General features: G+C 66.9%; 83 protein-coding genes, 1 pseudogene and 1 riboswitch. Of the genes and pseudogenes, 34 read left to right on the forward strand and 50 right to left on the reverse strand.

Going from position 1 to position 88,528, the window contains the following annotated elements:
- Positions 1–111: 111 nt before the first annotated feature.
- Together ABFP37_RS17165 and ABFP37_RS17170 are read right to left on the reverse strand one after the other, a co-directional pair.
- A complete protein-coding gene (locus tag ABFP37_RS17165) occupies positions 112–420 on the reverse strand; it encodes a DUF6457 domain-containing protein (RefSeq protein ID WP_078028617.1) in 309 nt (102 codons plus the stop codon).
- A gap of 143 nt (positions 421–563) precedes the next feature.
- Positions 564–1,310, reverse strand: coding sequence for a lytic transglycosylase domain-containing protein (locus tag ABFP37_RS17170; protein WP_078028618.1), 747 nt, complete (start codon positions 1,308–1,310; stop codon positions 564–566).
- Between the two features lie 216 nt (positions 1,311–1,526).
- On the opposite strand from ABFP37_RS17170, the gene ABFP37_RS17175 reads away from it, so the two are divergent.
- On the forward strand, positions 1,527–1,916 hold the full coding sequence (locus tag ABFP37_RS17175) for a hypothetical protein (RefSeq protein WP_347034295.1): 390 nt from the start codon (positions 1,527–1,529) through the stop codon (positions 1,914–1,916).
- 120 nt (positions 1,917–2,036) lie between these two features.
- Complete coding sequence (locus ABFP37_RS17180) at positions 2,037–3,893, forward strand: glycoside hydrolase family 15 protein (RefSeq protein WP_221937593.1); 1,857 nt, start codon at positions 2,037–2,039, stop codon at positions 3,891–3,893.
- 64 nt (positions 3,894–3,957) lie between these two features.
- On the opposite strand, the gene ABFP37_RS17185 is transcribed toward ABFP37_RS17180, so the two are convergent.
- Positions 3,958–4,254: a hypothetical protein gene (locus ABFP37_RS17185; RefSeq protein WP_347034296.1), complete on the reverse strand. Its 297-nt coding sequence runs from the start codon at positions 4,252–4,254 to the stop codon at positions 3,958–3,960.
- Between the two features lie 198 nt (positions 4,255–4,452).
- Here ABFP37_RS17185 and ABFP37_RS17190 point away from each other — a divergent pair, with 198 nt between their 5' ends.
- Positions 4,453–4,905, forward strand: coding sequence for a DapH/DapD/GlmU-related protein (locus tag ABFP37_RS17190; RefSeq protein ID WP_347034297.1), 453 nt, complete (start codon positions 4,453–4,455; stop codon positions 4,903–4,905).
- A 190-nt stretch (positions 4,906–5,095) separates the two neighbouring features.
- Here the strand turns inward: ABFP37_RS17190 and ABFP37_RS17195 are convergent, their stop codons facing one another.
- Both ABFP37_RS17195 and ABFP37_RS17200 read right to left on the reverse strand, forming a co-directional pair.
- On the reverse strand, positions 5,096–6,139 hold the full coding sequence (locus ABFP37_RS17195; protein ID WP_078028622.1) for a LacI family DNA-binding transcriptional regulator: 1,044 nt from the start codon (positions 6,137–6,139) through the stop codon (positions 5,096–5,098).
- A 138-nt stretch (positions 6,140–6,277) separates the two neighbouring features.
- Positions 6,278–7,747 (reverse strand): sugar porter family MFS transporter, encoded by a 1,470-nt coding sequence (locus tag ABFP37_RS17200; RefSeq protein WP_347034298.1) that lies wholly within the window; start codon positions 7,745–7,747, stop codon positions 6,278–6,280.
- Positions 7,748–8,402: 655 nt separating this feature from the next.
- Between ABFP37_RS17200 and ABFP37_RS17205 the strand changes: the two genes are divergently transcribed.
- Positions 8,403–9,896, forward strand: a complete 1,494-nt coding sequence (locus ABFP37_RS17205) for an ATP-binding protein (protein WP_347034299.1) — start codon at positions 8,403–8,405, stop codon at positions 9,894–9,896.
- An 11-nt stretch (positions 9,897–9,907) separates the two neighbouring features.
- Here the strand turns inward: ABFP37_RS17205 and ABFP37_RS17210 are convergent, their stop codons facing one another.
- On the reverse strand, positions 9,908–10,594 hold the full coding sequence (locus ABFP37_RS17210; protein ID WP_078028626.1) for a response regulator transcription factor: 687 nt from the start codon (positions 10,592–10,594) through the stop codon (positions 9,908–9,910).
- Positions 10,595–10,876: 282 nt separating this feature from the next.
- Here ABFP37_RS17210 and ABFP37_RS17215 point away from each other — a divergent pair, with 282 nt between their 5' ends.
- Entirely contained in the window at positions 10,877–11,329 is a 453-nt protein-coding gene (locus ABFP37_RS17215) for a hypothetical protein (protein WP_347034300.1), read from the forward strand.
- Positions 11,330–11,423: 94 nt separating this feature from the next.
- On the opposite strand, the gene ABFP37_RS17220 is transcribed toward ABFP37_RS17215, so the two are convergent.
- From ABFP37_RS17220 to ABFP37_RS17260, 9 genes are all read right to left on the reverse strand, one after another.
- Positions 11,424–11,753 (reverse strand): PepSY domain-containing protein, encoded by a 330-nt coding sequence (locus ABFP37_RS17220; RefSeq protein WP_347034301.1) that lies wholly within the window; start codon positions 11,751–11,753, stop codon positions 11,424–11,426.
- Between the two features lie 133 nt (positions 11,754–11,886).
- Entirely contained in the window at positions 11,887–13,047 is a 1,161-nt protein-coding gene (locus tag ABFP37_RS17225) for a glycerate kinase (RefSeq protein ID WP_347034302.1), read from the reverse strand.
- Position 13,048: 1 nt separating this feature from the next.
- On the reverse strand, positions 13,049–14,521 hold the full coding sequence (dctA, locus tag ABFP37_RS17230) for a C4-dicarboxylate transporter DctA (RefSeq protein ID WP_347034303.1): 1,473 nt from the start codon (positions 14,519–14,521) through the stop codon (positions 13,049–13,051).
- A 141-nt stretch (positions 14,522–14,662) separates the two neighbouring features.
- On the reverse strand, positions 14,663–15,760 hold the full coding sequence (locus ABFP37_RS17235; protein WP_347034304.1) for a tartrate dehydrogenase: 1,098 nt from the start codon (positions 15,758–15,760) through the stop codon (positions 14,663–14,665).
- A 117-nt stretch (positions 15,761–15,877) separates the two neighbouring features.
- A complete protein-coding gene (locus ABFP37_RS17240) occupies positions 15,878–16,789 on the reverse strand; it encodes a LysR family transcriptional regulator (protein WP_347034305.1) in 912 nt (303 codons plus the stop codon).
- Positions 16,790–16,936: 147 nt separating this feature from the next.
- Positions 16,937–17,461 (reverse strand): YbhB/YbcL family Raf kinase inhibitor-like protein, encoded by a 525-nt coding sequence (locus ABFP37_RS17245; RefSeq protein WP_078028633.1) that lies wholly within the window; start codon positions 17,459–17,461, stop codon positions 16,937–16,939.
- Between the two features lie 9 nt (positions 17,462–17,470).
- Positions 17,471–18,436, reverse strand: a complete 966-nt coding sequence (locus ABFP37_RS17250) for a carbohydrate kinase (RefSeq protein ID WP_078028690.1) — start codon at positions 18,434–18,436, stop codon at positions 17,471–17,473.
- A gap of 104 nt (positions 18,437–18,540) precedes the next feature.
- A complete protein-coding gene (locus tag ABFP37_RS17255; protein WP_078028634.1) occupies positions 18,541–19,719 on the reverse strand; it encodes an acyl-CoA desaturase in 1,179 nt (392 codons plus the stop codon).
- A 13-nt stretch (positions 19,720–19,732) separates the two neighbouring features.
- Positions 19,733–20,827 carry a ferredoxin reductase gene (locus ABFP37_RS17260; RefSeq protein WP_078028691.1) on the reverse strand — a complete coding sequence of 365 codons (1,095 nt, stop codon included), beginning with the start codon at positions 20,825–20,827 and terminating at the stop codon, positions 19,733–19,735.
- 567 nt (positions 20,828–21,394) lie between these two features.
- Here ABFP37_RS17260 and ABFP37_RS17265 point away from each other — a divergent pair.
- Positions 21,395–23,086 carry a multicopper oxidase domain-containing protein gene (locus ABFP37_RS17265; protein WP_347034306.1) on the forward strand — a complete coding sequence of 564 codons (1,692 nt, stop codon included), beginning with the start codon at positions 21,395–21,397 and terminating at the stop codon, positions 23,084–23,086.
- A gap of 103 nt (positions 23,087–23,189) precedes the next feature.
- Here ABFP37_RS17265 and ABFP37_RS17270 read toward each other — a convergent pair whose 3' ends face one another.
- Both ABFP37_RS17270 and ABFP37_RS17275 read right to left on the reverse strand, forming a co-directional pair.
- On the reverse strand, positions 23,190–24,017 hold the full coding sequence (locus ABFP37_RS17270) for an alpha/beta hydrolase (RefSeq protein ID WP_347034307.1): 828 nt from the start codon (positions 24,015–24,017) through the stop codon (positions 23,190–23,192).
- Positions 23,989–24,132, reverse strand: coding sequence for a hypothetical protein (locus ABFP37_RS17275; RefSeq protein ID WP_185982358.1), 144 nt, complete (start codon positions 24,130–24,132; stop codon positions 23,989–23,991). Before ABFP37_RS17275 ends, ABFP37_RS17270 begins: the two co-directional genes overlap by 29 nt.
- A gap of 146 nt (positions 24,133–24,278) precedes the next feature.
- On the opposite strand from ABFP37_RS17275, the gene ABFP37_RS17280 reads away from it, so the two are divergent.
- The 4 genes from ABFP37_RS17280 to ABFP37_RS17295 all read left to right on the forward strand — a co-directional run bounded on the left by ABFP37_RS17280 (position 24,279) and on the right by ABFP37_RS17295 (position 28,687).
- Positions 24,279–25,385: a RelA/SpoT domain-containing protein gene (locus ABFP37_RS17280; RefSeq protein WP_078028637.1), complete on the forward strand. Its 1,107-nt coding sequence runs from the start codon at positions 24,279–24,281 to the stop codon at positions 25,383–25,385.
- 6 nt (positions 25,386–25,391) lie between these two features.
- Positions 25,392–26,894: a SulP family inorganic anion transporter gene (locus ABFP37_RS17285; RefSeq protein ID WP_347034308.1), complete on the forward strand. Its 1,503-nt coding sequence runs from the start codon at positions 25,392–25,394 to the stop codon at positions 26,892–26,894.
- A 90-nt stretch (positions 26,895–26,984) separates the two neighbouring features.
- A riboswitch (cyclic di-AMP (ydaO/yuaA leader) is annotated at positions 26,985–27,184 on the forward strand.
- Positions 27,185–27,187: 3 nt separating this feature from the next.
- Positions 27,188–27,955: a hypothetical protein gene (locus tag ABFP37_RS17290; RefSeq protein ID WP_347034309.1), complete on the forward strand. Its 768-nt coding sequence runs from the start codon at positions 27,188–27,190 to the stop codon at positions 27,953–27,955.
- 210 nt (positions 27,956–28,165) lie between these two features.
- The gene (locus ABFP37_RS17295; RefSeq protein ID WP_078028640.1) at positions 28,166–28,687 is read left to right on the forward strand and encodes a hypothetical protein; all 522 of its coding nucleotides are present in this window, start codon (positions 28,166–28,168) and stop codon (positions 28,685–28,687) included.
- Positions 28,688–28,710: 23 nt separating this feature from the next.
- Here the strand turns inward: ABFP37_RS17295 and ABFP37_RS17300 are convergent, their stop codons facing one another.
- Positions 28,711–29,850, reverse strand: a complete 1,140-nt coding sequence (locus ABFP37_RS17300; RefSeq protein ID WP_078028692.1) for a diguanylate cyclase — start codon at positions 29,848–29,850, stop codon at positions 28,711–28,713.
- 156 nt (positions 29,851–30,006) lie between these two features.
- On the opposite strand from ABFP37_RS17300, the gene ABFP37_RS17305 reads away from it, so the two are divergent.
- On the forward strand, positions 30,007–31,032 hold the full coding sequence (locus ABFP37_RS17305) for a bile acid:sodium symporter family protein (protein ID WP_347034310.1): 1,026 nt from the start codon (positions 30,007–30,009) through the stop codon (positions 31,030–31,032).
- Positions 31,033–31,051: 19 nt separating this feature from the next.
- Here the strand turns inward: ABFP37_RS17305 and ABFP37_RS17310 are convergent, their stop codons facing one another.
- The 8 genes from ABFP37_RS17310 to ABFP37_RS17345 form a co-directional block, all read right to left on the reverse strand.
- Positions 31,052–31,657 (reverse strand): NAD(P)H-dependent oxidoreductase, encoded by a 606-nt coding sequence (locus ABFP37_RS17310; RefSeq protein ID WP_078028642.1) that lies wholly within the window; start codon positions 31,655–31,657, stop codon positions 31,052–31,054.
- 99 nt (positions 31,658–31,756) lie between these two features.
- Positions 31,757–32,263, reverse strand: coding sequence for a flavin reductase family protein (locus ABFP37_RS17315; RefSeq protein ID WP_347034311.1), 507 nt, complete (start codon positions 32,261–32,263; stop codon positions 31,757–31,759).
- Positions 32,247–33,722 (reverse strand): LLM class flavin-dependent oxidoreductase, encoded by a 1,476-nt coding sequence (locus ABFP37_RS17320; RefSeq protein ID WP_347034313.1) that lies wholly within the window; start codon positions 33,720–33,722, stop codon positions 32,247–32,249. The genes ABFP37_RS17315 and ABFP37_RS17320 overlap by 17 nt, the downstream gene beginning before the upstream one ends.
- A gap of 41 nt (positions 33,723–33,763) precedes the next feature.
- Positions 33,764–34,711 (reverse strand): ABC transporter permease, encoded by a 948-nt coding sequence (locus ABFP37_RS17325; protein ID WP_347034314.1) that lies wholly within the window; start codon positions 34,709–34,711, stop codon positions 33,764–33,766.
- The gene (locus tag ABFP37_RS17330; protein WP_347034315.1) at positions 34,711–35,619 is read right to left on the reverse strand and encodes an ABC transporter ATP-binding protein; all 909 of its coding nucleotides are present in this window, start codon (positions 35,617–35,619) and stop codon (positions 34,711–34,713) included. Before ABFP37_RS17330 ends, ABFP37_RS17325 begins: the two co-directional genes overlap by 1 nt.
- Before the next feature lie 354 nt (positions 35,620–35,973).
- Positions 35,974–36,618: a LacI family DNA-binding transcriptional regulator gene (locus tag ABFP37_RS17335; protein WP_347034316.1), complete on the reverse strand. Its 645-nt coding sequence runs from the start codon at positions 36,616–36,618 to the stop codon at positions 35,974–35,976.
- A gap of 76 nt (positions 36,619–36,694) precedes the next feature.
- Positions 36,695–37,522 (reverse strand): hypothetical protein, encoded by an 828-nt coding sequence (locus ABFP37_RS17340; protein ID WP_347034317.1) that lies wholly within the window; start codon positions 37,520–37,522, stop codon positions 36,695–36,697.
- A 1-nt stretch (position 37,523) separates the two neighbouring features.
- Entirely contained in the window at positions 37,524–39,263 is a 1,740-nt protein-coding gene (locus tag ABFP37_RS17345) for a multicopper oxidase domain-containing protein (protein WP_144275869.1), read from the reverse strand.
- Positions 39,264–39,624: 361 nt separating this feature from the next.
- Here ABFP37_RS17345 and ABFP37_RS17350 point away from each other — a divergent pair, with 361 nt between their 5' ends.
- On the forward strand, positions 39,625–41,073 hold the full coding sequence (locus ABFP37_RS17350; protein ID WP_347034318.1) for a hypothetical protein: 1,449 nt from the start codon (positions 39,625–39,627) through the stop codon (positions 41,071–41,073).
- Between the two features lie 7 nt (positions 41,074–41,080).
- Here ABFP37_RS17350 and ABFP37_RS17355 read toward each other — a convergent pair whose 3' ends face one another.
- The 4 genes from ABFP37_RS17355 to ABFP37_RS17370 form a co-directional block, all read right to left on the reverse strand.
- Positions 41,081–42,862, reverse strand: a complete 1,782-nt coding sequence (locus ABFP37_RS17355; protein WP_347034319.1) for a biotin carboxylase N-terminal domain-containing protein — start codon at positions 42,860–42,862, stop codon at positions 41,081–41,083.
- A complete protein-coding gene (locus tag ABFP37_RS17360; protein ID WP_347034320.1) occupies positions 42,862–44,532 on the reverse strand; it encodes a 5-oxoprolinase/urea amidolyase family protein in 1,671 nt (556 codons plus the stop codon). The genes ABFP37_RS17355 and ABFP37_RS17360 overlap by 1 nt, the downstream gene beginning before the upstream one ends.
- Positions 44,533–44,672: 140 nt before the next feature.
- Positions 44,673–45,431 carry a 5-oxoprolinase subunit PxpA gene (locus tag ABFP37_RS17365; protein WP_078028651.1) on the reverse strand — a complete coding sequence of 253 codons (759 nt, stop codon included), beginning with the start codon at positions 45,429–45,431 and terminating at the stop codon, positions 44,673–44,675.
- A 114-nt stretch (positions 45,432–45,545) separates the two neighbouring features.
- Entirely contained in the window at positions 45,546–46,283 is a 738-nt protein-coding gene (locus ABFP37_RS17370) for a LysR family substrate-binding domain-containing protein (protein ID WP_078028652.1), read from the reverse strand.
- Between the two features lie 102 nt (positions 46,284–46,385).
- Between ABFP37_RS17370 and ABFP37_RS17375 the strand changes: the two genes are divergently transcribed.
- Positions 46,386–46,784, forward strand: coding sequence for a DUF5997 family protein (locus ABFP37_RS17375; RefSeq protein ID WP_078028653.1), 399 nt, complete (start codon positions 46,386–46,388; stop codon positions 46,782–46,784).
- Between the two features lie 355 nt (positions 46,785–47,139).
- On the forward strand, positions 47,140–49,428 hold the full coding sequence (locus tag ABFP37_RS17380) for a fibronectin type III domain-containing protein (protein ID WP_347034321.1): 2,289 nt from the start codon (positions 47,140–47,142) through the stop codon (positions 49,426–49,428).
- 238 nt (positions 49,429–49,666) lie between these two features.
- Here the strand turns inward: ABFP37_RS17380 and ABFP37_RS17385 are convergent, their stop codons facing one another.
- From ABFP37_RS17385 to ABFP37_RS17400, 4 genes are all read right to left on the reverse strand, one after another.
- Entirely contained in the window at positions 49,667–50,443 is a 777-nt protein-coding gene (locus ABFP37_RS17385) for an SDR family NAD(P)-dependent oxidoreductase (protein ID WP_078028655.1), read from the reverse strand.
- Positions 50,444–50,470: 27 nt separating this feature from the next.
- Complete coding sequence (locus ABFP37_RS17390) at positions 50,471–51,850, reverse strand: MFS transporter (protein ID WP_347034322.1); 1,380 nt, start codon at positions 51,848–51,850, stop codon at positions 50,471–50,473.
- A 145-nt stretch (positions 51,851–51,995) separates the two neighbouring features.
- Entirely contained in the window at positions 51,996–53,039 is a 1,044-nt protein-coding gene (locus ABFP37_RS17395; RefSeq protein ID WP_347034323.1) for a PHP domain-containing protein, read from the reverse strand.
- 44 nt (positions 53,040–53,083) lie between these two features.
- Complete coding sequence (locus ABFP37_RS17400; RefSeq protein WP_078028658.1) at positions 53,084–53,464, reverse strand: VOC family protein; 381 nt, start codon at positions 53,462–53,464, stop codon at positions 53,084–53,086.
- Positions 53,465–53,608: 144 nt separating this feature from the next.
- Between ABFP37_RS17400 and ABFP37_RS17405 the strand changes: the two genes are divergently transcribed.
- Positions 53,609–54,247 (forward strand): hypothetical protein, encoded by a 639-nt coding sequence (locus ABFP37_RS17405; protein ID WP_347034324.1) that lies wholly within the window; start codon positions 53,609–53,611, stop codon positions 54,245–54,247.
- A 231-nt stretch (positions 54,248–54,478) separates the two neighbouring features.
- Entirely contained in the window at positions 54,479–54,757 is a 279-nt protein-coding gene (locus tag ABFP37_RS17410; RefSeq protein ID WP_347034325.1) for a hypothetical protein, read from the forward strand.
- Here the strand turns inward: ABFP37_RS17410 and ABFP37_RS17415 are convergent.
- Complete coding sequence (locus tag ABFP37_RS17415; RefSeq protein WP_078028661.1) at positions 54,754–55,014, reverse strand: hypothetical protein; 261 nt, start codon at positions 55,012–55,014, stop codon at positions 54,754–54,756. The two genes, ABFP37_RS17410 and ABFP37_RS17415, sit on opposite strands and share 4 nt — an antisense overlap.
- Positions 55,015–55,176: 162 nt before the next feature.
- Between ABFP37_RS17415 and ABFP37_RS17420 the strand changes: the two genes are divergently transcribed.
- Positions 55,177–55,644 (forward strand): SRPBCC family protein, encoded by a 468-nt coding sequence (locus ABFP37_RS17420; RefSeq protein WP_078028662.1) that lies wholly within the window; start codon positions 55,177–55,179, stop codon positions 55,642–55,644.
- Positions 55,645–55,710: 66 nt separating this feature from the next.
- Here the strand turns inward: ABFP37_RS17420 and ABFP37_RS17425 are convergent, their stop codons facing one another.
- The 4 genes from ABFP37_RS17425 to ABFP37_RS17440 form a co-directional block, all read right to left on the reverse strand.
- The gene (locus ABFP37_RS17425; protein WP_078028693.1) at positions 55,711–56,913 is read right to left on the reverse strand and encodes a fumarylacetoacetate hydrolase family protein; all 1,203 of its coding nucleotides are present in this window, start codon (positions 56,911–56,913) and stop codon (positions 55,711–55,713) included.
- Positions 56,914–56,918: 5 nt separating this feature from the next.
- Complete coding sequence (locus ABFP37_RS17430; protein WP_347034326.1) at positions 56,919–58,490, reverse strand: aldehyde dehydrogenase (NADP(+)); 1,572 nt, start codon at positions 58,488–58,490, stop codon at positions 56,919–56,921.
- On the reverse strand, positions 58,487–59,833 hold the full coding sequence (locus tag ABFP37_RS17435; RefSeq protein ID WP_078028664.1) for an L-fuconate dehydratase: 1,347 nt from the start codon (positions 59,831–59,833) through the stop codon (positions 58,487–58,489). Before ABFP37_RS17435 ends, ABFP37_RS17430 begins: the two co-directional genes overlap by 4 nt.
- Before the next feature lie 185 nt (positions 59,834–60,018).
- Positions 60,019–60,747, reverse strand: coding sequence for a GntR family transcriptional regulator (locus ABFP37_RS17440; RefSeq protein ID WP_260680935.1), 729 nt, complete (start codon positions 60,745–60,747; stop codon positions 60,019–60,021).
- A 227-nt stretch (positions 60,748–60,974) separates the two neighbouring features.
- Between ABFP37_RS17440 and ABFP37_RS17445 the strand changes: the two genes are divergently transcribed.
- Positions 60,975–62,315, forward strand: a complete 1,341-nt coding sequence (locus ABFP37_RS17445) for an MFS transporter (protein WP_347034327.1) — start codon at positions 60,975–60,977, stop codon at positions 62,313–62,315.
- A 94-nt stretch (positions 62,316–62,409) separates the two neighbouring features.
- Here the strand turns inward: ABFP37_RS17445 and ABFP37_RS17450 are convergent, their stop codons facing one another.
- The 3 genes from ABFP37_RS17450 to ABFP37_RS17460 all read right to left on the reverse strand — a co-directional run bounded on the left by ABFP37_RS17450 (position 62,410) and on the right by ABFP37_RS17460 (position 66,112).
- A complete protein-coding gene (locus tag ABFP37_RS17450) occupies positions 62,410–62,892 on the reverse strand; it encodes a pyridoxamine 5'-phosphate oxidase family protein (RefSeq protein WP_347034328.1) in 483 nt (160 codons plus the stop codon).
- Between the two features lie 170 nt (positions 62,893–63,062).
- Complete coding sequence (locus tag ABFP37_RS17455; protein ID WP_347034329.1) at positions 63,063–64,586, reverse strand: APC family permease; 1,524 nt, start codon at positions 64,584–64,586, stop codon at positions 63,063–63,065.
- A 56-nt stretch (positions 64,587–64,642) separates the two neighbouring features.
- Positions 64,643–66,112 (reverse strand): NAD(P)/FAD-dependent oxidoreductase, encoded by a 1,470-nt coding sequence (locus ABFP37_RS17460; protein WP_347034330.1) that lies wholly within the window; start codon positions 66,110–66,112, stop codon positions 64,643–64,645.
- Positions 66,113–66,253: 141 nt separating this feature from the next.
- On the opposite strand from ABFP37_RS17460, the gene ABFP37_RS17465 reads away from it, so the two are divergent.
- The 3 genes from ABFP37_RS17465 to ABFP37_RS17475 are packed head-to-tail and all read left to right on the forward strand — an operon-like array spanning position 66,254 to position 68,436.
- Positions 66,254–66,982 carry a TetR/AcrR family transcriptional regulator C-terminal domain-containing protein gene (locus ABFP37_RS17465; RefSeq protein ID WP_347034331.1) on the forward strand — a complete coding sequence of 243 codons (729 nt, stop codon included), beginning with the start codon at positions 66,254–66,256 and terminating at the stop codon, positions 66,980–66,982.
- Entirely contained in the window at positions 66,975–67,940 is a 966-nt protein-coding gene (locus ABFP37_RS17470) for a DMT family transporter (RefSeq protein WP_078028671.1), read from the forward strand. Before ABFP37_RS17465 ends, ABFP37_RS17470 begins: the two co-directional genes overlap by 8 nt.
- A 52-nt stretch (positions 67,941–67,992) precedes the next feature.
- Positions 67,993–68,436, forward strand: coding sequence for a GNAT family N-acetyltransferase (locus ABFP37_RS17475; RefSeq protein ID WP_347034332.1), 444 nt, complete (start codon positions 67,993–67,995; stop codon positions 68,434–68,436).
- On the opposite strand, the gene ABFP37_RS17480 is transcribed toward ABFP37_RS17475, so the two are convergent.
- Positions 68,423–68,878, reverse strand: a complete 456-nt coding sequence (locus tag ABFP37_RS17480) for a DJ-1/PfpI family protein (protein ID WP_078028673.1) — start codon at positions 68,876–68,878, stop codon at positions 68,423–68,425. The two genes, ABFP37_RS17475 and ABFP37_RS17480, sit on opposite strands and share 14 nt — an antisense overlap.
- A 114-nt stretch (positions 68,879–68,992) precedes the next feature.
- Between ABFP37_RS17480 and ABFP37_RS17485 the strand changes: the two genes are divergently transcribed.
- Positions 68,993–69,457: a DUF6194 family protein gene (locus tag ABFP37_RS17485; protein ID WP_078028674.1), complete on the forward strand. Its 465-nt coding sequence runs from the start codon at positions 68,993–68,995 to the stop codon at positions 69,455–69,457.
- Between the two features lie 19 nt (positions 69,458–69,476).
- Positions 69,477–69,749 carry a hypothetical protein gene (locus ABFP37_RS17490; protein WP_078028694.1) on the forward strand — a complete coding sequence of 91 codons (273 nt, stop codon included), beginning with the start codon at positions 69,477–69,479 and terminating at the stop codon, positions 69,747–69,749.
- Between the two features lie 4 nt (positions 69,750–69,753).
- Here ABFP37_RS17490 and ABFP37_RS17495 read toward each other — a convergent pair whose 3' ends face one another.
- From ABFP37_RS17495 to ABFP37_RS17520, 6 genes are all read right to left on the reverse strand, one after another.
- Complete coding sequence (locus tag ABFP37_RS17495) at positions 69,754–70,746, reverse strand: hypothetical protein (protein WP_260680938.1); 993 nt, start codon at positions 70,744–70,746, stop codon at positions 69,754–69,756.
- Between the two features lie 75 nt (positions 70,747–70,821).
- Positions 70,822–71,943: an FAD-binding oxidoreductase gene (locus ABFP37_RS17500; protein ID WP_347034333.1), complete on the reverse strand. Its 1,122-nt coding sequence runs from the start codon at positions 71,941–71,943 to the stop codon at positions 70,822–70,824.
- A 58-nt stretch (positions 71,944–72,001) separates the two neighbouring features.
- Positions 72,002–73,045 (reverse strand): Gfo/Idh/MocA family oxidoreductase, encoded by a 1,044-nt coding sequence (locus ABFP37_RS17505; protein ID WP_078028676.1) that lies wholly within the window; start codon positions 73,043–73,045, stop codon positions 72,002–72,004.
- Positions 73,045–73,737 carry an amino acid ABC transporter ATP-binding protein gene (locus ABFP37_RS17510; RefSeq protein WP_347034346.1) on the reverse strand — a complete coding sequence of 231 codons (693 nt, stop codon included), beginning with the start codon at positions 73,735–73,737 and terminating at the stop codon, positions 73,045–73,047. The genes ABFP37_RS17505 and ABFP37_RS17510 overlap by 1 nt, the downstream gene beginning before the upstream one ends.
- Positions 73,738–73,820: 83 nt before the next feature.
- On the reverse strand, positions 73,821–74,609 hold the full coding sequence (locus tag ABFP37_RS17515) for an amino acid ABC transporter permease (RefSeq protein ID WP_078028678.1): 789 nt from the start codon (positions 74,607–74,609) through the stop codon (positions 73,821–73,823).
- Positions 74,610–74,719: 110 nt separating this feature from the next.
- The gene (locus ABFP37_RS17520; RefSeq protein WP_078028679.1) at positions 74,720–75,580 is read right to left on the reverse strand and encodes an ABC transporter substrate-binding protein; all 861 of its coding nucleotides are present in this window, start codon (positions 75,578–75,580) and stop codon (positions 74,720–74,722) included.
- Positions 75,581–75,758: 178 nt separating this feature from the next.
- Here ABFP37_RS17520 and ABFP37_RS17525 point away from each other — a divergent pair, with 178 nt between their 5' ends.
- Positions 75,759–76,859, forward strand: a complete 1,101-nt coding sequence (locus ABFP37_RS17525) for a LacI family DNA-binding transcriptional regulator (RefSeq protein ID WP_347034334.1) — start codon at positions 75,759–75,761, stop codon at positions 76,857–76,859.
- Between the two features lie 66 nt (positions 76,860–76,925).
- On the opposite strand, the gene ABFP37_RS17530 is transcribed toward ABFP37_RS17525, so the two are convergent.
- Positions 76,926–77,798 carry a LysR family transcriptional regulator gene (locus ABFP37_RS17530; protein WP_347034335.1) on the reverse strand — a complete coding sequence of 291 codons (873 nt, stop codon included), beginning with the start codon at positions 77,796–77,798 and terminating at the stop codon, positions 76,926–76,928.
- Positions 77,799–77,953: 155 nt separating this feature from the next.
- Here ABFP37_RS17530 and ABFP37_RS17535 point away from each other — a divergent pair, with 155 nt between their 5' ends.
- From ABFP37_RS17535 to ABFP37_RS17580, 10 genes and pseudogenes are all read left to right on the forward strand, one after another.
- A complete protein-coding gene (locus ABFP37_RS17535) occupies positions 77,954–78,970 on the forward strand; it encodes a tripartite tricarboxylate transporter substrate binding protein (RefSeq protein ID WP_347034336.1) in 1,017 nt (338 codons plus the stop codon).
- Positions 78,967–79,557 (forward strand): tripartite tricarboxylate transporter TctB family protein, encoded by a 591-nt coding sequence (locus ABFP37_RS17540; protein WP_347034337.1) that lies wholly within the window; start codon positions 78,967–78,969, stop codon positions 79,555–79,557. Before ABFP37_RS17535 ends, ABFP37_RS17540 begins: the two co-directional genes overlap by 4 nt.
- Before the next feature lie 8 nt (positions 79,558–79,565).
- A complete protein-coding gene (locus ABFP37_RS17545; protein WP_347034338.1) occupies positions 79,566–81,098 on the forward strand; it encodes a tripartite tricarboxylate transporter permease in 1,533 nt (510 codons plus the stop codon).
- Entirely contained in the window at positions 81,095–81,496 is a 402-nt protein-coding gene (locus tag ABFP37_RS17550; RefSeq protein ID WP_347034339.1) for a universal stress protein, read from the forward strand. The genes ABFP37_RS17545 and ABFP37_RS17550 overlap by 4 nt, the downstream gene beginning before the upstream one ends.
- Positions 81,497–81,570: 74 nt before the next feature.
- A complete protein-coding gene (locus tag ABFP37_RS17555; RefSeq protein WP_347034340.1) occupies positions 81,571–82,863 on the forward strand; it encodes a glucarate dehydratase family protein in 1,293 nt (430 codons plus the stop codon).
- Between the two features lie 174 nt (positions 82,864–83,037).
- A complete protein-coding gene (gene kdgD, locus ABFP37_RS17560) occupies positions 83,038–83,952 on the forward strand; it encodes a 5-dehydro-4-deoxyglucarate dehydratase (protein ID WP_347034341.1) in 915 nt (304 codons plus the stop codon).
- A 35-nt stretch (positions 83,953–83,987) separates the two neighbouring features.
- A complete protein-coding gene (locus ABFP37_RS17565) occupies positions 83,988–85,604 on the forward strand; it encodes an aldehyde dehydrogenase (NADP(+)) (RefSeq protein WP_347034342.1) in 1,617 nt (538 codons plus the stop codon).
- Positions 85,601–86,929 carry an enolase C-terminal domain-like protein gene (locus ABFP37_RS17570; RefSeq protein ID WP_347034343.1) on the forward strand — a complete coding sequence of 443 codons (1,329 nt, stop codon included), beginning with the start codon at positions 85,601–85,603 and terminating at the stop codon, positions 86,927–86,929. The genes ABFP37_RS17565 and ABFP37_RS17570 overlap by 4 nt, the downstream gene beginning before the upstream one ends.
- 91 nt (positions 86,930–87,020) lie before the next feature.
- Complete coding sequence (locus tag ABFP37_RS17575; protein ID WP_347034344.1) at positions 87,021–87,800, forward strand: AEC family transporter; 780 nt, start codon at positions 87,021–87,023, stop codon at positions 87,798–87,800.
- A 125-nt stretch (positions 87,801–87,925) separates the two neighbouring features.
- Positions 87,926–88,528: pseudogene (locus tag ABFP37_RS17580) on the forward strand (hypothetical protein); the annotation flags it as partial.

The raw sequence follows: 88,528 nt of genomic DNA on the forward strand, positions 1-88,528 counted from the left end.
CCCCCGGGGGGGTCCCTGGGGGGGCGGCCCCCCCGCGCGGGGGGGGGGGGGCCGCCCCCGGCCGCCCCCCGGGGCCCGCCGGGCGGGGCCCCCGCGCCGGGGCTCCGCCGCTTACTGGGCCGTTCCGGACCAGCCGCCCCGTCCCCAATGCTCGTTTTCCAGCAGTCGTTCGGCAACGTCAATGGCCGAGTTCACGGAGGCCTCCACGCCGGTCTTGCCGTTCTTGGCGCCCTGACCGGCCGCGAAACCGACCAGGAAAGCACTGACCGGACCGGCCGACGGGTTGACCGCCTCAGCCGATTTCGCCGCCAGGTCCAGGATCGCCTGATCTTCGACTTCCAGGTCCAGGATCTGCAGCGCCTGGGCCAGGCTCCTGCTCCAATGACTCAACTCCCGCTGGTCATCATTCGACTCGGTCATGGCTACTCCTCCATCAGTTGAAGTGCCTTCCGCCGGCAAAGAGGCCCGCGAAAGCAGTGTCGGTCTCCACCCTTGCACCGGGAGCGGCTGAGCACAACGCAAAGCAGTGCGGGCTACCCGGTGAGGGAACCAGCCGTGTGGATTTATTCGGCCGGGCCTGCCTGCGCGGCGTAGGCGATGGCCTGGTCGCGCACGTGGCTCACGTAGGAATCAGACTGGTTGTAGGAGTAGATGGCGTCGGTCCAGCCCTGCGCGGTGGTGAGGTCGCGGCTGCCGGCGCAGAGGTACGAGGCGGCACTCAGGGCGGCATCGTCGATGCTAAGGGGGTCGGCTTCGCCGTCCCCGTTTCCGTCCCGCCCGGCCAGCTGCCAGGTGGTGGGAATGAACTGCATTGGTCCCACGGCGTGGTCCCAGCGGGCGTCGCCGTCCAGGGCGCCGTCGTCCGTGTCCGGGATGGCGGCGAAGCCGTCGCCGTCGAGGCTTGGGCCGACGATGGGCCGGCTCGCCTGCCCGGCGGCATTCAGGCTTCCGCCGCCGTGAGTTCCGTGGGCGGATTCGATGAAGCCGATGGCCGCCACCGTGTTCCAGCCGATCCTGCACGCCGGTGCCTCGGCGTTCGCCACCCCGGCCGCAGCCGCGTAGGCACGAAGGGCGCGGACCGGTATCTCGGTCCGCGCCGCCGTCCGGACGAGCCATTGGGCGTCAAACTTGCCGTGGGTGACGTTGACGGCGCTGTTGGCTGAGAGCACCCCAAGTTTCGCCTCCGATTGGGGCGGCGGATTGGCCCCGCTGGCCTCCGTACCGGAGACGTGGAGCGCCCAGAACGTGAGACCGGTGATGACGCAGAACGCGAAAAGGGCGAGGACCGCAAGGCGTTTCAGGCGGAGCATCTAGCCGAACCAACCCGCGGGCATCCCGGTCCGGGCGTCGTCGTAATCGGTTGCCACGTGGGTGATTCTCTTTCCGGGGGTTGTTGTCTGACCGGAATGCAACCTACACCATTGCACGGAGTTTCCCTGCCGGGAGGCCCATCGGGCACTACGGAAGCGCGCCGTCCCGGACCTGGATAACTCATTTCCCAACTGTCGCAGTCGCTGGCCGGCAAAGTGGTGATCGACCCGTCCAACCCAATAGGCCCCGACGGGCACGGCGGCTATACCAACACGCTGCCGGCCGACCGATCAGCTGCCTCGGTCCTGGCGGCCCTGCTCCCCGCCGGAGCGCACTTCGTGAAGGCCTTCGGCACGCTGGGAGCAGAGGCCCTGGGTTCGGCGGCCAACCGGCCATCCGGGCGCGCGGTTCTGTTCTATGCGACCGACGACGACGACGCGGCCGAGACGGTGGAACGGCTCATCATCGCCTCCGGTTTTGATCCGGTCGAAGACGGCGGAATCGACGCGGCCGGCCGGCTCGAGCTGATGCGCGGCGACCTTCACCAGAACGGCGGGCTGGGCGGGAAACTTCTGAACGCCGACGAAGCCCGGGCCGCTCTCTAGGTAGTCCTACCGGTGGCGACGCCGGCCTAGCCGACGGCAATGAAAGGACGTGGCGTAAACTGCGCGGCGGCGAGAGAATCCTTATAGGAGACTGAACAGGACCCAAAGGAGTGTGCAGTCATGATGACTGCTGCGCATGCGCGGGCGGTGGTTAGCCGGGACGGGTATCTCCCGATCGAGGACCACGGGCTTATCGGCGACGGATCCACCTGCGCGCTGGTGGGGCGTGACGGGGCCATCACGTGGCTCTGCCTGCCAGAATTCGACAGCCCTCCCTTCCTGGCCGGGATTCTCGATATGGAGTACGGCGGCCGCTTTGAAATCGCCCCGGTTCGAACGCTGGCATCCTTCCAGCGCTACACCGAGGATTCGTGCGTGCTGGTCACGTCACTCATGTCCGACCGCGGCACGCTCCAACTGACTGACGCCCTGACCCTGCGCTCCGGTGCCGACCTGTCGGAGCCGGTCCCGGCCGGCCGCTCCGAACTGCTACGGCACGCGAGGGCAGTGGGCGGGGACGTCCCGATCCGCATCCGCCTGATCCCCAAGGCCGGTGTCACGTTCAACGCGCTGGCCACTGGCTGGAGATTCGACTGGCGCCAGGACGGAATGCAGGAAGTCTATCTGTGGTCTTCCGTCGAACTCCTTCCTGACGGGCACGGACTGTCCGCGGCCTTCACGCTTCGCGCGGGAGAATCCCTGACCATGGTCCTGCACTGGGCAGGCCGGTTCCGGCTGCGTCAGCATCCGGAATCCAAGAAGCTGATCGACCAGACCGTGTATGCCTGGCGCCGCTGGGCCTCCGGCCTGGACTGCGAAGGTTCCCAGGCGGAGCTAATGAAGCGCTCCGCCCTCACGCTCAAAATGCTGGACCATGCCGAGACCGGCGCCATTCTGGCAGCCGCGACGTCGTCCCTGCCGGAATGGCCCGGCACGCCGCGCAACTGGGACTACCGGTACACCTGGGTCCGTGACGCCTCATTCTCCAACTATGTTCTCAGGCGCATTGGCGACCCGAGCGATGCGGACGTGTTCCTCGCCTGGGTTCTGACCAACGTTGAACGCGACGGTGTGCCGCACGTGATGTATGCCCTGGACGGATCCCAGCCACCCGACGAAGTACAGGACCCGCAGTTGCGGGGATACCGCGGATCGGCGCCGGTCCGGTGGGGAAACGGCGCCCGCTACCAGCTCCAGCACGATGTGTATGGCGAGATCATCGACATCGCCTACCAGTGGTCGGGGAGCGGCAAGCGTGTGGACAACCGGCTCTGGGCTGCGCTGACGCCGATTGTTGAAATGGCTATCAGGAAGTGGCGCGTCCCGGACTCCGGTCCGTGGGAAATCCGTGGCACGGGCCGCCCCTTCACCTACTCGGCGGCGCTGTGCTACGTCGCCATCGACCGCGCCATCCAGATCGCGCGCAGGGACGGGCTTCCGTACCCAAAGCGCCGCTGGGAGGCAACCGCCCGGGAAATCCGGCAGGCTGCCCTGAACCAGTCCTGGGATGCCAAGAGGCGCACGCTTACTGAGCACCTGGGCGGGAGCGGCGGGCTGGACGCGTCCTTGCTCTCGCTTCCCGTTCGAAATGTGATTGATTTCGATGATCCGCGGATGGTGTCCACTACCAAAGCCATCGCCGCCGAACTCGATGCCGGAAACGGCCTCCTGTTCCGCTATCTGCCTGAGGTTTCTCCGGACGGGCTTCCCGGCAATGAGGGCGCGTTCCTGCTCTGCAGCTTCTGGTTGGTGGACAATCTGGCCGGCCAGGGCCAGGTTGAGAAGGCACACGAGCTCTACGAATCCCTCTGCAGCCGTGCAAACCCGCTGGGATTGCTGCCGGAACAGATCCATCCGGATACCGGCGAATTCCTCGGAAATTTCCCCCAGGCTTTCAGCCACGTCGGCGTGCTGGCCAGCGGGCTGCGGCTTCTGAAGGCCGAGCGTCGAGCCGCCAATAGTCGGCCCCAGTCCTAGGAATCGGGTCCGGCAATTGGTATCCGCTGACGCGCTCGAGTTCTATACTCATTGCACCGGCGGATCACTGCAGTCGCAGCGACGGTAGCGTGGAAAGGTCGCGGTCACCGTGGTCAGGAATCCATTCAAGCACCCCATGCCTGGACATGACGATAAGTCGAAGACCGGCATTCACCATTCTTCCTGGCTTCAGCGCGAGAACGACGCCATCAGCCACGGCAAGAGCAGCCTCTTCTTCATCGCCCACGAAGGTCCGCCGCCGCCGTCGACGACCTGCATTCAGGGACACGAAATCCCGCCCGGGGAAACCACTTGCAGTAAAGGGCATCCAATCGGCTAAGAAGCGGACGCTGATCTGCATACCGTCGCTCCCCCACCGGGGAAAGCCGTTGGGTCTGCGTGCTCATGCTTCCAAAACACGGCCCAGTGCCGTGAACCGGCCGGCGCTGATCTGCCAGTCAGCGCCGGAATGCATGGCCCTGCCCGAACGTTACTTCCATGGACGTAATTTGGGTACCTGCCCCTCCGGAAGCGCGGGCAGGCCAAGGAACAGGAAGGAATGAGTAACTCCATAGAATCCGTGGAGGACGACGGCGGGAATGTCGCCACGTACCGACGCCATGCCAACGGCGGCGGTCTCATCGGCCGGGGCGTGAAGGTGGGCGAGGCGTCAGTCATCGGGGCCGGCACGTATGTGGAAGCGGGCGCCCAGGTCGGTTCCGGATGCCGCATCGGCGCCGGCAGCTGGATCAACCGGAGGGCGCACATCGGTGACCGCGCCGTCATCGGGGACGCCGTCTACGTGGGCGCGGGTGCAGTCCTCGGCAACAGCGTCCGCATCGGAAGCCACTCGCGCATCGGGGCCCGCGCTCAAATAGGGGACGGCGTCCGACTGCACGCCGACAGCACCGTGCCCGAAGGCGCCGTCATCTCAGTCGTCAACAGGCCGTCTCCACAGCCTTCGGCAGCCGCCTTGCCCGGCCACAAACGGCCGAAGCGGAGCGCGGCGTAGGGATGCGCCGTTCCGGTCAGCCGGCAGCCCGGGCCGCAACCCGGCAGAAGTGCGGGCCACCTGGATCACTGGTATGACTCCGGGAGCCATGCGCCCAACACGGCCAGCGCACTGACCCAGGTTGTTCTCTGCCGTTTCCGGCCCGCACCGTCGGGATGACCCCTGCCGCTCCCTTTATTATGGCGCGGCCCTACCCTGATTCCGCGGGCCGCCCGGAATCCCGGGTGACGGCAGCCGTGCTGCTCCGGACCACGAGTTGAGGGGGAAGCACTTCAAAGCTTTGGGGCCGGAGGGGGTCGGCCATGCGCTGCAGGAGCAGATCCGCGGAATGTATGCCGACGTCGCGGCTGACGGGGTCCACGGTGGTCAGCGAAAGGTGCCGGATCTGACCCAGGTAGGTGTTGTCGTACCCGACGAGTGAGAGCTGCGCGGGAATGCTGACGGAGCGCTCGGCGGCGGCAGAGAGCCCTCCGACGGCGAGGACATCGTTGGCGGCAAAGACGGCGGTGGGCTGCCGCCCGCCGTCGAGAAGCCGGCTCATGGCCTCAAAGCCGGACCTTTCAGTCATGTCCGTCTGCTCCACCCGGACGTAGTCTTGGAGGCCGTTGCGGGACATGGTGTCCCGATACGAGCCGGCCCGCAGGGCACCGGACCTGGTGGGTGCGGCAAGATGGGCGATATCGCGGTGGCCGAGGTCTATCAGGTGTTCGACGGCGATGCGCGCGCCGGCGACGTCGTCGTTGGCGACAAGGTCTGCCGCTGGCAGGTCGAAGCCGCGGATGCCGGCTACGACCGTCGGTGTGTGCATGGATGCCCGTGTCAGGTCGTCGTCGGGCGCGATGTCTCCGGCGATGACGAGTCCGTCCACACGCAGATCCATGAACGGGGACACCGGGCTTTCTCCCGGGCGGGCGAGGTAGCGGGGGTCGCCGAGGACCATCCGCAGGTCTTTCTCCAGGAACACGCTCCTGAGCCCATCGAGCAACTCCACGAACCAGGGATTCGCCAGGTCATCGAGCAGCACTCCCACAATGCCCGTGCGTCCGCTGGCCAGCGAGCGCGCTGCGTTGCTCGGCCTGTAGTCCAGGGCGGCCATTGCCTCGGCGACGGCTGTTCGCTTTTGCTCGCTGACCTTGGGCGAACCCCGCAGCACCAGGGAAACGAGTGCGCGCGAGACGCCGGCTTCCTGCGCAACGTCCTCAATGGTGGCGCGCTTGCCCGTTCCCCTTTGCATCACTTCATTCCCCGACAATTGCCCGCCTCTTTCCGGCCAGCGTACCGCGCGGGGGCGGCGGGCACCCGCCGCCCCCGGCAGCCTCGACTGGAAGAGCCGCTTACGGCCGGTGCAGGGCAACTGCACCGACGCCGGACGTCACCGCCGCGTCGCCGCGGACTCGCCGGCCGCCGTCGCCGTCGCCGTCGCCGTCGGGGGAACGATGATGGGCAAAGCGCCGGTGCGGAAATGCACCTCCAGTTCTTCCAGGGACTGCCCGCTCGTCTCCGGCACGAACTTGGCAACGAAGACCAGGGACAGAACATTGACCAGCACAAACACGGCGAAGGTTCCCGTCGATCCCAAGGCGACCACGAGGATCGGGAACAGGAAGGAGATCGCCGCGTTGACGGTCCACAGGGCAAAGACCGCGATCCCCATGGCGAATCCCCGGATGGCCATCGGGAAGATCTCCGAAAGCAGCAGCCAGACGCAGGTCCCGATGAAGCACTGCACGAAGGCCACGAAGAGCATCATGGCGGCCAGGATCGTGTAACTGACGGCGTTGGACTGCGGAAGCATGAAGACGACGGCGAGAAGCGCCTGGGATCCGACAACACCGGAGAATCCGATGATGAGCATGCGGCGGCGCCCGACGAAGCCCAGGAGCCAGATGCCCACGATGGTCATGACCACCGATGTCACGCCCACGGCAATGGTTGCCACCAGCGACGCGCTCACACCGAGCCCGCTGCGTTCAAGGATGCTGGGCGCGTAGTAGTTCACCGTGTTGATCCCGGTCGCCTGCTGGACGACCGCGAGTCCGATGCCGATCCACAGCAGCCGGCGCATCCACGGGTTGTTCTTCAGGTCGCGCCAGGCATGCGAGCGCTCGTTGCGGGCCGTCGTGGCGGACTCGACGATCTCCTTGTACTCAGCCTCTGCTTCGTCCCGGTCCCGGCTCAGGTCCAGGATCCGCCGGCTATCCGCGAATCGGTCCCGGAGCGCGAACCAGCGCGGCGATTCCGGCAGCATCAGCATGCCGATCAGAAGCGCAATCGCGGGGATCGACGCCACGCCGAGCATCAGGCGCCACACGGACGTGTCATGGATGAGGGTGTCGAGAAGAGCGTTGATGGCGAAGGCGAGCATCTGACCGGTGACGATCATCAGCTCGTTGATGGTGACCATGCGGCCCCGCAGGTTTGCCGGCGCCATTTCCGCCAGATACAGGGGGCAGGTTACCGCCGCCGCGCCCACACCGAGGCCGAGGATCACGCGGGAGGACACCATGAAGGCGACATTGGGGGCGATGGCGCAGCCCAGGGCGCCCAGGAGGAACAGCAGTGCGCAGACAAGGAGCGTGCCGCGGCGGCCGAGTGCGTCAGCGAGCCGGCCTCCGGTCAGTGCACCCGCGGCGGCGCCGGGGAACAGCAGGGCACTGACCACCGTCGCCTGCTCGACGGCGTTCACGTTCAACGAGTCCTGCATGTACAGCAGCGCACCGGAGATGACTCCGGTGTCGTAGCCGAACAGGAGTCCGCCAAGCGTGGAGATGATGGTCAGGCGGGTGAGATACCCGCCGTGTTTGGAGCCCGATGCGGGCCGGTGTGCTGCGTGCAACGACATTGTTGACATCCTTGGATCGTTCGGCCGGACTGCCACGGCCTTCGGGCGGGGAATGCTACGAGTGGTGCAGTTCAGTTCCCACCAGATTAGAGCGCTCTAATCGCTGGGTCAACAGTTTGTTCTGACATACGCTCAAAGTATGCGCACCACCGGAAGGAGACATCATGCGCGGCAACCACACGCAGTCCCCCGGCACACTGACCTCCCGCCTCAGCGAGGCTGGTCACCGCCCGTACTGCGCGGCCCATGAAGCTCGCCGCCACGAGGCGCTCCCAGCCCCGCACGCGGACGCTTCGCGCGTGCGGTGCAGGCTGCCTAAACTCCGGCGCCGTACCCCATACGGCGGCGCCGGGCCCCCCTCCGCCCAAACCCCGGGCCCTGCAGCTGCCGGCCTTCACGTGCGCCTGGCCTTCCTCCACCAGTGCGGCCCACCGGAGCGTGACACCATCCGCCGTGGCGAACTCCCCGATGCTCCACTGACATCCCGAGCCCGTTGCTTGTGTCATGCGTGCGACGCCAATTCCTGACGTCGCGTGAGGTACAACAGCGAGACGCAGTGGCCGCTGCTGAGCCAATACTGAGAGTTGTTGTGGACAGGCTGAGAAACCTGGGCCCGGACTTTGTATATGGCCGGTGACGGTTGCATCCTTGGAGCATGGATGCTGTCCGGACGCTTGCCGGCCGTGGCCTGCCCCGGAAGCTCTGGGGTGTGCGAAAACGCGCAACGGCCACGGCTGTCTTCGTCGTGGCCGTGGCGCTCCTCATCGGCGGCCTGACGCTGCTGATACTGCTCCGGACGTCGCTCGTCTCCGCCGCGGAGGTCGCCGCCCGGGCCGAAGCCGCGGAGGTCGCCGCCCAAATCTCCGGCCAGGGCCTGCATGAAGGACGCCACTTCATTGAGTCTGGCGCGGACACCGGGCAGTATGTCCAGATCCTGGATCCGAAGGGGGCGGTTCTCGCCTCCTCGGTGCCTGCCGCGGCAGCAACTCCCCTGACCGCTTCGCGCCCAAGTGCCGGGCAAATGCTCATCCAGGGCGTGCCGGAACTGCCCAGCCTCGGAAACGACGACGAGTTCCTGGTTGTGGCGACCGGCGTCCGTGACAAGGGCGCCCTCTATACGGTGGTGGTGGCAGCCACAGTCCAGGTCGAGGCCAACACCGTCGCCACTGTGTCGTGGTTCGTGCTCGGCGCCATTCCGCTGCTGTTGGCGCTGGTAGGGATCGCCGTCTGGATGCTGGTAGGCAGGTCCCTGCGCCAGGTGGAGAGAATCCGCGGCCAAGTCGCCATGATCAGCGCCCGCCGCCTGGACGGACGGGTGGAGGTGCCGCCCACGGCCGACGAGATACAGGCCCTGGCGCAGACGATGAACTCGATGCTGGACCGGATTGAGGCAGCCGATCTGGAACAGCGGCGCTTCGTCTCGGACGCCAGCCATGAACTGCGCAGCCCCCTCGCCACCCTCAGCGCCGGGGTGGAAATTGCCGCCGCCGACCCCTCCGGACGCACGTGGGAGGAGATGAAGTCGGTCCTTGCCGGCGAGACCGCACGGATGCGGTACCTCGTTGAAGATCTGCTCACGCTTGCCAAGGCCAACGACGGAGGACTGCGCCTGGAGAAGTCCGACGTGGATTTGGACGACATCCTCAACGACGAGGTGGTCCGCCTGCGTTCCACAAGCCGGCACCGGATTGTGGCGCACCTCGAACCGGCCCGGATTACCGGCGATGCGCGCAGGCTGGCCCAGGTGGTCCGTAACGTCCTTGACAATGCCGACCGGCATGCCAAGTCCGTGGTGACCATCGAGATTCGCAACGGCGAGAGCCAAGCCATCATGACCATCGATGACGACGGGCCGTCTGTGCCGGCCCCGGACCGGGAGCGGATCTTCGAGAGGTTTGTCCGGCTTGATGAGAGCCGGTCCCGTGAACAGGGCGGCAGTGGTCTGGGCCTTGCCATCGCCGCCGCCGTGATGGCAGCCCACGACGGGTCGATCAGGACAACGGAAGCGCCAGGAGGGGGCTGCCGCTTTGAAATGGTCTTCCCGCACGCCGCGCCTGCCGACGAGGCCGGGGCAGGAACCGGGGCCGGGGCCGGGGCCGGGATGAAAATCGCCGGGACGAGAATCCCGGGGAAGAAAGTCCCGCGCTAGCTAGCGCCGCGCTATCCCACCGGGGCCTTGTCGGCGGTGAGCAGGTAGCCCATCCCCCGCACCGTCATCAGGCTCTGCACGCCGAACGGGACGTCGATTTTCCGGCGGAGATATCCAACGTAGACCTCGACGACGTTATCTCCGCCGTCAAAGGCGGCATCCCACACGTTGTCCAGGATCTCGCCCTTTGAAATCACCTGGCCAGGCCGCCGCATCAGGAAGTGCAGCAGAGCGTACTCCTTGGCGGTCAAGGCAATCGCGGCCTCCCCCCGGCGCACCTGGCGGCTTGCCGTGTCAAGGCTCAAAGATCCCAGCTCCAGGACGACGGGCCGCTCCGGCGCTCCGCGGCGCACCAGCGCCCTTATCCTGGCGACCAGGACGAGGAAGCTGAACGGCTTCGTCAGGTAGTCATCGGCTCCGAGGTCGAAGGCATCCGTCTGGTCGTACTCGCCGTCCTTGGCCGTCAGCACCAGAACGGGCGTCCAGATTTTGCGGCCCCGGATTTCTTTCAGTACGTCATAGCCATTCTGCAGCGGCAGCATCAGATCGAGCAGAATCACGTCGTAGGGCTTCTCCGTCGCAGCCCAGACCCCGCTGATGCCGTCATGAACGACGTCCACCACGAATCCTTCGTTGGCCAGCCCGCGGCGGACCGTATCGGCCAGCTGCTTTTCATCCTCGACAACCAGAATTCTCACGCCTGCCCCCGCCCATTCATTCTCGAAGTATCCCTGACGGAGGGCCGGTCTGTCCCTACGGCACGGGCTTCTCAGCTTGCTCTCATGACCGGTGCACCATCCTGTGCATGAGACCTTCGTGATCCGCTACAGGAAAGAATGCCACCATGTACGCCACCTCCAGACCCGCGGCCGTAATTTATCGCGCGCTGGGCTTCCGGCGGTGGATGAGCACGAACAGGCCGCCCTAACCCTTTCTCGCCTCAAGACAAGCGGAAGAACCGACCGAGGAAGTGAAAGTCAGTGGCAAACATACGATGGGATCTTGTTCCCAACCCGGAGTGGGTACGGATGTATCGGCGCGGCCTCAGCCGCGGCCAAATCTCGGATCAGACCGGGGCGCCCATATCGACCGTGGGTTACCACCTGACGGCGGCACGGACCGCCGATCCGGCGCTTCGTGAGGAGCACTTTGCCGCCGCCAACGGAGACGCCGCCAGGGCAACCCGGCGAAGCGTCGAACGTATGAACGAGCTCGTCGGAATGGTGCGGCAAACGGGCCGGTACCCCGCAACCAACGCGCCCGACGCCTCGGAACGCAACCTCGCAGCATGGCTGCGCCGCCGCCGCCGGGACGCTGCAGCGGGATCGCTTACCCGCATCATCGATGACGGCCTGAGCGTTCTGCCGGACTGGAAGACCCCCAAGCGCGCCGGTCGGAGTGACGCCGGCCTGACGGCAGCGCGCCGGCGCTAGCGGGAGTGTTCCGCCTGTCGGAACCTCGATCTCGACAGGCTCGATCTCGACAGGCTCGATCAGCGGGCGGGCTCCATCAGCGGACGGGCGGCGGTCAGTCGTCCTCGGCGCCCTGGTTCAGGACCTGGAAGTCCGGGCCGAGGTTCACTTCGACTTCCGGGCCGCTGTTCAGCCGGATCTCAACTTCGTAGGCAGAGCCCGGGTCCCCGCCGTCCTCAACATCGGTCACCGTCCCCGGCCCCACCTTGGCAAGCGCGGCCTCGACAGCTTTGTCGCGATCGGCCTGGCTCAGGGTGCTCTGGGAACCTCCGTTGGAGGTCAAGTCGTCAACCACCAGGCTTCCGGCCGCCGCCGCAACCGTTGCGCCTCCCAGGGCTGCCGCAGCCACTGCTGCTCCGATGATCCATGCTGTTCTCTTGCGCACAACAGTCTCCTTTCACATCGTCTTCCCCAGTGTCCTACCGATTTTGGACCGGCACAACGCCCCACAGGAAACGCCCGCCCGGGCTACCCCCGGGCGGGCGAATCTGGTTTCTTGCGGCGGGTGGGCTGTCCCGCTACAGGAGGCTTGTTCCGATGTCTTTGCCGATCCGTTGGAGCAGAGCGGCGGAGAGTTCGGGGTCCTTGGACGAGTCCTGGTCGGTGTATTCGGCCAGGGTGTACACCCTCGTCAGCGACATTTCGGACCACCGCTCCCGGGGCAACAGGGAACGGCCGGCGACGGCGATGATCGGGCGGGAGCCAGACCGGCGGGCGACGGCGGCCGGCAGCTTGCCGGACAGCGTCTGTTCGTCGATGCTGCCTTCGCCGGTGATGACCACGTCGCAGCTGTCCTTGCGGGCGTTGAAGCCGAGCAGGTCCAGGAAGTAGTCCGCGCCGGAGACCTGTTTGGCGCCGAGGAGCAGGCAGGCGTAGCCGATTCCCCCGGCGCTTCCGGCGCCGTCGTGCCCCGCCAGCGCCGTTGCGTCGGCGAACCCTGCCTCCGCCATCTTGGCGACGAGGTGCTCCAGGCCCTGGTCGAGGGCTGCGATGTCCTTCGGCTCGGCGCCTTTTTGCGGGCCGAAGACCGCCGGTGCCCCCTGGCCGCCGAGCAGCGGGTTGTGGACGTCGCTGGCGACGATGAGTTCCGTGTCCGCCAGTTCGGGGAGTCCGGTCCGGTGGACGGAGTGGATCTGCGCGAGGGCCCTGCCGCTGCCGTAGAGCTGCCGGCCGTCGGCGTCGCGGAAGCTGTAGCCCAGGGCTGCGAGCATTCCCATGCCGCCGTCGGTGCTGGCGCTGCCGCCCAGGGCCATGACGATCCTGGCCGGCTTCAGGCTGAGGGCGAACAGGATGGCTTCGCCGAAGCCGCGGCTGGATGCGCTGAGCGGTTCCAGCTTTCCGTCCGGGAGGAGCCCGAGGCCGCAGGTGTTGGCGACCTCGACGACGGCGGTCTCGCCGTCGAACGCGATGTCCGCCTGGACGTGCTGGCTCGTGGGGCCGGCGACCGTGTAGCTTCGCCGGGTGAAGCCGGAGGCGACGGCGGCATCGACGCTGCCGTCACCTCCGTCCGCCAGCGGAAGCAGTTCGCAATGGACCGCTCCGGCTGTGCCGGCGGCACCGGCTGCGGAGCGGAGCCCCGCGGCCAGGGCGGCCGCAACTTCGCCGGCGGTGAGGCTGCCTTTGAACTTGTCGGGTGCGATGAGGGTCCGCACGGTTTTCGGGGCGGTGGTGCTGTGCATGTCAGACGGTTTCCGAGTAGGCCGGAGCGCGGCGGCGGGAGTGTCCGGCTTCATCGGCGCCCCCGTCGTGTTTTGGGCTGATTTCCTTGGGGGCGTGGTGGCCGTATTCGGCCAGGTCGTCGTCGATGTCCGTGACCTCGTCGAGGTGGATCGGGTCCTCGCTGGGCATCGGCTCAACCGTCTCGCCGGCGAAGACGCGGCGGGCGCGGTCCGCGTCCAGGGTCCGGTCCCACCAGGCGATGAACAGCGTGGCGACGGCGTTGCCCGTGAAGTTCACCAGGGCCCGGCACTCGGACATGAACTTGTCGATGCCGAAGATGAGCATGATGCCGGCGGCCGGGATGGTCCCGATGGTGGTGAGCGTGGCGGTCAGGGCGATGAAGCCGCCGCCGGCGACGCCCGCTGCGCCCTTGGAGGTGAGCAGCATGACCGCGAGCAGGCCCAGCTGCTGGCCGATGGTCAGGTCCGTGTTGGTGGCCTGGGCGATGTAGAGGGCGGCAAGGGAGAGGTAGATGGCGGCGCCGTCGAGGTTGAAGCTGTAGCCGGTGGGGACGACGAGTCCGACGGTTTCCTTCTTCACGCCGGCATGTTCGAGCTTCCGCATCAGGCCCGGCAGGGCAGGTTCGGCAGTGGACGTGCCCAGGATGAGCATGTATTCCTCTTTGAGGTGCCGGATCATCGTGAAGATGTTCAGCTTCAGGAACGCCATGACGGAGCCGAGGACCACGACGACGAAGAGGATCGAGGTGGCGTAGAAGAGTGCGATCAGCCCGCCCATGCTGGTGAGTGAGGAGACGCCGTACTTGCCGACGGCGAACGCCATCGCGCCAAAGGCGCCGATGGGGGCGGCCTTCATGATGAAGCTCAGGATCTTGAACATGACTCCGGTGAGGCGCTGCACGCCGTCCAGGACGGGCGCGCCGACCTTGCCCATGGCATTCAGGGCGATGCCAAAGACGACGGCGATGAAGATGATCTGGAGGATGTCGCCTTCGACGAAGGGGCCAACGATGCTGTTGGGAATGATGTGGGTCAGGAACTGCCACCATTCCTGGTGGGCACCGGCGTCGATAAGCTTCGCGGCAGACTCTGAGGTCTTGATCGAACCCGCGTCCGCGTTGACGCCGTCGCCGAGGCGGAAGATGTTAATGGCGACCAGGCCGAAGATCATGGCGAAGATGGTGCCGACCTGGAAGTAGGTCAGGGCCTTCAGGCCGGTCATGCCAACTTTTTTGAGGTCCGCGACGCTGGCGATGCCGCCGACGATGGTCAGGAACACGATCGGGCCGATGAGCATCTTCATCGAGCTGACGAAGGTGGTGCCGATGGGTTCCATGGCGATGCCGACTGTCGGTGCGAGCCAGCCGACCAGGATGCCGATGAGAATGGCGGTCAGTACCCAGAAGTACAGCTGCTTGTACCAGCGTGTCTTGGGTGCCGGCGTTGCCGTGCCGGCGGTGGTGATGTGATCCATGATTCCTACCTCGTTGTGGAATGTCGCTGGAGGGTGCTTTGAAGAATGAAAGTGGCGGAAAGGGCGGCGGCGGTTTGCGGCACCGCCGCCCACTCCGGGCTTGTACTGACCGCCGGTTTGTCGGCTGGTCCGGTGTTCTGGTTAGACGGCGGCCAGGGTGTGGCTCAGGGCGTTGATGATGGCGTCGGTGACGTCGTCGGTGTTGGCTTCGCCGCCGACGTCGCGGGTCACATACCCGGCTGCGGTGGTCTGCTCGATCGCGGCCTCGACCAGGCGGGCTTCCTTGTGCAAGCCGAAGTGGTCCAGCATCAGTGCGGTGCTGGCGATCGCACCGATCGGGTTGCTGATGCCCTTGCCGGCGATGTCCGGAGCGGAGCCGTGGACCGGTTCGAACATGGACGGGAAGCGGCGCTCCGGGTTTAGGTTCGCGCTGGCTGCCAGGCCGAGGCTTCCGGCCAGGGCCGAGCCGAGGTCCGAAAGGATGTCTGCGTTCAGGTTCGATGCCACGACGACGGACAGGTCCTCCGGCTTGAGGATGAACTTCGCGCTCATCGCGTCGACCAGGACGCTTTCGGTTGCCACGTCCGGGTAGTCCAGGGCCACGCGCTGGAAGGTTTCGTCCCAGAGGACCATGCCGTACTGCTGGGCGTTGGACTTGGTCACGGAGGAGACCTTCTTCACCGTGCGGGTCCGGGCGAGGTCGAAGGCGAAGCGCATGATGCGTTCGCAGCCCTTCTCGGTGAACAACGCGGTCTGCAGGGCGACCTCGTTGCCCGGGCCGCGGCCGCTGAGGTTCCGTCCGCCGAGGCCGGCGTATTCGCCTTCGCTGTTTTCGCGGACAACCACCCAGTCGAGCTCGGTGTGGTCGGCCTTGCGGAGCGGCGACTGGATGCCGGGGAGGAACTTCACCGGGCGGATGTTGGCCCACTGGTCGAAGTTCTGGGTGATGTTCAGGCGCAGGCCCCAGAGGCTGATGTGGTCCGGGACGTTTTCCCAGCCGACGGCGCCGAAGTAGATGGCGTCGAAGTCCTTCAGGGTCTCCAGGCCCTTGGGGTCCATCATCTGGCCGGTCTTTTCGAAGTACCCGCAGCCCCAGGGGAACTCGGTCCACTCGAAGGAAAACTTGCCGCTGGAGTTCTCGGCGAGGGCGTCCAGGACCCGGCGGCCTGCGGAGACGACCTCTTTGCCGACGCCGTCTGCGGGGATTGAAGCGATGGTGAATATCTGGGTGGCGCTCATGTGCCTACCTCCTCGTTGAGTCTGTTAGCAGCGTCACACTGCCCTTCCTCTTCAAGTAGAGGGCATGACCCCGAACGGCGTCCAAGACCAAGATTCGATACGGTAAATAGGTTGAGCCTATTGGTTCGCGGCGTGCGTCTCGTCCTGGACGGCGTGGAGCTCCGCGATTGCCAGGAATGCCCGGGCCGCAGGCGTCAGGTCTTCCTTCCTGCTCAGGATGGCCACATCGAGGTGCGATACCGGTTCAATCAGCAGTGTGTGCAGCCCTGCCTTGTGGGCAGTCGGGGCCCAGGAGGACGGCATCACCGCGTGGCCCACACCGGCAAGCACCAGCGGCAGGATGGAGGTCCGGTGGGCCACCTCGACCACGATCTCAGTGTCAACGCCGTGGGCCAGGGCGTCATCCACCAGCCAACGCATCAGCGAGCCGCGCTGGCTGGCGATCAGCCGGTGCCCGCCAAGGTCCTCGCGCTGGATTGCCGCCCCGGGGCCGAAGGTGTCCGCGTGGGGATTGACGATGAGGATCAGCGGCTGCCGCTCGAGGTTGATCACCTGGACGCCGGGAACCTTGATGGCGCTGGACGAGCCGGCCAGGCCGATCTCGGTGCTTCCGCTGCGGACCGATTCGATCACCTCTTCCGGGGTGAACGCGGCGCTGACATTGAGCCGGACCGACGGGTGGGCCCGGATGAAGCCGGCGATCATGGACGTCAACGGCTCAATGCCCGGGGACGGCATGGTGATGATGTCCAGCCTGCCGCTGCGGACGCCCCGAAGAGCCTGGACCGCCGACTGTGCCGCATCGAGATCGCGCATCACCAGCCGCGCGGGTCCGACGAGTTCCTTGCCGGCTTCGCTGAGCACCACGCGGCGGCCGATGCGGTGGAAGAGCGGCACGCCCAGCTCGTTCTCCAGGCCGGCGATGGTCTGGGACAGTGAGGGCTGGGCGATCAGCAGGTGTTCCGCGGCACGGTTGAAGCCGCCATGGTCAACCACCGCCAGGAAATACTTCAGCTTCCGTGTGTCCATGCCAGCTTCGTCACCGCTTCCGATCCCGGGCTCCCGTCGCCGCGGAAGCATAGATAGCCTACGCCTATCGAATGCCCGGCGGTGGTTGGGCCTGCTGAAATCTCGATCTCGACAAGCTCGATAAGCGGAGTGGAATCGATCAGCGGCTTAGCGGCTGTAGATTCCCGTCAGCGTGGCCGTGCCCAGCAGGTGCTTGGCGAGCTCGGTTCCGAGACCCGCGGGCTTGGTCCCGGTCTTCAGTTCCCCGACGTCCAGGGCATAGACGGTGACGACGTACCGGTGCCGGCCGTGCCCGGGCGGCGGGGCGGCGCCCAGATATCCGTGGAAGCCGGCGTCGTTCTTCAGCTGTACGGCGCTGGGCGGGAGCTGCGGGCCTGCCTCGGCTCCGGCTCCCTCCGGCAGCGACGTGACATCGGCCGGGATGTTGAGCACAGCCCAGTGCCAGAACCCCCCGGCGCCGGGGGCGTCGGGATCAAAGACCGTGACGGCGAAGCTTGCGGTGCCCGCCGGCGCGCCGCTCCAGCTCAGCTGCGGGGACTCGTCCGCGCCGCCGGCGTGCATCCTGCCGCTGCGCTGCGCGGGATGCAGGGTCTCACCGTCCTGGAACGAGCGGCTGGTGAGCTCGAACGACGGTACGTCCGGGAGGTTGGGAAAGGGACTGGCGGATGTCATGGCGGCCTTTCAGATGGTGGTGACTTCGGCTTCCTCTGCTGCTGCTTCGACGCGGTTGAGTTCGGCACGCGTGGGCGGATTGGCACCGGCGCGGGACACTGTCACGGCGGCGGCGCGGGAGGCGTGCGCCAGGAGGGCGGCGAGGCCCTCGGCGGGCAGCGCGCGAAGGTCGGCCCGGTTCTGGGCTCCGGCCAGCCCGCGGTCCACCACGCCGGACAGCAGCGCGGCCATGAAGGAGTCGCCGGCACCCACGGTGTCCGCCACTTCCACCCGGGGCGCGGCGAATTCGGTCTCCCCCGCCGCCGTGATGCCCCACGGGCCGGCCGCTCCGCGGGTCACCACCACCATGGCTGGGCCTTCGGCGCCGCCCAGCGACAGCCAGCGCCGCGCCGAGTCCAGCACGTCGACGCCCGGGTAGAGCCAGGCGAGGTCCTCGTCGGACGCCTTGACGACGTCCGAAAGAGTCACGAACTTCTCCGCCTGGCGCCGGGCATAGTCCGCATCCGTGATGATGCTGGGGCGGCAGTTGGGGTCAAAGCTGATGGTCGCGGAGGGGTGGGAATGTTCGACGGCGGCCAGGACGTCAGCGGCGCCCGGCGCCAGCATCGTGGCAATAGAGCCGGTGTGAAGCAGGGTGGTGCCCTGCAGCATGAACGGCAGCCGTTCGGCGAGGCCGGGAAGCTCCCAGGCGAGGTCGAACGTGTAGGTGGCGGCGCCGTCGTCGTCCACCAGTGCGGTGGCCACGCTGGTGGGCAGGCCGTCCGGGGCCTGCGGGAGCATGACCGAACTGGCCTTCAGGTGGGCGGCCACCGACTCGCCGTAGGCGTCGCGGCCATAGCGGCCGATGAATTGCACGGGGTGGCCGAGGCGGGCGAGGCCCACCGCGACATTGAGCGGGCTGCCGCCGACGTGGGCTTCGATTCCGGAGCTGCGCTGGACGACGTCAACGAGGCCCTCGCCAATAACTGTGAGCATGGACATACTCTGCCAGAGAACGCGGCCCGGCGCTCAGTGGATCCGGGCAGGCAACAGTGCAGCGGACCTTCCGGCCCGCTGCACGCTCCCGCTGCGGTAATTCGCTAGGACTTCTTTCCCGGCAGCGCGAGCTTGAAGACCTTGGCCCAGGACGATCCGACCTGCTTGAGCAGCGGACCCGTGGTGTACGGCAGGCCGTAGCGCTTGCAGATTTCCTGCACCTTCGGGGCAACCTCGCCGTACCGGTTGGACGGCAGGTCGGGGAAGAGGTGGTGCTCGATCTGGTGGGACAGGTTTCCGGTCATGAGGTGCATGAACTTGGAGCCGGAGATGTTGGCAGAGCCGATCATCTGCCGGACGTACCAGTCGCCGCGGGTCTCGCCTTCCACCATTTCCTCGGTGAACGTGTCTGCCCCTTCGGGGAAGTGGCCACAGAAGATCACCGCATGGGCCCAGACGTTGCGGACGGCATTGGCGGTCAACGTGCCGTAGAGCGCCTGCTTGCCCGAGCCGGTCAGCATGGCGACGGCCGGAGTCGCGGCGTAGTCCTTGGTGAACTGGGTGACTACCTTGCGGCCCAGGGCCTTGAGGTCACGCTTCATGGCCTCCTTGGACTTCTTGCCCTCCTGGTAGTCCACTAGCTCGAGGTCGTAGATGGCGATGCCCCACTCGAAGATGGGCGCCAGGATGGCGTTGTACAGCGGGTTGCCCAGGTTGTGCGGCTTCCACGGCTGGTCGGCATCCATGCGCAGGAGGTTGTATCCAACGTCGTTGTCCCGGCCCACCACGTTGGTCCAGCGGTGGTGCAGGTCGTTGTGCGTGTGCTGCCAGGAACGTGCCGGCGTGACGAAGTCCCATTCCCAGGTGGTGGAGTGGATGTCCGGGTCCCGCATCCAGTCCCACTGGCCGTGCAGGATGTTGTGCCCGATTTCCATGTTTTCGAGAATCTTGGCGAGGCTCAGCAGAGTGGTGCCCGTGACCCAGGCGGCCTTGTTGCGGCCCATCAGCAGCGCGGCGCGGCCGGAAATCTCGAGGCCGCGCTGGACCTTGATGACGCGCCGGATGTACGCGGCGTCGGACGCCCCGCGCTTGGCCAGGATGTCGTCCCGGATGGCGTCCAGTTCACGGCCCATCTCGGCAACCTGCTCATCGGTAAGGTGCGCCGCAGCCGGAGGACGCACCAGAGGGCTGCCGGAGGAGGCCAGCGCACCGGGGCGGTGCTTTGCCGCCGTCCCGTTGATCGACGTCGATTTCGCGGCTGTGCGGTCAGATATTGCAGTCATACGGTGTAGCTCCTCAGATGTCGAGGTTAACGGGCCCGGCGGCTGCCGAAACACACGTCTGGATTAGTTGGCCCGGTTCGCCGTGGACTTCGCCGGTGCGCAGGTCGCGCACCTGGCCGGCCCGCAGCGGTAACAGGCAGCTGTGGCAGATACCCATGCGGCAGCCGCTGGGCATCAGGACTCCCGCGTCTTCGCCGACGTCGAGCAGCGGCGTGCCGCCGTCGGCCTCAACCTCGCGGTCGGACGCCTCAAAGGTGACCAGGCCGCCGTCGTGCCCCGCCCCGCCCACCAGGCTGGTGTTGAAGCGTTCGATGATCAGGCTGATGGGGTCCGCGGCGAACGGGCCCGGCGCTGCTTTCTCGTGGGCGGCGGCTTCGCTGGACCAAAGCGCCTCGGCGTCGTCGAGGAATTCCTCGGGGCCGCAGGCGTAGGCGGCGCGCTGGCGCCAGTCCGGGCACAGCTCCTCCAGCTGGGCGTTGGATCCGAAGTCCAGCCGGCCGCGTTCGCCGGTGTACCAGTGGGTGACGCGGAAGTTGGGGAACTGGTCCGCGAGCTCGGACAGTTCCTCGTGGAAGATGCTGTCCTGCGGCGTGCGGGCGGAGTGGATGAGCACGACGTCGGCGTCCGGGCGGTGCGGCACCAGGGTGCGGACCATGGACATGACCGGCGTGATGCCGCTGCCCGCAGTGAGCATCAGCAGCGGGCGGGGGTGTTCCGGCAGGACGAAGTCGCCCTGCGGCGGCGCCAGGAACAGGATGTCCCCGGGCTTGGTCTGCCGGACCAGGACGCCGGAAACCGCGCCGACGTCACTCACCGTGATGGCGGGATCCTGCCCGGCAGGGGCACTGAGCGAGTACGAGCGCCAGTGGCGCACGCCGTCCAGCTCCACGCCGATCCGCGCCCACTGGCCGGCCTTGTGGGCCTTCCAGCCGCGGCCGGGGTGGAAGTAAATGGTGGCCGAATCCGCAGTTTCCGGAACAACCTTGGTGACCACGCCGCGCAGCTGGCGGGCGGAGAACACAGGGTTAAAAAGCGCAAGAACATCCTCCGGCGCCAACGGAGTGGTCAGAACGGACGCGGCGCGCGCCAATTTGCGAAGCCGAATCATGTTGTCCACCACCTGTTGGATTCACCCATATATTTCTCCTAGTGAAGCCGGTGATCGTAATATACAAAACTACCCCAACCCCCAGCTACTACATTCCCCCATGCAGGTGCCGCTAGCAACCGGGAACAACTGTGACAGTAAGTGTACTTATCATTTATGGTCACGGCGAGCGGGTAGCTCCGAGGGCAAGGCTGGTGCGCCCCCGCCCGGACTCAGCCGGCAGCGGCCTTACTACCTACCCCATGACTGTGCAACGAACAGAGGTCGGTGGAGTTCCCATTCTTGCGTACGCGAGCATCAACCCCTCTACGACCAGGCCTCACCGGTGGCGGGGCCTGGTCGTTGCCTGCAGGACCTCGTGGTGCCTGCTCGGCGACTAACGCCCCCATTTCGGGTGGGATAGCAGTCCATACCGGCAAGCTTCCAAGGTTTTCAGAAGTTGTCCAGCGAACACTGGTGTTGTTGTACCTCAGGTTTCTGCACCTCAGGGGGGATTGGCAGGCCGGCGGCCATCGGCTGCGGGCCTGCTTCATTTAACACCACCTGATCGCACAATCTGGAGGAATCATGTCTTCTCGCAGGGCAGTTCTGAGGCTCGGTTTGGCGGGCACGGCAGCGTTGACCGGGGTGGCGGTGAGTGTTGGTGGGGCGGCGCCGGCCTCTTCGCTCATTACCGGGAGCCTGCTCGCACCGAAGAACACGCCAATCCCTTTCCAGGCGCTATTCCGCCGGCCCCCGGAGCTGGTGCCCTTCCAGACGGGCTTCGATGGCGGCGACCGGAAGCGGCCGTTTGCACGCTACGCACTCACCCAGAAACTCGGCCAGGCCCGGTTCCTGCCCGGTCTGTCGACCACGGTGGCCGGGTACAATGGCATCTTCCCAGGCCCCACGATCCGGGCCCGACAGGGCACCCGGATCGAAGTGCGGATTCGCAACGCCTTCCCGCCGCTCGGCATTCTCCAGCCAGGCGCCTTCAGCACCTCCACACACCTGCACGGCTCGGCGTCCCTGCCCCAGTACGACGGCTATGCCAACGACATCACCGTTCCCGGCAACGTCAAGAATTACCACTATCCCAACAGACAGACCGCGCGGACGCTTTGGTACCACGACCACAAGCACCACATCACCGCCCAGAATGTGTACTCGGGGCTGGCGGGGTTCTACCCGCTATCGGAGCGGTTCGACCTGGCGCAGCTGCCGCAGGGGGAGTTCGACGTGCCGCTGATGCTGTCGGACGCATTGTTCAACGCCGATGGCTCTCTGGCGTACAACGACAACGGCCAAAAGGGGCTGTGGGGTGACGTGATCATGGTCAACGGCGTGCCGTGGCCGACGATGAAGGTCAAGCCCCGCATCTATCGTTTCCGGGTGCTGGACGCCTCGATTGCACGCTCCTACCGCCCCACCCTGTCCAACGGAGAGCCCGTGTACATTGTCGGCACCGACGGGGGTATGACGCCGGTGGTGCAGGCCGTGTCGTCCTGGCGGCAGGGCACCGCGGAGCGCTACGAAATCCTGATTGACTTCCGCAAGTACAGGCCAGGCCAGAGCGTGGAACTGCGGAACCTCAGCAACAAGAACAACCTCGACTTCGCCAACACCAACAAGATCATGCGGTTCCAGGTGGTGGCCGACTCCGGTTCCGGCAAGGGGTCCATCGACGCGATCCCCGCGCGACTGGACGACGGCGGATCGCCCACCGCGTCCCGGGGCGGTATCCCCACGATGAAACTGACCCCGGAGATGGCCGTGGTGAAGCGGCAGCTCAAGTTCATGCGCCAGCACGGCCAGTGGACTATCAACGGGGTCATTTGGGACGACATAGAAAGGTCCGGGTTCACCAAGCTCTTCGGCAACCCCCAACCAATGGCTGTCGAGCAGTGGACCATCATCAACGAGTCCGGGGGCTGGTTCCACCCGGTGCACGTCCACCTGACCGACGCCAAAATCATCGCCCGCAACACCAACGGCGGCAAACCGTTCGCTTGGGAGGGCGGGCCCAAGGATGTCTTCTACGCCGGTGAGAACGAGTCCATCACCACGCTGATGCAGTTCGACGTCGGACCGCGGGAGGGAGGGCGGTACATGATCCACTGCCACAACCTGGTGCACGAGGACCACGACATGATGGTGCAGTATTCAGTGGGCGACCTGCGGACCAACAACCCCATCACCTCTGACCCGCCAATCCGCGACTCCTTGCCCGTGAACGCTTTCCCACCGGTTTACCGGCCGGCGTTTCCGGCCGGAACGTGAGCAGCGGGACTGCCCCACTCCCGTCTCCCACGTGAGAGGGAACCTTGGAGCGCGTCAGGGGTGCGGGGGCGGCCGGCAGGCGTTTCACGCCAGCCGCCCTCCCCTAGAGCCCCAGCAGCTCCTGCACCAGCTCGCGGCATTTCCGGTAGGACGAGGCCTTCGGGTCGATCAGCGCGAAGTGGTCACCCGGAACCTTGACCACCTGCACCGGCGCCCCTGCGGCCCGGGCGGCCGCCACATAGGCTTCCGACTGGCTCATGGGTACGGTGTTGTCCTCAAGGCCGTGGACCGCATAGACGGGAACGTCGAGCGGGACGGCGCTCATGGGATCGGCGTACTTGTGCCGCTTGGGGTACTTGCCGGACGAGCCGCCCATGAGGTTGCTCACCGCGCCGTTGCTGAGATCGAGCCAGTCGGCCTGGGCCAGGTTAAGAAGCCCGGACTGGCTGACCACGCCCGTCAGGTGCACCGCTTCGCCGTTGAGGTTGCGCAGGACCTGCCGGTCCGCGTCCGGCGCCCCGAGCCCTGCGAGCCGGTCCCGGCCGGCTGCCCAGACGGCGAGGTGGCCGCCGGCGGAGTGTCCCAGCGCCACCACACGGGAAATATCCAGGCCGTGTTCTTCGGCTATTTCGCGGAGCTTGTCGATCCCGGCGAGGACGTCTTCGAAGGTGTGCGGCCAGCCGCCGCCGTTGCCTGCCCGCCGGTATTCAAGGTTCCAGGCGGCCATCCCGTGCGCGGCGAGGTCCTTGGCCAGCGGCTCTCCCAGTTCCGCGCCGTACTGCGAGCGCCAGTAGCCGCCGTGGATGACCACCACCACGCCTCGGGTCACCGTGTGCTTGCTCCGGGACTGGGATGCTGGCGGCGGTTCCGGCAGAAAGAGCTCCCCCCATTGGCTGGGGTGGTCACCGTACTGGTACTTCTGCCGCTTCACTGCATCCTCCTTGGGTCCCGGTGAACAGGACGGCGTCCAGCGCCGCCAGGTTCACCACTGCCGCAGCGCCCGGCAGTCCATTGGACAGCAGGGCACGACGGCGCACATCAGCCATGTGCCGAGCCTACAGGGGAGCCGGTCCCGCCGGGCGGAAGCCACCGCCGCGACGGGGCAGGCGGCCAGGTTTCAGGAATGACGACGGCGGCTGGCGGCGGGGGTGTCACCCCCGCCGGCGTCGCACCCCCTTGATAGTTTGGAACCATGGCAAGCAACTGGGATCGCCTGGACGTCAGTCAGCGCGACTCCGTGCAGGAAAACGTAGAGCTCTACGAGCGAGTCCGGCCTGCCCTGAAGCTGGTCACCCGCGAGGTCCTGCAGACCCTCCGGACAATGCTCAAGGACACCGAAGTCACGCCGCTGTTCGTCACCGGCCGCACCAAGTCCGTGGAGTCCTTCCGGGAGAAAATCTCCCGCACCGAAGAGCCGCTGGAACCGGGCGACCCACGGGCGCTGAAGTTCCCCGATCCGTTCCGCACCCTCAACGACATGGTGGGCGTCCGCGTCATCACCAAGCTGCCGGCCGAAAACGCCGCCGTGGCCAACCTCATCAAGCGCCAGCGGCAACTCTTCGACTGCCGCGGCGACCGTGAGAAGGACATCGGCTCCATCGAGTCCGGGACGTACGGCTACTCCAGCCGCCACCTCATCCTGCGGACCATCCAGAACGAGGCCGTCAAGGACTACCAGCAGGTCTTCAACCCGGAGGCGCAGCCCAACGGCAGCTACTTCTTCGAATGCCAGATCCGCACCGTGTTTGCGCATGCGTGGAGCGAAATAGAGCATGACATCCGGTTCAAGGCCGAGGACCCGCGGGCCTGGACCCCGCACTTCGACCGCCAGTTCACCGCCACCGCCGCCATGCTCGAAACGGTGGAGACCGCATTCGCCGACCTTCATGAACGCTACGAGGAGGTCCGCGGCTACTGGGACATGGACGGCGAGGGCTCGGCGCAGCTCACGCCCAACCGCATCCGCGACGTCTGGCGCACGCTGCTTCCGCACGTGGACCGTAAAGTAGATGACGACTGGGGATGGGCCGCCGAGCTCATGGCAGCCCACGGCCTCAACCAGACCGTGCAGCTCGCCGGCCTGCTCAGCGCCAACCGGATCACCGAGGTCCGCAAGGCCCTGGACCACCGCTACTCCCCCGGCCCGGACCGGCTGCTGGACGACCTCCTCCTCTGGCAGTACGGCACCAAGCACATTGACCTCACAGCCGAGGCGCCCGACGCCGTTCCGCACCCCCGGCGCGACAGCCTCCAGCGGCGGCTGAAGCAGATCGAGCGCTACCGCCAGACCAAGAAATAGGGATCCATGAAGCCCGAACAGCTCCAGTCCGTCCGGGCAACACTGCGCTCCCCGCGCCGGCTCAAAACCGAGGCCCTGGCCGGCCTGGTGGTGGCCCTCGCGCTCATCCCGGAGGCCATCGCGTTCTCCGTGATCGCAGGCGTGGACCCCCGGATCGGCCTGTTTGCGTCCTTCACCATGGCCGTGACCATCTCCTTCGTCGGCGGCCGTCCCGCCATGATTTCCGCGGCCACCGGCGCCGTGGCCCTGGTGATCGCCCCGCTGATGCGCAGCCACGGGCTGGACTACCTGATTTCCGCGGTGATCCTGGCTGGCGTCTTCCAGATCCTCCTGGCGGTCCTCGGCGTCACCCGGCTGATGCGCTTCATCCCCCGTTCGGTGATGGTGGGCTTCGTCAACGCCCTGGCCATCCTGGTAGTCATGGCCCAGCTTCCTGAGCTCATCGGCGTCCCGTGGCCGGTGTATCCGCTGGTGGCCGCGGGCCTGCTGATCGTCGTCGGCGTTCCCCGGATTACGACGGCGGTACCGTCGCCGCTGGTGGCGATCGTGCTGCTGACCCTGTTGGCCGTCCTGGCGGGAATCAATGTCCCCGCCGTCCGGGACAAGGGACAGCTGCCCGAAAGCCTGCCCTCGCTGTTCGTGCCCCACGTGCCGCTGACCCTGGAGACGTTCCAGACCATCGCCCCGTTTGCACTGTCCATGGCGCTCGTGGGGCTGCTGGAATCACTCATGACGGCCAAGCTCGTGGACGACATCACGGACACCCGCTCCAACAAGACCCGCGAGTCCTGGGGCCAGGGCGTGGCCAACATTGTGACGGGGTTCCTGGGCGGCATGGGCGGCTGCGCGGTGATCGGCCAGACCATGATCAACGTCAAGGGCTCCGGCGCGCGGAGCCGGGTTTCCACGTTCCTCGCCGGCGCGTTCCTGCTGGTGCTGGTGGTGACGCTGGGCGACGTCGTGGGCCTCATCCCGATGGCCGCGCTGGTGGCCGTGATGATCTTCGTCTCGGCCATCACCTTCGACTGGCACTCGGTTGCCCCGAAAACCCTGAAGCGGATGCCGCGCTCCGAAACGGCCGTCATGCTGATCACCGTCGCCACCGTGGTGGTGACACACAACCTGGCGATCGGCGTCGGCGCCGGGGTGCTCGCCGCGATGGCGATGTTCGCCCGGCGGGTTGCCCACTTTGCCACAGTGGAACGGACCGAGGTGGAGCTGAACGGCCGGACCGTGGCCACGTACACCGTGGACGGCGAGCTGTTCTTTGCGTCGTCGAATGACCTCTACACCCAGTTCGATTACGCCCGGGACTCGGAGCCGCACGTCGCCGGAGTGGTGATCGACCTGCACGCCTCGCACCTTTGGGACGCCTCCACCATCGCTGTGCTGGACGCCGTGACAGAGAAGTACCGCAGGCACGGCCGGGACGTCGAACTGATCGGACTGAATGCGGCCAGCATCCAGATGCGCGAACGCCTCGCGGGCAAGCTCAACGCCGGCCACTAAGGGACCGCAGGGTGCCGTTACCTTAATGTGACATTCGGAAGAGCCTCCCGTACCGTGGAAAAGGTGCCCTTTTCACCGAAGAGGGCATTCCCGCGCTGATTGCCTAACTCTGCCGCAGCCCGGGATCCGTTCGCAGACCATGTCCGGCAGAGACGGGGAAACCAATTTTCGGCCCGCTTGAACGGGCCTTGGGGTGAAGCCGCGCAGCTCCTGCTTCTGTTCAGGACGTGCGGCCGGGTGTCTCCCATCCGAATCCGACAGCTCACCTCGCAGGCATCGGGAGAGGCTCCTTCATGTCGTCACGCAGTATCCTTGGCCGCCGCCGCGCAGCCGCCACCCGCTCGAATCCGCTCGTTTCGGCCTCCCGCGCCGTCACGGCCGGAGGACTGGGACGCCAGACCGCCGTCATCCTCGCGGCGTCGGGGCTTGCCTTCACCGGAAGCATCGCCGCGAATGCCGCCAACGGACCCGCACAGCAGGACGCGGCCCCGGCCGCCGCACCCGAGGCTGTCAGCCAGGCGCAGGCTCCGCTGAGTGCGGACTCCAGCGTCCGGATTGACTACGAGCGCCCCATCGTAAAATCCACCCCGGCTCCCGTCGTGGAAGCCCCGGTCGTGGAGGCGCCGCCCTTGGCAGAGACTCCGGCGCCCGTGGCCGCACCCGTCGCTGCTCCGGCTCCGGCGAAAATCACCGTCCAGGCCGCGGCGGCTCCGGCCAAGGCCCCTGCGGCTGCCGCCGGCAGCGTCAACGCCTCCATGGTCTCGTCCGCCTACGCCCAGCTGGGCATCACCCAAGACTGCACCGCCATGGTTGAAAAGGCACTGGGCGCCTCCGGGATCCCGGTGGGCGACCTCGCCCCGATGCAGTTCATGAACTACGGAAGCGTCGTCTCCACCCCCCAGCCCGGCGACATGGTGGTCCAGTCCGGCCACGTGGGAATCTTCGTCGGCAACGGCAATGTTCTCAGCGGTGGCATGAACGGCTCCAACCAGACCGTGGTTCACCCGCTGTCCTGGCTGACCGCCACGGGCCCGGTCACGTTCGTGCGGGCCGCGGCTTAACAGCGCCACAACATGCATTCAGCGGGGCTCTTAGGGCACCGCGTGGAGGGCCGGTGTTCCGCTGCCTTGGGGGCAGCGGAGCGCCGGCCCTTTCACTGTCCCGCCGCAGCATCCGGGGATGCGCACCAAATCCCCCTGCACCAGCCGCGGACTAATCAGTATGCTGACAGAACAGCCATTACGACGGCCCGCCACCGGGAGGAAAAGACCGTGAATGAGAGCAACATCGACGGCGGAACCATCGATGACAATTCGTTGTCCGCGTACTTGCACAGCCATCTGATAGCGGCAGCCGCCGGAGAGCGCCTCTTCGAACAGGCGGCCAAAACCTGGGACGGCACGCCGCACGGCACCACCCTCAGCCACCTTGCCGCGGAAGTGAGCGCGGACAAGGCAGCGCTCCACGAGTTCTCCGACCTGATGCATCTGCACATGCCGGCCTACAAGAAGCCGTTGTCGTGGATCAGCGCCCAGATCGGCAAACTGGATCCGCTGAATCCGCTGCACTCCCCCGACGGAGCCACAGGTCAGCTCGCCCTCGAAGGACTCATCAGCGCGGTCACCGGAAAGTCCCTGCTCTGGAAGTCGCTGATCATCCTCTCCCGCACGGACGGGCGCATCGACCCCGACACGGTCAACCGCTTCCTGGACCGCGCAAACGAGCAAATCCGGGAACTGGAGGCCCTTCTGCTCGACACGACGCCGGAGCGCCTCTCCACGTCTGACGGATAGGGGCTTCCTGGGCCGTGGCCCAGTCACCCTTGGACGGTTCGGTTCCGCCCCTGCGATTTTGCCTCGTACAGGGCGACGTCGGCGGCGGCGATCAGCTCGTCCAGGTCTTCCGTCCCTGCCGTGAATTTGGAGAGGCCGTAGCTGACGGTGGGCATCCGGAGCACCTCCGGTATGGCATATCTGGCAAGCCGCCGGCTGATCTCCGTGGTGATGGTCTCGGCCTGGCGCGGACCAACGCCCGGGATCATGAGGATGAACTCCTCTCCGCCGTATCGCCCCACAAGGTCCGTGGAGCGGACCGTCTCCTTGCAGGCATCGGCGAACGCCTGCAAGGCAAGGTCGCCGGCCGCGTGGCCGAAGGTGTCATTGACTGTCTTGAAGTGGTCCAGATCGGCAAGGATCAGCGTTCCGGACGTGTCGAGCTGCCTGCAGCGGTCCATCTCAGCCGCCGCCAGCTCAATGAACGCGCTGCGGTTGAGGAGGCCGGTCAGGCCGTCCTCCCTGGCCACGGTCTGGAGTGCCCGCGTCTGCTGCTCCGTGCTGAGTTCGGCCATGCTGAAGGAGCCGACCACCAGGAACACCATGGTGACTAGCGTGGTCACGGAGGATCCGAAGTAGGTGACAAACGTCGGACCGGCCGGACCTTCCGCGATGAAGATCGCCAGACGGCCCACGTAGAAGACGGCGACGCCTCCGGCAGCTATGGCCGTTGGTATCCGCACCCGGGAGTAGCCGGGCTCCAGCTGCCACAGCTCGCGGGAAGCCAGGCCAATGAAGAGGCACATGGAGCCCAGGAATACAGCACCCCCGGCCCATGTATTGGATCCCGGATTGTCCAGGGCTGCGGCAATGCCCGCGATGCCCGGGACGGCGACGGAGAGCCAGACGTTGCATTTAAGCATCCGGAGCGAACGCGCAGCGGCCCAGACACTCGCCACCCCGGCAATGAGCAGGACGTTTCCCAGCGGGTTGGCCCACACCTGGTGGGGTGTTCCGTCCAGGAGGAAGCTTGCCGCGCCCGCGAGAAACAGCAGCAGGGCCACGCACCACCAGCCACTGTATGCGGAACGGGTGGTGCGGAACGCGGAGAAGTAGAACAGGATGCCCATGACTAAAGCCATCACGCTGAAGGCAACGCGGAGTGTTGCCGTGTCTAGGATCATTTCCGCCCCCTGCATCGCGATCCAGTGCAACCCAGTATCGCACCCGCACTGCGCCAGCGATGAGTCTGCCGCCGACTGATTCTGCGCGGCCGACACATTTGTCTGACATCAGTCACGAATTGGTTTGGGGCGGCTGTTCAGTGCCAGCATTATTGAATGCTTGAGGCAACAAAGACCCCCGAAACTGCTCCGTTGGCCACGGCGGCCGGCGTCGAGCCACTGAATCCGGCCCTCGCGGCAGAGGCCAAGATCGCCCGTGTTGCCGTGACCGTGTTCCCGCTGCTGGTGCTGGCTGCCGGCGTGGCCGGATTCCTGCTCCCCGGCGCCTTCCAGCCCCTCGGCCCCGCCGTCCCGTACCTGCTGGGCATCATCATGTTCTGCATGGGCCTAACGCTGACGCCCCCCGACTTCGCTGCCGTGGCCCGCAGGCCGTGGGCTGTGGTCCTGGGCATCGTTGCCCACTACGTGATCATGCCCGGGGCGGGGTGGCTGATCGCCACCGTTCTTCAGCTTGAGCCGCCCCTGGCCGTCGGCCTGATCCTCGTTGGCTGCGCGCCGTCCGGCACTGCCTCCAACGTCATGGCCTTCCTGGCCAAGGGCGATGTTGCCCTGTCCGTGGCCGTGGCGAGCGTGTCAACGCTGATCGCCCCGATCGTCACGCCCGTACTGGTGCTCTTCCTCGCCGGATCGTTCCTGAGCATCGACGCCGGCGCCATGGTCCTGGACATCGTCAAGACCGTCCTCCTGCCCGTCATTGCCGGCCTGATGGCACGGCTGTTCCTCAAGAACCTCGTCGCAAAGGCGCTTCCGGCTCTGCCCTGGGCATCCGCCGTCGTCATCTCCCTCATCGTGGCCGTAGTGGTGGCGGGCAGTGCCGGCAAGATCGTGGCAGCAGGCGGCATCGTGTTCCTGGCCGTCGTGCTCCACAACGGCTTCGGCCTCGGACTCGGATACCTGGCCGGCAAGCTGGGCCGCCTGGACGACAAGGCTCGCAGGGCACTGGCATTTGAGGTGGGCATGCAAAATTCAGGCCTGGCGGCCACACTCGCCACCGCCCACTTCACGCCGCTGACCGCGCTTCCGTCCGCCGTTTTCTCGCTGTGGCACAACATTTCCGGCGCCATCGTGGCCGCCTTGCTGGCCCGGAGGCCCCTCCAGGACTCCACGCCCGGCGGTTCCTGAGGCTCAGCGGTTCCTGACCTCAGGCGGAAGCCGCCAGGTGGCCGCGGTCTTGCTCGTTCTTCCCGGCCGGCGGCCGTAGCGCCTTGAGGGCGCCCGCCCAGGCAATGACCTGATCGAACACCGTGGCCAGGTTCTTCTCCGCCGCGGCGGAGGGCGTGAAGGTCCTGTAGTGCTCGAATTCCGTGGCCAGGGGCAGCGCCACCTGGGCGCGGACGTCGGCCATCTGCAGCTCTGCCGCCACGCCGCGCAGGTGCTCCACGGCGCGGATGCCGCCCGCGCTGCCGTAGCTCACGAAGGCCGCCGCCTTGTTGTTCCATTCCGCGTAGAGGTAATCCAGCGCGTTCTTCAGCGCTCCCGGAATCGAGTGGTTGTACTCGCCCGTCACGAAGATGAAGCCGTCAAAGCCGGCCACCGCTTCCGCCCAGGCCCTGGTGTGACCCTGCTCGTGCTTGCCGAGCGACGGCGGCAGCGGTTCATCCAGCAGCGGGAGGTCAAAGTCGGCGACGTCGAGGAGCTCGAACCGGGCGTCGGCGCGTTCGGCGGCCCGCAGCAGCACCCAGTCGGCCACCGCCTTTCCCAGCCGGCCTGGCCGGGTGCTTCCCAGTACGATCGCAATCCGTGTCATGGCAGGCCTCCCCTCGGCGCGACCTTGCTTGCCACTAGGTATTAACAACCGGGCACGGCCCGTTCTTCCCCGGAAGGCTGCGGGATGCGGGCGGTTCAGCTAAGCGTAACTGGGCACCGCCAGGCTCCGGAATTCGGACCCCTGGAAGATGAGCGGATCGCTGCTGCTGTCCGTAACCGAGTATCCGTGCACCCTGAGCAGGACCACGGCGTGGTCGCCGGCGGGGACTTCAGTCTCCACCGAGCAGTCCAGCCAGAGCCCGGCGTCGTTGAGGAAGAGCGCGCCCTGTTCGGTGGCAGTGAGCCCGATGCCGGCGAAGCGGTCCGCCGATTTCGAGGCGATCTGCCGGCAGGCGTCCGTCTGCCCCGCGGCCAGGACCGAGACACCGATCCTGCCGCCTGCCCGGATAAGCGGCCACGTCTGCGAGCTGTTCTGCACCGCGAACATGACCAGCGGTGGGTCCAGCGAAACCCCGACGGTGAAGGTCGATGCCACGATTCCCTGCGGTGCTCCGTCCACGAGCGTGCACAGCGCCGCGACGCCGGAGGGGCAGTGCCCGAAGGTTTCGCGGAGGGAGGCCGGGTCTAAATCACGGTTCAGAAACAACGAATTCTCTTTTCGTCGGTGCGGCGGGTTCGGTGGTCGCGGTTGGTTCGGGGGCGCCGTCGGGGACGGCAGGGCCGGCTTGCGCAACAGGCGCGGCGGGACCGCCGTCGGCAAAAACGCTGGCGGGACGGGGCAGCCCGTAGTGCTCCCGCAGGGTGCTGCCCGTGTATTCGCGCCGGAACAGTCCCCGGGCCCGCAGGATCGGGATGACATGGTCCACGAACGCGTCAAGGCCCGACGGGAGCACGGGCGGCATGATGTTGAACCCGTCCGCCGCGCCCTTCTCGAACCAGCCCTGGATCGCATCCGCCACCTGCTCGGGCGTGCCGGAGAAGGTGCGGTGGCCGCGGCCGCCACCCAGCCTGCCGATGAGCTGGCGGACGGTCAGCCGCTCCCGCCGGGCGAGCTCCACGATCAGCGTGTACCTGCTCTTGGCGCCCTCGATCTCGTCCTCCGACGGAAGGTCCTCCGGCAGCTGCGCGTCCAGCGGCAGCGACTCGGGCGAAACCCGCAGGATGCCTGCCAGCTGCTTCCGCGCGTGTTCGGGGTGGATCAGTTCGTCGAGTTCGCGTTCCAGGCGGCGCGCTTCCTTCTCGGTGGAGCCGATGATCGGAACAATGCCGGGCAGGATCTTGACGTGGTCCGGGTTCCGTCCGACGGCGGCGGTCTTCCGCTTCAGGTCGGCGTAGAACCGCTGGGCTTCCGCAAGGGTCTGCTGCGCGGTGAACACGGCTTCGGCGTAACGGGCGGCGAAGTCCTTGCCGTCCTCGGAAGAGCCGGCCTGCACAATCACCGGATGGCCCTGCGGCGGGCGCGGCACGTCCAGCGGGCCCTGGATCCGGAAGTACCGGCCTGTGTGGTTGACGGCGTGGACCCGGGAACTGTCCGCCCAGACGCCGGCGGCCTTGTCCCCCACCGGGGCGTCGTCCTCCCAGCTGTCCCAGAGCTTCCGGGACGCGTCAAGGAACTCGGCGGCCCGCTCGTAGCGGCGCCAATGTGCGGGCTGGTCATCCAGCGAGAAGTTCCGCGCCGCGGCCTCTCCGGCCGTGGTCACCACGTTCCAGCCTGCCCGGCCGCCGCTGATGTGATCCAGCGAGGCGAAGCGCCGGGCCAGGTTGTAGGGATCGTTGTACGTGGTGGACGCCGTGGCGATCAGCCCGATCCGTTTGGTCACGGCGGCGATGGCGCTCAGCAGGAGCGTGGGTTCCAGCGTGCCGTAGGGTCGCTGGCGCACGTCCCCGTGCAGCACCGGTGAGTCCGCGAAGAAAATCGAATCGAAGGTTCCGCGCTCCGCCGTGCGGGCGAGCCGCTGGAAATGGGCCACCTGGGTGCCCGCTAAGCTGTCGCTTTCGGGCAGCCGCCACGAGGCCTCATGGTGTCCGGTGCTCATGAGGAAGGCGTTCAGATGCAGCTGGCGTTCGCCGCCGGCTTCGCTGTTGCTGGGTGTACGTTCTGGCATGACGTTCCTTGGTGTTCGGGGGGCGTGTATGGGCGCGCCGCTTACGCGGCCTGGGATCCGACGGCAGTCCGCCAGCGGGAGAAATGGCGTTCGACGGCGACCAGCAGGTAGTTGACCAGCAGGCCCAGCAGCGAAACAGTCAGGATCCCCGCGTACATGTCCGGGATCAGGAAGCTCATCTGGGAATTCACGATCAGGTAGCCCAGGCCGGCTTTGGCCCCCACCATTTCCGCGGCAATCAGGACCAGGATGGAGGTTGTCCCCGCCATCCGGACGCCCGTGAAGATGGTGGGCACGGCGGAGGGGAGGATGACCTTCTGGAACAGCTGGAAGTTCGACAGCCCCAGCGAGCGGGCGGCCCGGATCAGCAGCGGATCGACGGTCCGGACGCCGGCGATGGTGTTCAGCAGGACCGGGAAGAACGCGGCGTAGGCCACGATGCTGATCTTGGATGTTTCCCCGATGCCTAGGAGCAGGGTGAAGACCGGGAGCAGCGCGAGCGCCGCCGTGTTGCGGAACACTTCCAGCAGCGGATTCAGGAAGCGGTCCAGGGACCGGTACCACGCCACCAGCAGGCCGAGGGCGACGGCGGCCACCACGGCGATGCCGAAGCCGCTGGCCGAACGGGTCAGGCTGGCCGCGAGGTGGTTCTGCAGCTGGCCGTTCTCGATGAGGGTTCCCAGTGCCTGAAGCACCACGTGCAGGGGCGGAAGGAAAACGCGCGTGGAGGGCGGCGCGAGATAGGTGGGGCCCAGCTCCCACAGCAGCAGGAACAGCAGGATCGCTCCGGCGCCCCAGGCCGCGCGCCCCGCCGTCAGGGCCGCCAGGCGGAACCGTGAGGGTCCGGTGCGGCCGGCATGGGGCGCCTGGCCCGGGGCCTTGGTCGCGTCGGGCGTCGCGGCGTCCGTTGCTGAGCCGTCCACCGCAGGAGTGCCCGTTGCGGGAGCGTCCTGGGTTGTCGTGTCTTTGGCGAGTGTTGGCGTGCTCATCAGGCTGCCTTTCCTGTGGGGATGTTTCTTGCTTCATCGGGTGCCGAACCGTCCGGCTGGATCTTGGCGTGCCCGGCTTCCTGGGCACGCCGCACCTCGTCGTGAAGGAGGGACCAGACCTTGTGCCGGTGTTCCACGAATGCGGCGTTCGAGCGCACGTCCTCGTCCCCGGACCGGTCGCCCAGGTCGATGTCCACGATCTCTTTGAGCCGGCCTGGCCGGGAACTGAGCACCGCCACCCGCTGGCCCAGGTACACGGCTTCGTCGATGCCGTGCGTGATGAAGATGATGGTCTTGCCCGTAGCGGCCCAGATGCGCAGCAGTTCGTCCTGGAGCTGCTCGCGGGTCTGGGCGTCCAGTGCCGCGAACGGTTCGTCCATCAGCAGGACGTCCGGTTCGTAGGCCAGGCTGCGGGCTATGGCGACGCGCTGCTTCATCCCGCCGGACAGCTCATGCGGGTACCGGTCCTCGAAGCCGCCGAGGCCCACGAGCTCGAGGTACTCCCGCGCCTTTTCGGCGCGCTCCTTGCGGTTGAAGCGTTTCCCGTCGCTGCCGGCTCCTTCGAGGCCGAAGGAGACGTTCGCCGCCGCCGTCCGCCACGGGAACAGCGCATACTGCTGGAAGACGACGGCACGGTCCCGGCCCGGTCCGGTGACTTCCCTGCCGTCCACCAGGACTTTGCCGGCGTCCGGCTTCGTCAGCCCGGCCAGCAGGTCGAGGAGCGTGGTTTTGCCGGAGCCGCTCGGCCCCACGAGAGTGATGAACTCGCCGGCGGAGACGTCCAGGGAGATGCCGTCGAGGGCTGTCAGGACCGTGCCTTCGGGGTTCTCCCTGGTGGGCCGGACGGTGAACCTCTTCGTGATGTTCTGGAGGCTGATTTTCGGGGTGGGGGCGGTGCCGGAAGTCATGGTGAGCTTCCCTTCAGCAGGTGGTTGAATGCGTTCGTGTCCACCATGAGAGCAGAGATGGATCACCGCCTGAAGGGCGCGGTCACGAGGGGCAACGCGGCGTAATCTGCCGGCGCCGGCCGGGTAAGCCGGCTCCACGACGCGACGGGACGCGTGAAGAAACACTGAGTAACAGCGGGCGTCTTCCGGCGCCATCGGATGACGCATTCCGCCCGATTCGGGGCGCGCAGGCACGCTGATGTTTCGGACCGCTACGGCCAGTGACGGGCAGCGGCAGCCGGCGGCGCCTGCCCTTCAGCGGGCAGCCGGGCAGCGAGCGGGTCCGATTGTTACGCTGCGGCCGGCGGCCGGTTCCTAGAGACCGGGGAGTTGCTGCGCGAAGGCGTCGACGGCGGACAGCACCTCGTGGAGCACGTGCAGCGCACCGCCGCCAAACAGGACGCTACCGCTGAGCCGCTTCAAAGGAACCGGGCCCACGGAGTCGTGCTGCGCCCTTGCCTCCATCTGGTCCATCAGCAGTGCGACGGCCTGTTCGGCTTGCATGGTTTCCGCGATGACCACCTGCGCCACTCCACGCCTGGCGAGTTCAGTGATGGTGCCGTCCTCGGCGGCTGCCTGCGGGGACACGCCCACAATGACGCCGTCCGCACCGCCGGAGAGCATGAACTGCCGCCAGGTCTGGCCCAGCAGGATGACGGGCTGGTAGCCGTGGCGCGGCAGGATGGAAGCAGCCGCCGTGGCAAGCGCCCGGTCCGGCGGCCACTCAAGATCGCCGATGGCGATGGCCACCAGGTCCGTCCGTCCGCGGCGCATTCCGCGGGCGGCCTGGTTGGGGACGTAGCCGAGATCCCCGACGGCGGCCAGGACGCGTTCCTGGGTGGGCTGGCTGATCCGGGTCGTGCCGCCGCTCCTGCCGGACAGCACGTACGACACTGTGGTCAAGGAGACTCCCGCCCTCTCGGCAACATCGCGGATGGTGGGGTTGGATAAGCTCCTCACTGCCTACTCCTGTCACTCTCGCCGCTACGCGGCGCCGGCAGCTGTGTGCCGGATCGATGGAACTTGTCGGATGGCCTCAGCCGTCCGTGTGGGGGTGGTCATCTTGGCTTACAAGCAGTTCAGGGTCCCAGGGCGGTTCGGTGGCCATGTCCACGCCGGTTCCGGAGGTGGACTTCGGTCCCACGGCAATGGTGGATGACGCAACGTGCGCCTGGCGGGCGATGCCTCCGCGGACGGTCTCCACCAGCTCATCACCGAGCAGCGGTCCCGTGTAGCTGATGCTGAGCTCCCCGCCCTTGACCGACGTGTCGTAGTTCCCCAGCGCATCGGAGAGGATTCCCTCCCGGTCCACGGCAGCCGACAGCGCGGCGGGGTTGGCCGCCTTCACGCTGAACCGGAGATCGTGCACCAGCACGGGGATGACGTAGAAGTTGTTCACGCCCAGTTTCGCGGTGCCCTCTTCAGTGGCCTTGGTGACGATGGCGCGGCCGTCATCAACGCTGGCCGTGGCCGGAAGGGCCACAATCACTTCGGGAACCACCTGCTGGAGCACGGCGGGCTCGAGCACATCGGGGGAAATGTTGGACAGGACGGTGTTCCGGGCCGCCGCAGCGGAGTCCAGCTTCTTGCGGATGCCCTCAACGTTGGCCTCCAGCGTTGAGTGAACGGCGATCACCACCCGGCGCCGGACCATGAGGCCGTCGAAGCTGACGCTGGGCCGGCCGTTGCCGAGGTCCTGCCCTTCCTCGGACTGGGCACCCACCTTCGTGGCCGTGGCGGACTCGCTCGCCGCGGCGACGGGCGTGGGGTTGGCCGTCGGGTTTGCCTGGGCACCGCCGGTGCAGCCGCTCAGTGAGAGTGACAACAGCAGCACCGCCGGCGCGATCAGGATAAGGCGCTTCATCTCAGGTTCCTGCCGGGTAGGCGGCCCTGTACGTGGACGCGAAACGTCCGGGCGGCATCGTTTCCGTCACCGGCTGGTCGGCGTAGATGGGGTCGTTGTTCCTCAGGTCCCCCACGGCGAACTGGACCATCATGTCGTGGTCCTCGTGCACCAGGTTGTGGCAGTGGACCATGTAGCGGCCGCCCTCGTGCTTGCCGGTATCGAACTGCATGAGGACAGTGACGGACTCGTTCTCCCCGGCGTAGAAGACGTCCTTCGGGCCGCCCTCCCAGGCGTAGGGCTTGCCGCCGTTGGTGTTCCGGCCGATGATCTTGCCGTCGATCAGGTGGATGTGCACCGGGTGGAACCAGCCGCCGGACTCGTTCACGATGGTCCACTGTTCCACCTGATTCTTCTGCGGGTTCGCGAAACACCGGGTGAAGTTGGACTTTTCCACCGTGTCCCAGGTTTCGCCGTTGATGGTCCATTCCCCGCCCTTGCGTTGGACCCGCAGGATCCTCTTGGCCACGGCCATGTCCGGGGTCAGCGACATGGTCTCGAGGCCTCCGGTGGCCCGGCTCGGGTGCGGTCCGATGTCGAGGGTGGACGGGATGGAACTGATCGAGCGGGAGTTCGACCCTGCCGGGGACGGGGAATCCGCCACGACCTGGAACTTCATGACCTTGCCGGTGTTGGCGTAGTTCACGTTGTTCTTGTTGCTCAGGTTCCGCAGCTCCACTGACTGGCCCGGCCGGTACTTCCGGAAATCGATCAAAACCTCGTACCGCTCCGCGGTGCCCTGCCGCCAGGACGAAACAGCCTGGACCTTCGGGGTCATGCCGGCGTCGGTGCCCACCACGTAGAAGGGGTCCCCGTTGGACAGCGCGAACCGGTAGGAGCGGGTGATGGAGCCGACCAGGAACCGGAACCGGTAGATCCGGGGCTTGACCTTCATGGTGGGCCAGGGCACGCCGTTGACCATCACGATGTCGCCCCACAGGCCGGAGTGCCCGTTGTCGTTGTAGCCGAGCGAGCCGTCCGCGTTCAGCATCACGTCGGTGACCAGGATCGGCACGTCGAACTCGCCTTGAGGCAGCTGCGCCTGCTCGTGCGCATCGGACAACGTGTAGATAGCGGCGAGTCCAGAGTAGACGCCCTGCGCGGTGAGCATGTGGTTGTGGTCGTGGTACCAGAGCGTCCGGGCCGCCTGCCAGTTGGGGTAGTGGTAGTTCTTCACCTTGCCCGGGGCGGTGCGGTCGTTCGCGTAGCCGTCGTACTGCGGCAGCGACGCCGAGCCGTGAAGGTGGGTGACCGTGTTGGACGGCTCCGTGTAGAGCAGTCCTCTCCCCGGAAGGGCATTGCTGATCCGGACCTCCGTGCGTGTGCCTTGCGGAACGCGGATGGTGGGGCCGGGGAAGATCCCGTTGTAGCCGGCCAAGGTGGTGGACAGCCCGGGCGCGATCTGGGCCTGCCCCAGCTTCTGGGTCAGCGAATACTTCGCGAATCGCTGGCCGTCAGGGTCGCGACCTGTCGAGAACGGGACAAGTTCCGGCGGACGGCGGAAGGCGGCGGTATACGGGACCGGAGTGTTCTTCGCGGCCAGCTTGCTCGGAGTGGTGACCGGCGTGGATGTGGTGGCTTCATTGTCATCGGCACCGCGCCTCGCTGCCACACCGTCAAGGACCGGGCCCTCCTTCATCCCGGTAAGGGCTACCGCGCCGCCCAGCATGCTCAGCTTCAGCATGTCCCTTCGTGTTGCCATGACTTCTCCTCCAAGTTCCTGGTAGTTCGTATGGGCTGCGGGCACGTTTGCTTCAATGTGGTGGCCGTGGCTATCGCCAGCCTTGCTCTGCCGCGGAGAAGACTGACTACGAAATTGATGCACAACTACCGATCCGGGAGTGGAACAAGGCCATCGTGCGCCGATCGACTTCTGAAAACCTTGGGGAACAGGCCGATCCACGGGGGCACCCACCTGAATGGGTGGTTTACTACAGGGGGTATCCGTTACCGCTGGCCAGACTGCGCGGCACTGCGGCGCGATTTATTTGGGGGATAAATTGAGGCTTTTTTCGTGGCACCGTCCGTCCGGATTGCGGCCCCTGGTGGTTTCAGCCCTGGTCATGCTTTTGACCCTGGGGACTGTTCCTCCGGTCGGCGCCGCCGCCCAGGTCTACAACGCCTGCGCGCGGCTCTCCGCAGGGCAAGTGCAGTTCAACACCTACGGAGCCACGCGGGTCACCTTCGCCACGGCCACGGACCGGAACCAGACGCGGGTGGTCATCACGGGCTGCGTGAAATCAGGGGCCGGCTACAGTACCGAATGGCAGACCACCGGATTCGCGGGTAGCCGGGGGTTCTCGGCACCGGGACAAGCCTGGGAGGACACCTACCGCTCCCCTACCGGATCGTTCACCGTCACCGAGGCCCTGGGCCGGCGGAATCCCGGCACGGCGCTCAGGTACCGCGCCATCAACGCGTCCTCCCGGTGGGGAGGCGAGCGAGGAGCCACCTACAACCAGTACTTTGAGGGCCGCGGCGGTCCTGCGGACGAGAACCTCTGGACGTACATGAACCAGGGCTACTACGAGCAGGCCGCCGTCATTAATTACAACCGCCTTCCGGATGCCTCCACGGTCCAGGGCGCCTCGTACGCCATCTTCCTCCACGCCGGAAACGTCCCGTCGGCAGGGTGCATCTCTACCACGCTCACCACCGTGACCAGGTTCCTGCGCACCGGCAGGCCGGGGGACCGCATCGTGATGGGCGCCGTGGGCGACGTGTTCCGATCAGCTTCACGGACGGGCCCCGCGGACACCGCAGGAAAATCCCTTGCCGCGATCCACAGCAGTTCTGATGCCCTGGGCGTGGCCACAGACGGCACCCTGTGGAACTACCCGGCCCTCGGCAACGGCGGGCTTGGCCAGCGCGCCGCGATCGGCAACGGATGGGGAACCGCCAGCTCGGTGTCCAAAGTGGACTGGAACCGCGACGGCACGCTGGACCTGCTCGCTCAATGGCCCAACGGCACGCTGACCGTCTACCCCGGCCGGTCCACAGGAGGATTCGGTGCCGCCTTCACCGCCGGAACCGGCGGCTGGCAGCAGATGGCCATCACGGCCGGCACGTGGGACACCTCGCGGCGGTACCCGGGCGTCCTGGCCCGCGACGCCGCGGGGAAGCTCTGGCTCTACGACAACCCTGCCGGCCGGGGGCTGGCGGGCCGCCGGCTCGTGGGCAGCGGGTGGGGCACCCAGGCAAACTTCACCATCGCGGACTGGGACAACAACGGCATTCCGGACCTGCTGGCACCGGGCCGGGACGGAGTCCTTCGCCTGTACCGCCAGGACGGCAGGGGCAACTTCCGCAGCGAAGCCCGCCCGCAGATCGGCACCGGCTGGAGTGCCCGCACCATCTCGGCAAGCTCGAGCTTCCAGGGGGCAGGCACCCGGGGGCTGACTGTCCTGTTCCATGACGGCGCCGTGCGATACTACCCGCTGGGCCAGGGCGGGTGGGGCACCCCCTCCACCATCGGCAAGGGCTGGGGCGGATTCCGCACGTTCGCCCGCTGACGGGGAGCTACTCGATCCGCCCCACTACGGAGCCGGCGCTGACCACTCCGCCCGGCGCGGTCACGAGTTCCGAGAGCGTTCCCGAGCGGTGCGCTGCCACCTGCGTTTCCATCTTCATGGCCTCCAGCACCAGCAGCGGATCCCCGGCAGTCACTTGTGCGCCCTCTTCGACGAGCCATTTCACCACGGTGCCGGCCATCTGCGAACGCAGCTCCGCCGGGTGCACGCCGCTGCCGTCCATCCCGGCGCCGCTGCCGGTGGTGCCGCCGGCGGCGGAAGCTCCGCCGTCGTACCCGTCCGGGAGTCCCTGACCGGAGCGGGCCCAGCCGTCCAGCAACGCGGCCGGCAGCCCGACGGCCAGCCGCTTGCCGTCCACGTCGACCGTGATGGTGCGGCGTTCGCCGCCGGGGGCAGCCGTGCTGAACTGATCATCGGCCGGAATCTGTCCTGCGAAGTCCGTCTCGATCCACCGGGTGTGGACGCCGAGGCGGTCCGCGGCCGTGAAGTCCGGGGCCTGGACGACGGCGCGGTGGAACGGCAGGACGGTGGGAACGCCGGTGATACGCATCTCGGCTAGCGCACGGCGGGACCGGCGCAGGGCCTGCTGGCGGTCCGCGCCGGTAACGATCAGCTTGGCGAGCAGGGAGTCGAACTGCGGCGGTACCAGCGAGCCGGAGCCGAATCCCGCGTCGAGCCGGACGCCGGGGCCCGTGGGACCGGTGAACTCGGCCACCGTGCCGGGGGACGGCAGGAAGCCGCGCCCCACGTCCTCGGCGTTGATCCGGAACTCGAAGGAGTGGCCCCGCGGGGCCGGGTCCTCGGTGAACCGCAGCTGCTCCCCCGCGGCGATCCGGAACTGCTCCTGCACCAGGTCGATTCCGGTCGTCTCCTCCGTGACGGGGTGCTCCACCTGCAGGCGCGTGTTCACCTCCAGGAACGCCACGGTGCCGTCCGCCGCCACGAGGAATTCGACCGTTCCGGCACCGGAATAGCCGGCCTCGCGGCACACCGCCTTGGCGGCGTCGTAGATTTCCCGGGTCTGCTGTTCGCTCAGGAACGGCGCCGGGGCCTCCTCCACGAGCTTCTGGTGGCGGCGCTGAAGGGAGCAGTCGCGCGTTCCTACCACTACTACGTTGCCGTGCACATCCGCCAGGACCTGGGCCTCGACGTGCCGGGGCCGGTCAAGGTAGCGCTCCACGAAGCATTCGCCCCGGCCGAACGCGGCCACGGCTTCCCGGACGGCCGAATCGAACGACTCCTCGATCTGGTCCATCTCGCGGACCACCTTCAGCCCGCGCCCGCCTCCGCCGAAGGCCGCCTTGATGGCGATGGGCAGGCCGTGCTCTTCGGCGAAGGCCCGGGCCTCAGCGGCCGTGGCCACGGGGCCGTCGCTGCCGGCCACGAGCGGGGCACCGGCGCGCACGGCGATCTCCCGTGCGGTGATCTTGTTGCCCAGCATCCGGATCGCCTCGGGCGTCGGGCCGATCCATATCAGTCCGGCGTCCAGGACGGCCTGCGCGAAGTCCGCGTTCTCGGACAGGAAGCCGTACCCGGGGTGGACCGCGTCCGCGCCGGAATCGGCCGCGACGCGGAGCAGCTTCGCGATGTCCAGATAGGTTTCCGACGGAGCGTTGCCGGCGAGGCTGTACGCCTCGTCTGCGGCAGAAACGTGCAGTGCGTCGGCGTCGACGTCGGCGTACACGGCTACCGAGCCGAGTCCCGCGTCATCACAGGCACGGGCAATGCGGACGGCGATTTCACCGCGGTTGGCGATCAGGACCTTGCGCATCAGTTACTCACTTCTTGTGTTGTGGTTTGCGTTGGGGCATGCGGGGCGATCCGGAAGCGGATGCTTCCGCCGACCGGCACCTGGGCTGCCCGGTCCAGGTGCTCGTCGGTCACGACGCCGATCACCGGGTAGCCGCCGGTGATGGGGTGGTCGGCCAGGAACAGGACGGGAAGCCCCTCCGGTGGAATCTGGATGGCGCCGGCCACCGTCCCTTCGCTGGGAAGCTCGCCGTCCCGGCTGCGCCGCAGGGGCTCGCCGTTCAGGCGCATGCCCACGCGGTTGGACTGCGGGGTGACCTGCCAGGACTGGCTGCAGAGCGAGGCAAGGGCCGCATCGTCGAACCAGTCATCCCGCGGGCCGGGGACAATATCCAGTTCGGTGACGCCCGCCCCCGGAAACTCCGGCTGGAGCTCGGGGCTTCCCACCACTCCGGAATCGGTGACGTGGCCGGCCGGGAGCAGCTGGCCGGCGGCCAGCGGCGCGGGGCCGATGCCGGACATAGTGTCGGTGGACCTGCTGCCGAGCACCGGGGCAACGTCGGCCCCGCCGCGGATGGCCAGGTAGCTGCGGAATCCGCCCTCCGCCGCACCCAGGCTCAGGACTTCGCCGTCGAGCAGGGCAAACGCCGTGGCGGCGGGCACCGTACGCTGCCGGCCGGGTTCTCCGGCGTCCGACGGCGAGTCAATGGTCAGCGGGGCGGGCGCGCCGGTGACGGCGAGGACCTGGTCCCCCACGGCTTCGACGCGGAGCCCGCCGGCGACAGTTTCGACGGCGGCCGCGGAAGACCCGTTGCCCACAAGGCGGTTGGCGCGGCGCAGGGAGGCACGGTCGAGTGCGCCGGCGGCGGAGACGCCCAGGGCGGCGTGACCGTTCCGGCCCAGGTCCTGGATGAGGCTCTGGAGCCCCGGGGAGAGGATGCGGAGACCGGCCACGAGCGGCACCGCCTGCTGTGCTGCTTCCTGTTCTGTTCCTTCGGATACGGTTTCCGGCGCTGCTTCCGGCAACGCGGGCGGCGTTACGGCGACCACCTCACGGACCGGGCGGAACTGCACGCGGTCGCCGGGCCTGGCCAGCGCTGGCTGGGGGCGGCTGAGGTCCCACATGCTCGCGCCGGTGCGGCCGATCAGCTGCCAGCCGCCGGGCGAACTGCGCGGATACACGGCCGAGTAGTTGCCGGCGAGAGCCACCGAACCGGCGGGAACGGCGGTGCGCGGGGAGTTCCTGCGGGGGACTTCCAGAACCTGGTTTTCGCCCACCATGTAGCCGAACCCGGGGGCGAACCCGGCGAAGGCCACGGTCCAGACCTGACCGGAGTGGGCCGCGATCACGCCGTCCGTGCCCAGGCCGGTCAGCGCCGCCACTTCGGCGAGGTCGTCGCCGTCGTAAACGGTGTCAATGACCACTAGGCTGCCGTTCGAATGCGCCGGCGCCGTGAGGTCCATGTCCAGCAGGAGGGCCGCCATGCGGCGCGCGGCCGACGGCGACTCCGCCTTGATCATCACGGTTTCCGCCGCCGCCAGGACGTCGAGCTGCCCGGGCAGCGGGGACTCCAGCAGAAGGGCCTGCAGCGCGAGCACGTCCTGCAGCCCGTCCAGCTCGGCGAGCACGGCACGAGTGCCCACGGGCCGCACGGTTTTCACCCGATGCGCGGTCTCACTTGTTACGGTCATTTGATACTCCGGATTGGGGGTTGGAGTGGTGGAGGGGTTGCGGTGTCCTGCGGGGACGGACTCGGGCGGCGTGACTGCGGCAGGCCGGCTGCGGCCGGCAGCTGCGGGCGGCTGCGGGCGCGGGACCCGGGCTGGGACGTTCAGGCAAACGCGGCAAGGGTGACGCCGGCCCCGCTGAGGGCCGACTTCACCGCGGTAGCCATGGCAACGGCCCCGGGAGAATCCCCATGGACACAGATGCTCTCGGCCCGGATTTTGAGGATGGAGCCGTCCACGGCACGGACGGCAGATTCGGTGGCCATCCGGAGGACATGCTCGGCAACCTGTGCCGGATCCTCCAGGACGGACCCCGGCAGTGAGCGGGAGACGAGCGTGCCCTCCGGGGTGTAGGCCCGGTCCGCGAAGGCCTCCGGTACGGCCCGCAGGCCGGCGGCCTCGGCCAGGCGCAGCACTTCGGAGCCCGGGAGGCCCATGATGGGCAGTCCGGGATCCACGGACTTGACGGCGTCGACGACGGCCCGTGCCTGCGCAGTGTGGTGGACGATGGCGTTGTAGAGGCCGCCGTGCGGCTTGACGTATTTGACGCGCGCGCCCTCCGCTGCGGCAAGTGCCTGCAGCGCGCCGATCTGGTAGACCACGTCATCCGCCAGCTCGTTGGGGTCGATGTCCAGGAAGCGGCGGCCAAAGCCCGCGAGATCGCGGTAGCCCACGTGCGCTCCGATGACGACGCCGGCCGCCGCGGCTTTCCGGCAGGTGCTGCGGATGACGCTGGGGTCACCTGCGTGGAAGCCGCACGCGACGTTGGCGCTGGTGACCGAGCGGAACATTGCCTGGTCATCGCCCAGGGTCCATCGCCCGAAGGATTCCCCGACGTCACTGTTCAGGTCCATGGTTGGCATTGTGACCCCTGTCTCATTGATGTGCCTGCTTCAAGGATGCAACACTTTTCCGAATTGTTCAACAATCCAGCAATTCAACGATCCGTGTGCGGGGCCCAACCAGCCCCGGCGTACCTAGCGCTTGCCCTTTTTCCGGGACCCCTTGCCGCGGCCCTTGTCCGGGTTGGGCGCATAGCGCTGGGCCACTTTGGGCTTCTTGGCCCCGGTGCCGCGGCGGTCCGGCTTGGGCTCTTTCTTCGGCTTCTCCTGCTGGGCCGAGGGCTGCCGCGAACTCTGCGCGGTCCTGCCGCGGACAATGCCGATGAACTCCTCGATCACTTCGTCCGTGGCATCGCTGGGCCACGCCAGGGCGATCTCCGTGCCGGGCGCTCCGGTGAGGCGCCGCGCCACGGTGTCCTTGACGTTGAAATGCCGGGCCACGGACATGGGCAGGATCAGCAGCCCCGCCCCGGACGCCACCACCTGCAGCGCGGCTTCGGGGCCGCCGAGCTCGCCGGCGTCGAGGAAGGTCTCTGCCGACAGGTCCTCAAGCGCCACGTCCTCGAACACGGAGATCTCGTGCCCCTTGGGCGCCACCACCACAGGCTGTTCCTCATATAGGGGAATGACGTTCAGGCCCTCGCGGTCCACGGGCAGCCGGACGAAACTGAGATCCGCCAAACCGTCGCGCAGCACGGAAAGCTGCGCGCCGCCGTCGGACATGAACGAGCGCAACGGGACATGCGGCATCCGCTCTTCCCAGCGCCTGATCCACTTGCCCGGGGTCACCCCGGCTACGTACGCAAAGCGGAGCTCCCGCGGCTGGGGTTCCGGAGGGGCAGGGGCAAGCGTGGGTTCATCTTCAGCGGGCACACCTTCACAGTACCGCCAGCACCGCCCGCTGCTCCCTGCTGCCTGCTGCCCGAACGGCCGGTGTTGGTGCGCCGTACGCGGCTGGCCAGATACCCTTGAAGCATGACCTCTGCTAACTCCCAGTCCATGAAGCCGGCCACCGTTGCCAAGAAGCTTGGCATCTACCTGCCCGCAACACCCCGGGAGTTCCAGGAATCAACCATCACCCGCGCCGACTTCGCCGAGCTCCAGGCCAACCCGCCGGAGTGGCTGGCCGAACTGCGCCGCAACGGCCCGCATCCCCGCCCCGTGGTGGCGCAGAAGCTTAACGTCTCCATCAGCGGCCTGGCCCGCGGCGGCGTCGAAGAGGCACTGACGACGGCGGAAATCACCGCCCTGCTGCAGGCTCCCCCCGCCTGGCTTGTCGCCGAGCGCTCCACGCATGCAGCCGTGCGCGCCGAGGCGCAGCGCGTCAAGGACGAGGCTGCCAAGAAGGACGCCAAGAAAGCCCGCCAGGCCTAGGTTTGTTCGGCCAAGCCGGCCAAAGCGCGGCGCAAAACGTTTCCTGCCCTTGGAGAAACCCGGATTCCTGATCCCCCAGCCTGAGGGGACGGTCATCCCCCAAGGGGGTTCAGCCCCCGCACGGGGTTGCTTTCTTGGAGAGTACGACGACGGCCTCCCATCCCCGCCATTGCGGCGAACAGGCGGCCACGCCGGGCCGCCGACCCACCCTCTATGTGGGGGGACCAGGGGTGCCGCCAAAATGGCGGCCGGAGGCGCTTGGACTCTCCAGGACGTACAGCGTTTCCCCAAGGGGGCCTCTTGATTCTGTGATTGTGCGTGAAGGTATCGCGCACCTCGGATCGATGAGGTCATCATGAAATCAGCACAGTACGAGCCGGGAGCGCACACTTCTCGCCCTCCTGGTGCCCGCAGGGCCGGAATCATTGCCACCGTTTCGGCCGTCATCTGCTCAACGTCCATGTTCGCCATTCCAGCCGCCGATGCGGCCGTCCCCACCTTCCCGGACAACATCGTGGTCTTTCCCGACCGGGACTTTGTGACGATCGAGGGCTACCAGGACCACATTGGCGAGACCGGCACCGTGGAGGTGCGCCGCGCCGGCAAGGTGGTCGGCTCAGCCCAGGGCGTGGTGGCGGCCGGCGATGTCGCCTTCGAAATCAACCATCCCGGCGGCTACTGCTGGGGCGCAGGAACCGGCCTGAACATCACGCCGGACATTCTTCCCGGTGACGTCGTCTCAGTTAGGTTCGGCGCCACAGCAGGCGGCGAAACCACCGTCCAGGACGCCTACGTGACTGGTGACTCCACCCTCAGCGGCACCACCCTCACGGTAAACGGCCACATCGGGGCCGGAGTCAACCCCGCGCAGCTGGAACAGCGCATCATTGAACCGGCGCTGCGGGACACCACAGTCGCCCGCCGCGACATCCGGGCAATCCCCGGTCCTTCGACTCCTGCCCCCAAGGGTGGTTACTCCTCAGGCCTGGTCGTCACGGGCGATACCTTCACGGCCACCTACACCTTCGACGATGCCGTCACCGCTCAAATTGCTGCCAACGCGGGCCTCGGCGAGCGTGCCATGTCGTGGGAATTTGAGGATGCTGACGCCAACCGCCAGGGCCTGACCATCGCCGAATACGGTGAACCGGGCGGCCCCGGCATGGGCGGCTGCCCCAACGGCCCCCTGCAGTCCGGTCCTCCCGCACCTTCCGGCATCACGGCCGCCAAGGTCTCCGGAGGGCTCAAGCTGAACTGGACCCCGGCCGAAGCCATCCCCGGAACACCCGCGATCACCGGATACCGGGCCGTCGCAGTCAACAAGACTGTGACCAACGGCGAGCAGGTGGAGATCGGCAAGCGGATTTCCGGCCAGGCCGCCACCGGCACCACCATCACCGGCCTGTCTGCCACGGATGACTACGACGTATACGTCGTGGGTGTGAGCAGCGTCGGCGAGACCTACCCCGCCGCCCACGCGGTTCCGGTGACTGACAGCACTCCGCCAACAGTGAGTGCTACGCCCAACGGCGGCACTTCCCCCGTCGCGCAGCGGGTAGCGTTGGCCGCCAACGAGACGGGCAGCGACATCTACTACACCACCGATGGTTCTGACCCCGTTCTCTCGGGCGGCGTCCTCGGAGCCAGCGCCATCCGCTACACCGGCCCGATGGACATCGCAACCAACACCACGCTGAGGTTTGCGGCGTTCGACCCGTCCGGGAACGTCTCCACCATCAGCGAGGCCGTTTTCAAGGTCACCAACGATCCGGTTCCTTCGGTTCCAGCCTTCGCTGGGGCACCCGTTGCGGGCCAGGGCACGGCAACCCTGACCTGGACCGCACCGGATCCGGGCGCGGCCGGACTGACCATCACCGGCTACACGATCCAGGCCTACACCGCTGACGGCGCCGCGTTCGGCGCACCGAAGACGGTGGCCGGCGACGTCACCACCCTGGTCTATGACGGCCTCAGTGGTGACACCGCCTACACGTTCACGGTCAGGGCCAGCAACATCAACGGCACCGGGCCCGAATCGGCCAAGACGGCTTCCGTGACAGTCCAGGGTGCATTGGTAGCGGTAGCCGGTCCGGATCAGACAGTAGTCCGGCGCACCACCGCCACTCCGGTCACCTTGGACGGCACCGGTTCCACAACAACCGGCGCCACCTACCAGTGGGAGCAGGTCCTGGCCTCGCCCACCGATCCCAACAAGGTCACGCTGACCGGCACCACCACACTGAAGCCCACGTTCAGCCTTCCGGTCTTCCAGTACCCGATGACCAACAGCCCGCTCACCTTCAGGCTGACGGTCACCGCAGGCACCGACGTCCGGACCGACGAGGTCAAGGTGACGCCAGTGCCGGACCGTGTGACCATCAGCTCGGCGCAGTGGAAGACCGGCGATCTCCGGATCATCGGCACCAGCAGCGTGGTTGGCGGCGTCATCACCGTCCACTCAGGCAGCCTGACCGGCCCCGTCCTGGGACGTGTTACCGTCACCGCAGCCGTGGCGCCGGCAACCGGCGGCGACTACACCCTCCGGCTGCGCAACGCCGCCGCCGGCGCGACCAACCCCGGTACCGTCTGGATTGAGTCCAGCGTTGGCGGCACCGCGGGACCCGCCACCGTGGTGAACAAATAGGAGCTCCGGCCGCCTCAACGATCGCGGGTGACCCTGGATAATTCCACGAAGTTCCGCCACCAGTCCGGTGGCTGCAGGCACCAAGCAGGCAGCCGCCGGACTGCGTTGGGCCCGGGCACAGTCCGTACCTGGCACTGCAGCATCCCGCCGACTGACGGCACAGTCGATTCGCCATCAGCTGGCGTCCGTCATGAGAATGGGCAGCCAGCGCGCGGCTAGCCGTTCAGGGCCGGCTCTCTCAGGAGATCTGCAGGCCGCCGTTGATGTCGTACGTCGCGGCCGTGATGAAGCCGGCGTCCTCGCCCATCAGGAACACCATCAGCGCGGCGATGTCGCGGACCGAGCCGACCCTGCCCACCAGGATGTCAGCCGACATCGCGGCCTTGCGTTCCTCGGTCAGCGTGCCGCCCATGATGTCCGTGTCCACCGGGCCGGGGGCGATGCAGTTGACGGTGATGCCGTACTGGCCCATTTCCCGGGCCAGGGCGCGGGTGAACCCGATGATGGCGGCCTTCGAGGCGCTGTAGGCCACCTTGGAGTACGTGCCGCCGCCGCGCTGCGCCGAAATCGAGGAGACGCTGACGATCCTGCCGAGCTTGCGTTCGATCATCCCCCTGAGCACACGCTGGGTGACCAGGAACGTGCCCGTCATGTTGATTTTGAACACCCGCTCCCATGCTTCGAGCGTCTCGTCCATGAACTCCGTGGGCGAACTGATGCCGGCCAAGTTGGCCAGGGCCACAATCGGAGGCAGGGTCGACTCGACCTGGTCGATGGCCGCGTTCACGGTTGCCTGGTCCGAGACGTCAGCGCCCACGCCGAGGGCCCGGACGCCGTAGACGGAGGTGATGTCCTCCGCCGCCCGCTGCGCCGCGTCGCCGTCGATGTCCAGGATGCCCACCGACCAGCCCTCGCTGGCCAGCATTTCCGCCGTCGCGCGGCCAATGCCTCGCGGAGACGCGGCGCCGGTCAGCACCGCGGTCCGCTCGGCCGGGAACGTTTCGTGATGAGACATGTTCCTCAGCCCTTCGTCGCCTGGAGGTCAGTTCTTGATGTCGAACTCGTCGGCGGCGACTGCTTCTTCACCGACCGTGGACGGCGTGCCCGGCTTCACGTGGCCCTCGGGGCGTTTGCGTGCGTAGAGGAAGGTGGCCACGGCCGTGATGCCGAGGCAGGCCGCGAGGAACACCAGGCCTGACCGGTTGTCGCCGGTGGCGTCGTTGAACAGCCCCACGGCGTACGGAGCCACGAAGCCGCCCAGGTTGCCCAGCGAGTTCACCATGGCCAGGCCGGCGGCGGCAGCCGCGCCCACCAGGGCCGTCGAGGGCATCGCCAGGAACGGCGCAATGGCCGAGTAGATGCCCATGGCGGCCAGCGTCAGGGCGGTCATGGCCAGGATCGCGTTGACCTGCACGAGGAAGCCGGCGGCCAGGAGGCCAACGGCCGCCATCACCATGCTGATGCTGGCGTGCATGACCCGGTTGCCGGTGCGGTCGGAGCGGCGGCCCCAGAAGTACACGAAGACGGCCGCGATGGTGTACGGAATGGCCACGATGAAGCCCACCTCCGTGGTGCTGAACTTGCCCAGAGCGGCAACGATGGTCGGCATCCACAGGCCCAGGCCGTAGATGCCGCAGACCAGTCCGAAGTACAGCGCGGAGTACGCGATGGTGCGCGGATCCTTGAGCCCGGCCAGGAAGTGGTGCGGCTGGCCCTTCTGTTTGTGGGCAAGTTCCTCGTCCATGGTCTTGGTCAGCCATTCGCGCTCGTCGTCGGCCAGCCAGTGCGCGTGGCTTGGGCGGTCGGTCATCAGGATCGGGGTAAGCAGGCCGAGGAGAATGGCCGGGATGCCCTCAACGATGTACAGCCACTGCCAGCCCTGCAGGCCCATGATCCCGTCCATCTGGAGGAGCAAGCCGGACACCGGAGCGCCCAGGGCGTTGGAAACCGGCTGAGCCAGGATGAAGATGCCCAGCACGGTGACACGCTGCGCCGCGGGGAACCACAGGGTCAGGAAGAACAGGATGGCCGGGAAGAACCCTGCCTCGGCAGCACCCAGCAAAAACCGGACGATGTAGAAGGTTGTCTCACCGTTAACGAGGGCCATGGCCGTGGCGAAGATGCCCCAGGAGATGAGGATGCGCGCGATCCATTTCCGAGCACCGAACTTGTACATGCCGCCGTTGCTCGGAATTTCCAGCAGCGCGTAGCCCAGGAAGAAGATGCCGGCCCCGAGTCCGTACGCCGAGGCGCTGAGCCCGATGTCCGCACTCATGGTCAGCTTCGCGAAACCGACGTTGTTCCGGTCCAGGTAGGCAACGAAGTAGAGCAGGACGATGAGCGGCATGAGGCGTCCGCGCACTTTCCGCAGGGTTCTTTGACCCAGCTCGTCCAGCTGGTTCGCAGGATTGATGGAAGTCATGGTGCACCTCGCTTTAAGAAACGGGCCCGCCGGGGTTCCTCAGCGGAACAGTTAATGTTTACCACTCTGCAACCTAATAGTCACCATGCTTATCAACTGCCGTTTCGGCAGGATTTTGGCGGAATTCCGGCGCGGTTAAGCCGTTTCAGCGTCCGGATTTCAGCCAGTCGAGCAACCGTTCCAGCGGCCAGGTGGTGATGATCCGTTCCGCCGGCACGCCGTTCAGTTCTGCGCGCTCCGCTCCGTATTGCAGGAAGTCGAGCTGGCCGGGGGCGTGCGCGTCACTGTCCACGCTGAAGAGGCAGCCGGCGTCGAGCGCCAGCTGCATGAGGTTGTCCGGTGGATCCTGCCGCTCGGGCCGGGAATTGATCTCGACGGCGACCCCGGCGTCCGCGCACGCCGCGAACACCCGCTCGGCGTCGAATTCTGACTCCGGGCGGGTTCCGCGCGACCCCTGCAGCAGGCGGCCCGTGCAGTGGCCCAGCACATTGGTGTGCGGGTCGCTGATGCCGGCGAGCATCCTGTCCGTCATGGTGCGGCGGTCGGAGCGGAGTTTGGAGTGTACGCTGGCCACCACCACATCCAGCCTGTCGAGCATCTCGGGGGCCTGGTCCAGCTCGCCGCTTTCCAGGATGTCCACCTCGATGCCGCTCAGCAGCGTGAAGCCTCCGGCGCCGTCCTCAGTCGCGTGAGCCTGCGCCTCGTTGACCCTGGCCACGACGTCGAGCTGCTCGCTGAGGCGCTCCGCGCTCAGCCCGTTCGCAATCTTGAGGTTCGGGGAATGGTCCGTCAGGGCAAGGTAATCGCGGCCCAGAAGCCGGGCGGCGTCAGCCATGAGTTCAATCGGCGACCCGCCGTCGGACCAGTCGCTGTGGCTGTGCAGATCGCCCCGGAGCAGCGGGCGCAGCCCGTTTCCGCCAGCGGCCAGGGGTTCCGCGCCGCTCTGCCTGAGCTTCTCCAGATAGTCGGGCACGGCGCCGTCCACCGCCTGCCGGATGACCTGGAACGTGGTGTCCCCGATACCCTTTGTCCGCTTCAGCCGGCCGTCCCGGGCCCGTTCGGCAACTTCGTCCGGGTCGAGGCCGCCGATGATGCCGGCCGCTTTGCGGAAGGCCTGGACCTTGAAGGTTGGCGCGGCTCCGCGCTCCAGCCAGAATGCGATCTCATTCAGGGCATCAACGGCATCCATTCATTCCCCTTCCCTGCCGCTCCGGCGTCAAAATACAGCGGGCGTCAGTCCTGGTGCAGCTGGACGAAGTTGCCGCAGCCGTCGTCGAACACGGCCGAGATCCCGTACGGATTCTCGGACGGATCGCCCTGGAACCGGACGCCGGCCGCAGTGAGCCGCTGGTGCTCGGCCCGCACGTCAGGAACACCGAAAACGATGGCCGGGAGGCCGGCGTCGTGCAGTCCTTTCATGTATGCCGCCGCGATCGGGTTGTCACTCGGCTCCAGAAGGAGCCCCACGCTTCCGGCGTCGGAACCGGGATCCTTGACGATGAACAGGTTGTGCTCCGGCATGGCCATGAGCGTTTCGAAGCCGAGAGTCTCCGTATAGAAGGAGTGGGCCGCGGCCGGGTCCTGGACGTGGATGCTGCACATCTTGAGTCGCATGCGGCCTACGCTACGCCGCGCGGCGCCGGCTGCAAACTGCCCACACCGGCGGCGTCCCGCACCCATTGACCTGCGCGGCCGCAGGGGCTGCAATTAAGAACAGCCCGAATTACCGGGCAGGGCCCGTCGCTTGGAGGTGCTGTGGTGCCCGCCGTATCCGAAGCGGTCCCGCTGGGGCCGCTGCAGCTTGTCATCTGGGGCGCAGTGTTGATGGCCGCCGTTGCCTGCATGGTGGTCGCCGTCCGGCATCATGCCGGCAAGCCCGACGCCGATGGTTCAGACCCGCTGTTCTGGGACCTCTTCGGAGGCGCGGCAGTGATCGTCCCGGCGCTCCTCATTCCCGCGGTGGCGTCCCCGTTGGCCGGACTGGCCCTGACGGCGGTCGCCGTAGCGAGCGGCGTCGCCGCTTACCGCAGCAGCCCGCGGATCCTGGCCTGGCACGACTCCAGGCGCCGGCGGCGCCTGGACGCTCCCCGGCTGGAGTCCGCCGCCGAGGTCCACAACGCCGTCCTGAGCCGCTGGCGGCGCTACGAGCTGGATCCGGCGCTGGCCATCGGCTACCCGGACATGGCGGACGTTGCCCGTCCGGAAACCTCCGCGTTCGTGAAGGCGATGCGGGAGGCGGAGCTCCTGAGGGCGTCGTCAGATCCCGGATACGCGCCGGCCGTTGCCCGGCTCGAGCTCGCCCTGGGCCGTGCCGAGAACGCGGCAGGCGTCCCGGGCTGCGGCGGAGGGCTTTCACAGGTACGGCACAGCAGCGCCGAAGCCGCACCACAAGCGTGAATCGGATCATTTTCCTAGGCCGCAGGAGCGGCCGGCCCGGCCATCCGCCGGGTCCGGAGAATAGGAGATTCACATGTCCAGGATCAACAAGATGACGGCAGGCATCATCCTTGCCGCGGCGGTGGGAGGCGGTGCCATCGGCGCAAGACGGAGGAGATCCTGACGGGCGACACCGCCACCAAGGTCGAAGCCGCCGTCAAGGCGGCCCAGCCCGGCACCACCATCGAACGGATGGAGACCGACGCCGACGGCGCCACCTACGAAGCCCACATCACCAAGGCGGACGGCACCCGGGCCACAGTCCTGCTGGACGCCAACTTCAAGGTGACGGGCACGGAGGAAGGTCGCGGCGGCGCCGGGGCAGCAGGGCTTCGACGACGCTGCCAGCAGCTAAGTTCCAAGCAACGCGGGGTCATTCCCGGCCCCATCCGGGCCGTCCATTGGGCGGCATGTGACCCCGCGTTGTGGGGCGGTCTATGCGCCGGCCGGGCTAGGCGCCGGCCGGGCTAGGCGCCGGCCGCGTCCTCGAGGGTTGAGGGAGCGAACAAGGCGGCGGCCACGTCCTCCCGAAGGAAGTAACTCCGGTGTTCCAGCGGTTGCAGGCTGCCGCGCACGACGTAATAGCCCCTGCCTTCGCCGGGCCCGCCCGCGGCGCGGTCGATCGCATCGATCAGGCCCTGGTCCAGCGGGGAATCAGGCCCGCGGTCCTGCAGCAAGGCAAGGTCCTCCGGCAGCAGTGAACTGATCATTCCGTGGATATCCGGCATGTCCGCATCCTTTGTCTCGGCAACGCTCCGCTGTGGTGACGTCCCCCCGTCGGGCGGAACCGGGTGACTATTTCCCGGTTCATCCACCCCGATTGTAAGTGCCCGGCAACGGCGCGGCCAGACCTCCTCCCGGCGGCCCGGATCCGGCCGTAGGATGGGCCCATGTCAACCTATTCGGTCACTCGCAGTGCCCTCATCCCCGCCCCCGCCAAGGACGTGTTCCCGCTGGTCAACAACTTCCATGAATGGACCAAATGGTCGCCGTGGGAAGCCGTGGACCCCGCGCTGAACCGCACCTACTCGGGCCCGGAGTCAGGCGTGGGCGCGAAGTACGCCTGGAGCGGCAACCGCAAGGCCGGCGCAGGCAACATGGAGATCGTCGGCTCGCAGGAACCGGACAACGTCAACATCCGGCTGGAATTCACCAAGCCGTTCCCGGGCGTCAACCCCACCACCTTCACGCTCGTTCCCGAGGGCACCGGCACGCGCGTCACCTGGACCATGACCGGCGAGCACAAGGGCATCGGCAAGGTGTTCGGCCTGTTCATGAACATGGACAAGATGGTGGGCGGGGACTTCGAAAAGGGCCTGGCCTCCCTGGGTGCCGCTGCGGCTTCGCGCACGGCCTAGGAACGCATGGGGTGGTCCGGCACGCCCCCCAACGGGCGTGCCGGATCACCGGTATCGGCGCAAACGCTAGCCCTGCCCGGCGCTTCCCGCCGGCTGGAGCCGCTGGGCCTCCAAATAGCCGAACAGCTGCCGCAGGCCGAAGGTCCACTCGGGCAGTTCCTCTGAAGCGCCGACCGTGTTGACCAGGGCACCGAGGTGGCGGCTGCGGATGGTGACCACGTCGCCGTGCTTGTGCGTGAAGCCCTGCCCCGGTTCGTCCCGGTCCTGCGTCGGCGCGAACAGCGTCCCGGTGAACAGTGCGAAGCCGTCCGGATACTGGTGGTGCCTGCCGTGGGTGGCCGCCACCAGTTCCTCGAACGGCCGGCTGATCCGGGCCACGGTGTTGCGGCCCTCGAGCCGGTAGCCGTCCGCACCTTCGACGCCCAGCAGGATCTCCTCCTCGCGCAGGGTGTCCAGGGTGAACGCGCCGTCGAACAGCCGGATGAGGGGACCCAGGGCGCTGGACGCGTTGTTGTCCTTCGCCTTGCCCAGCAGCAGGGCACTGCGTCCTTCCACATCCCGCAGGTTGACGTCGTTGCCGAGCGTCGCGCCCACCACCTCGCCCCGGGACGTGACGATCAGCACGAGCTCCGGTTCCGGATTGTTCCAGGAGGAGAAGGCCGGGATGCCGATGCCCGCGCCGAGGCCAACGGAGGACAGCACCGGAGCTTTGGTGAACACCTCGGGGTCCGGCCCGATGCCCACCTCCAGGTACTGCGACCACAGCCCCTCCGCGATCAGCACGCGCTTGGCCTCGGCAGCCTCCGCGGACCCCGGACGGACCGCGGCGATGCTTCCGCCGAGGGCCGTGCCCACCAGCTCGCGCATCTCCGCGGCCCGCCCGGCATCACCGGCGCAACGCTCCTCGATGACGCGCTCGATCATGCTGTCCACGAACGTCACGCCGCAGGCCTTGACGACCTGCAGGTCAACGGGCGCCAGGAGATGCGGGCGGGTGGCGTCGCCTGCCAGCGAGGCGCTGACGACGTCGGCCGTCGCCCACCGCGGTACCGCCAGGTCAGGGTCCAGCAGCGCAGCGCGGACTGCGGCAGCGGGGCTGGGCAGCTCGAGCAGTTCCGAAACGGTGCCGGCCACGCGGTGCAGGTCAAAGACCTCCGTGCCGCTGACCGCGACCACCCGGGGGCCGCCGGTCTCGACGTCCCAGACCCGGCCTACGAGCAGGGCCTGCCACGCATCCTCCGGAAGGACCGACGCCGCCAGGTCCGTCATGCCGCTCACAGCTCACCCTCCCGGTTGAAGGCATCCTGCTGGCGAGCCGCCGACGGCCGGTGCCAGACGCCGTCGACCCTTTGCGGAACCTTCCATGGATTGCCGTCCCGGAGCGGTTCCGGCAGGCGGGCGGCGGGGAAAGACTGGTACGCCACCGGGCGCAGGAAGCGGCGGATGGCGGCCGTTCCCACGGACGTGGTGGCCGACGTCGTGGCCGGGTAGGGGCCGCCGTGGTGCTGGGCGTAGCTGACCGTGACGCCGGTGGGCCAGCCGTTCCAGAGGACCCGGCCGCTGATCTCGGTCAGGCGGGCGGCGAGTTCGGCCACGTCGTCGTCTTCTTCGGCCTGCAGCGTGGTGGTCAGCTGGCCCTCGAGGAGTGCGGCGAGCCCGGCGAGTTCGGACTCGTCCCCGTACTCGACCACGAGGCTGGCCGGGCCGAACATCTCCTGCCGCAGGATTTCCGGGTTCCTGCGCACCGCGTCGGCCGTGGTGTGCAAGACGGTGGGCGCCGGCGCCGCGGCGAAGTCGCCCTCGACCAGCAGCTCCACGCCGGTGGTGTCCTGCAGGCGGCGGACGGCATCCGCGTAACCCTGGTGGAGGCGGTCGCTGAGCAGCTGTGCCGGAGTGAAGTCGGCGAGGGCGGCCGCCAGGATGCTGCGGACCTCCGCGTTCTCCGCCGCCGCCATACCCTGTGACGTTCCGGCCGGCGTGCCAGCCGGAACGAACAGCAGCCCCGGCTTGGTGCAGAACTGGCCCATGCCCAGGGTGAAGGATCCTGCGTATCCGGTGAGGATTTCCTCGCGACGTGCTGCCCAGGCGCTCCGGGTGACGAAGACGGCGTTGATGCCTCCAAGTTCCCCGAAGAAGGGGATGGGTTCCGGCCGCGCAGCGGCGCGGTTTAGCAGTGCCCGGCCGCCCGCCGTCGAACCCGTGAAGCCGATGGCCTTCACCAGCGAATGGTCCACCAGTGCTTCGGCCGCCTGCCGTCCGGTGACCAGGGCAAAGAGGCCCGACGGCGCGCCGGCGGCGTCGAGCGCTGCCGCCACCGTCTGGGCGGTGCGGACCGCGAGCTCGCGGTGCCCGTCATGTGCCTTGTGCACGACGGCGCAGCCGGCGGCGAGTGCCGAGGCGCTGTCGCCGCCCATCACGCTGAACGCGAAGGGGAAGTTCGAGGCTCCGAAGACCCCCACCACGCCGAGCGGAACGTTGTAGCGGCGCAGGTCCGGCCGCGGTCCCATGCCCCACGAGGGGTCCGCGTGGTCGATCGTGGCGTCAAAGTGCTCGCCCTGCAGGATTTCGGCCGCGAAGAGCCGCAGCTGGAAAACGGTGCGTTTGAGTTCGCCTTCCAGGCGCGGCGCGCCGAGGTGCGTCTCCCGGACGGCGATCTCCACGAGCCGCTTGGAGTCCTGTTCCAGTCCGGCCGCGATGGCCTCAAGCCACCCGGCCCGGGTGGCGGGATCCGCCGTCCGGCCCTGTTCGAAGGCGTCCTGTGCCTCCTCGACGGCCGCATTGAGCTGGTCCGGTCCGGTGGCCGCCCCGGCTGCGGAGTTCCGGACCGCGGTGTCCGCGGCGGTCATCGGCCGGCCTCCGCGGGAACCCGCGAGGCGCCCGTGACGGCTGCCCTGCCGCCCACTTCCTGCCATCCCGCGCCGGCAGGGAATTCCCAGCGGGTGCGGGCCGCGCTGAACATTTCGGCGCCTGTGCCGGGGAGCTTCGGCGCGGCGTAGCGTCCGTTGACGATCCGGACGGGCTCCGCGAAGTGTTCGTGCAGGTGGTCGACGTACTCGATCATGCGGCCTTCCTGGCTGCCGCTGACGGCGGCGTAGTCGAAGAAGGAGAAGTGCTGGACCAGTTCGCACAGTCCCACGCCGCCGGCATGCGGGCACACCGGCACGCCGAACTTCGCCGCCAGCAGGAGGTTGGCGATGTTCTCGTTGACGCCGCCCACGCGGGTGGAGTCGAGCTGGAGGACGTCGATGGCGCCGGCCTGGAGGAGCTGCTTGAACACGATCCGGCTGGCCACGGCCTCACCGGTGGCCACCCGCACCGGCGAAACGCCCTTCCGGATCTCGGCGTGGCCCAGGATGTCGTCGGTGCTGGTGGGTTCTTCGATCCAGTATGGGTTGAACTCGGCCAGCTGGTTGACCCATTCGATGGCCTCGGACACTTCCCAGCGCTGGTTGGCGTCGATGGCGATCGAGAGGTCGCCCACGGCCTGGCGGGCCAGGGCCATGCGGCGGCGGTCGTCGTTGATGTCGCCACCCACTTTGAGCTTGATCATGGAAAAGCCGTCTGCGGCGGCTTCCCTGCTCAGCCGGACCAGCTTCTCGTCGCTGTATCCGAGCCAGCCCGGGGAGGTGGTGTAGGCCGGGTAGCCGTCGGCCTGCAGCGCGGCGATGCGGGCCGCCTTGCCGTCCTGGCCGGCGCGCAGGATGTCCAGCGCCTGCTGGGGGTTAAGGGCGTCGCGGATGTGGGTGAAGTCCACCACGTCCACGATCTCCTCGGGGGACATTTCGCTGAGTAGGAGCCAGAGGGGCTTGTTCTCGCGGCGGCCGCGGATGTCCCACAGGGCGCTGATCAGGGCGCCGCAGGCCATGTGCGTCACGCCCTTCTCCGGCCCGAGCCAGCGCAGCTGGGAGTCGTGGATGAGGCGCTTGGACGCGCCGCCCAGGTCGTAGATCAGCTCGTCGATGTCGCGGCCCATGAGCAGGCGGGCGTAGGCGTCGACGGCGGCTGTCAGGATCTCGTTGCCGCGGCCGCAGCTGAATACAAAGCCGTGGCCTTCGTCGCCCGCGTCGGTGCGGATCACGACGTAGGCGGCGGAGTAGTCGGGGTCGACATTGACCGCGTCGGAGCCGTCGAGTTCCAGGGACGTCGGGAAGCGGACGTCCTGGGTGGTGATGGAGGTGATGGAAGGCATGGATCTCTTCTCTCGTGGCAGTGCTGGAGGGGATGGGCATGATTTCCTATATGAATTTCGATAATCATATAGGAACTGTGACCCAGATCAAGTCCCGGACTCCCGCGTCCCGTCTCCGCCGGCGCCACGGGACAGAAAAATGCCCCGGCCACAAAGGCCGGGGCTGAGGTGCGGCGAGGCTCCGCCTACCGGATAATCCGCTTCCGGGGCGGCCCGCCGTCCTCCAGAGGCGACAGTTCCGCATGCCCCTCGAAGGCCTGGGCGAAGCGGCCAAAGGAGTTGCGGATATGTTCCGCCATGGCGGCCTCGGCCTGCTCCGGCAGGCATGCCTCGATCGCATCCCGGACGGCCGAATGCTCGGCCACGGTGATGGCGCCGTCGACGTCGGCGGGGTACAGGCGGAAGGTGTGGAGGTGGCAGTGGGTCTGGGCGAAGGCGTGGCGGACCACCGGGTTGCCCGAGGCTGCGAGGATGGTGTCGTGAAAGCGAGTGTCGTGGGCCACGAGGTCCTGCCGCAGGTCCCCCGCGGTGGCCATGGTCTCCCGGAACCCGGCAAGCTCCTTCCCCAGGGCCGCCGCAGGATTCGCCAGCCGGTCCACGGCGGCCGCGCGCGCCGCCCAGGGCTCCACGAGGAGACGGAATTCAAATAGCGACCGCAGCTCAGCCAGCCCCAGCAGCGGGGTGGTGCTGTAGCCGCGCCCGGGGCTGTAGACCACCAGGTTGTCGCCCTCGAGGCGCTGCAGCACTTCCCGCACGGGCGTCTGCGAGACGCCGAGGGTGCGCGCAACGGCGTCGATGTTGATGCGCGTGCCCGGCGCAATTTCGCCCTCCAGGATGGCCGCGCGCATGGACGAATAAACGTCAGTGACTGCGGCTTTGCCTCGTGAAGTATCGGACGATTGACGTGGTGGCACGCGCTTACCTCTTTGGTTCTGGTCTGACGGGAGTCGTTTGGGGAATCATAAGCCACCGCGCGCCGCGGACGGAGTGCGGAACTTTTTTGGAGCAGGACTTGATCCGGATCACATTATCTATATGATTAACCAGATTCCTATATGATTTTGGCGCCGACATCTTCGGCGTCTTCCCTCCCGCCGGTGCCCAGGGCACCCGAAGCCATGTTCACGTCGAAGGAGACCGCATGACTGCGCTCGGAAGCAAGACCGCCACCAAGTCATCCCCCACACCACCGCGCCTCATGACCCGGAAGCGCTGGGTCATCATCTGGCTCGCCTTCATCGGGCTCAGCATCAACTACCTTGACCGCTCAAGCCTGAGCGTCGCACTACCGTTCATGGGCAAGGACTTCGAGCTCACCGCCACGCAGCAGGGCCTCATCTTTGCCGCCTTCTTCTGGGCCTACGACTTCTGCCAGCTCGCCGCCGGCTGGTACGTGGACAAGGTGGGGCCGCGCCGGTCATTCTCCCTGGCGGCGGTGTGGTGGTCCGTCTTCACCATGGTGACCGCCGCAGCGACCAGCTTCTGGTCACTCTTCGCCGCAAGGTTCCTCCTCGGCGTCGGCGAAAGCCCGGCCCCCAGCACCGCCGCCAAGGTGGTTGCCACCTGGTTCCCCGTCCGGGAGCGCGCATTCGCCACCAGCATCTGGGACTCCGGATCGCGGGTGGGCGCCGTCATCGCACTGCCCATCGTCACGCTGATCGTGGCGGTCACCTCCTGGCACGCGGTCTTCATCATCATCGGAATCGCCGGCCTCATCTGGGCCGCCGTCTGGTGGAAGGTGTACCGCAGCCCGCAGGAACACCCGGGCGCCAATGCCGCCGAAGTGGCCTACATCGAAGAAGGCGGCGCCCGCGGCGAAGCCAGCGATGACGCCGGAGCCGCCAAGCTGCCGTGGCGTTCGCTCTTCAAGTACCGCACGGTCCTCAGCATGATGTTCGGCTTCTTCTGCCTGAACAGCGCCATCTACTTCTTCATCACCTTCTTCCCGAGCTACCTCGTGAAGGAACGCGGCTTCGACCTCCTGAAGCTTGGCTTCTTTGGCGCCATCCCGGGCATCTGCGCCGTGCTGTGCGGCTGGCTCGGCGGCTACCTGGCCGACCGCGCAGTCCGGGCCGGCGCATCCGTCACCAAGGTCCGCAAGACTGCCATTGCCGGCGGACTCGCAGGCGGCTCCGTCATCATGTTCGCCGCACTGGTTCCCGAAGCATGGATGGCCCTCGCGCTGCTGTCCGTCGCGTACTCCAGCCTCACCGTTGCCGCCACCGGCATCTGGTCGCTGCCGGCCGACATCGCACCCAGCTCCCGGCACGTGGGCTCCATCGGCGGCCTGCAGAACTTCGCTTCCAACCTGGCCGGCATCTTCACCCCGATCCTGATCGGCGTGCTTGTGGACCAGACCGGATCGTTCGTGGCGCCGCTCGCCGTCATCGGCGCGGTCTCCCTCATCGGTGCCGCCAACTACCTGTTCGTCATGGGCAAGATCGAACCCCTGAAGGTAAAGGAGCCGGTACCGGCGGTTTAACAACAGCAACGCGGGGTCACTTCCCGCCCCATCCGGACCTCCGGACGGGCGTTAAGTGACCCCGCGTTGCAGTTGGGTTGGGGGGGTTGGGGAACTACAGCTCCACTGTGTGGGTCTCGCCGACGCTCATGCGGCTGTGGGTGACCTTGGACTTGACCCACTGCAGCACGGTGGCCGCGGTGCCGCCGGGGCTCGTCCAGTATTCAGCGGAGTTCGAGTCAACGCGAAGCAGGACCACCTCGGGAGTGTCGGGTCCGTCCGGGAACCACGCTTCAACGGCCTGGTTCCACAGTTCGCGGATCTTCGCCCGGTCCCGGACCACTTCCGCGGTTCCGGCGACTGACACCCATTCCGTTCGCTTGCCGAAGGACACGTTGACCCGCGGATCCGCGCCGACGTGGGCAACCTGGGAAGTTCCTTCCCCGGTGAAGAACCACATGTCGCCGTCGTCCTTGACGTCTTGGACGGCCAACGGCCGGCTGACCAGCGCGCCTTCTTCGTTGATGGTGGTAAACATTCCGATGTGGGAATGGTTGATGATGTCCGTGACCTTGCTGATGTTTTCGGTTTCCGGCATGCTGCCACCTCGTTCTGTCCGTGTGTTCCGTACCGTGCGTTCTGCTCTGTGTGCTTGGTGCACTGCGGGAAGATTCCCCTTGGACCAGCGTATTGGTAAGCGTGCTTACTTTCTACCCTGTTCCTGCGCCGACCCGCATCCGCGCGGCCTCGGCGTCACACTCCCCGGCGTCACAGTCCCCGGGCAAGCACCTGGCCCTTGAAGAACTCCGGCCGCACCCTGGCCATTACGAGCATGACCACCACGCCCAGCAGGATCACGCCCATGCCCAGGACGAACACCATGCCCACACCGCCCACGGATGATCCGGATCCGTATTCGGGGTCCATCGAGTCGTAGGCCGTCTTGAAGAACATGACCAGCAGGATCACGCCGCCCAGCAGGGGTGCCAGGAGCTTGAAGAAGAATGCCCGGGCGCTGCTGAACGCCACGCTCCGGAAGAACCAGACGCAGGCCAGGGCCGTAATGCCGTAGTAAAAGCAGATCATCATGCCCAGCGCCGTGATGGTGTCCCACAGGGCGTTCTCGGAGGTGGTCCTGGTGATGACATAGAACGCTGCTGCTGCGATGGCGGCGGCGATCGTGGCGTAACTCGGGGACTTGAACGCCGGGCTGACCCTGCCGAACGTCCGCGGCAGGGCCTTGTAGTGCCCCATGGACAGCAGGGTCCGCGCCGGGGAGACGAACGTCGACTGCAGCGACGCCGCCGAGCTGCTGAGGATGGCCAGGGACATCAGGATGGCGAACGGGCCCATCACCGGCCCGGACAGCACGGCGAAAATGCTGGACTGGTTGTCCGGGTTCCCGGTGCCCAGTCCGGTCTCGCCCACGCCGGCGAAAGACAGGGTGGCCAGGGCCGCCATCATGTAGATGGCCATGATGACGACGACGGTCACGGTCGCCGCCCGCCCGGGCGTCTTTTCGGGATTCTTAGTTTCCTCGTTCATGGTCAGCGTCACGTCCCAGCCCCAGTAGATGAAGATCGAGAGGGAAACGCCCGCCGCAAATGAGGAGAAGGAGTCCACGGCGAAGGGGTTGAACCAGTCAGGCGAAATAGCCGTGGCGTCAAAGGCGGAACCGTTGGCCACATGAAGGAAGGCGGAGACCGCGAACCAGCCGAGCACCAGCAGCTGGAAGCCCACCAGCACGTACTGGACGCCCTTGGTGGTTTCCATGCCCCGGTAGGAAATCCAGCAGGCAAGGGAGATGAACACCAGGGTCGTGGCGATGTTCAGCGGCAGGTTGGTGGTCAGCTCGGCGAGTTCGGGGTTGCCGAACAGCTGCGAGAGCATGAGGTAGAAGAAGTCGACGGCGACGGCCGCCAGGTTGGACAGCACGATGATGGTGGCGGCGATCAGCCCCCACCCGCCCATCCAGCCGATCCACGGGCCAGAGGCCCGCGTTGCCCACGTGAAGGAAGTCCCGGCGTCGGGCATTGAATTGTTCAGTTCGCGGTACCCGAGCGCCACCAGCAGCATGGGGATGAACCCCACGAGGAAAATCGCCGGCAGGTGCACGCCCACCTCGGACACCGTGGGACCGAGCGCCGCGGTGAGCGTGTACGCCGGGGCGATGCATGACACGCCGATCACCACCGCCCCGATCAGCCCCACAGACCCGGCCTTCAGGCCTTTTTCGCTGAGCGTCTTATACGATGCGTCCGCGCCCTGGGCGGCAGCGGCTCTAGTGCTCATGGGATTGCCTCTCCGGAAAGTTCATTCGTCGTTGAATGGGTGGGGAGCCGCGCCGGTCAGCCGACGGCGGCCGCGGCGTCGGCCAGCTCGGCCTCGCCGAACGCTGGGGTGCTGTGCGTTGCGGTGCTGCGGATTGCCGCCGCCGTCCCTGCTGCGGCCGCGATGCGGGCCGCCGTGAACTGGCCCATGCGGACGGCGCCGTCCACGTGCTGGTAGCCCTCGGCGGCGAGGTCGGAGGAGCACCAGTAGATGGGTCCGACCGGCGCATGCTGGTCCTTGCCGTAGCGGTGCAGGCCGCCGAGGTCGTAGCTGGAGGCGTACGCACCGCGGGTCCACTCCTCCGAGCCCCAGTCGGATTCGAAGTAGACCTCCGGTTCCAGCGCCTTCTCCCCCAGGAAGCCGGCGATGGATTCCAGGACGGCGCGCTTGCGGTCCTCCGCACTGAGTTCGAAGACGGCGTCGGCCTTTTCGTCCGAGATGAACCCCACCAGGGTTCCGCGCGAATCCCCGTGGTTGGTGTTGTCGTAGACCTCCTGCACCAGGGACCCTGCGCCGAAGCCGGTGCCGGACAGGCCGTCCTCGCGCCAGAACGGCGTGCCGTAAACGGCGTGCACCTTGATCACCAGGCCCAGCGACTGGTGCTGGTGCATCTGGTGCTGGCGGCGCGGCAGCGGCGGGTTAAAGGAGACGCGCGAGTACAGGTTGGGCGGCACGGCCATGATCACGAAGCGGGCGTTGACGGTGGCCCGCTCGGAAACGGCGGTGACGCGGTTGCCGGCGGTGTTTCCGCCGGCGGGGGTTGGCTCCCAACTGATGGTGCGCACCGGACTGTCAAGCACGACGTCGGCACCCAGTTCCGCCGCCTGCAGCAGGGACACCTGCTGCATTCCGCCGATCACGCGTTTGTCCAGGATGAAGTCCTCGTCCGTCAGGTGGGTGAAGGAGCCGGCGGAGGCGGCCATCAGCACTGCCTGCAGCGCGGAGAAGGCGTGGGCGGGCTTGGTCAGCATTCCCCCGGCGATGAACAGGCCGATGTTGTTGCAGGCTTCTTCATCGGCGGAGTTCTGGCGGAGCCAGTGGTGGAACGAAATGGTGTCCAGTTCCCGCGCCTTGGGGTGGGCCCAGGGCTCGGTGGGGCCGATTTCGGCGGCCAAGGCGTCGAGCAGTCCCGTGAGCTTGTCCATTTCGGAAGCCGTGGTGGCACTGACGGGGAAGGACTCCCCGGTGTAGCGGATGGGGGTCCCGTCCGCACCGATGTAGACCGACTCGCCGTCGCGGTAGCGGGAATAGGTCTCGAGGCCGAGCTCGTCCAGGAGCGCCAGCAGGGCCGTCTGGTCCGGCGAGACCCACTGGCCGCCGATTTCCAGCATGGCGCCGTCAACGGTGTCGGTCCAGGTGCGGCCGCCCACGCGGTCGCGGGCTTCCAGTACGGCAACGGTCAGGCCGGCCTTCTTCAGTGCACGGGCGGCGGTGAGGCCGGAAGGGCCGGCGCCTACGACGACGACGTCGCGGTCAAGATTCAGCATGATGTCCTCTCTGTGGCCGCCCGAGTGATGCGGACCACTAAATGAATGCCATTCATTTATGAAGACTATAGCGCTTTTGGCCTGCCCGCGGAAGAGGCTGATGGAATAATGCTGAGGACACCGCCCGCAGAAAGGCCAGCCATGCCGGCATCACCAGCCTCCCCCGGAAGCACAGCCCTCGGCGAACCGAGATCCGAGGCAGGACGGCGCCGGGCCGGCCGCCCGGTAGGCGGGGTCCTGGACAAAGCAGGCATCACGGCCGCTGCGCTGAAGCTCATTGAAAAGAAGGGCTACGACGGCCTCACCATGGCCGCGCTGGCCCGCTCACTGAACGTCGCCCCGTCGGCCCTCTACAACCACATGGAATCCAAACGCGACGTGCTGCTGCTGGTGGAGGACCACCTCGCCGCCCTGGTTGACGTGTCAGCCTTCGGCGCCGAGCGCTGGGAGGAAGCGGTCCGGAAGTGGGCGTGGAGCTACCGGGACGTGTTCTCGCGGCACACCCCGCTGATCCCGGTCATCGCGGTGCTCCCGGTGACGGACGCCCCGCAGACGCTGGCCATGTACGAGACCGTGAGCGCCGGATTCCGCGACGCCGGCTTCCCCGAAGAGCGGATTGTCTCGTCCATCGTGGCGCTGGAGTCGTTCATTTTTGGCTCGGCCTACGACGTCACAGCTCCGGCGGACATTTTCGACTCCGGCTCCATGGCCGACGCCACGCCCAGTTTCACCGGCGCAGTGCGAAGCCTGGCCGCGCAGGGGCATGAACGGCCGGCGGACGTGGCGTTCAGCCTTGGCCTTGAGGCACTGATTGCGGGGCTCGGGACGCTTCGCGAGGAACCGCCAGCGCCCGGGCTACGGAGTGTCTGACCGCCTCGCCGCACGGGCCTCGCCACGGCGGACATCAATCGTGGACGTGTTGCTGCTCGCCGTTGCCGTGGCCTGGGGTTCAACCTACTGGGTCGCCAAGGAGCTGGTCAGCCCGGACACCGTGCTGGCGGTGCTTGCCGTCCGAATGCTGCTGACCGCCGTCGCGCTTGGCCTGATCCTCGTCGCCCTGCGAAAACGGTTGAAGAGGACGGAGGCCGTGATCGGCGGCATTCTGGGCCTGCTCTTGTCCACAGTCTTTACGTTCGAAACCTTCGGCCTTGCGGCGACCAGCGCCACTAACGCCGGGCTCATCATCAGCCTGACTATCGTGATGACTCCCGTGCTGGAGACCGTGGTGGGCAAGCGGAGGCTGAGCGGGCTGTTCTACCTGGCCGCGGTCATCGCGGTTGCCGGCGTGTACTTCCTCGCCACGGGCGGCGCCTCGGCGTCCTTCGGCTTCGGGGACTTGCTGATCCTGCTGGCGGCCGTTGCGCGGGCGGTCCATGTGACGGGGATGCACCGGCTTTCGGCCGGACCCCGCATCGATTCACTGAATCTGACCTTCGTGCAGATGGCGACCTGCGGTCTCGTATTTCTCATCATGTCGGGCCTCTGGGGAGCACCGGTCGTGGCCTATGCCACAAGCATGGACGGGTCCGCCTTACTGCAAATGGCCTATCTCGTGATCGTCTGCACGGTGTTCCCGTTCTTCATCCAGATGTGGGCGGTGCGCAGGACTTCTCCAACCAGGGTGAGCCTCCTGCTCGGAACCGAACCGGTCTGGGCCGCAGTCATCGGCGTAACACTGGCCGGCGATGTCCTGGGCCCCCTCGGCATCCTGGGTGTGGTGCTCGTGCTGGCTGGCACCATGTGGGGGCAGCGGCTTGAACTCAAGACGCCGCCCGTGCCCCCGGCCGCCACGCGGCAGCGGGATAAAGTCCGCGATCCGGCGGTATGAGTGCAGGCGGCCGTGCATCCACATGCGGTTCACGCAGGGGTAATGTGGCCGAATGCCCGACCTCAGCATGACCATCAGACTCGCCGCCACCACTGATGCGGACGACGTCTGGCGTCTAGTTCAGGATTTCGCGTCGACGTCCCGGCCAGAGCGTGAGTCTTTTGACCTAACATTCCGTTCGCTGGTCGAGGCGCCCCATACCCTCGTTCTCGTAGCCGAGCACAGTCCCGGATCGGTTGTGGGCTATCTGTTGGCCCACAGCCCCGCCACGTTTCTTGCCAATGGCCCTGTTGCCTGGGTCGAGGAGGTCATGGTTGCCGAGCTGGCGCGCCGACAAGGCGTGGGACAGGCCTTGATGTTTGAAGTCGAGGCATGGGCGGAGTCGCAAGGTGCGGCCAACGTGTCGTTAGCTAGCCGGCGGGCCAGCGATTTCTACCTTGCCCTTGGGTACGCGGACGCTGCCACGTTCTTTAAGAAACACCTCAATTCCCGCTAGCGGCATCGAACGCGGTGGATTCATCTTTTCTGGCAGTTTCGACGGCGTGCTGCGCGGTCGCCAGCGCGCTGGCAGACTTACGGATCGAGGCCATGCGGAGACTCTCGGTGGCGGCGATGATGCTCTTTACTGTTTCAGGGTCTGCCTTGCCTGGCGAGCCGTGGTCGAACGGCGGTTTCGGGTCATATTCGATGGCCAGCTGAATCCTGCGCGCTTCGTCGTCGCCAAAGAGCTCCGCCGCCAACGTGAAGGCAAAATCAATCCCTGAGGTAACGCCAGCACCTGTGATCCGGTTTCTGTCGCGGACGACTCTTTCGGAGGTCGGGTGGACGCCGAAGTTTTCGAGCATCTGGAGGGACGCCCAGTGGCTGGTGGCTTGGTAGCCGGTGAGGAGCCCCGCCGCGGCAAGGAGGACAACGATTCTCAGTGGACCGGGCGGCATGATTTCAGACTATATGAGGGCGTGCGTCATCCAGCGCGGCTCGGCTAGCGGCTCGGTCCCGCCAGACAGCCGCCGCTCATTGTGGAGCTGCCGCCGGTTTGCCACCCTTGAGGCATGACCATGGAAGAGGTTATTGAATTCGTGAAAAGCTTCGACGGCGCACTCGCGGTCGTTCCCGCCCCGGGAGACGGCTCGCCCGAAATTGCCTGGGGCGATGCATTCTTCTATTACGCCCCGGACGGCACCATGCCCAAGGCGACCCAGCCGTTTGCGACCATCGTGACCAAGAACTACCCCGACGACGAGCGGTCACGCCTCGACCGGCCCGGAGCCTTCCGCGTGAACGTGGCTGCCGGGAAGCCTGCCTTCGTTGAGTGGACGGGCCATCAACCCGGCGATCCGGCGGAGGACGTTGATCCGGGTGTGGATGACAGGGTCATTGCACATCCCGTCTACGGATCACTGGGGTGGCTGGCCGTCGTCAACCCGGGGCCTTCGACATCCCAGACAGTGCAGAACCTGCTCCGTAAGGCCTACGAACTCGCCCGGTCCCGCTACGAACGCCGGATGGCTCTCTAGCTCCATGGAAGGTTCCACCATGTCCGATTGTGATCTCGCCGCCCTACGGGAACGAGCTGCCCACGGCGACCCCGACGCCATCGGGGAACTCGTTGAACTTGCCGCCGAGCGGGAGGATTTCGAGGAGCTGCGGCGCCTCGCAGACGGCGGCAGCCGGGATGCCGCGGACCAGCTCGTTGAGCTCGCCACAGAAAAAGAAGACCTGAACGAGCTGCGCCGCCTCTCCGCCGGCGGCAACACTGACGCGGCCGACGTTCTCACCGAGCTGGCCGAGGAAGCCGCCGAGGAATAGCTGGTTACGGAGCGGCATAGGCCTGCCCGTACCACGTGAGCACGCGCAGCGCCCTGAGGGTGTTCCACCTGCTCGGTCGCCCGTCGCATTCTTCCAGGGCGAAGTGGATCCGTCCGGGATGGGTGTTTTCCAGCAGCCAGGTGCCGTCGGGCTGCCGTTTCGAACGCAGCAGCTCGATGGCTTCGGCGAGGCGTTGGTCCGGAGCGCCGCCGGCGTCGCGGAAGTAGTCGAGGCCGCGGAGGACGTCGTAGAACCAGCGCGTCGGGTACGAGAACTGCAGCCAGTCCGTGTTGATCAGTTCGCCGGTGCTCTTGCGCCGGAGGAGTGCGCGTCCGAGCAGGTACTCCTCGCCGCGGTGCCGGGCCGCGACAGTTGCCGGCGTCCCGCCGGTGGTGCGCTCGTGTTCCAGCAGCCCTTCGAGCACGTTGATGGTGGTGGCGAAGGATGACCGTGTTGAGCCCCGTTCGGCCTCGCAGTTCCAGCCGCCGTCTGCGAGCTGCTCGCCGAGCAGCCGGGCGACCACGCCGTCGACGTCTTCGCCGAAGTAGGCACCGAGGCCCACCGTCATGCCGTTGATGCAGGGCTCCACTTCCCCGTCGAAGAACGGCTGATCGCCTTCCTCCCAGCGACTGTTCTCCCGGACGAGTTTCACCGCGCGGCGGGCCTCTTCGCTGCCGGGCTCGAGCCCGAAGTCACGCAGCAGCAGCAGGCTGTAGGCCGTCGCGGTCCAGGGCTGTCCGACCTCGGATTCATCGAACGGCGATGGGAAGTAGGTGCCCCCGTCCCACTGGCCGTCGGTGCCTTGCAGCGCGAGCAGCCGGGCACCCCAGCCCTCGCTGGCCACACGTTCCCGCTCAGCGTGTACAGCCTCCGCCGGCGCATCCGTGAGGTCGCGAAGGACCTGCCAGCGGATCGAAGGGTCAGAGTCGAGTAGCCAGTCCAGGACCTCCATCCCCTCAAAATACACGCGCTCAAAGGAAAGGGCGACGGCCGCCATAGACCGCTGGCCGTCGCCCTTGTCCTTCGTGCAGTACCTTCCGGTCTGTGCTCCGGGAGTCTCAGGACCGGAGAGTCAGGAGAAGCGCCCCGGCCGGAAGGTCGCCAGCATCGGATGCCGGTTTCCGGTCAGGATTTCCCCCGCGAGAAGTTCGCCCGCGATGAGGCCGAGCGTGGCTCCGGAGTGCGTGAACGCCACGAAGCAGCCCGGCGCCTGGCCCAGTTCGCCCAGGACGGGCTCGCCGTCGCCCGGGATGGGCTTGTAGCCGATCTTCCAGGACGCCGGCTTGAGCTCGGGGTTGCCGGCAATGAGCTTGGACGCTTCGTCAGCGAGTTCCTGGACCACCTCATCCGGAATGCTGAACGTCCCGTCTGCATGCTCAGTCATGCTCCCTTCATACCAGTCGTGGTCGAGGGCGAAGGTGCTTCCCGGGTTGGGGCGGACGGCGGCCCGGGGCGTGTTCATCACGGCGGCAACCTCGTGCTCCACGGGCTTGGTCACCACCAGCATGGAGACAGGGGACGCGTTCGGAATCTCGACGCCGAGCGGCGCCACCACGGCGGGTGTTGCGGCCCCGCAGGCGACGAGAACCGCATCGGCTTCGTAGATCTCACCAGCCGCCGTCTCGACGCCGGCGGCCCGGCCGCCGTCGACCGTTACGGACGCCTTGCCGGCGTTGAGGACCAGCTCACCGCCGCGGGCGTGGAACTCCGCCATGAGGAAATCCACCAGGTCCGGCAGGCTGACCCAGCCCTCGCCCGGGTTGAAGATGGCGTTCTCCGGCACAGCGCCGGCATCGATGCCGGGCGTGACCGATGCAATCTCGTCCGGAGCCAGCAGTTTGGAGTCATAGCCCACAGACCTCTCGTAGGCGTGGCGGGCCTCCGTGACAGCCTTTTCCCCGGCTGCGTTCCACATGAGGCCGCCGCCAAACTGCAGCCATTCCCGGCTCGGATCGGCTGCGAAAAGCGTGCGGTAGCGGTCGACGCCGGCGAGGCGCAGCAGGTGGTACGGCGTGGACCGCTCCCCCGCGGAATTCAGCCAGGAGAGTGAGCGGCCGCTCGCTTCACTCGCAAGACCGGTTTCGGTCAGCAGGACCACCGAGGCGCCTCCGCGGAGCAGGTGGACGGCGGTGGAGACTCCGAGGATGCCGCCGCCGATGACGGCGACGCGTTTGGTTGAAGCTGTGGAGGACATACGTCTCCCCTTTCTAATGGTGTGTGGGGTGCTTTGGCCGCGCGAAGCTCGCGCGCGGCTACGCGAACGCGTGGATTTTTTCGATGATCCTGAGGACTTGGACGGACTCAGCGGGGTCGACGGGGAGCGGCCCCTCCCCGCGGAGGCAGCCCGCGAGCTCGGCGTAGAACCGGGGATAGGCACCGGTCTGGGCCGGCACGGGCACGGAGGCGCCGTCGGTGCCGAGGACTCCCCATGAGTCCTCGGGATCGACGCCGTAGGCAGGATCCGACGGCGTGATCCCGGCCGCGAGGGCCGGTTCCTGGCTGTCCAGGCCCCACTTGGTGTAACCGGCCGCGGACCCCAGGACATGGAAGCGCGGGCCTGCCTGGGCTGCCATGCCGTTCATCCACAGCCTGGACCGGACCCCGGATTCATGAAGCAGGGACACGAAGGCCTCGGTGTCGGCGCCTTCGGGGCGGGGTGCGTGATTTGCCGTCTCCCCGTAGCTTTCCGCCACGGGCCCGAAAAGCTGGATGGCCTGGTCGATCAGGTGGGCCCCGAGATCGTGGAGAATGCCGCCGCCTGCTGTGAGGGTGGCAGTGTCGCGCCAGTTGCCGAAGCCTTCCGGCCGCCACCATTCAAAGCGCGACTCAAAGGTTCGGACTTCACCCAGGGCGCCCTCCCGCACGAGCTTCCGGAGCGTCAGGAAGTCCGCGTCCCACCGGCGGTTCTGAAACACCGTCAGCTGCACGCCGCCGTCGGCCGCTTGGGAGATGAGCTCGTCGCCGTGGGCCGACGCCGTGACGAACGGCTTGTCCACCACGACGTGGAGGCCGTGGGAAATTGCGGTTGAGGCGAGATCGACGTGGGTTGCCGGGGGCGTCCCGAGGACCACAAGATCAAGGTCCCCGGCCATGGCGAACAGCGCCTCCGGCGTCGGGACGATCCTGGCCTCGGGGTAGCGCCTCGCCGCTTCCGCGGCCCGCTCGGGATCCGCCGTCACGATCACATCCAGCGAATAGTCGCCATCCGCGTTGATCAGCGGCGCATGGAAGACCCTGCCCGAGATCCCGAATCCGACGACGGCGGTGCGGATGGGTCCGTCGGTCACCGTCCTCATTACAGCACCTCCGACAGGAAGCGCTGGAGCCGTTCGCTGCGGGGATTGTCGAAGAGTTCGGCCGGCGTGCCGGCCTCCACCACTTCGCCCTCGTCCATGAAGACCACCTGGTCGGCGACTTTGCGGGCGAAGCCCATTTCGTGCGTGACCACGAGCATGGTCATGCCGCGCTTGCCGAGGCCCGCCATGAGGCCCAGCACGCCCTTGACCAGTTCCGGGTCCAGTGCGCTGGTGGCTTCGTCGAAGAGCATCACTTCGGGTTCCATGGCCAGTGCCCGCGCGATGGCGACGCGCTGCTGCTGTCCGCCGGAGAGGTCCCGGGGCCGGTGGTCTGCGCGTTCGGCGAGGCCCACTTCGGCGAGGCGGCCGCTTGCGTGTTCCCTGGCCTCGGCCTTCGACATTCCCTTGACGCTCCAGAGCGCCAGCGCAACATTCTCCAGTGCCGTGTGGTCCGGAAAGAGGTTGAAGTGCTGGAAGACCATGCCGATCCGGGCACGCAGGATATCCGGCTTGACCTTCAGGGCGCTCTCGCCGGCCAGCAGCACGTCCCCGCTCTTGGGTTCATGCAGGCGGTTGACCCCGCGGAGCAGCGTGGACTTGCCCGAACCGGACGGCCCGATGATGCACGTGGTGGTGCCGGGGGCCACGGTGAGGCTGACGTTGCGGAGCACTTCGATGTCCCCGTATGCCATGGTCAGGTTCTTCAGCTCCAGGCTGGAGCCGTGGAAGGTGCTGGCGTCCGCGGCGGCGGTGTTGGCGGTGTTGCTTGCGAGGCTCATGTGTTGCTCCCGGTGATCAGCGGCGAGGCCGCATCGAGTTCCTTGACTTCGTTCAGCCCGCTGCTGGGCGCGGACGGCCGGCGCCGGCCCGTCCGGAAGCGGTTGTCGAAGTAATTCACCAGATGCGTGAGCGGCACGGTGATGATGAGGTAGAAGATGCCCGCCATGACCAGCGGCGAGAGGTTGCCGGAGAGCACGGCGGCGTCCTGGCCGACGCGGAACAGCTCACGTTCGCTGACCAGCAGGCCCAGGAAGTAGACGAGCGAAGAATCCTTGACGATCGCGATGAACTGGTTCACCAGGGCAGGCAGCACCCTGCGGATGCCTTGCGGTACCACCACGAGGGCCATCGACTTGGCGTAGCTCATTCCGAGCGCGCGGCACGCCTCGCCCTGGCCCTTGTCCACGCTGAGGATGCCGGCACGGAAGATTTCGCCGATGTAAGCGCTGGCGATCAGGCTCAAGGCGATGATTCCCAGCGGGTACGGCGACGGCCCGAAAATCGACTGGCTCAGGCGGGCGAACCCCTGGCCGATCAGCAGGATAGTGAGGATCGCGGGAAGGCCGCGGAAGAGATCGGTGTAAATCCGGGCGGGAACCCTCAGCCATTTGGACGGGGAAATGCCCATGATTGCCACGATCATGCCCAGCACCAGGCCGATGATGGTGGCCGCGACGGAAATGATCAGGGTGTTCAGGAGGCCCACCCCGAGGAGCTGGGGCAGCACTTCGGCCATTGCGCCGAAGTCGAAAAACGTGCGGATGATGGTGTTGAGCCAGTCCATGGTTGCTCTCAGACGTAGTTAGCTTGTGAATCCCGGGCAGGCCGCGTCCGGCGGCCTGCCCGGTGGTGAGCCGGTTGGCTTGGTGCCCGGCGGCGTATGCGCCGGGCTTGCTACTTGCTCGGCGTCGGCGAAGCGGTCTGCTCCGCCTTGGGCAGGTACTGCTCCGGCATCGGCGAGCCCGGGAACCACTTCTGGTAAAGCTTCTTCCAGGTGCCGTCCTCCATTGCTGCGGCCAGTCCCTTGTTCAGGGCCTCCTTGAAGGCGGTCTTGCCCTTCGCGACGGCGAACCCGGCGGGGGCGTCGAAGGACGGGATGTCCGCAGCGCTCACCAGGCCGTACTGCTCCTGGTAGGCCTTGGCTGCCTCGTAGTCCAGGAAGTGGGCGTCCACGGCGCCGCTGTTCACGGCGGAAATTGCCGTGTTGTTGTCCGGGAAGCGGACCAGGTTGGCGGACGTGAAGTTCTTGACCGCGTAAGCCTCCTGAAGCGTTCCCTGGACTACGCCGAGGCGCTTGCCGGACAGGCCGTCGGCGTCCTTGATGCCGGAGGTCTTGGTGGTGATGACTGTAAGGTAACCGGCGAGGTAGCCCTCGGAGAAGTCAACGGTTTCCTTGCGCTTGTCGGTGATGCCGATGGCGGCCACACCGACGTCGAACTGGCCGTTGGCCACTGCGGCGAGCAGGCCGGAGAAGTCCTGCCCGGTGAAGACCACATTGTCTACGCCGGCGCGGTGGGCCACGTCCTTGAACAGTTCAACGTCGAAGCCAGTGAAGTTTCCCTGGGCGTCGGCGAAGGTGTAGGGCTTGGAGTCGCCGAGGCTCGCGACCCGTATGGTGCCCGGTTGAATCAGGCCGTACGGGTTGTCAGCCGGCGCAGAAGATGCCGACGAGGACGCGCCGCAGCCCGAGAGTGCGAGCACAGCCGCCAAGGCTGCTGCAGCCACGGCTGCCGGGCGGAAGTTCAGTTTGATCACAGCGTTGTCCAATCGTTGGAGGGAGAGCGGTGCTGTCAGGGCCGCCGGAGGAGGTTCTCGATGAATCACTCTTGCTGAGTCCGGTCTCAGTCCCTAGGATTGAGACCGGACTCACATCGATTGATTGAAATGTAGCCGAAGCTAAATCAGGCGTCAATAGCCCTCCCGAAAGGTGAACATGAGCAGTGACGGAGCCAGACGGCGCGACGTAACGGTTGCCGACGTCGCAAAAGCCGCCCAAGTGTCCAAGGCGCAGGCAGCCCGCGCCTTGGGAAACTATGGCGCGGTTAGCGACGACGTTCGGGAGCGCGTCCTGGCCGCGGCGGAAGAGCTGGACTACCGGCCCAATGAGCTCGCCCGCAGCATGAACACGGGGAAATCGAACACCATAGGCGTGGTGGTGGGAGACATCGAAAACCCACACTTCGGCCTGGCCACGAGGGGCATCTCGGACACGGCGAAGAAGAGCGGATTCAACGTCATCCTGATCAACACGGACGAGAATACGGCGGCCGAAGTGGACGCCGTGCGGGTCCTTCTGGACAAGCGCGTGGACGGCCTCATCGTGGCTCCCGCGTCATCGGTGGAAACACAACATTTACAGCGGGTTCACGATTCCGGGCGCCCGCTGGTCCTGCTGGACCGCTCTGCGGAAGGGCTTGCCGTCGAGACGGTCGCCGTCGACATGGCGGGCATCTCCTATGAGTCCACCCAATACCTCATCAAGGCAGGCCACCGCAGGATCGCCTTTATCTCCACGTTGCGGACTGACGCCGCCTACGGCGACGGCGCGAGGCTCGACTCCTCGCAGATCTCCGACCGACTGGACGGCATGCGGCGCGCCTTCGAGGACGCCGGGCTGCCGACCCCCGGAGACCTCGTGCGGCTCAATGCCGGCGATGCCGAGTCCATCCGGAACATCACCCGGGAGGTCCTCCTGCAGCCTGACCCGGCCACCGCCGTCGTCGCCTCTGACGGCCTCATCGCCCTCAGCGTGGTGGAAACCATTCAGGAACTTGGCCTCGACATTCCGGGCGATGTCTCGTTCCTGATGTACGACGACTTCGCCTGGACCCGCCTGACCACACCGCCCCTGACGGTCATCGCGCAGCCGGTCTATGACATGGGCGCGGCCGCCGCGGCCGCCCTGATCCGGCAGATCGAGGGCCGCGCACCCCGCGGAGCACGGCCGGAGTTCAGAGCGACACTCATCCGCCGCGGCTCCGTCGGTGCGGCTCCGGCGCCGTCAAAGGGGCGTCTGGCAGTTCAGGCAGGGTAAAGGCCCGACCTGGCGCCGCCCGGCACCGCGCCATCCAGCCACGGCGCGCCGTTCATCCCGAAACGTCTAATCGCCCTGTTCGTTGATGGCCTCGAGCACGCGGTGCAGCGCCGGGTTGCGGGAGTTGCGCATCCAGATGGCGTGGAGCTCCACCGGATCCACCTCGAAGCCGCCCAGCTCGAGGTATTCCACCCCGTCAATGCCCAGGACGGTTGCCGACTGGGGCACGAGCGCCACGCCGCGTCCCGCCGCAACGAGGAAGATCATGGTCAGGATCTGGCTGACGGTGTGCACGAACGTCCGGTGCGAGGACACCAGGCTGACCACCAGGTCGTAGAAATAGCGCGCCTGCGTGGGTGAGTGCATGATGAGGTCCTCACCGTGCAGGTCCTCCGCGGTCAGCTGCCGGTCCAGTTGCGTCAGGCGGTGACCTGACGGAACTGCCACCATGATCGGCTCCCGGTACAGCAGGCGGGAATCGAACAGCTCATCATCGAACGGCGGACGTGCCAGCCCCAGGTCGATGTCGCCGTTGATGAGCGCCGACGTCTGGTCCTTGGTGACCATCTCCCTGAGGTCGATATCCACATCGGGCAGCGCTCCGGAGATTTCGTTCAGGAGGGCGCCGAGGAGCCCGAACGTGGACGCGGCGGTAAATCCGATCCGGACGGCACCGGCGGAGCCCGCGGATATCCGGCGCGCGAGACTCGGGGCGGCCTCGGCGAGCTCCAGCAGCTTGAGCGCGTCGGCCAGGAAGGCCGTGCCGGCGGCGGTCAGGGTGACACCGCGGTTGTCGCGGTCAAACAGCTGCACCCCAATGGCCTTTTCCAGTTTCTGGATCTGCCGGCTCAAGGGCGGCTGGGTCATGTTCAGGCGAGCGGCGGCGCGGCCAAAGTGCAACTCTTCTGCGACGGCCACGAAGCCGCGGAGCTGGTCCAAGGAATACATAATACCGTGAGGGTATCACGCAATGCATAAATGCACTTGGACATGCATGGCAGACCGACTCTAGTCTTCATTAGCAGCCTTCGGAGTGACGGAGCTCACGGACGTACGTTTTCCGCTCCCCAGCGGCGAATATTCAAAGGAGAATTATGACCAAGTCGGCATTCACACGTCGGTCCATCCTGGCCACGGGGTCTGGCCTTGCCCTCGCGCTGGCATTGACCGCGTGCGGCGGCAACGTGGCGGGCACCAGCTCGGCAGCAGACGCCAGCAAGTTCCCTGCAGGCCCGGTCACCCTCACCATCGGCGCCGATCCGGGCGGCAGCACCGACCTGATCGGCCGCGCACTGGCTGAGAACGCCAGCGGCCCGCTCGGGGCTCCCATCCCCGTCGTCAACAAGCCGGGCGCGAACGGCGCCCTGGCCACCAAAGAAGTTGGCGGCGCGAAAGCGGACGGGCAGACGCTCGTCATCCTGAACGCCTCCCTGTTCGCCATCACGCCGCTGGCCGTCTCCGCCGGCGAGACGGTCAAGATCGAAGACTATGAGGTCATCACGGGAATTTCCCAGGATGACTACGTCCTGGTCTCCAATGCGGGCTCAGGCATGAAGACCATGGACGACCTGACCAAAGCGGGCAAGAAGTTCAACTTCGCCACCACCGGCGTCGGAACCGGCAGCCAGCTGGCACAGGCTCTGCTGTTCAAGCAGGCAAAGATCGACGGCACCGACGTTCCGTTCGACGGCGGCTCCCCCGCCATGACGGCGCTCCTGGGAAACCAGGTTGATCTGGCCACCATCCAGCTCGCCGAGGCCATGCCCCAGATCAAGGCCGGCAAACTTAGCCCGATCGTGGTCTTCTCGAAGGAACGCAACCAGTACCTGCCGGACACCCCCACCGCTGTCGAAGCCGGCTATGACGTCCCGGTCTCCCAGTTCCGCGCGGTGGCCGCGCCCAAGGGCACCCCCGAAGCCGTCCTGACCAAGCTGCGTGAGTCCTTCAAGAAGGCGTTCGAATCCGACGCCTACAAGGCCTTCAACAAGCAGAACCTCTTCACCGCAGCCGAGATCGACGGCGGCCAGGTCGCCAAGGACTGGTCAGCCAACGCGGCCAAGTATAAGGAACTGACCCAGAAGTACGACGTCGATCTGGGCGGCGGCAAGTGATTTCCGCATCAAATAAGGAAGCCTCTTCCGACGGCAGCGCCAACCACGCTGCCGCCGGGAACGGCCCTTCTCCCACAATCGCCGACGAGCTCCCCGAACCGCTGACTGCCGAACAGCTGGCCGCGGAATGGGATGAGGAACGGCCCCCGGACGCCGGTCCCCTCGCCAACGTGGCCGCGGCCGTGGCCACCGCCGCTCTTGGCGCCGCAGGCCTGGCCATGTCAGTGGCCATGGGCCTTGGCAGCCCCGAAAAGCCCGAACCTGGGCTGTGGCCGTTCATCATCAGCCTTGTCATGATCGCCATGTCAGCGGCCCTGCTCGTTTTCGGGCGGAAGAAGCTGGACGCCGAAGCCTTCTCGGGGTCAAGCTGGCAGGTTGCCGGCGGAGTAGCGACGCTGGTCGGGTTCGTCCTGGTGGTCGGGGTGGCTGGCTTTGAGATCCCCACCCTGCTGCTGACCTTCGTCTGGTTGAGATTCCTGGGCAAGGAAACCTGGCGGATGTCCATCATCCTCAGCCTCGCCGTGACAGCGGCCTTCTACCTGATCTTCGTCGTGGCGCTTAGCGTGCCCATCCCACATCTGTTCTAGGGAACCTCATGGACTTTCTTGCACCGGTCATCAACGGTTTCGGCGTCGTGCTGGAACCGATGAACCTCCTCTACTGCCTCATCGGCGTCGTCATCGGAATGCTCATCGGCGTACTGCCAGGCCTGGGCCCGGCAGCGACCATCGCCATCCTGCTCCCGCTGACGTACGGCGTCGAGCCCGTGACAGCCATCATCATGCTGTCCGGCATCTTCTACGGGGCCCAGTACGGCGGAACCATCACGTCCGTGCTCCTCCGGCTGCCCGGCGAAGCATCCTCGGTGGTGACCGTCTTTGACGGCTACGCCCTGGCCCGTCAGGGAAAGGCCGGCACCGCCCTCGGCATCGCGGCCATCGGCTCCTTCTTCGGCGGCACCGTCTCGATCATTGGACTGACCCTTCTGGCACCCGTCGTCGCCGGATTCGCCCTGGATTTCGGACCGCCGGAGTACACCGCCCTGGCCATGCTGGGCATCCTTCTGGTGGCAACGGTCAGCAACGGCAGCAAGCTGAAATCCATCATCGCCGCGTCGCTTGTGCTGCTCCTGGCCACGGTCGGCCGCGACACGTTCACCGGCGAGTCACGGTTCACGTTCGATAACCTGTCCCTCGCCGACGGCCTCGACTTCGTACCGATCGCCATGGGCATTTTCGGCCTGGGTGAAATCCTGTACAACCTCGAGGAACGGCACAACAAGGTCCAGGCGCCGGCCAAGGTGGCAAACGTCTGGCCCTCCCGCAAGGACCTGAAGGAATCGTCCGGCGCAATCGGCCGGGGATCCCTATTGGGCTTCTTCCTCGGGATCCTGCCGGGCGGCGGCGCAACCATCGCCTCACTCGCGGCTTACGCCATGGAAAAGAAGCGGGCCAAGAACCCCGAACGCTTCGGCCGCGGCGCAGTCGAAGGTGTCGCCGCACCGGAAAGCGCCAACAACGCCGCCGCGACGTCCTCGTTCATTCCGCTGCTGACCCTGGGCATTCCCGCCAACGCCACCATGGCTATCATCTTCGGTGCGCTGCTGATCCAGGGCGTCACGCCGGGGCCCCAGCTCGTCCAGGACGATCCGGAGCTTTTCTGGGGCGTGGTCAACTCGATGTACATCGGCAACATCCTGCTGCTCATCATGAGCATCCCCCTGGTCGGCATCTTCGTGAAGATCCTGCGGGTCCGGGCGGCCATCCTCGCTCCGATCACGGTGCTCATCACGCTGATCGGCGTCTACACCATCAACAACAGCATCTTTGATATCTGGCTGGTCATTGTCTTCGGCATCCTCGGATACCTGATGAAGAAGTTCGGCTTCGAGCCCGGTCCGCTGGTGCTGGCCTTCGTCCTCGGCTCCCTCCTCGAGGAAAACCTGAGGCGCTCCCTCCTCCTCTTCGGAGGCGACCCCGCCGGCTTCATTGGCCGGCCCATCTCCGGCGTCCTGCTGCTGGTCTTCCTTGTGGTGATGCTTTTGCCGCTGCTCCAGAAGGCCTTCAAGAGGACCCGGACCACCGCACCCGCCGTCGAAGCCCGGCATGAAGAAAAGGAACGAGTATGACAATTCTGATCGGCTACCTGCCCACGCCCGAGGGCGAGGCGGCCCTTGAGGCAGGCATCGCCGAAGGCCAGCTGCGACGCGAGAGCATCGTCATCCTCAATTCACCACGCAAGGGAGCGCCCGTCGACGCCGCCCTCGCCTCGGTGGAACAGGTCACGGAGCTGCTGCGGCGGGCCGAAGTGGCCGGCGTCCAGGCAACAATCCGGCAGCCTGGCCACACCGACGACCTGACCGACGAGTTCATTGACATCGCCGACGAGATCGATGCCTCCCTGATCGTCATCGGTCTCCGCAGGAGGTCCCAGGTCGGAAAGTTCATCCTCGGGAGCCACTCCCAGCGGATCCTGCTGCAGGCGGACCGGCCAGTGCTGGCGGTCAAAGTCCGGGAAAGATCCTAACCCCACCCATTGCAGTCCCCGCCCGGCGTTGATTTCTCCGCCGCCGGGCTATGAAGCCAGGAGTCACCAGAGCCGTGAACCGCCCCCTCAGCCCCACCGGGCCACACCGCATCAAGGACATCGCCATCACCCCGGTGGCATTCAAGGATCCGCCCCTTCTTAACGCGGTGGGCGTGCACGAGCCCTTCGCGCTGCGGGCCATCGTGGAGATCACCACCGACACCGGTATCTCCGGCCTCGGAGAGACCTACGGGGATGCCCCGCACATTAGCCGGCTAAAACTCGCCGCTGCGGCCCTGGCCGGAACCGATGTCTTCAACATCAACGAGATGCGCCAGCGGGTCACCAGGGCCCTCACTGCCGACAACACCGTCGGCGGCCACGGGATGTCGGGAATGGTGACCGGTTCCAGCACCCCGGACCGAGTGCTGTCCCCTTTCGACGTTGCTTCCCTCGATATCCAGGGGAAGATCCTCGGACGTCCCGTGAGCGACCTGCTCGGAGGTGCGGTCCGGAGCGAGATCCCCTTCAGCGGATACCTCTTCTACAAATGGGCGGGGCACCCCGGCCACCAGGAAGACTCCTGGGGAGCCGCACTGGATCCCGCGGGAATCGTCCGGCAGGCCCGCCGCATGGTGGACGAATACGGCTTCACCGCCCTGAAGCTCAAGGCAGGAGTGTTCCCTCCCGAGCAGGAAGTGGACGCCATCAAGGCACTCCGGGCCGAATTCCCGGACCTGCCGCTGCGCATCGACCCCAATGCCGCCTGGACCGTGGACACGTCCATCCGGGTGGGCAAGGACCTAGACGGCGTGCTGGAATACCTGGAGGATCCCACTCCGGGCCTCGCCGGCATGGCCGAGGTGCGCCGCAACGTGTCCATGCCCCTCGCTACCAACATGTGCGTGGTCAGCTTCGGCGACGTGCCTCCGTCCGTTGAGGCCGGCGCCGTCGACGTCATCCTCTCGGACCACCACTTCTGGGGCGGCCTCCGCCGGTCCCAGTCGCTGGCCGGCATATCGGAAACCTTCGGCCTTGGATTGTCCATGCATTCCAACTCGCACCTGGGCATCAGCCTGGCCGCCATGGTCCACCTGGCCGCCGCCACGCCGAACCTGGACTACGCCTGCGATACGCACTGGCCGTGGAAGGAACCCGACGAGGATGTCATCGTGCAGGGACCCCTGGTCTTCCGCAACGGCGCCGTCGGCGTTCCCACCGCGCCCGGGCTGGGCGTGGAACTGGACCGTGAGGCCTTGGCACGCCTCCACGAGCAGTACATGAAGTCCGGCATGCAGAACCGAGACGACACGGGCTACATGCAGAGTGTCCACCCCGACTACGAGCTGGTAACCCCGCGATGGTGAATGACCGGACTAGTACGTTCACGGTGGACGGCCGGCCAACCCCGCAGCCAAGCAATGCCTAAAGGGTATCAATCAATACATAAATAGGCTTAGACAGGCATGAATTAGCTGCCTAGGCTGAAAAGGAACCACACCACCTCCGCCGCCCGCGGCGCCAACTCCAAGGACCATTCCGTGGCAAAATACTCACCCCAGGAACTCGCCAATGTCCTCAAGGAAGGACTGCTCTCCTTTCCGGTGACATCCTTCGACGCCCAGCTGCAGTTCGACGAAGAGAACTACCGCAAGCACCTGGCCTGGCAGGCCAGCTACCCGGTGGCGGGCCTCTTCTCAGCCGGCGGCACGGGCGAAGGCTTTTCACTCACCCCCTCCGAGTCGGCACGCGTGGTGCGTGCCGCCGTCGAGGAAGTCGGAAGCCTGGTTCCGGTCCTGGCGTCAGCGGGCGGATCCACGGCTCAGGCCATCGAAAACGCCAAAGCGGCCGAAGCCGCCGGGGCCGAGGGCATCCTGCTTCTCCCGCCGTACCTGACCGAAGCAGACCAAGGCGGCCTGATCGAGCACGTCAGCGCCATCTGCAAGGCGACATCGCTCGGCGTGATCATCTACAACCGCGCCAACGCGATCTACAAGGACACCACGGTGGCCACGCTGGCCGACCGCAACGAGAACCTGATCGGATTCAAGGACGGCGTGGGCGACCTCGAGCACGACGCCCGCGTCTACGCCAAGCTCGGCGACCGCCTGTTCTACCTCGGCGGCCTCCCCACGGCCGAAACCTTCGCGCTTCCGCTGCTGCAGCTCGGCATGAGCACCTACTCCAGCGCCATGTACAACTTCGTGCCGCAGTTCGCCCTCGACTTCTACCAGGATGTCCGCAACCAAGACCGCGCGGCCGTCAACAAGAAGCTCAACGAGTTCGTCATCCCCTACCTGGACATCCGTGATCGCGTGAAGGGCTACTCTGTCTCCATCGTCAAGGGCGGCCTCGACGCGATCGGCCGCTCGGCCGGCGGAGTCCGCCCGCCGCTGCAGAACCTGGCACCGCAGGACCTCGCCGACCTCAAAGCCCTCATCGCCACCGTTTCCTGATCCACCTGATCCACGTCTCCTAAGGAGGAACCACCGTGACCCTCACCGGACACTCCCTGATTGCCGGCCAGCCGGTCGCCGGCGAAGGCAAAACCGCCTTCGGCTTCGACCCCGCCAGCAACGAACAGCTCGCCCCTGCCTACACGCTGATCACCGAAGATCAGCTCAAGGCAGCCACCGCGGCTGCGGCGGAGGCCTTCGAGTCCTTCAGCACGCTGGACCCCGATACCCACGCCGCCTTCCTGGACGCAATCGCGGACAACATCGAAGCCATCGGCGACGATCTGATCATCCGCGCCGGCCGGGAAACCGGGCTGCCGGCTGCCCGTCTGCAGGGTGAGCGTGCGCGCACCACGGGCCAGCTGCGGCTGTTCGCCAACGTGGTCCGCCAGGGCGACTTCCGCGGCGTCCGGATCGATCCGGCCCTGCCGGGCCGGAAGCCCCTGCCGCGCGCCGACATCCGCCAGCGCCAGATCCCACTCGGCCCGGTGGCCGTGTTCGCCGCGAGCAACTTCCCACTTGCCTTTTCGACGGCGGGAGGAGACACCGCCTCGGCGCTCGCCGCCGGCTGCCCGGTGGTCTTCAAGGCCCACAACGCCCACCCCGGCACCAGCGAACTGGTGGGCCAGGCCATTGTGAAGGCCGTCGAGAAAATCGGCCTTCACCCCGGCGTGTTCTCCCTCATCTACGGGCCCGGCAGCAGCATCGGCCAGGCCCTTGTGGCGGATCCCGTCATCAAGGCCGTCGGCTTCACCGGTTCCCAGAGCGCCGGCATCGCCCTGATGCGTACGGCGGCCGCGCGCCCCGAGCCGATTCCCGTCTACGCCGAAATGTCATCGCTCAACCCGGTCTTCGTCTTCCCCGGCGCGCTGAACGGCTCCGCCGAAAAAATTGACGCGCTGGCCCAGCAGTACGTCACCGCCGTCACTGGCAGCTCAGGGCAGCTCTGCACGTCCCCCGGCCTCCTGTTCGCGCCCGCCGGTGAGGCTGGCGACAAACTTGCTGCCGCCGTCGGACGCGCCGTGTCCGCCTGCGCCGGCCAGACCATGCTGACCGAAGGCATCGCCGCGTCCTGGAACTCCGGCGCCGAGGCGCTCGGCGGCGCCCACAACGTCAGCGTCGTCGGAAAAGGCACCGAGGGTGCCACCGAGAACGCGCCGGCCCCCACCATCTTTGGCACCGATATCCCAGAGTTTGTGTCCAACGATGTGCTGCACGCCGAAATCTTCGGCGCGGCCAGCCTGGTGATCCGCTACTCCACGGCCGAGGAACTGATTGAGGCGACCAAGCGGATCGAAGGGCAGCTCACCGCTTCGCTGCAGCTCACCGAAGAGGACTACCCGACGGCGGCACGCCTGCTGCCGGCGCTCGAGCAGAAGGTGGGCCGCATCATCGTCAACGGCTGGCCCACCGGCGTCGAAGTGGGCCACGCCATGGTCCACGGCGGCCCCTTCCCCGCGACATCGGACACGCGCACCACGTCCGTGGGCACGCTGGCCATCAACCGCTTCCTCCGGCCTGTCGCCTACCAGAACCTGCCGCAGGAACTGCTGCCGGCATCGCTGCAGGACGCCAATCCGTGGCAGTTGAACCGCCGGATCGACGGCATGGTCGAAGCCGCAGCCGACGCAGAGGATGAGGTCAACGCATGAGCACGCAGCCCACCGTCACCCGCGTCGAAGTGGTCCCGGTCGCCGGCCACGACAGCATGCTGATGAACCTCAGCGGCGCCCACGGACCGTTTTTCACCCGGAATATCGTCATCGTGACCGATTCGGACGGCCGCACCGGCCTCGGCGAAGTGCCCGGCGGCGAGAAGATCCGCACTACCATCGAGGAGGCCGGGGCACTGATCACCGGCAAGCCGGTGGCGCGCTACCGGTCCCTGCTGCGCGACATCGCGGCCGAATTCGCCGACCGTGATGCCGGCGGCCGCGGCCTGCAGACATTTGACCTGCGCACCACCGTCCACGCAGTCACCGCCGTCGAGTCCGCGCTCCTGGACCTCCACGGCCAGTTCCTCGGCGTCCCGGTCGCCGAGCTACTCGGCGACGGCCAGCAGCGGACGTCGGTGCCCATGCTGGGCTACCTCTTCTTTGTCGGCGACCACAGCAGTACCGATCTGCCCTACCTCGTGGAGGACGCGCCGTCGGACCGGTGGGAGAAGCTGCGCCGCCAGGAGGCCATGACCCCCAAGGCAGTGGTTGCCTTGGCCGAGGCCGCGCAGGAACGCTACGGATTCAGCGATTTCAAGCTCAAGGGCGGAGTACTGTCCGGCGATGACGAGGTTGACGTGGTCACGGCGCTAGCCAAGCGCTTCCCCGAAGCGCGAGTCACGCTCGATCCCAACGGCGGCTGGCTCCTTGAGGAAGCCATCAGGCTCGGCAAGCGGATGCAGGGCGTCGTCGCGTACGCCGAGGACCCCTGCGGCGCCGAGGGGCGCTTCTCCGGCCGCGAAGTGATGGCCGAATTCCGCCGCGCCACCGGCCTGAAGACGGCCACCAACATGATCGCCACGGACTGGCGGGAGATGTCGCACGCCATCCGCAGCAACGCCGTCGACATTCCGCTGGCCGATCCGCACTTCTGGACGATGCACGGATCCGTCCGGGTGGCGCAGATGTGCCACGAGTTCGGCCTCACCTGGGGCTCGCACTCGAACAACCACTTCGACATCTCGCTGGCCATGTTCACCCACACCGGAGCCGCCGCACCGGGCGAGATCACGGCGCTGGACACGCACTGGATCTGGCAGGACGGCCAGGGCCTGACCAAGGAGCCACTGCAGATCAGGGACGGCGCCATCGAGGTTCCGGACGCCCCGGGACTCGGCATCGAACTGGACCGCGAGGCCCTGGACAAGGCTCACCAGTTGTACCTCAAGCACGGCCTCGACGCCCGGGACGACAGCATCGGCATGCAGTACTACATCGACGGCTGGTCCTTCGACCCGAAGCGACCCTGCCTGGTGCGGTAGAAAGTAACTAGTCCTTCCGCACGGCCGGGCCTCCCCCACATGAGGCTCGGCCGTTCGGCCACGTGTACACAGATAAATAGAAGGGCGCAGAGTGCTCGGCGTTGTCTCCGGAATACTCATCGTCTCCGCGGTCATCGCCGTCGGCTATCTGGCGGCCAGGCTGCGGATCCTGGGCCCCGAGGTCCAGGGCGCGCTCACCCGCACGGCCTTCTACATCACCAACCCGGCCCTGCTCTTCACGGTGGTGGCCGGCAGCTACGCCAACGCCAACAACATCGGCATTCCCGTGTCCCTCTACGCGGTGGGCACGGCCCAGCATGTGGCGCCGGTGCTGCTGGTGCAGATCCTTGTCATGGCCCCGTTCTACCTCACCGTCTTGGGGCTGGCAGGGGGCTCGAAGATTTCCTGGAGGCGGCTGCTGGTCCAGCCCTTCGCCAACCCGATGATCATCGCCTCCGGGCTCGGCGCCGCGGTGACACTGACCGGCTGGACGGCGCCGGATCTGCTGCAGAAGCCGATCGACATGCTGGCCGGCGGTGCAGTCCCCATGGTCCTGCTCGCCTTTGGACTGTCACTGGCCGGCAAGGCTCCCCTGCAGAAGGACGACGGCCGCACCGAAACGCTCGTGGCAACCTTCCTCAAGATCGCCGTGATGCCCCTCATTGTCTGGGTGCTGGGCCGCTTCGTCTTCGGACTCGAGGGGCAGCACCTGCTCGCCAGCGTGATCATGGCCGCGCTCCCCACCGCCCAGAACGTCTTTCTTTTCGCATCGCCCTACGGCCGGGGCATGAGCGTGGCCAGGGATGTCATCCTCTGCACCACGCTCCTCAGCGTGGGTGCACTGCTGCTGGTGGCGTGGGCTGTCGGATAGGTACTTGCTGTTGCAGGTACGGGGTCGGTGGATAGATAGGGCGCCCCTCCTAGCTGTCCTGGTTGGCAACCCTCCTTGCAGGCCGGCGCGGCTTAATTGTCTGACCCCTCTGGGAGAGTTTCCCTATGGAAGCCATTGGGGAATGCGCAGCGGGTTACGCCGCGGGCCGGGCGGTCACGCCGGGCCTTGGCGCGGTTGCCCTGCTGCGGAGCCGCCGGCTGCGCAGCGTTCCTGCTTCTGCCTTCCGCACGGATTGCGTGGCGTCCGACGGCGGTGCTGCCGCCGGCCGGTCTGTCACCGCTGCGTCGTTCACGGATTCAGCCTTCAGCGGCAGCGCGAGCGACTACCTCGAGTGCTGCCTGGTGCTGCTGGAGGCCGCCGTCGAATCCGCACCCGGTGAGCTGGCCCCGGCCGGTTTCGCGGAGGCCGCGGATTTCGCCGGGCTCGCCGAAGAGATCGCCCGCCGGGCCGAGCACCTGCAACTCCTCAGTGCGGGGGCCGTGGACCGGACCCGCACCGAAACGATCAACGCCGCCGGACCCGCAAGCAAAGCCGCCGGCTGGACCACCGGCTGGGGCCACGACACCGAAGCCGCGGATGACGACGGCACCGCCGCTGCTGGTGCCTCCAGCTCCGCCGCCGGTTCCGCGGGGCCAAGCTCCGCCGCCACGTGCTCTTCCGGCTCTGTCCCGGCGGTGTCGCCGGCCGATGACGGGTGCCGGAACACC

The organism is Burkholderia sp. RS01 (assembly GCF_039748055.1).
GTDB lineage: Bacteria > Actinomycetota > Actinomycetes > Actinomycetales > Micrococcaceae > Arthrobacter.

Coding starts and splice junctions, on each gene's coding strand:
- ABFP37_RS17165 (WP_078028617.1), bottom strand. CDS start 420: ATGACCGAGTCGAATGATGACCAGCGGGAGTTGAGTCATTGGAGCAGG.
- ABFP37_RS17170 (WP_078028618.1), bottom strand. CDS start 1,310: ATGCTCCGCCTGAAACGCCTTGCGGTCCTCGCCCTTTTCGCGTTCTGC.
- ABFP37_RS17180 (WP_221937593.1), top strand. CDS start 2,037: ATGATGACTGCTGCGCATGCGCGGGCGGTGGTTAGCCGGGACGGGTAT.
- ABFP37_RS17185 (WP_347034296.1), bottom strand. CDS start 4,254: ATGCAGATCAGCGTCCGCTTCTTAGCCGATTGGATGCCCTTTACTGCA.
- ABFP37_RS17190 (WP_347034297.1), top strand. CDS start 4,453: ATGAGTAACTCCATAGAATCCGTGGAGGACGACGGCGGGAATGTCGCC.
- ABFP37_RS17195 (WP_078028622.1), bottom strand. CDS start 6,139: ATGCAAAGGGGAACGGGCAAGCGCGCCACCATTGAGGACGTTGCGCAG.
- ABFP37_RS17200 (WP_347034298.1), bottom strand. CDS start 7,747: ATGTCGTTGCACGCAGCACACCGGCCCGCATCGGGCTCCAAACACGGC.
- ABFP37_RS17205 (WP_347034299.1), top strand. CDS start 8,403: ATGGATGCTGTCCGGACGCTTGCCGGCCGTGGCCTGCCCCGGAAGCTC.
- ABFP37_RS17225 (WP_347034302.1), bottom strand. CDS start 13,047: ATGCACAGCACCACCGCCCCGAAAACCGTGCGGACCCTCATCGCACCC.
- dctA (WP_347034303.1), bottom strand. CDS start 14,521: ATGGATCACATCACCACCGCCGGCACGGCAACGCCGGCACCCAAGACA.
- ABFP37_RS17235 (WP_347034304.1), bottom strand. CDS start 15,760: ATGAGCGCCACCCAGATATTCACCATCGCTTCAATCCCCGCAGACGGC.
- ABFP37_RS17240 (WP_347034305.1), bottom strand. CDS start 16,789: ATGGACACACGGAAGCTGAAGTATTTCCTGGCGGTGGTTGACCATGGC.
- ABFP37_RS17245 (WP_078028633.1), bottom strand. CDS start 17,461: ATGACATCCGCCAGTCCCTTTCCCAACCTCCCGGACGTACCGTCGTTC.
- ABFP37_RS17250 (WP_078028690.1), bottom strand. CDS start 18,436: ATGCTCACAGTTATTGGCGAGGGCCTCGTTGACGTCGTCCAGCGCAGC.
- ABFP37_RS17255 (WP_078028634.1), bottom strand. CDS start 19,719: ATGACTGCAATATCTGACCGCACAGCCGCGAAATCGACGTCGATCAAC.
- ABFP37_RS17260 (WP_078028691.1), bottom strand. CDS start 20,827: ATGATTCGGCTTCGCAAATTGGCGCGCGCCGCGTCCGTTCTGACCACT.
- ABFP37_RS17265 (WP_347034306.1), top strand. CDS start 21,395: ATGTCTTCTCGCAGGGCAGTTCTGAGGCTCGGTTTGGCGGGCACGGCA.
- ABFP37_RS17275 (WP_185982358.1), bottom strand. CDS start 24,132: ATGGCTGATGTGCGCCGTCGTGCCCTGCTGTCCAATGGACTGCCGGGC.
- ABFP37_RS17280 (WP_078028637.1), top strand. CDS start 24,279: ATGGCAAGCAACTGGGATCGCCTGGACGTCAGTCAGCGCGACTCCGTG.
- ABFP37_RS17285 (WP_347034308.1), top strand. CDS start 25,392: ATGAAGCCCGAACAGCTCCAGTCCGTCCGGGCAACACTGCGCTCCCCG.
- ABFP37_RS17290 (WP_347034309.1), top strand. CDS start 27,188: ATGTCGTCACGCAGTATCCTTGGCCGCCGCCGCGCAGCCGCCACCCGC.
- ABFP37_RS17300 (WP_078028692.1), bottom strand. CDS start 29,850: ATGATCCTAGACACGGCAACACTCCGCGTTGCCTTCAGCGTGATGGCT.
- ABFP37_RS17305 (WP_347034310.1), top strand. CDS start 30,007: ATGCTTGAGGCAACAAAGACCCCCGAAACTGCTCCGTTGGCCACGGCG.
- ABFP37_RS17310 (WP_078028642.1), bottom strand. CDS start 31,657: ATGACACGGATTGCGATCGTACTGGGAAGCACCCGGCCAGGCCGGCTG.
- ABFP37_RS17320 (WP_347034313.1), bottom strand. CDS start 33,722: ATGCCAGAACGTACACCCAGCAACAGCGAAGCCGGCGGCGAACGCCAG.
- ABFP37_RS17325 (WP_347034314.1), bottom strand. CDS start 34,711: ATGAGCACGCCAACACTCGCCAAAGACACGACAACCCAGGACGCTCCC.
- ABFP37_RS17330 (WP_347034315.1), bottom strand. CDS start 35,619: ATGACTTCCGGCACCGCCCCCACCCCGAAAATCAGCCTCCAGAACATC.
- ABFP37_RS17340 (WP_347034317.1), bottom strand. CDS start 37,522: ATGAAGCGCCTTATCCTGATCGCGCCGGCGGTGCTGCTGTTGTCACTC.
- ABFP37_RS17345 (WP_144275869.1), bottom strand. CDS start 39,263: ATGGCAACACGAAGGGACATGCTGAAGCTGAGCATGCTGGGCGGCGCG.
- ABFP37_RS17350 (WP_347034318.1), top strand. CDS start 39,625: ATGCTTTTGACCCTGGGGACTGTTCCTCCGGTCGGCGCCGCCGCCCAG.
- ABFP37_RS17355 (WP_347034319.1), bottom strand. CDS start 42,862: ATGCGCAAGGTCCTGATCGCCAACCGCGGTGAAATCGCCGTCCGCATT.
- ABFP37_RS17360 (WP_347034320.1), bottom strand. CDS start 44,532: ATGACCGTAACAAGTGAGACCGCGCATCGGGTGAAAACCGTGCGGCCC.
- ABFP37_RS17365 (WP_078028651.1), bottom strand. CDS start 45,431: ATGCCAACCATGGACCTGAACAGTGACGTCGGGGAATCCTTCGGGCGA.
- ABFP37_RS17375 (WP_078028653.1), top strand. CDS start 46,386: ATGACCTCTGCTAACTCCCAGTCCATGAAGCCGGCCACCGTTGCCAAG.
- ABFP37_RS17380 (WP_347034321.1), top strand. CDS start 47,140: ATGAAATCAGCACAGTACGAGCCGGGAGCGCACACTTCTCGCCCTCCT.
- ABFP37_RS17385 (WP_078028655.1), bottom strand. CDS start 50,443: ATGTCTCATCACGAAACGTTCCCGGCCGAGCGGACCGCGGTGCTGACC.
- ABFP37_RS17390 (WP_347034322.1), bottom strand. CDS start 51,850: ATGACTTCCATCAATCCTGCGAACCAGCTGGACGAGCTGGGTCAAAGA.
- ABFP37_RS17395 (WP_347034323.1), bottom strand. CDS start 53,039: ATGGATGCCGTTGATGCCCTGAATGAGATCGCATTCTGGCTGGAGCGC.
- ABFP37_RS17400 (WP_078028658.1), bottom strand. CDS start 53,464: ATGCGACTCAAGATGTGCAGCATCCACGTCCAGGACCCGGCCGCGGCC.
- ABFP37_RS17410 (WP_347034325.1), top strand. CDS start 54,479: ATGGAGACCGACGCCGACGGCGCCACCTACGAAGCCCACATCACCAAG.
- ABFP37_RS17415 (WP_078028661.1), bottom strand. CDS start 55,014: ATGCCGGATATCCACGGAATGATCAGTTCACTGCTGCCGGAGGACCTT.
- ABFP37_RS17420 (WP_078028662.1), top strand. CDS start 55,177: ATGTCAACCTATTCGGTCACTCGCAGTGCCCTCATCCCCGCCCCCGCC.
- ABFP37_RS17425 (WP_078028693.1), bottom strand. CDS start 56,913: ATGACGGACCTGGCGGCGTCGGTCCTTCCGGAGGATGCGTGGCAGGCC.
- ABFP37_RS17430 (WP_347034326.1), bottom strand. CDS start 58,490: ATGACCGCCGCGGACACCGCGGTCCGGAACTCCGCAGCCGGGGCGGCC.
- ABFP37_RS17435 (WP_078028664.1), bottom strand. CDS start 59,833: ATGCCTTCCATCACCTCCATCACCACCCAGGACGTCCGCTTCCCGACG.
- ABFP37_RS17445 (WP_347034327.1), top strand. CDS start 60,975: ATGACTGCGCTCGGAAGCAAGACCGCCACCAAGTCATCCCCCACACCA.
- ABFP37_RS17450 (WP_347034328.1), bottom strand. CDS start 62,892: ATGCCGGAAACCGAAAACATCAGCAAGGTCACGGACATCATCAACCAT.
- ABFP37_RS17455 (WP_347034329.1), bottom strand. CDS start 64,586: ATGAGCACTAGAGCCGCTGCCGCCCAGGGCGCGGACGCATCGTATAAG.
- ABFP37_RS17460 (WP_347034330.1), bottom strand. CDS start 66,112: ATGCTGAATCTTGACCGCGACGTCGTCGTCGTAGGCGCCGGCCCTTCC.
- ABFP37_RS17465 (WP_347034331.1), top strand. CDS start 66,254: ATGCCGGCATCACCAGCCTCCCCCGGAAGCACAGCCCTCGGCGAACCG.
- ABFP37_RS17475 (WP_347034332.1), top strand. CDS start 67,993: ATGCCCGACCTCAGCATGACCATCAGACTCGCCGCCACCACTGATGCG.
- ABFP37_RS17480 (WP_078028673.1), bottom strand. CDS start 68,878: ATGCCGCCCGGTCCACTGAGAATCGTTGTCCTCCTTGCCGCGGCGGGG.
- ABFP37_RS17485 (WP_078028674.1), top strand. CDS start 68,993: ATGACCATGGAAGAGGTTATTGAATTCGTGAAAAGCTTCGACGGCGCA.
- ABFP37_RS17490 (WP_078028694.1), top strand. CDS start 69,477: ATGTCCGATTGTGATCTCGCCGCCCTACGGGAACGAGCTGCCCACGGC.
- ABFP37_RS17495 (WP_260680938.1), bottom strand. CDS start 70,746: ATGGCGGCCGTCGCCCTTTCCTTTGAGCGCGTGTATTTTGAGGGGATG.
- ABFP37_RS17500 (WP_347034333.1), bottom strand. CDS start 71,943: ATGTCCTCCACAGCTTCAACCAAACGCGTCGCCGTCATCGGCGGCGGC.
- ABFP37_RS17505 (WP_078028676.1), bottom strand. CDS start 73,045: ATGAGGACGGTGACCGACGGACCCATCCGCACCGCCGTCGTCGGATTC.
- ABFP37_RS17510 (WP_347034346.1), bottom strand. CDS start 73,737: ATGGCATACGGGGACATCGAAGTGCTCCGCAACGTCAGCCTCACCGTG.
- ABFP37_RS17515 (WP_078028678.1), bottom strand. CDS start 74,609: ATGGACTGGCTCAACACCATCATCCGCACGTTTTTCGACTTCGGCGCA.
- ABFP37_RS17525 (WP_347034334.1), top strand. CDS start 75,759: ATGAGCAGTGACGGAGCCAGACGGCGCGACGTAACGGTTGCCGACGTC.
- ABFP37_RS17535 (WP_347034336.1), top strand. CDS start 77,954: ATGACCAAGTCGGCATTCACACGTCGGTCCATCCTGGCCACGGGGTCT.
- ABFP37_RS17545 (WP_347034338.1), top strand. CDS start 79,566: ATGGACTTTCTTGCACCGGTCATCAACGGTTTCGGCGTCGTGCTGGAA.
- ABFP37_RS17550 (WP_347034339.1), top strand. CDS start 81,095: ATGACAATTCTGATCGGCTACCTGCCCACGCCCGAGGGCGAGGCGGCC.
- ABFP37_RS17570 (WP_347034343.1), top strand. CDS start 85,601: ATGAGCACGCAGCCCACCGTCACCCGCGTCGAAGTGGTCCCGGTCGCC.